Raw genomic sequence first — 115343 nt, forward strand, 5'->3', positions numbered from 1 at the left:
GAGTTCTCGCCGGGTGACAAGCACTAATTTCAACTTTTTTATCACCCGGTTAATGTTTGCACAAAACCGGTTATTTATGCCTGTTTAATGCGCGCCGGCAGCTCTGCCAGGCTATTTAACACCCAATCTGCTGCTGCTTCACCTTCAGCGGTAACCGTTTTACCGCTGCGCACCAGTACGCGGGTGCCGACGCCAGCGGCCTGCCCTGCCAGCATATCTTCCAGCTTATCCCCTACCATATAAGAAGCGGCCATATCGATATTCAGCTCCTGCTGCGCAGATAGCAGCATTCCAGGCTGAGGTTTACGGCAGTCGCAGTTTTGACGATAAGCAGGCACGGTGGCATCCGGCAGGTGAGGACAATAGTAGATGCCGTCCAGGTCGATATCGCGGTCGGCCAGTGACCAGTCCATCCACTCCGTCAACTGCATAAAGGTATCTTCCGTAAACATCCCGCGGGCAATACCCGACTGGTTAGTGACCAGCACCAGCGCGTAGCCCATCTTTTTCAGCGCCTGCAGCGCTTCAATGGTGCCTTCTATAAACTGAAAATTGTCGATTTCATGAACATAACCGTGATCAATATTTAATGTGCCATCACGATCGAGAAAAATAGCCGGGACTGGGTTCGCCACGTAAATACTCCTGCTGCAATTAATAGTGCTAAGTATTGCATGATTGGGCATAGCGAGAGAATGGCAGATTGCATTACGTCGATTGATTTAGACGTCTGGATGCCTTACCATCCATTCAGCTTTCGTCCAGCTTCGCTGATCGAATATTGATACACCACGGATAACGTCAGACGATAATAATTAACTAATGATTAAACTCGAAAATATCACCAAAGTGTTCCAGCAGGGTTCACGCACAATACAGGCGCTCTCCGGCGTCAGCCTGCATGTGCCGGCGGGACAGATTTATGGCGTCATCGGTTCGTCAGGCGCGGGCAAGAGTACGCTGATCCGCTGCGTCAACCTGCTTGAGCGCCCTACATCCGGTCGTGTGCTGGTCGACGGACAGGATCTCACTGCACTCTCTTCCGGGCAGCTGACGCTGGCACGTCGCCAGATCGGCATGATTTTTCAGCACTTCAACCTGATGAACTCGCGTACGGTGGCCGGCAATGTGGCGCTGCCGCTGGAGCTGGGCAATCTGTCACGCGATCAGATCAAAGCGCGCGTTAGCGAGCTGCTGGAGCTGGTTGGCCTGAATGACAAGCATGACAGCTGGCCAGCTAATCTCTCTGGCGGGCAAAAACAGCGTGTGGCTATTGCGCGTGCGCTGGCCAGCAATCCCAAAGTACTGCTGTGCGACGAAGCCACCAGCGCGCTCGACCCGGCGACCACCCGTTCGATACTGGAGTTGCTGAAAGACATTAACCGCCGCCTCGGTATTACTATTCTGCTTATCACCCATGAGATGGATGTGGTTAAGCGCATCTGCGATCAGGTTGCTGTGATCAGTAACGGCGAGCTGATTGAAAAAGATAGCGTCAGCGAAGTTTTTTCTCATCCAAAAACGCCGCTGGCGCAGCAGTTTATTCAGTCGACGCTGCATCTGGATATTCCGGAAGATTATCAGGAGCGCATGCGCGCGCAGCCTGCCGCACAGGCTGTGCCCCTGCTGCGCCTGGAGTTTACCGGGAAATCTGTTGATGCGCCGCTGCTGTCAGAAGCTGCCCGCCGCTTTAATGTGAACAACAACATTATCAGTGCGCAGATGGATTATGCAGGCGGAGTCAAGTTCGGCATCATGCTGGCAGAAATGGATGGCAGTGAAACAGATACGCAGGCCGCGATAAGCTGGCTGAAAGAACATCATGTGAAAGTAGAGGTATTAGGTTATGTCTGAAGCGATGCTGTGGTTACTGACGCGCGGCGTCTGGGAAACGCTGATGATGACCTTTGTCTCTGGCTTTTTCGGGTTTGTTATTGGCCTGCCGGTCGGCGTACTGCTGTATGTTACACGCCCCGGTCAGATTCTGGCGAACAGCGCGCTTTACCGCGTGCTCTCTGCTATCGTCAATATCTTCCGATCGATCCCGTTCATTATATTGCTGGTATGGATGATTCCGTTTACCCGCGCAATTGTCGGCACCTCTATCGGCCTGCAGGCGGCGATTGTCCCGCTGACCGTTGGCGCCGCGCCGTTTATTGCCCGTATGGTTGAAAACGCCCTGCTGGAGCTGCCGACCGGCCTGATCGAAGCCTCCCGCGCGATGGGTGCCACGCCGCTGCAGATTGTCCGCAAGGTGTTGCTGCCGGAAGCGATGCCGGGCCTGGTTAACGCGGCCACCATTACGCTCATTACGCTGGTTGGCTATTCTGCTATGGGCGGTGCCGTGGGCGCGGGTGGTCTGGGCCAGATTGGCTATCAGTATGGCTATATCGGGTATAACGCTACCGTAATGAATACTGTACTGGTGCTGCTGGTCGTGCTGGTATATCTCATTCAGTTCTGCGGCGATCGCATTGTTCGCGCGGTGTCGCATAAATAAGCCAATAACATCAATACTTCTCTATTAAGGAAAGGATATGTCTTTCACATTTAAAAAGATTGCCGCAGCAGGTGCTCTGATTGGTGCTATTGCTCTGGCCGGATGCGATCAGCAGGCAAAAGATCCCAACCATATCAAAGTGGGCGTGATTGTCGGTGCTGAACAGCAGGTTGCTGAAACTGCCGTTAAAGTGGCTAAAGATAAATATAATCTCGACGTCGAGCTGGTGACATTTAACGATTACGTGTTACCTAATGAAGCGCTGAGCAAAGGGGATATTGACGTTAACGCTTTCCAGCATAAGCCCTATCTGGATCAGCAGATCAAAGATCGTGGCTACAAGCTGGTACCGGTTGGCAACACCTTTGTTTACCCGATTGCCGGCTACTCCAAAAAGATTAAGTCGCTGACCGAACTGCAGGATGGCGCGCAGATCGCCATCCCTAACGATCCAACCAACCTGGGCCGCTCCCTGCTGCTGCTGCAGAAAGCGGGACTGATTAAGCTGAAAGAGGGTGTTGGCCTGCTGCCAACGTCGCTGGATATTGTGGAAAATCCAAAGAACCTGAAGATTGTTGAACTGGAAGCGCCACAGCTGCCACGCTCGCTTGACGATCAGCAGATTGCACTCGCGGTTATCAACACAACGTATGCCAGCCAGATTGGTCTGACCCCGGCAAAAGATGGCATCTTTGTGGAAGATAAAGATTCCCCATACGTTAACCTGCTGGTGAGCCGTGAAGATAATAAAGACGCTGAGAACGTGAAGAAGTTTGTTGAAGCGTATCAGTCAGACGAAGTGGCTGAGTCTGCGAACAAAATCTTTAACGGTGGCGCGGTTAAAGGCTGGTAAGTTCACTTCTTTTCTCTCCTGAGGGCGGCGCTGGCCGCCCTTTCTATTTCTGCATGTGGCTGCTGACTTGTTATTTGCGGGCGTCCTTGTTTCAATAACGCCACTTTTATTACAGGAGGATGTTGCCATGCGTTTTTTACCGCTCTGCCTGTTGGCGTTGATGCTGACCGGGTGCGTTCGTGAATATCACCCGATAAGCAGCGCTCCGGCTCGTCCGCAGCAGTCATCCGCTCAGCCGCAGCGCAAGCCGGCCCCGCGCCCGGCTCCGGTGAAAATCTATACCGACGCAACCGATCTGGTCAGCAATCCTTTCCGCGATCTGGGTGAAGTGTCTGGCGAAGATTGCCAGAGCAGCACGCAGGATTCACCTCCGAATATCAATACTGCGCGTAAACGTCTGCAGATCAAAGCAGCAGGTATGAAGGCCAACGCCGTGCTGTTGCACAAATGTGAAATTGTGACCAGTACGCCAGGCTGCTACCGCCAGGCGATCTGTCAGGGCTCAGCGCTGAAAGTTTCCGGCCAATGAGTGAGTTTGCCGTTGCGCAGATTGGCGTGATCCGCTCCCCGTGGAAAGAGAAATTTGCCGTGCCGCGGCAGCCGGGCCTGGTTCAGGATGGCGGCGGTGAACTGCATCTGCAGGCCCCGTACAATCAGCCGGAAGCCGTACGCGGTCTGGAGGCGTTCAGCCACATCTGGATCCTGTTTATGTTTCATCAGACCATGGCCGGCGGCTGGCGCCCTACTGTCCGCCCGCCACGCCTCGGCGGCAACGCGCGAATGGGCGTCTTTGCAACGCGATCAACGTTTCGTCCTAACCCGGTAGGCATGTCACTGGTTGAGCTAAAAGGGATCCGCTGTGAAAAATCGCAGGTTATCCTGCAGCTCGGCAGCCTTGATCTGGTTGATGGCACACCGGTGATTGATATCAAGCCCTACCTGCCGTTTGCCGAAGCGCTGCCCGACGCGCGCGCCGGGTATGCTCAGGCTGCACCTGAAGCGACCATGCCGGTGCGTTTTTCAGCCGCCGCTCAGCAGCAGATTCAGCAGCAGGCGCATATTCCTCAGCTGCAGCGTTTTATTACCGAAGTTCTGGCCCAGGATCCGCGTCCCGCCTATCGCAAAGGTGAATCGCTGGATCGCGAATATGCCGCCTGGCTGCTCGATTTCAACGTGCGCTGGCGCATTGATGAAGCGGGTACTGAGGTCATTGCCGTGGATCCACGCTAAAACAGGCTTTTGAGCGCTGTTTCTCGCTGGTACACTAACGGCCAGTAACGGTCTGCTCTTCTTCTTCCATATAACTGGAATCATAATTAATGCGTACTACTCAATATCTGCTCTCCACGCTTAAGGAGACGCCTTCCGATGCAGAAGTGATCAGCCATCAGCTGATGCTGCGTGCCGGGATGATCCGCAAACTGGCTTCCGGACTCTATACCTGGCTGCCGACCGGGGTTCGCGTGCTGCGAAAAGTTGAAAACATCGTGCGCGAAGAGATGAACAACGCCGGCGCAATTGAAATCTCTATGCCGGTGGTTCAGCCGGCCGACCTGTGGGAAGAGAGCGGGCGGTGGGAGCAGTATGGCCCGGAGCTGCTGCGCATTAAAGATCGTCACGAACGTCCGTTTGTGCTCGGTCCGACGCATGAAGAGGTCATTACCGATCTGATCCGCAACGAGCTGAGCTCTTATAAGCAGCTGCCGCTTAATCTGTATCAGATTCAGACCAAGTTCCGCGATGAAGTGCGCCCGCGGTTTGGCGTGATGCGTTCGCGTGAGTTCATCATGAAAGACGCCTACTCCTTCCATACCTCGCAGGCGTCGCTGCAGGAAACCTACGATGCGATGTATCGCGCCTACAGTCAGAGCTTTACCCGCATGGGTCTCGATTTCCGCGCGGTGCAGGCTGACACCGGCTCTATCGGCGGCAGCGGTTCACATGAATTCCAGGTGCTGGCGCAGAGCGGTGAAGATGATGTGATCTTCTCCAGCGAGTCAGACTACGCCGCAAACATTGAGAAAGCTGAAGCGCTGGCTCCGGCTGGCGAGCGTCCGGCGGCAACACAGCCGATGACACAGTTTGCCACGCCACATGCCAAAACCATCGCGGAGCTGGTTGAGCAGCATCAGATCCCGGTTGAAAAAACGGTTAAGACGCTGATTGTGAAGGCGAGTGAAGAGAGCGGCCATCAGCTGGTTGCTCTGCTGGTGCGTGGCGATCATGAGCTGAACGAGATCAAAGCTGAACATCTTGATATCGTCGCTTCGCCGCTGGAAATGGGCAATGAAGAGGCGATCCGTGCCGTAACGGGTGCAGGCTTTGGTTCTATCGGTCCGGTCGGTCTGACCATCCCGGTCATTGCGGACCGTACCGTGGCAAAAATGAGTGATTTCTCCGCCGGTGCCAACATCGACGGTCAGCACTTTGCCGGCATTAACTGGGGCCGCGATCTGCCGGAAGCGCGGGTTGAAGATATCCGCAATGTGGTCGAGGGCGATCCAAGCCCGGATGGTAAAGGCGTACTGCAGATCAAGCGCGGTATCGAGGTGGGTCACATTTTCCAGCTCGGCACCAAATACTCCGATGCGATGAAAGCAGCCGTACAGGGCGAAGATGGCCGCAACCAGATTATGACCATGGGCTGCTACGGTATCGGTATTACCCGCGTGGTGGCTGCCGCAATTGAGCAGAACCATGACGAGCGCGGCATTATCTGGCCTGCGGCGCTGGCACCGTTTGAAGTCGCAATTCTGCCAATGAATATGCATAAATCTTTCCGGGTTCAGCAGCTGGCAGAATCGCTCTACAGCGAACTGCGCGCCAGAGGCATCGACGTTATCCTCGACGATCGTAAAGAGCGTCCGGGCGTGATGTTTGCTGATATGGAGCTGATTGGCGTGCCGCACACCATCGTGATTGGCGATCGCAATCTCGACAACGAAGAGATTGAGTACAAATCCCGCTCCGCAAGCGAGAAGCAGATGATCAGCCAGCATGAGATCGTCAGCTTCCTGGCCAGCGCGCTGAATAAGTAATGGCAAACGCCTCCTGCGGGAGGCGTTTTTTATCGCACTTTGCCACGCATCGCTTTTACGCTGCTGCGCCGCGATTTCCCCTCCAGCCGCCGTTCTTTTGACGCGCGCGTGGGCCGCGTCGCGCGACGCGCTTTCTCCACCGTGGTTAACTCGCGGATCAGATTGATCAGGCGCTGCAGCGCGGCCTCACGATTCATCTCCTGACTGCGATACTCCTGCGCTTTAATAATGACCACGCCTTCTGCCGTAATCAGGTGATGACTGGCAGCGAGCAGCCGCGTTTTATAAAACTCCGGCAGCGAAGATGCGCGGACATCAAACCGCAGATGAATAGCCGTCGAGGTTTTATTCACGTGCTGCCCCCCTGCCCCCTGAGCGCGGATAGCCGTCAGCTCTATTTCACTCTCCGGGATCTCAACCGTGCGCGACAGCATAATCATCTGTCACCTGCCGGTTCATACGGCGTTCTGTACTGAATTTTCCTGTTCATCAACTTAACCTTTTGTGCGCAAGCCAGCGTCCGGCAGGCCGTGCCAGCCGCTGTTCTGCTGCTTTTCTATCTCTGTTTCCCCGCTTGCCCTGGCTGATTTCCGGGAAACCCCTGTGTTATAGTCGCCAGGCAACCAGGGTATTTATGCTCTGCTGAGGAGGTGCATGTGCAAACGTATTGTGAGTTAGTTCGCCAGAAATATGCTGAAATCGGCAGCGGTGAGCCGGGATATGTGCCCGACGCGCTGATGCGCGCGCTGAATGCACTCAATGATATCGCCGCTCATTCCGCGCTAAACTCTTCTGTCAGGGATCAGGCAGCCTCGGCTGCTGCAAACTTAATGGTGAGCGACTATGTTGACAAATGAAGCTTATAAACCCATCAATTGCGATGACTACGACAACCTGGAACTCGCCTGCACCCGACACTGGATGCTGTCACTGCAGCTGAAAAATGGCGACCAGCTGAAGGCGAAAGCGCGGGATATGGTTTCGCGCAAAAACGTCGAATATCTTGCGGTTGACCTCTCCGGTGAAACCCGCGAGCTGCGTCTCGATCACATTGCCAGCTTCAGCCATCCTGAACTCGGCACCGTGGTGGTCAGCGAAGACGAGTAGTCTCGCAGCGGGCGGACCCTCTCCGCCCGCGTTCCTTACGGCTTAAGTCCGCTATAGTAAGCCGCTAAATCCTCAATATCGGTATCGCTTAGTCCCGCCACAAACGCTTTCATCACCTCTGCCTGACCGCCGCTGCGCTCACCTTTCTGATAGGCGTGCAACGCATGCGCCAGATAAGGCGCCTGCTGCCCGGCCAGATGAGGATAGAGGGGTATCGCGCTTTTGCCCTCTGCACCGTGACACGCCATACAGCGGGCTGCTTTTTCTGCGCCCGCGGCCGCATCGCCTTCTGCCCATAGCGGCAGCGATACAAAACATAGCACAGCCGTCAGCCAGTGCCTCATGATACCTTCTCCCTGTCAGGCTGATGCCAGATCGCCTGCCAGCCCCGATCGCTGCAGGCAGCGCCTTCATGGGTAACAAACAGGCCCGGCGCGCAAATCAGCGTATGGTTATAGTAGATCAGTGGAATACGCTCCCGCTGCCAGGGCGGGATCGCCAGCTCCTGCCACAGTTTTTTCATTTCGCGTCCGCCCGCCCGTCCCAGCAGATGATAGTAGCCGCGTGCCTGAAAGCGAACGTAAACCGTTTCATCCGCCGCAGGCAGACGCAGCTCCGCGCGTGAGAAGTCAGCCAGCAGCTGACCCACTCCGCCGGGCAGCACCAGCGATCGGGTAAGCTGCGGCCAGCAGCATGCCTGGTCACGCAGCGACGGCTGCGGCGGCAACCAGTAGAGCGCATCGCGATAGCGGCGCAGCGTAAAATTTCCCAGCTGCAGCGCCGGCTGTGCATCAGTCCGGCTCGCGATAACCTCAGTACTGATGCGCTGCAGCGCTGCACGTGACGGCATCGCCCCGCCCTGCCCGGCGATCCAGCGGCGCAGCAGCGCGTTACGCCGCGCTTCGCTCATGCTCTGCAACGGCGGAAAATGCAGTGCGCCCTGTGGCGTAAGCAGCTGGCTCAGCTCCTGCTGCAGCAGCTCATCCAGCAGCTGCTCCTGCTCTGCGCAGAGCGCAGCGCTGCGGGCGCTGGCAGCGCTGAAGTGCGGCCAGCGCTGATGCAGCAGCGGCATAATCTGCTGACGCAAAAAGTTGCGGTCGTAGCGGCTGTCGTCATTGCTCTCATCCTCAATCCAGCTGAGCTGGTGCTCAGCCGCCCACTGCTCCAGCTGCTCACGGCTAAGGCTGAGCAGCGGACGCAGATGTTCATGCCCCTGCACTGTGCGCCGCGACGGCATTGCCGCCAGCCCCGCCGGGCCGCTGCCGCGCTTTAGCGCCAGCAGCAGCGTTTCACACTGATCGTCCAGATGCTGCGCGGTGAGCAGCTGTTCATCCGGCTGCAGCCGGGCGAACAGCGCCTGATAGCGCTCTCTGCGCGCCGACGCCTCCACGCCTCCTGCCCTGGCATCAACCGTTACCGGCAATACGTCGCAGGCGATATGCCAGCGCTGGCACTGCTGCCGGCAGTGTGCGGCCCATCGGTCGGCGTGCGGACTCAGGCCGTGATGCACGTGCAGCGCCCGCACGCTCAGCTGCGAATGCTGCTGCTGCCAGCAGACCAGCTGATGCAGCAGCACGGTGGAGTCGAGCCCGCCGCTGAATGCCACCACGTAGCGACCGGCGGGATCCAGCAGCGCAGCAAGGTGGGAAAAAGACATAGTGCCGTTCCATCTGATGATGCCGCCTGATTGCGGCATTCTGCGGCGGCTATTTTACGCCTGATAAAGCTCCAGCGGCAAACCATCCGGATCGGTAAAAAAGGTGCAGGCTTTACCGGTCAGCGCATCGATACGCACCGGTTCGCAGATCACGCCTTTTTCTGCCAGCGCCGCAACCGACTGCGCCACATCCTCTACGCAAAATGCCAGATGGCGCAGGCCGCAGGCTTCAGGTGCGGTTACGCGCGGCGGCGGGGAGGGAAATGAGAACAGCTCAATGGTATAGACGCCATGCAGGCCGAGGTCGCCTTTCCATGAATCCCGCTCAGCGCGGTAGTACTCACCCAGCAGGGAGAAGCCCAGCACATCGCAGTAGAACGCTTTGCTGCGCGGATAGTCAGTGGCAATAATCGCAATGTGGTGAATCTGTTTGATCTGTAGCATAGCGGCTCCGAAAAAAAATCTGAGCCGCCAAGCCTACGTGCCGGACGTCAGCGTGACCAGAGGCATTTATCCGAAGTCAGGACTGCGGCGCGTCGCGCAGTACCCGCACCAGATAGCGCCCATCCTCTGTCAGCGTGGTGCCGTGAATATCGGTTTCAAAGCCAGGGTAGTGGCGCCCGATGGTGCAGAGCATCAGCAGAAAGTCGAGCACGGCCCGGCTCTGTTCTGTGATCATCTCACCGGGCATTACCAGCGGCACGCCTGGCGGATAGGGCAAGATCATATTGGCGGAGGTACGCCCTACCAGCTCGCGGATATCCACGGTTTCAACCTCACCTTTGACCTGATGCTGGAACGCCTGATGCGGCGTCATTTTCATTTCAGGCAGGACATCAAAGGCTTTCAGCATCAGCCGCGGCAGATCGTGCTGCAGGATCAGCTGGTGGATCCCCTGCGCCAGCGTCTGGATCCGCATATTGCGATAGAAATCGGGATCCTCCGCATAGAGATCCGGCAGCATATTTTTCACGCGCAGATTAAGATCGTAGGCGCGTTTAAACTCGGTCAGACCGCGCAGCAGGCTCATGGCGCGGGTTTTATCGATCCCGATACTGAACAGAAACAGCAGGTTATAAGGCCCGGTTTTCTCTACCACCACGCCGCGCTGATCGAGAAATTTCGCCACCAGCGCCGCCGGGATCCCCTCTTCCGCCATCGCGCCCAGTTCGCTCATGCCGGGCGTCAGGATCGTGACTTTAATGGGATCGAGATACATATGATCGCGATCGGCCTGCTGAAAGCCGTGCCATGCCTCTTCTCCCGGCTGGATCGGCCAGCACTCAGCCTCATCCACCTGCTCTGGCTGCCAGATATCAAAAAACCAGCCATCAGACTCTTCACGCAGCCGCTGGATCTCGCGCCGGAAGTGCAGCGCGCGCTCAACCGAACGGTTAATTAGCCGCTTACCCGGATTGCCGCGCAGCATCGCCGCAGCGGTTTCAATCGATGACACAATGCCGTAGCTCGGCGAGGTAGTGGTGTGCATCATATAGGCTTCGTTAAACGTATCGTGGTCGTAGTCGCCTTTGATATGAATCAGTGAAGCCTGGGAAAACGCGGCCAGCAGCTTATGGGTGGATTGCGTTTCATAGATCACCTTGCCCGGGATCCGTTCACCGCTCATGCCGCTTTTTCCGCTGTAGATGGGATGAAAATTGGTATAAGGCACCCAGGCGGAATCGAAGTGGATCGACGGCACATCCAGCGTCTGCTTGATATATTCCGTGTTGTAGAGCAATCCGTCGTACGTTGAATTGGTGATCACCGCATGGACCGGCCAGCTGGCGCGCGGCGTGCTATCCACTTTGCTCTGAATAGCCTCCCGGGTAAATTCACGCTGCGGAATACCGCCCAGAATGCCCAGCGCATTACGCGTTGGCTTGAGCCAGACGGGCACGATGTCGCTCATCATCAGCAGATGGGTCAGCGATTTGTGACAGTTGCGGTCAATCAGTACCGTACTGCCTGCCGGGGCGGCATACATACCGACAATTTTGTTTGAGGTTGAGGTGCCGTTGGTCACCATATAGCTCTGCTCTGCCCCAAAGGTACGGGCAATATACTCTTCGGCGTCGAGATGCGGGCCGGTATGATCGAGCAGCGAACCCAGTTCGGTGACGGAGATAGAGACATCCGCTTTAAGCGTGTTAGCGCCGAAAAAGTCATAAAACAGGCTGCCGACCGGGCTTTTCTGAAAGGCGGTACCGCCCATATGGCCTGGCGTACAGAAGGTGTATTTACCCTCTTTAACATAGGTAAACAGCGCTTTGGTCAGCGGGGGTAAAATTTTATCGATGTACTCATCGGTATACTGGCGGATATGCAGCGCGATATCGTCTGCGGTGCTGAGCGCATATTCAAAAAACTGCAGCGCCATGCGCATTTCATTAACGCTGACGTCCATCTGCGAATGGGTGTTGATAAAGGCGTAGAGCGGCAGCGACTCATTGAGCTGGTTGATGTCGCTGCAGAGCGCCATGCTGTACTCATCCCAGTCAAATACGACGCCGCATACGCGCGGGTTGTGCTCAATCAGCTTCAGCAGGTCGCTGGCATTGCTGGGATAAACGGTGTGAAAGCCCTGCAGTTTCAGCGCGGCATCCAGTTCGCGAATTGGTTCATCTTTGTAGAACGCGCCGTGCGGTCCCATGATCGCAATAATATTCAATGCTCACCTCCTGTGGTCTTGTGGCACAGAGTAAGGATAGCGAAAAGTGGCCGGAGAATGTTCCGGAATAGCGCCGTTGCTGGCCTGATGTTTTCAGCGATGCATTTCGGTCGCCATAAATGGCGCCCCTGGGGGATCGCTGCCGCCATAAATGGCGGTCCTGCAGGGAACTCAGGCCCGATCGTGGAAAACAGGCATAAAAAAAGCGGACCGGAGTCCGCTTTTTTGCTGCAGAGCTTACCTTACGCGTAACCGTAGTTCATCAGGCGCTGATAGCGGCGATCGAGCAGCTCTTCCGTGCTCAGCCCGTCGAGATCGGCCAGATCGGCCAGCAGCTGCTGCTTCAGAGAAGCGGCCATATCAACCGGACGACGATGCGCGCCACCCAGCGGCTCAGGAATGATCGAGTCGATCAGCTTCAGCTCCTGCAGACGCCCGGCGGTGATGCCCATCGCTTCTGCCGCCAGCGGCGCTTTATCTGCGCTTTTCCACAGAATTGACGCACAGCCTTCCGGTGAGATCACCGAGTAGGTGCTGTACTGCAGCATGTTCACTTTGTCGCCCACGCCAATCGCCAGCGCGCCACCAGAGCCGCCCTCGCCAATCACGGTGCAGATCACCGGAATTTTCAGACCAGACATCTCACGCAGGTTACGGGCAATCGCTTCAGACTGACCGCGCTCTTCCGCGCCCACGCCCGGATAAGCACCCGGCGTGTCGATAAAGGTGATAAGTGGCATCTTAAAACGCTCTGCCATCTCCATCAGACGCAGCGCTTTACGATAGCCTTCTGGTGCAGGCATACCGAAGTTACGGCGAATTTTCTCTTTGGTTTCACGCCCTTTCTGATGACCAATGATCATCACCGGACGGCCATCCAGACGTGCGATACCACCCACAATCGCTTTGTCGTCAGCATAGGCGCGATCGCCTGCCAGCTCGTCAAAGTCGTCAAATGCGTTGCGCACGTAGTCCAGCGTATAGGGACGCAGCGGATGACGCGCCAGCTGCGCGACCTGCCATGCACCTAAATCGGAGAAGATTTTACGGGTCAGTTCAACGCTTTTCTCGCGAAGGCGCTGAATCTCTTCATCCAGATTAATATCGTGTTTCTCATCTGAACGGCCAATCGATTTAAGCGAATCGATCTTCGCTTCGAGTTCGGCGATCGGCTGTTCAAAATCCAGGTAATTAAGACTCATAATGTTCCTGTTTTAGTCAAACTCCAGTTCCACCTGCTCCGATCCTACTAACGACCGCAGGTCGTTAAGTAAACGATCGCTGGGCGAAATACGCCACGCTGCACCAAAGCGCAGCTTCGCCCGCGCATCTGCTCTCTGATAATAGAGATGTACCGGAATGGTCCCGGAACGATGAGGTTCCAGAGACTGGCGGAGACGGTTTAAAAGCTGGTCATCAATTTGCCTGTCCGTCAGCGAGATAGCAAGTCCGCGCGCATATTTTTCCCGCGCTTCATCGATATCCATCACTTCCCTGGCGGTCATTTTAAGCCCGCCGCTGAAGTCATCAAAGCTGACCTGTCCGCTGACGATCAGGATACGGTCTTTCTCCAGCAGCTGCTGGTACTTATCTAACGCATCGGTAAATAGCATGACTTCCAGACGACCGGAGCGATCGTCCAGAGTACAAATACCAATTCGGTTGCCGCGCTTGGTCACCATCACGCGGGCGGCAATCACCAGCCCCGCAGCGATGGTGACCTTGCCACGTTCAGTAGGATGCATATCTTTCAGCCGCATCCCGCCGACGTAGCGCTCAATCTCTTTCAGATACTGATTAATCGGATGCCCGGTAAGATAGAGCCCCAGCGTTTCACGCTCGCCATCCAGCTGCACCTGCTCTGGCCACGGCGTAATTGACGCATACGATTTTTCGACCTGCTCCGGCTCTTCAGCCAGCACGCCAAACATATCTGCCTGCCCCGTCGCTTCTGCTTTAGCATGCTGGTCAGCGGCTTTCAGGGCATCGCTCAGGGCGCTCATCAGCGCCGCGCGATGGGGCCCGAGCCGGTCAAACGCGCCGGACATGATCAGCTTCTCCATCACCCGGCGGTTAATTTTGCGCGTATCGGTACGCGCGCAGAGATCGAACAGCTCTTTAAAATAGCCGCCCTGATTACGCGCTTCGAGAATCGCTTCAATCGGGCCTTCACCGACGCCTTTGATCGCGCCGATGCCGTAGACAATTTCACCGTCGTCGTTAACGTGGAACGGATAGAGGCCGGCATTGATATCCGGCGGCAGCACTTTCAGACCCATGCGCCAGCACTCATCCACCAGCCCGACCACTTTCTCGGTGTTATCCATATCGGCGGTCATGACCGCAGCCATAAACTCAGCCGGATAGTGTGCTTTCAGCCACAGCGTCTGATAGGAGACCAGCGCATAGGCTGCAGAGTGCGATTTGTTAAAACCATAGCCGGCGAACTTCTCTACCAGGTCGAAGATTTTCATCGACAGCTCGCCGTTGATACCCATGCTTTCAGCGCCCTCTTTGAACACTGAACGCTGCTTCGCCATCTCTTCCGGTTTCTTTTTACCCATCGCACGACGCAGCATATCAGCGCCGCCCAGCGTATAACCCGCCAGCACCTGTGCGATCTGCATCACCTGCTCCTGATAGAGAATGATGCCGTAGGTAGGCTCCAGTACCGGCTTCAGACTCTCATGCTGCCACTGGATGTCAGGATAGGAGAGTTCTTCGCGGCCATGCTTACGGTCGATAAAGTTATCCACCATGCCGGACTGCAGCGGGCCGGGACGAAACAGCGCCACCAGGGCGATCATATCTTCAAAGCAGTCAGGCTTCAGTCGCTTGATCAGATCTTTCATGCCGCGCGATTCAAGCTGGAACACCGCGGTGGTCTCTGAGCGCTGCAGCATATCGAAGCTTTTTTTATCATCAAGCGGAATAGCCGCAATGTCGATCGGCGGCAGCCCCTGCTTTTCACGGCGCGGGTTGATCATCTTCAGCGCCCAGTCGATGATGGTCAGCGTACGCAGGCCGAGGAAGTCAAACTTCACCAGTCCGGCATACTCCACATCATTTTTATCAAACTGGGTGACGGGGAACTGGCCGTTTTCATCGCAGTAAAGCGGGGCAAAATCGGTGATTTTGGTCGGCGCAATGACCACGCCGCCAGCGTGCTTGCCGGCGTTTCGCGTGACACCTTCCAGCTTGCGCGCCATGTCGATCAGCGCCCTGACCTCTTCATCGGCGTCATAGATCTCAGGCAGCTGCGGTTCAGCCTGAAACGCTTTTTCCAGCGTCATGCCCGGATCGGGTGGCACCAGCTTGGAGATGCGATCGACAAAGCCATAAGGATGGCCCAGCACGCGCCCTACATCGCGGATCACCGCTTTCGCCGCCATGGTACCGAAGGTGATAATCTGCGAAACCGCTTCACGGCCATACATCTCGGCAACGTGATCGATCACCTGATCGCGCTTCTCCATGCAGAAGTCGACGTCAAAGTCGGGCATGGAGACACGTTCCGGATTCAGGAAGCGTTCAAACAGCAGGTCAAATTCCAGCGGATCGAGGTCGGTGATCTTCAGCGCATAGGCCACCAGTGAACCGGCACCGGAACCGCGTCCGGGTCCGACCGGGATCCCGTTATCTTTTGACCACTGGATAAACTCCATCACGATCAGGAAGTAGCCCGGGAACCCCATCTGGTTGATAACGTTGAGCTCAATCTCCAGACGCTCATCGTAGGCCGGGCGCTTCTGCGCACGCAGCTCTTCATCCGGAAAGAGAAACGCCAGGCGCTCTTCAAGCCCCTCGCGTGATTTCACCACCAGAAACTCTTCGGTGGTCATCTCGCCGGTCGGGAACTGCGGCAGAAAATATTCGCCGAGGCGGACGGTGACGTTACAGCGCTTAGCAATCTCTACGCTGTTTTCCAGCGCTTCCGGGATGTCCGAAAACAGCTCGCACATCTCCTCTTCGCTGCGCATATATTGCTGAGGACTGTAGTGGCGCGGACGTTTCGGATCGTCCAGCGTATAACCGTCGTGGATCGCCACGCGGATCTCATGCGCATCGAAGTCCTCTTCATTGATGAAGCAGACTTCATTGGTTGCCACTACCGGTATCCCTTCCGCTATCGCCAGCTCAACGGCGGCATGCAGATAGCTCTCCTCATCGGCACGTCCGGTGCGGAGCAGCTCAAGGTAGTAACGGTCGGGAAAGTGCTGCTGATAAAAGCTCAGACACTGCGCCACCAGCGCGTTATTGCCGCGCAGCAGGCTGCGTCCGACATCGCCGCGTCGTCCGCCCGACAGGACAATCAGCCCTTCGCCCAGCTCAATCAGCCAGTCGCGATCGAGGATAGGCCCGGCAATGCCGTAGCCGCGCTGATAGGCGCGCGAAATCAGCAGTGTCAGATTCTGATAGCCGGTGTTATTCGCCGCGAGCAGCGTAAGCTGCGTAAGCTCATCGCCCATCAGCTCGCTGGCGACCTGGAAATCAGCGCCGATAATCGGCTTAACGCCGGCACCGTGGGCGCTGCCATAGAAGCGCACCAGGCCGCAGAGGTTGGTATAATCCGTAATCGCTATTGCCGGCATCCCCAGCGCCGCGGCTTTTTTCACCAGCGGACCGGTCTTCGCCAGGCCATCGACCATGGAGTAGTCGCTGTGCACGCGCAGATGTATAAAACGAGGTTCAGCCATATCGGTTTCCGGTTAAAACAGCGTCAGGCTTAATAAAGCGGCGCGGGTTGTACTGAGGCGTGCAGTTCGGCATCCAGCAGCGCGTTGCGCACCGGCGCAAAACTGCGACGATGATGCGGCGTGGCACCAAACTGTTTGAGCTTCGCCATATGAAGCGCGGTGGGGTAACCTTTATGCTGCACAAAGCCATACTGCGGAAAGAGACGATCGAGTTCAGCCATTTCGCGATCGCGCGTCACTTTGGCAATAATGGATGCAGCGCTGATTTCCTGCACCAGACTGTCGCCTTTGATCACCGCCTGCGCAGGCATCGCCAGCGCCGGACAGCGATTGCCATCGATCAGCACAAAATCGGGCGTAAGGTGCAGCCCTGCCACCGCGCGCTGCATCGCCAGCAGCGTGGCATGCAGAATATTGAGCTGGTCGATCTCTTCTGGCTCAGCCCTGCCGAGGCTCCACGCCAGCGCCTTTTCGGTAATTTCATCATACAGCGCCAGACGGCGCTTTTCCGACAGCTTTTTTGAGTCTGCCAGACCAGCAATCGGGTTAGCAGGATCGAGGATCACCGCCGCCGTTACTACGGCCCCTACCAGCGGGCCGCGTCCGACTTCGTCCACGCCCGCAATACGTTGCGCATCAGGATAGATAAATTCAGCCATGAGCAATCTCCAGTACCGCATCCGCCGCCTGCTCATCGGCATTCCAGCGGATCTGCTGATGCAGTTGAGTAAAGGTTTCCAGCAGCGCGTCGCGTTCGGCACCCGCATGCAGCAGCGGCTCCAGCGCGGCGGCCAGCGTCTGCGGCTGGCACTCATCCTGCAGCAGCTCTTTAACCAGCTCCCGTCCCGCCAGCAGATTAGGCAGCGAGACGTAAGGCGTTTTGACCAGGCGCTTCGCCAGCCAGAAGGTAACGGGTTTCATACGATACCCCACGACCATCGGGCACTTTGCCAGCATACACTCCAGCGCCGCGGTGCCGGATGCCAGAATAGCCGCATCGCTGGCGATCATCGCCTGACGCCCTTTGCCATCCAGCAGGTGCATAGGCAGCTCAGGCGCAATCTCCGCTTTAATCTGTTCAAACTGCGCCCGCCGCTTTGCGTTAACCAGCGGAACCACGATTTCCAGCGCCGGGTAGCGCTGACGCAGCAGCTGCGCCGCGCGCAGAAAATCGGCGCTCAGCATTTCAACTTCTGCGCCACGACTGCCTGGCAGTAAACCCAGACAGATCGCATCGTCTGCAATACCCAGCTCGCGACGCGCGGCCTGCTTATCAGGCTGCAGCGGCATCGCATCAGCCATGGTGTGACCGATAAAACGACACGGCACGTTAAAGCGATCGTAGAACGCTTTCTCGAACGGCAGAAACGCCAGCACCATATCGGTGTTGCGGCCAATCTTAAAGACACGTTTCTGACGCCATGCCCAGACGGAAGGGCTGACGTAGTGCACGGTACGAATACCGGCACGCTTCAGGTTGCCTTCCAGCGTGATGTTAAAGTCCGGCGCATCAATGCCCACAAACACGTCAGGGCGGAGCGCGGTGAAGCGCTGCGTGAGGTCTTTGCGGATGGTCAGCAGGCGTCGCAGGCGGCCCAGCACTTCGACAATGCCCATCACCGCCAGCTCTTCCATTTCGTACCAGACTTCGCAGCCTTCTGCCTGCATCAGCGGACCCGCTACGCCAACAAAGCGTGCATCAGGATGACGCGCTTTCAGCGCGCGGATCAGACCGGCACCAAGAATATCGCCGGAGGTTTCTCCGGCGACCAGGGCAATCGTTAAGGGACGCACTGACATGAATTAACGGATCAATCCACGGGTTGAACGGGCGAAGAAATCAAAGAACGGCTGGACTTCGCTGTGCTGCTGCGCCAGCGCCTCGATTTCAGGCTTTACCTCATCCAGCGTTTTACCGCTGCGGTAGAGCAGCTTGTAAGCGTTGCGAATAGCATGCAGCGCCTCTTTGCTGAAGCCGCGACGCTTGAGACCTTCAATATTGACGCCAAACGGTGTGGCGTGGTTACCCTGCGCAATAATGTATGGCGGAATATCCTGCGCCACGCCGGAACAACCGCCAACCATAACGTGAGCGCCGATAGTGCACCACTGGTGCACGGCCGTCACGCCGCCGATGATCGCAAAATCATCCACGGTAACGTGGCCGCCCAGCGTCACGTTATTTGCCAGAATGCAGCGGCTGCCAATCACGCAGTCGTGTGCAATGTGCGCATTCACCATCAGCAGGTTGTCGCTGCCAACTTTAGTCAGTCCGCCACCCTGCGTGGTGCCGCGATGAATGGTCACGCTTTCGCGGATCCGGTTGCGATCGCCGATTTCGGTGCGGGTAGGCTCACCCGCATATTTCAGATCCTGGTTTACCTCACCAATAGAGACAAACTGATAGATCTGGTTCTCTTCGCCGATGCGCGTATGGCCATTAACCACCACGTGTGATTTCAATACCGTACCTGCGCCAATTTCCACGTCAGCGCCCACAATACAGAAGGGACCGATATGAACATTTGCACCCAGTACAGCACCCTCTTCAACGATGGCGGTCGGATGGATGGTGGCGGTTGAATCAATCACTAATTATGCCTCCCGGCTACGGGCACACATCATGGTCGCTTCACAGACAATTTTACCATCCACTGTAGCAACGCCTTTAAAACGTGTCAGACCACGACGGGTTTTTTCGAAGGTGACTTCCATGATCATCTGGTCGCCTGGTACTACCGGGCGCTTGAAGCGGGCTTCATCGATACCGGCAAAATAATAGAGCTCGCCAGGTTCCAGTTTGCCAACGCTTTTAAACGCCAGAATACCGGTCGCCTGCGCCATCGCTTCTAAAATCAGAACGCCTGGGAAAATCGGTTTACCAGGGAAGTGCCCCTGGAAAAACGGTTCATTAACAGAAACGTTCTTTACCGCACGCAGATATTTGTGCTCTTCAAAATCCAGCACGCGATCCACCAGCAAAAACGGATAGCGGTGCGGCAGCAGTTCTAAAATCTCTTCGATTTTCAGAGTATGCGTTTCAGTAGTCAAAATACTCTTCCTGTCCTAAAAAATCTGATGGCAACAATAACACGGCCTGCACCGATCAAAATGATCTTTCGCAGGCCGCAAATCAGTTCGGTGGCGTTCGCTTCTCTGCGCTACCTGCCGTCCTTTACCACACTGAAGGGCAAAAGCAGGCAGGCGGCATTATTATGAAAGCGGGTCGCGCGGATGTGCTTAGCTGTTTTTATCAACTTTGCGTTCGATGGCTTTCAGACGTTTGCTTATGTCATCGATATTCATCACCAGCGCTGCCGTTTTACGCCAGGCTTTGTTCGGTTGCAGTGGGATCCCTGAGGAGTAAACCCCCGGCTCTGTAATGGGACGCATCACCATGCCCATACCGGTTACGGTTACTTTATCGCAGATCTCCATATGGCCGTTAATGACGCTGGCGCCGCCAATCATACAGTAACGTCCAATCTTCAGGCTACCGGCCATGATCACACCTCCCGCAACGGCTGTATTGTCACCAATTACAACGTTGTGGGCAATCTGACACTGGTTGTCTATGATAACACCATTGCCGATCAGAGTGTTATCCAGCGCACCGCGATCGATAGTGGTGCAGGCACCAATCTCTGTCCGGTCACCGATGATGACCGTGCCGAGCTGAGGGATTTTCACCCAGTTGCCGCGATCGTTAGCATACCCGAAACCATCTGCACCGATGACAGTGCCTGACTGAATCAGACAATCCTGACCAATCTGAATCTCATGATAAATCGTCACGTTGGCCCAGAGGCGCGTGCCGCTGCCAATCCGGCTCTTTTTGCCGACAAAGCAGCCTGCACCAATCACGACGTTGTCACCCAGCTCAACGCCAGACTCAATCACCGCGTTCGCCCCTACCGACACATTTTGTCCCAGCGAGGCGGAAGGATCGATCACCGCGCTGGGCGCGATATTCTGCGCGGGCTGCGGCGTGGTGTCCAGCAGTTGTGCCATGCGGGCATAGGTAAGATAGGGATTTTTCACTACCAGGGCGGCAGTATTGCACCATTCCAGATCCGCTTCCGTCAGCACCACGGCTGACGCCTGAACGCTGGCGAGCTGCTCGCGGTAGCGGCTGTTGGCAAGAAAAGTGATTTGACCAGGGGTGGCGGATTGCATAGAAGCAATGCCGGAGATGACGATATCGCCATCTCCGTGCAATTCTGCATCCAACTGCTGGGCTAAATCAGCCAGTCGAATTGATGACATCGATTATTTAACCTGTTTCAGCACGTCAGCAGTAATGTCTTTCGCATTAGCAGCATAGGCTACGGCGTTAGCATCAATCACGACATCATAACCATCGCTGTCTGCCACTTTCTTCACGGCATCCTGGATACGGCTCAGCAGTTTGTTACGCTCTTCCATCTGGCGACGACGGTTATCCTGTTCGAAAGCCTGGGCTTTGCTGGAGAAGGCTTCGCGCTGGGACATGATGTCTTTTTCCATGCGGCTGCGCTCGCTCGCCTTCATGGTAGAAGCATCACGCTGCAGTCTCTGCATTTTGGTCTGCAGATCGCGTTCCTGGCCCTGCAGCTCAGTTGCGCGGCCTTTGAACTCATTTTCAAGCTGTTTAGCAACGGTCGCACGTTGCGGTAACTGCTGGAAAATGCTGGACACGTTTACCACTGCAATTTTGTCAGCAGCCTGAACGCCAGCGGAAACCGCTAAAGCAAGACCCAGACCTGCGGCACACAACAACTTTTTCACTATAAACTCCTTACCATCAACGTTTGTGTCTGCGACACAGTGTTTGGCTCGCTTAGCGCTTTGCTGCGCTAAGCTATGCCGTACTTCGCTTCCGCTTCCCTGCTCAGAACATTACCAGGTTTTACCAATGTTAAACTGGAACTGCTCTGCTTTGTCTCCCTCGACTTTCTTCACCGGCTGGGCATAGGAGAAGACCAGCGGGCCCAGTGGCGACATCCACTGCAGCGCCAGGCCTGCAGAGACGCGAATGTTGTTAGGATCGCTATAGTCCGGAATATCCGCAGCGCGGGTGGCTGCCGTATTCTGCCAGTTAGTATCCCAGACGGTACCGGCGTCCACAAACAGTGAAGTGCGCACGGAGTTAGCGTACTTCTCGCTCAGGAACGGCGTTGGCGTGATCAGCTCGAGGCTGGCAATCGCCATTGCGTTACCGCCTACCGCATCATCTGACTTACAGATCCCGTTTGGATCGGTCAGATTACACGATGAGGAGCGATCGTTAAGGTAAGCGGCTTTCGGACCAATAGTATTGGAACGGAAACCACGTACCGTGCTGGAGCCACCGGCGTAGAAGTTCTCATAGAACGGCATCTCTTTATCCCCGATGCCGTCTCCATAGCCCACACGACCACGCCCCAGGACTACCCAGGTGCCGTCACGGTTCAGCGGCACATACTGCTGCGTGTCCAGCGTCGCTTTATAGAACGCGTTGTCTGAACCTGGAATCGTCACCTTACCGTTCAGGTTGGTGCGGTTACCGCGCGTCGGGAAGAAGCCGCGATCCAGCGTATTGTAGGTCCAGCCATAGTTAAAGGTAAAATCATCCGCAGAGAAATCGCCTTTATTATTGAGTCCCTGTGGACGCCCGACCGAGTCGAGGTAACGCCACATTGCCACCTGCGGCCGCATGTTCGACAGATCGTTATGCACATAGCCTAAGCCAACGCGCAGGGTGTTGTTCTCATTAACCGGGAAGCCGAGCGTACCATCAACACCGTAACTCTTGTTGGTGTAGTCTGACAGATCGGCATCGTCCGCTTTAAAGTCGTTATAGAACAGGCGACCGCCCAGACTCACGCCGTCAACCGTAAAGTAGGGATCGGTCAGTGAGAATTCAGCATAGGTCTGATAATCATTTTTGGTACCGCTGATACTAACGGTATTACCGGTACCGAGCCAGTTATCCTGGGTAACACCCACCTGGAAGCTGACGCCGCTTTCTGTTCCGTAGCCCACGCCAAAGTTAAAGGTACCGGTGTTGCGCTCTTTAACTTTGTAGACCACATCCACCTGATCCGGCACGCCTGGTACGCGCTGCGTATCCACATCAACCGTTTCAAAGTAACCGGTGCGGTTCAGACGCTCTTTACCCTGATCAACCAGATCGCTGCCCAGCCATGCGCCTTCCATCTGACGCATCTCACGGCGCAGTACAGCATCTTTTGAGGTGTCGTTCCCTTCAAAACGGACTTTACGCACGTAATAGCGATTACCGGCATCAACGTTAATATGCAGCTTAACGGTTTTGTCAGCGTCGCTGATTTCCGGCTGCGTCACGACGCGCGGATAGGCATAGCCATAGCGGCCCAGCAGCTTTTTGATATCATCTTCCATCTGCGTCACTTTGGTGCCGTTGTAAAGCTCACCATTCGGGATTTTGGTCAGATGTTCAATTTCTGCTGAGTGGCCCGCCATGCTGCCGTTCACAATCACGCCGGCGATTTTATACTGGTCGCCTTCGTTAATGTTGACGGTGATGTAGATGCCTTTTTTATCCGGCGTCAGGCTGACCTGAGTCGAGTCGATATTAAAGCGCGCATAACCGCGATCCAGATAGAAACTGCGCAGCGTCTCAAGGTCGCCGGCCAGCTTCTGCTTCTGATATTTGCGATCGCCGACTACGTTCCACCACGGCACTTCATCACGCAGCTGGAAGCGGGAGATCAGTTCATCAGAGCTGAACGCTTTGTTACCCACGATGTTGATCTGCTGAATTTTGGCAGAGACACCTTCCTGGAAAACAAATTTCAGATCCACGCGGTTACGCGGCAGCGGTGTGGCAATCGCTTTTACGCTGGCGGTGTATTTGCCGACGCTGTAGTAGAAATCTTCCAGTCCCTTCTCGATTGAAGAGAGCGTGGTGCGATCCAGCGCTTCGCCGACGCGAACGCCTGACGCTTCGAGGTTCTGCTTCAGCTGATCCTCTTTCACCGCCTTGTTACCGGAGAATGTGATGCTGGCAATAGTCGGACGCTCTTTAACCTGAACAATCAGGGTCGTTCCGTCACGTAAAACCTGCACATCTTCAAAATTGCCGGTGGCAAACAGTGAGCGAATGGTGTTTCTGATATCATCATCATTCACCGTATCACCGACGCGTACCGGCATGCTGAGCAGAGCCGCGCCGACGGCGACTCGCTGGAGACCTTCGAAATGAATGTCGTTCACCACGAAATCGTCTGCACCGTAAACGGTGGCGCTGCTAAACAGCAGCGACGCTATGAGCAACTTTTTCATCGCCATCGTTGTTATGCGTTTTCCTAACACATCCCGCACCTGTCTGCGTTCCAGACGTTACAGGCGAGAGAAATCATTGAAAAGTGCAAGCCCCATTAACAGCACCAGCAAAATTGAGCCGATGCGATAACTGAAGTCCTGAACTCGCTCGGACACCGGTCCTCCTTTGATCTTTTCGATCGCCAGAAAAAGCAGATGCCCACCATCTAAAACCGGTAACGGAAACAGGTTGATGATGCCCAGATTGACGCTTATCAGCGCCAGGAACATCAGATAATAAATCACCCCGTACTCCGCTGATAAACCGGCACCCTGCGCAATCGAAATCGGGCCGCTCAGGTTATTCAGCTTTACATCACCTGTAATCAGCTTACCCAGCATCGACACCGTAAGCTTCATCAGCTGCCAGGTTTTGACGCCTGCCTCACCGATAGCGGCCACCGGCCCATACTGTTTCACCGTTTTATACGCGTCAGGCAGCGGCTGCACGCGCGGAATAACGCCGGCGAATCCCTCTTCAGGCTTGCCCGGCTTCGCGGCTGGCGTCAGCGTCAGAGAGTGCCGGACGCCATTTCGCTCAACCTCAAGCGCCATCGGTTTACCCGGATTATCCCGTACCTGGCCGGCAAATGTCTGCCACTGCGTTAACGGCTGACCATCGACTTTAACGATCCTGTCGCCCGCTTGCAAACCGGCAGCGCTGGCGGGTGAATCCGCCTGTATTTCTGCCAGCGTGGTTTCAATCTGTGGCCCGCGTGGACGAATGCCGAGCGCTACCACCGGATCCTGCTTGTCTGGCTCAAACTGCCAGTCACGCAGGTCGACCCGCTTCTGCTGGGTTGCGCTTTCGCCAAACTGAGAAACGGTCAGCGTGGTACTCTCATCGCCGATTTTCCCAATCAGGGCCATGCGCACAGCATCCCAGTCAGGCGTTTCGATACCGTCAACTGCGTTAAGTTCCATGCCTGACTGAATTTGCGCTTCCGCTGCGACGGAGCCGCTCACAATTTCGCCAACCACCGGCCGTACGCCGGGCACGCCATGCATAAAGACCAGCCAGTAAGCGAAGATAGCGAAGAGGAAATTGGCAACCGGCCCCGCGGCGATGACGGCAGCACGCTGCAGCACGGTTTTGTTGTTAAACGCCTCGTGACGGCGCTCAGCGGAAACGCTCTCTACGCGCTCATCCAGCATTTTGACATAGCCGCCGAGCGGGATCAGCGCAATAACATACTCTGTCCCCTGCCGGTCAGTCCGTCGCCAGAGCGCCTTACCGAAACCGATAGAAAAGCGTTCGACATAGATGCCGCACCGGCGTGCCACCCAGAAGTGGCCAAACTCATGCACGGTGATCAGCACGCCCAGCGCGACGATGAAAGCAGCAAAACTCCAGAGAATGCTTAACATAGTTGCTGCTCCTAGAGGGTATGAAACACCAGCAGCAGCAGGCAGGCAAATACCGGCACGGCCGCTGTGAGGCTATCGATACGATCGAGGATACCACCGTGGCCGGGGATAAGATTTCCGCTGTCTTTAATGCCCGCTTCGCGCTTAAACATACTTTCAGTGAGATCGCCTAATACCGAGGCAAGCGTGGCAACAACGGCACACGCAATCAGCGTGCCCGGCGCCACCGTCAGCGGAGCCAGCAGTGCAAACAGCCAGGCGATAATAGCGGAAGAGAGCAGGCCACCAAAAAAGCCTTCCCAGGTTTTACCCGGTGAGACTTTAGGCGCCAGCTTGTGTTTGCCGAACAGCCGGCCAAACATATAGGCACCCGAGTCCGCGCCCCATACCAGCAGCATAACGAACAGGAGCCACCAGGCGCCGGCAAAGTGATCAATGTCGTAGTGATACTGGCGCAGCGCGATCATGCCACAGAAAAACGGGACGATCGTCAGCACGCCAAACAGCAGACGAAGCGGACGCGAGCCGCGCCAGAGTGCGGCAGAGGCGGGATAGAACAGCACCAGAAAGAGAGCAACGACCCACCAGCCAAGTGCGGCCCAGAGCGAGCTTTCCAGCTGAGGCTGATGCGCATCGTGAGAATAGGACGGTAAGGTAAACAGCATCGCTGCCAGCAGCAGGCCACAGAGCAGCGCCAGCCAGACGCGCTGCTGACGGGTAGCCATACCGGCCAGCTGCCCCCACTCCCAGGCGGCGAGCATGCAGATAGCAATCGTGGTAATCGCGAAACCAGACAGCGGTAACCAGAATAGCGCAGCGATCACCAGCGGAATCAAAATAAACGCGGTGATCAGACGAGACTTCAGCAAAGGTTACCCCCAGGTAGCTCAGGCGCCGCCTGGTGCAGCGCCGCCGTAGCGTCGCTCCCGCAGAGAGAATGCATTCAGTGCACCTTCAAAAACATGTTCATCAAAATCAGGCCAAAGAACATCGGTAAACCAGAACTCAGCATAGGCTATCTGCCACAGCAGGAAGTTGCTGATTCGATGCTCTCCCCCGGTCCTTATCACTAAATCCACCGGCGCCAGCTCCTGCATACAGAGGTAGGGAGCAAGGCTTTCTTCGGTTATCTGGTCAGGACGCAGTAGCCCTTCCTGAACCTGTTCGGCCAGTTTCCTGGCACCCTGGATAATATCCCAACGGCCGCCATAGTTGGCAGCAATGTTGAGGGTCAGTCCATTATTTTGTTGAGTCAGTTCCTCGGCGCGGCGAATGCGTTCCTGAATACGACCAGAAAAACGGCTGATATCACCAATAATGCACAGACGTACATTATGCTTATGCAGGCTCTTTACTTCACTGTCGAGAGCCCAGATAAATAATTCCATTAACGCCGTCACTTCCTGCGGCGGTCGGCTCCAGTTTTCACTGCTGAACGCATAGAGCGTTAACGCTTCCAGCTTGTGGCTGACCGCAAAGCTGACGGCACGGCGAACCGATTTTACCCCGGCTTTGTGGCCTGAAATACGCAGTTTGCCCTGATTTTTTGCCCAGCGACCATTACCATCCATAATGATGGCCACGTGACGTGGTGTGCAGTACGACCCGTCATCGATTGTATTGTGATTGTTGGACGACATAACGCGTAATAATTCCTTTCATCAGAAATGCTGTGTTTTCTGAATACATTGCGCCTGCGGCAAAGGCCGGCCCGTAAGCCGGATGACATCGAAACAATGTCGTGCCGTAAAACGCGAGCGACTATACCATTTTCAGCCAGAGCGAACAAATAGCGGGGCTATCAGCCAGCCAGAGTGACGCGTGACAGCAGTGCCTTTGCATGCTGCCGCGCCAGTCGATCGATTTCCAGCACCTCATCAATACTGGCTGGCTCCGGCGAGCTGAGCGTAGCCAGTACTTCGCTGTTGAGGGCGGCAATATCGGTAAAGCGAATCTGATGCTGCAAAAACGCTGCTACCGCGATTTCATTTGCTGCATTCAGCGTCGTCGTGGCCGCCTGCCCTGCAGTACACGCATCGATTGCCAGCTTCAGGCAGGGATAGCGTACGTAATCGGGTTCAGCAAACGTCAGCGCTTTCATTCGGGTGAAATCAAGCGGCGTGACGCCAGCGGCGATACGTGCAGGCCATGCCATGCTGTGAGCAATCGGTGTGCGCATATCAGGCGATCCCAGCTGCGCCAGCACGCTGCCGTCACAATAACGCACCATAGAGTGGATCACCGACTGCGGGTGCAGGATGACCTCCATTTGCGCGTCAGTGGCGTTGAACAACCAGCGGGCTTCAATGTATTCAAGACCTTTATTCATCATAGTGGCCGAATCAACGGAGATTTTGCGCCCCATTGACCAGTTCGGATGCGCACAGGCCTGATCCGGCGACATAGCAGCCAGATCGGCCAGTGGCGTGTCACGAAAAGGACCACCCGATCCCGTAAGGAGAATCGAGTCGATCCCGTTCTCCCGCAGATCAGCGTACCCCAACTGATGCTGTATGGAAGCGGGCAAACTCTGAAAAATGGCATTATGCTCGCTATCGACCGGCAGCAGCTGCGCCTGATGCTGGCGCACTGCCTCCATAAACAAGCGGCCGCACGTGACAAGTGACTCCTTGTTAGCCAGCAGCACGGTTTTTCCGGCACGAATCGCTGCCAGCGTTGGCTGCAGGCCCGAGGCGCCGACAATCGCCGCCATCACCTGATCAACCTCATCCAGCGCCGCCAGATCGCAGGCTGCCTGAACGCCGGAGAGCACTTCGGTATCGACATTGAGTGCTCTCAGTCGCTCACGCAGGTCGGCAGCGGCGGTCTCATCAGACATCGCTGCATAGCGTGGCCGGAACTGCTGGCACTGCTCAGCCATCAGCGCAGCATTCTGCCCTGCGACCAGCGCCGTAACCTGATAGAGATCGGGATTCGCGGCGACAACCGCCAGCGTACTGGTGCCAATTGAGCCGGTGGATCCCAGAAGAGTTAATTGCTTCATCATGCTATCCCTGTGAAGTCATCATAGGTGCCCGCAACGGCGCCAGGCACAATGTAAAACGCCGCCAGAGTGCATTCGGTACGAATACGGCTCTGAACGGCGTTTTATATCTGTTACAGGCAGGCGCTTACCTGCCTCCAGCAGATACAGATCGGGCTGACAGACTCAGAAGTCCATCAGCTCCTTCTCTTTTTCTGCCAGCGCAGCATCAACATGCTTGATGTGAAGGTCGGTCATTTTCTGGATATCATCCTGTGAACGACGTTCGTCATCTTCGCTGATCTCTTTATCTTTCAGCAGCGCTTTGATCTTATCGTTGGCATCACGGCGAACGTTACGCACGGAAACACGCCCCTGCTCTGCTTCGCCACGAACGATTTTGATCAGATCTTTACGGCGCTCTTCTGTCAGCGCTGGCAGCGGAACACGGATGTCGGTGCCGGCTGAACTTGGATTCAGGCCGAGGTCGGACGTCATAATCGCTTTCTCAACGGCCGGACCCAGAGAGCGATCAAACACGTTGATTTTCAGCGTACGGGAATCTTCTACCGTTACGCTGGCGAGCTGACGCAGTGGCGTAGGTGTACCGTAGTATTCCACCACAATGCCGTCGAGCAGTGAAGGTGAAGCACGACCGGTACGCACTTTGCTGATGGTGCTTTTGAATGCTTCCACGCACTTGTCCATGCGTGTTTCGGCATCTTTTTTAATATCGTTAATCACGTTAAAACCCTTGGATTCGGTTTGACCTGGCCATTTCCGCACGCGTCGGAACTGGTATCGATAAACATCGATCATCCTGCTACCTGCTGCTGACGTACAAGCCGCCTGCAACATCGATTATGTCAGGTAGTGGCGCAGCGTCAGGCACTGCGCTATCAGAATATACCTTATTTTACCTTGCGTCGGATATTAATGCGTAATCAGGGTGCCTTCTTTTTCACCCATTACCACGCGACGCAGTGCGCCAGGCTTATTCATGTTGAAGACGCGAATCGGCAGTGCGTGGTCACGCGCCAGCGTAAAGGCGGCCAGATCCATAACTTTCAGCTCTTTTTCCAGCACTTCAGCGTAGCTGAGCTGATCGTACAGCGTCGCGTCCGGATTTTTCACCGGATCGGCTGAGTAGACGCCATCTACTTTAGTCGCCTTCAACACGACGTCCGCTTCAATCTCAATGCCGCGCAGGCAGGCAGCAGAATCGGTGGTAAAGAACGGGTTGCCGGTACCGGCAGAGAAGATCACCACGCGGTTATTACGCAGCAGGCTGATCGCTTCAGCCCAGCTGTAGTTGTCACAGACGCCGTTAAGCGGGATGGCAGACATCAGGCGTGCGTTCACATAGGCGCGGTGCAGCGCATCACGCATTGCCAGGCCGTTCATGACGGTCGCCAGCATACCCATGTGGTCGCCTACTACGCGGTTCATGCCCGCCTGAGCGAGGCCTGCGCCACGGAACAGATTACCGCCACCAATCACCACACCTACCTGGATGCCCAGCTCAACCAGCTCTTTCACCTCTTGCGCCATGCGGTCAAGCACGCTCGCGTCGATACCAAAACCTTCGGCACCCTGCAGGGCCTCGCCGCTCAGTTTCAGTAGGATACGTTGGTATACAGGTTTTGCGTTGGTCGCCATGGTCAATTCTTCCTGGAGGATAAGATGAATGAGAAGTTAAATCTGGTGGATCATCCGCTTAGCGCGTCAAAAAAGCTATTGGGATGAGACTGAAAATCACTGCGCCAAAACGCAGACAAAAAAGAACCGCCTCGCGGCGGTTCCGGTCACTCATTAAGACTGTTTGGACATCGCAGCCACTTCAGCTGCAAAGTCGGTTTCAACTTTCTCAATGCCTTCGCCCACTTCAAAGCGGATGAAGTTGATGACATCTGCGCCTTTCTCTTTCAGCGCCTGACCCACAGTTTTGCTTGGGTCGATAACGAAAGCCTGACCAGTCAGAGAGACTTCGCCGGTGAATTTCTTCATACGGCCTTCAACCATCTTCTCTGCGATCTCTTTTGGCTTGCCAGACTGCATCGCGATATCCAGCTGTACCTGGTACTCTTTCTCAACCACGTCAGCAGAAACATCTTCTGGCTTAACGAACTCTGGCTTGCTTGCCGCAACGTGCATTGCGATCTGCTTGCTCAGCTCTTCATCAGCAGCGGTGGTAGAAACCAGAACGCCGATACGCGCGCCGTGCTGGTAGCTGTTCAGCTGAGCGCCTTCCAGTACTGCTACGCGACGGATGTTGATGTTCTCACCGATTTTAGCAACCAGTGCAACACGCTCTTCTTCGAACTGTGCTTTCAGCGCTTCAACGTCGGTGATTTTGCCGGCAGTAGCTGCATCCAGAACTTTGTCAGCAAACGCCTGGAAACCGCCATCTTTAGCAACGAAGTCAGTCTGGCAGTTAACTTCCAGAATCACACCGTAACCATCAACGATTTTGGTTTTGATCACGCCGTCAGCTGCAACGTTACCTGCTTTTTTCGCAGCTTTGATTGCGCCAGACTTACGCATGTTTTCAATTGCCAGCTCGATGTCGCCGTTCGCTTCGGTCAGCGCTTTTTTGCAGTCCATCATGCCTGCGCCAGTACGCTCACGCAGTTCTTTTACCAATGCAGCGGTAATTTCAGCCATTCCAGAATCCTCGGTTCGTTTCCGGGTGCGTGCGCACGCGCAGAAACCTGTTGCGGAAAATTTACTCTGCCCCGCCAGCCCGTAACAGGGAGCGCGACAGACGGAGATAAATAAAAGGGGCCTGTGCGGCCCCTTATACAGATAACATCTGATGTCTAAGGGCTCTCAGAAAGAGCAATCCTTATTAAGCGTTTTCTAAAGACGCGTCTTCAGCCTGCTCAGCCAGGTCCTGTGAACGGCCTTCGCGCACGGTAGTGGCAACAGCAGTCAGGTACAGGCTTACAGCACGGATCGCATCGTCGTTACCAGGGATAACGAAATCAACGCCATCTGGATCAGAGTTGGTATCAACGATAGCAAATACCGGGATACCCAGGTTGTTTGCTTCTTTGATTGCGATGTGTTCGTGGTCAGCATCAACAACAAACAGCGCATCTGGCAGACCGCCCATGTCTTTGATACCACCCAGGCTGTTTTCCAGCTTGGCCAGCTCACGAGCACGCATCAGTGCTTCTTTCTTGGTCAGTTTGTCGAACGTGCCGTCCTGAGACTGAGTTTCCAGATCTTTCAGACGTTTGATTGACTGACGAACGGTTTTCCAGTTAGTCAGCATACCACCTAACCAGCGGTGGTTAACGAAGAACTGGTCGCAGCTCAGAGCTGACTCTTTTACCGCTTCAGCAGCAGCGCGCTTAGTACCAACGATCAGGATTTTACCTTTGCGAGAAGAGATCTTCTGCAGCTCAGCCAGAGCGTCGTTGAACATTGGTACAGTTTTCTCAAGGTTGATGATGTGAACCTTGTTACGTGCACCAAAAATGAATGGCTTCATTTTTGGGTTCCAGTAACGGGTCTGGTGACCGAAGTGAACACCAGCCTTGAGCATGTCGCGCATGGAAACAGTTGCCATGATTACCTCTAAAGTATGTTTGGGGTTGGGCCTCCATGTATCCCATACGACCGACCTCTTTCAAGGCACCCCGGCGTATGTGTCGATACATGTGTGTTTTAGTACACATAATGAGATTTATGCGCTTCCTGCCGTCTCGCTTTCGTAAGACAGCAGAGAATCGTCGGCGCGCTTTATACCATAACAGGTATAAATACGCCAGCGGTTGTTAGCGCAAAACGTGTGCGGCAATCCCGATTTGGCAGCCCATTTGCTGCCTGCTAACATGACTGCCACAGAACTCATTATTGTCGAAAATTTCGGCGATTGCGGAAAAATTCATGGCTATCTCAATCAAAACTCCTGACGAAATCGAAAAAATGCGCGTGGCGGGCCGCCTGGCCGCTGAAGTGCTGGAAATGATCGCCCCTCACGTTGTGCCGGGTGTGACCACCGGTGAGCTTGATCGCCTCTGCCACGAGCACATCACACAGCAGCAGCAGGCGGTTTCTGCCTGCCTTGGCTATCACGGCTTCCCTAAATCGGTCTGCATCTCGGTAAACGAGGTGGTGTGCCACGGTATTCCCAGCGACGATCGCGTCCTGAAAGAGGGTGATATCGTGAACGTTGATGTCACCGTCATTAAAGATGAGTATCACGGTGATACCTCAAAAATGTTTATCGTCGGCAAACCCACTATCCTCGGCGAGCGCCTCTGCCGCGTGACGCAGGAGAGCCTCTATATCGCTCTGCGTCTCGTTAAGCCAGGCATCCGCCTGCGTGAGCTGGGACGCGCGATCCAGCAATACGTTGAGGCGCAGGATTTCTCCGTTGTGCGTGAGTATTGCGGTCACGGTATTGGCAAAGGCTTCCATGAAGAGCCGCAGGTGCTGCACTATGACGCCGACGACAGCGGTGTGGTGCTGCAGGCCGGCATGACGTTTACCGTGGAGCCGATGGTTAACGCAGGCGATTACCGCATCCGCACCATGAAGGATGGCTGGACGGTGAAAACCAAAGATCGCAGCTTGTCCGCGCAGTATGAGCATACTATTGTGGTGACAGAAACTGGCTGTGAGATTCTGACGCTGCGTGAGGATGACACTATTCCGGCGCGGCTGGAAAACGTCTGATCCTCTCTCTGCTACCCACTGAGCCGGCTTGATGCCGGCTTTTTAATGCGCGAAGGGGCATGTTGATGAGCGGTAACGTGACCGAGGCAGTACACAAAATTCTCACCGATTCACCCGCCGGCTGGGCTGACGACGCGCTAACGCGTGAACAGCTGAAAGCCGCGCTGGAGCAGTTTCAGCACGCGCTGAGCCTCGCCTTTGATGCCGGCAGCGACGTGGAGTCGCTGATCGACACGCGCACGCTCTTTATCGATCGTCTGCTGCGACGGCTGTGGCGTTTCTTCGGTTTTGATACGCTAAGTGATATGGCGCTGGTCGCGGTGGGCGGCTATGGCCGTGGCGAGCTGCATCCGCTGTCGGACATCGACATTCTGATCCTCAGCCGTCAGCCCCTTGATGAGGCCGCCGCGCAGCGCACCTCTGAACTGATCACGCTTATGTGGGATCTGCGGCTTGAGGTGGGACACAGCGTGCGCACGCTTGAGGAGTGCCTGCTGGAGGGCTTATCCGATCTCACCGTGGCAACCAACCTGATTGAGTCGCGCATGCTGACCGGCGACGTTGCGCTGTTTCTTGAGCTGCAGAAGAATATCTTCAGCGAAGGCTTCTGGCCCTCATCGCGCTTTTTTGCTGCCAAAATTGAAGAGCAGCAGGAGCGCCATCAGCGTTACCACGGCACCAGTTACAATCTCGAACCTGATATCAAAAGCAGTCCGGGCGGCCTGCGCGATATCCATACCCTGCAGTGGGTAGCGCGTCGCCATTTTGGTGCCACCACCATGGATGAGATGATGGGCTTTGGGTTCCTGACCGAAGCGGAGCGCAATGAGATCAACGAGTGTCAGGAGTTTCTCTGGCGCATCCGCTTCGCCCTGCATCTGACGCTGCCACGCTACGACAACCGCCTGCTTTTTGATCGGCAACTGACCGTCGCGCATCGCCTCAGCTACTCCGGCGAAGGCAACGAGCCGGTTGAGCGCATGATGAAAGATTTCTACCGCGTAACACGCCGCATTAGCGAGCTGAACCAGATGCTGCTGCAGCTGTTTGATGAAGCGATCCTCGCCCTGCCAGCGACCGAAAAGCCGCGTGCGCTGGATGATGATTTTCAGCTACGCGGCGACCTGATTGACCTGCGCGACCCGGATCTGTTTCAACGCGAGCCGCAGGCCATTCTGCGCATGTTTTATGTCATGGTACGCAACGCCTCAATTACCGGGATCTACTCCACTACCCTGCGCCAGCTGCGTCATGCGCGCCGCCATCTGCGGCAGCCGCTGTGCCAGATTGCTGAGGCGCGCCGCACTTTTATGGCGATTCTGCGTCATCCCGGCGCGGTAAAACGCGCGCTGCTGCCGATGCATCGCCATAGCGTACTCTCCGCCTATACGCCGCTCTGGGGCAACGTGGTCGGCCAGATGCAGTTTGATCTGTTTCACGCCTACACGGTGGATGAGCACACCATTCGCGTGTTGCAGAAGCTGGAGAGCTTCGCCGATGAGAGCACGCGGCCAAAGCATCCGCTGTGTGTGGAACTCTGGCCGCGCCTGCCCCAGCCGGAGCTGCTGCTGATGGCAGCGCTGCTCCATGATATTGCCAAAGGCCGCAACGGCGATCACTCAATACTGGGCGCGCAGGATGCGCTGGAGTTTGCTGAGCTGCACAACCTCAACTCCCGGGAGACCCAGCTGGTGGCCTGGCTGGTGCGTCATCATCTGCTGATGTCGGTCACCGCCCAGCGTCGCGATATTCAGGACCCTACGGTGATCCAGCAGTTCGCCGAGGTAATGCAGAATGAGAATCGCCTGCGCTATCTGGTCTGCCTCACCGTCTCCGATATCTGCGCCACCAATGAGAGCCTGTGGAACAGCTGGAAGCAGAGCCTGCTGCGCGAGCTGTTTTTTGCTACCGAGAAGCAGCTGCGACGCGGCATGGAAAATAGCCCGGATCTGCGCGAGCGGGTGCGCCACCATCGTCTGCAGGCGCTGGCGCTGCTGCGCATGGAGAACCTCAATGAAGAGCGGCTGCACCATATCTGGAGCCGCTGCCGCGCCGACTATTTTCTGCGCCATACGCCTAATCAGCTGGCGTGGCACGCCCGTCATCTGATTGACCACGACCTCAGCCAGCCGCTGGTGCTGGTCAGCCCACAGGCGACGCGCGGCGGCACGGAGATTTTTATCTGGAGCCCGGATCGCCCCTATCTGTTTGCCGCCGTAGCGGGTGAACTCGACCGCCGTAATCTCAGCGTGCACGACGCGCAAATCTTTACCAGCCGTGACGGCATGGCAATGGATACCTTTATCGTCCTCGAACCCGATGGCAGTCCGCTTTCACCCGATCGCCACCCGCTGATTATTCAGGCATTGCAGCAGGCCATTACGCAGCAGGAGTGGGTGCCGCCGCGTACCCGTCGCCAGTCCGCGCGCCTGAAACATTTCAGCGTGGACACTGACGTGAAATTTTTGCCGACCCACACCGACCGGCGCAGCTATCTGGAGCTGATCGCGCTCGATCAGCCAGGACTGCTTGCCCGGGTAGGTGAAGTCTTTGCCGATCTCGGCGTGTCGCTGCACGGTGCGCGCATCAGCACCATCGGCGAACGGGTTGAGGATCTCTTTATCCTCGCCAACAGCGAACGGCGTGCGCTGAATGCAGAAATGCGCGATGTGTTACAACAACGGTTGACAGAGGCCCTTAATCCAAACGATAAAGTGTCCTGAATCACACTGCACAGATAAATTGAATCCTGTCCGGACACGTCCGGGCATCCGTATGACAGACTCAGGAAATAGCTATGCAACAGTTACAGAGCGTTATTGAATCCGCCTTTGAGCGCCGTGCTGACATCACGCCCGCCAGCGTCGACAGTGCCACCCGTGAAGCGATCAATCAGGTGATTGGTCTGCTGGACAGCGGCGAACTGCGCGTCTCTGAAAAAATCGATGGCGAATGGGTAACGCATCAGTGGCTGAAAAAAGCGGTGCTGCTGTCGTTTCGCATCAATGACAATCAGGTTATGGAAGGGGCTGAAACCCGCTTTTATGACAAGGTGCCGATGAAATTTGCCGGCTGGGACGATGCGCGCTTTAAAGCGGCAGGTTTCCGCGTGGTGCCACCAGCAGCCGTACGCCAGGGCGCTTTTATTGCGCGTAACACCGTGCTGATGCCTTCCTACGTCAACATCGGGGCTTTTGTCGATGAAGGTACCATGGTTGATACCTGGGCCACCGTGGGCTCCTGTGCGCAGATTGGCAAAAACGTGCATCTCTCCGGCGGCGTGGGCATTGGCGGCGTACTGGAGCCGTTGCAAGCTAATCCAACCATCATCGAAGATAACTGCTTTATCGGCGCACGTTCCGAAATCGTTGAGGGCGTGATTGTCGAGGAGGGTTCGGTGATCTCAATGGGCGTTTATATCGGCCAGAGCACCAAAATTTACGATCGCGAAACCGGTGAAGTTCACTACGGCCGCGTCCCGGCTGGTTCAGTAGTGGTCTCAGGTAATCTGCCGTCGAAAGATGGCAGCTACAGCCTCTACTGCGCGGTAATCGTGAAAAAAGTTGACGCTAAGACGCTGAGCAAAACGGGTATCAACGAACTGCTGCGTACTATCGATTAACCTCTCTGAGCGCTTTTCTTACTCATGACGGCACTGGCAACGGTGCCGTCATTTTTTCTTTACACCCCGCCTGATACAACCTGTTTTGCGCCGCAAATTAACTGGTGCGTTTACTTTTCAAACAGTTCATAATCCGCGCCAGTTAACTCCGGACGCGCACTGTCTGACCCGGTTTTTCGTCTAAAGTTTATAAGTATGCCGTAAGCGTTCCGGATCCGAGCTGGAACGATTGATGACATGTCTGCGCGCTCACTCACTCTCAGAGGGAATTTAAACGCCATGTATGACAACCTGAAAAGCTTAGGTATCAGCAATCCTGAAGACATCGATCGTTACAGTCTGCGTCAGGAAGCGAACAACGACATCCTGAAAATCTATTTCCGCAAAGATAAAGGCGAATTTTTTGCCAAGAGCGTGAAATTCAAATATCCGCGCCAGCGCAAAACCGTGGTGGCCGAACATAACGGTCAGGGCTTCCGTGAAATTCAGGAGATCAGCCCCAACCTGCGTTACGTTATCGATGAGCTGGATCAGATTTGCCAGCGCGATCGGGTTGAGGTGGATCTGAAGCGCAAGATCCTCGACGATCTGCGCCATCTGGAGAGCGTGGTCTCTAATAAGATCGCTGAGATTGAAGCCGATCTCGATCAGCTGACCCGTAACAGCCGCTGATCCGTTTACACATCGCACTCAGGCCAGCGCTGCTGGCCTTTTTTACGCCCGTTCATCCAGCTGCAGCGCCACATACAGCAGCAGCCGGTCGTCGAAATTGCCGAGATCCAGTCCGGTCAGTTCTGAAATCCGGTTCAGACGATACTCCAGCGTATTACGATGAATAAACAGCGCGCGTGCCGTGGCGCCAGGCTGCACGTTATGGCTGAACCAGGCGAGCAGCGTACGCCGTAATAAACCGTTGGTATCGATGCTTCTGAGTTTTTCCAGCGGACGCGCCAGCTCGCTGGCCTGCCAGCCGCCACGCAGGCTGTCGAGCAGTACCGGCAGCACCAGATCCTGATAAAAAAAACTGCGCTGCTCCGGCATACGCTGCTTGCCCACTGACATAGTGGTGCGGGCAGTACGCCACGAGCGCGCAATGCCGCCCGGTCCGGGGAAATAATTTCCCAGCGCAATCCGCATACGCACCTGACCGCTCTCTTTCATACGCTGCAGCAGCTGGTCAACGCGCCGGCGGTGATCGTCATGATCGTAACGGCCGTGAGCGTTCAGCGCGGGTTTCAGCACCACCATCTCCGTCAGCGATACGATGGCAATGAGGTTATCGCGATCCGGCGTGGTCAGCAGCGTCTGCAGCTGCTGCAGCTCTGACATTGCGCTGTCTACGCCCAGCTGGCCGCTATCCACTTCCACTACCGCCACCACACGCGGCTGGTTAAGATCGATACCCAGCCGCTGCGCCCATTCGTTCAGCGTCGGCGAGAGTGTGTCGCTGCGGATCAGGTTAAGCACCAGCTCTTCGCGCAGGCGGCTATCCTGCGCCAGCAGATGCAGCAGCCGCGCCTGTTCCAGCATCATCTCCGCCGTCATACAGACCAGTTCGCCGTAATGCCGCAGGGCAGCAGGTTCTCCGGTCAGCCCGATGACTCCCACGATGCTGCCTTCAATGCGCAGCGGCAGATTGACGCCAGGCCGCACGCCGTGCAGATGCTTTGCTACCGCTTCATCAATATCTACCACCCTGCCCTGCGACAGTACCAGCAGCGCGCCCTCGTGCAGCTCGCCGATACGTTCACGATCGCCGCTGCCGATAATGCGCCCGCGCGCATCCATCACGTTGACGTTGCTGTCGATAATTTTCATGGTGCGCGCAACGATATCCTGCGCCAGACGCGCATCAAGATGAGAGGTTGCCATGGATCACTTCCTGAGCAAGGGGCAAACCGACAGAATACGCATCCTGCTGACGGCTGACATTGTGCAATTGCACATAGTGGCGGAGAGATTGCGGAAAATGTTACCGGGCGCACAAAAGAAAAAAGGCGAGCCGCAGCCCGCCCGGTTTATGCAGGGAGAATTACTGCATCAGCAGATAAAGCGACGCGTCACCGCGCAGAATGTTGAGCGCCAGTACCGGCGGTTTCGTGTCGAGAATTTTACGTAGTTCACCCAGGTTATCGATCGCCTGCTGGTTAACCCCGAGGATGATGTCACCTTTCTTCAGGCCGATACGCGCGGCCGCGCTGCCTGCTTTCACGCTGTCAACGCGCACCCCTTTGTGGCCATTGCTCTCCACGTTGCTGAGATCGGCGCCTTCAATACCGGTGTAAATGGTCGCCGACTGCACTTTATCTTTGGTGCTCTGCTGCAGCTCTACCGTCACGCTCTGGGATTTACCCTCGCGCAGCAGACCCAGCTGCAGTTTGGTGCCCGTCGGCAGCGAGCCCACTTCAGCACGCAGGGCAGCAAAGCTGCTCAGCGGCTTGCCATTCAGTGAAACCACGACGTCGCCGGCTTTCACGCCCGCTTTTGCCGCCGCAGAACCAGGCAGAACCTGGCTGACAAAGGCGCCGCGCTGGGCATCAACCTTCATCGCTTTCGCCAGCTCTGAGTTCAGCTCGGTGCCGAGGATCCCCAGCTCACCGCGTTTAACCTGACCAAACTCCACCATCTGCGCCGTCAGGTTTTTCACCATCGAGCTGGGAATAGCAAAGCCGATGCCGATGTTACCGCCATCCGGTGCCAGAATAGCCGTGTTAATCCCGATCAGCTCGCCGTTCAGATTGACCAGCGCACCGCCCGAGTTGCCGCGGTTGATGGCGGCGTCAGTCTGGATAAAGTTCTCGTAATTCTCCACATTCAGGCCGCTGCGGCCCAGCGCAGAGACGATGCCGGAGGTCACGGTTTCACCCAGCCCGTAAGGGTTGCCGATCGCAACGGTATAGTCACCTACCCGCAGCGTATCGGAATCGGCCATTTTAATCGCCGTGAGGTTTTTCGCATCCTGCAGCTGGATCAGGGCAATATCAGACTGCGGATCTTTACCGATGATTTTGGCCTCATAGCGGCGGCCGTCGCTGAGCTGAACCTGAATTTTTGTAGCGTTGTCCACTACGTGGTTGTTGGTAACCACATAGCCTTTCTCTGCGTTAATAATGACGCCGGAACCGAGCGCGCGGAACGGCTGTTTTTGTGCATTGCCCGGTGCGCCATCATCTGCGCCACCGCCACCCTGACAGAGCGGCGATCCCTGAAAAGGCGATCCATCCTGACAGAAAGGCGAATTATCGCCAAAGAACTGCTGAAACTGCTGCGGCATGCGCGGCGTTTTTACCGCAGTGCTGCCTTCAACGTTGATGCTCACCACGGAAGGCATCACTTTTTCCAGCATGGGTGCCAGACTGGGCAGCTGCTGGCTGGAGGAGGACGCCGTTTCAGCGGCAAATACTGCAGCAGGCGCGCACGCCATACTCAGACTCAGTGCCAGCGCACTCAGCATCAATCTGTTTTTTTTCATTCGTTTTTTCTCTCTGAAAGTTGCAGCCTGACCATTGCTGTGGCCGTCATAACGGAGATAAATTTTATACGCAAAAAAGGCGATAAAGTTTTGCCTAAAGGTAAATATTTATGCGTCGTCTTTACAAAACTGGCCCTATTCTACCGCCATCATCCGGCGATATTCGTCCCACGCATAATTATCCGTCATGCCGCTGATATAATCCTGAATAAGGCGGAAGCGATAATAGCGCTCCCATAACAGCCGCTGATATTTATGCTCAACGACGCGCGCGCGCATCTGCTGCTGGTACGCCTTACGATGTTTACCGGAGAGCTTATGGAACAGGCGCGTCTCAATAGGATGGCCCGCCAGATAATCATCATTCATTAAGGTGGTAAATTGCTCATAATTGAGCTGCATCAGCGACTGATAGATCTCCAGCAGGCCTTTAATTACCCGGTAGCCCTGCAGCTCCAGCTGCTCTACTTCAGGATGATTAAATACCTGCTGACGCGCCACGGTTTTAAACAGCTTCAGCAGCCGCCCTTCATCACCATCATCTTCCAGCAGGGCGTGATTAAAATTGCCGGAGAAAATGGCCGGCAGGTTATCGACAAAGCGCCGCACCGCATGGCCTACCAGCAGATTCTGCACGTTTACGCGCAGCGACATAAAAAACTGATCGCTGATGCTGCGCCGTTTTTTCTGATTCGCCTCTTTCCAGGCCTCACCAATGGTGCGGCTAAATGCATCACCGGGAATCAGCGGCCCCCAGGCTTTAACCAGCGCGTGATAGAGCGTATCCACGGTAAATATCGCTTTTTCAACGGCGTCATCCAGGTCGGCAATACAGTATGAAATATCATCCGCCGCCTCCATTATCCAGGTCAGCGGATAGCGATGATGTTCCGCCAGATCGGTGGCGACGCGCAGCTCCGCAATATATTCCCGTTCAGAGAGATAAAAGCCGGGTTTTTTCATCAGGACGCTGAATTCAGCCGGCTTCTCACCCTGCCACCAGGCGGGGGCAGTATATTTCAGAATGCAGGCGACCTGGGCATAGCTAAGGTTAAGCTGCAGCAGCGTATGGACCAGCCGAATCGCCTGTGCATTCCCCTCAAAATTGCACAGATCCTGACGAATCATTGCATTCAGTTCGTTAAAGTCAGCCTGCTGTTCGTCGCTGGCCACGCCGGCGACCAGCGGATCCACCAGCTCTGCCGGCAGATTATCTTCGAACCAGTCATTAATCGCCGCTTCGCCAAAATGTCCAAACGGCGGGTTGCCGACGTCATGCAGCAGACAGGCCATCTCGACCAGCGTCTCTGTAGCCCCTTCAAAACCGTCCAGGCCATACTGCTCCAGCCCGCCGCCCTGGGTTTTCAGGGTATGGAGAATCTCCTTGGTAATGTAGCGGCCGGTCTGCTGGACCTCCAGCGAATGAGTCAGCCGCGAGCGTACGGCTGCGTTGCGCTCCAGCGGGAATACCTGGGTTTTTTGCTGCAGCCGGCGGATAGCGGCGGAGTTAATGATCCGGCCCCGATCGCTCTCAAAATGGCGGGTGATCGCGTATTCGCCTTCCGGTGCTTTACGGCTGGTATAAGGGCGCGTGAAACCGATCTTCTTCCTGAAATTAATCGCCACCATAGCGGGCCCTCTTTTTGGTGAATTCATCGCTCTGAAGCCATGATAGACTATGCCTCAGTTTCCTCTTAAACATCTATAAACACAGCGAGATTCTTTATGAAAGCAGGCATTATTGGCGCGATGGAGCAGGAAGTTACCCTGCTGCGTGACAAAATTGAAAACCGTCAGACGCTGAAGCTGGCCGGATGTGAAATCTATACCGGTACCCTGAATGGCGTTGAGGTTGCCCTGCTGAAATCAGGAATCGGGAAAACGGCCGCCGCGCTGGGCACCACCCTGCTGCTGCAGCTCTGCAAACCCGATCTGGTGATCAACACCGGCTCTGCGGGTGGCCTTGCGCCGACGCTGCAGGTCGGGGATATCGTGGTATCTGATGAAGTACGCTATCACGACGCTGACGTCACCGCTTTTGGCTATGTGCCGGGTCAGATGGCAGGTTGCCCGGAAGCGTTTGTGGCCGACAGCCAGCTGGTGACGGCCGCTGAGCAGACAATTAGCGAGCTGCAGCTGAACGCCGTGCGCGGCCTGGTGGTCAGCGGCGACGCGTTTATCAACGGTGCAGAGCCGCTGGCACGCATCCGCTCACAGTTTCCGCAGGCGATTGCCGTAGAAATGGAAGCCACCGCCATTGGTCATGTTTGTCACCAGTTTAACGTGCCGTTTGTCGTGGTACGCGCCATCTCTGACGTCGCCGATAAAACCTCCCACCTGAGTTTTGATGAGTTTCTCAGCGTGGCGGCCAGACAATCCTCTCTGATGACAGAGCGCCTGCTTGCCCGTCTGACGCATGGCTAAGTGGCTGCTCGCCGGGCTGCTGCTGCTCTGCAGCGGCCTGGTGTTAGCGGCTCCGCGCGTCATTACCCTCGCCCCGCATCTTACAGAGATGGCCTTTGCCGCCGGTATCACACCGGTGGCGGTCAGCGCCTGGTCCGACTATCCACCCGCTGCCCGGACGCTGCCGCAGGTAGCGAACTGGCAGGGCATCGGCGTTGAGCAGGTGCTGCAACTGAAACCAGACGTGGTACTGGCGTGGCGTGGCGGTAACCCGGCGCGTCAGATTGAACAGCTGCAGCACGCTGGCGTCAGGGTGGTCTGGATCGATCCGCAAAGCCTGGATGAGATGATAGATACCGTGCAGTCGCTGGCGCGCTGGAGCCCGCGGCCTGAACAGGCTGTTTCAGCTGCGCAGGCGCTGCGGGCGCAGGAAGCTGCATTGCGCCAGCGCTACCGGCACGCTGCTCCGGTGGCGCTGTTTCTGCAGTTCGGACAGCAGCCGCTGTTTACCGCTTCGCGTAACACGCTGCAAAATGAGATCGTCACGCTGTGCGGCGGGCAGAATATTTTTGCCGACAGCCGGGTTAGCTGGCCGCAGGTCAGCCGGGAGCAGGTGCTGATACGGCAGCCGCAAGCGATTGTCATCAGCGGCGATACCGCACAGGCCGCCAGCATCACCCGGTTCTGGCGCTCACAGCTCAGCGTACCGGTGATTGCCATTAACCCCGACTGGCTGAGCCGCCCCGGTCCGCGCCTGCTGCTGGCCGCGCAGCAGCTCTGCGCTGCGCTGCATCCGCTAAAAAAATAAGCGCCCGCGCATAAAGTTCAGCCCGCATATGTCGACAATGAAGAGAGCAGGCACGGCAGCCACGTAAGCTACGTGCCCTTTTAGCGCAACGCGCTTTTGACTACACCAGGAATTAATCATGACCCGAGCTGTACTGCTGGCCATTATGCTGGCGGGCGCGGCGTCCGCCATGGCGGCTGGCACCAGCGGCTCGATTGCGGTGTCGCTGACTATCGTGTCACGCTGCACTGTCTCATCCGCCAGTGCACCGGGGCTGCCCGCCGCTGACTGCGCGGGCGGTAGCGGCGCTCAGCCGCGTATTTCCCGGCAGACGCTCACGGGCGATGCGCGCCGGCACGACACAACACAATTAGTCACTATTGAGTGGTAGAACTGGCTGCCGGAACGGCAGCCAGACTGGCATCAGATACTGAAAGAGGAACCACAGCCGCAGGTGGTTTTAGCATTAGGGTTGGTAACAATAAAGCGCGAACCTTCCAGACCTTCGGTGTAGTCCACCGATCCGCCCACCAGATACTGCAGGCTCATTGGATCCACTACCAGCGATACGCCCTGCTTTTCGATGGTCATATCGCCATCGTTCATCTGGTCATCAAAGGTAAAACCATACTGGAAGCCGCTGCAACCGCCGCCGGTGATATAGACGCGCAGTTTCAGCGCCGGATTCTCTTCATCCGCAATCAGATTTTTTACTTTATTGGCTGCTGCATCGGTAAACTGCAAAGGCAGCGCTGCTACGTCATCACTCATGTTTTACTCCGCGTAAACGTCCAGGTCAGAAAACAACCTTAATCACGCTATTATCTGCCAGCCGCCCGGTGCAATCAAGTAGCACCCTTGACACTGTGTGCCCCTGAAATGAACTACAGTTTAAACCCTGCGTGCGCGAGGCCCCTGCTGCGCGCTGCGCGGCGGTTCACCGTCGCGGCATCTTCCCGTAGAATGACGGGATGAATTTTTCCAGACAGCCGGAGCCAAACCATGAGTAAGTCAGAAAATCTATACACCGAAGCACAACGTCTGATCCCGGGCGGCGTGAACTCCCCGGTGCGCGCGTTTACCGGTGTCGGCGGCGTACCTCTGTTTATTGAACGCGCCGATGGCGCCTTTTTGTATGACGCAGATGGTAAAGCCTATATCGACTATGTCGGCTCCTGGGGCCCGATGGTACTGGGCCACAATAACGCGACCATCCGCAACGCGGTCATTGAGGCTGCCGCGCGCGGCCTGAGCTTTGGTGCGCCGACTGAGATGGAAGTGAAAATGGCGGAGCTGGTGTGCGAGCTGATGCCGGGTATGGATATGGTGCGCATGGTGAACTCCGGTACGGAAGCGACCATGAGCGCCATCCGCCTGGCGCGCGGCTTTACCCATCGCGATAAAATTATCAAGTTTGAGGGCTGCTACCATGGTCATGCCGACTGCCTGCTGGTCAAAGCGGGTTCCGGTGCACTGACGCTGGGTCAGCCGAACTCCCCTGGCGTGCCGGCTGACTTTGCCCGCCATACGCTGACCTGCACCTATAACGATCTCGCCTCTGTCCGCACGGCGTTTGAAGAGTATCCGGACGATATCGCCTGTATCATCGTGGAACCGGTTGCCGGCAACATGAACTGTATCCCGCCGCAGCCTGACTTCCTGCCAGGCCTGCGCGCGCTGTGCGACGAGTTTGGTGCCCTGCTGATTATCGATGAGGTGATGACCGGTTTCCGCGTGGCGCTGGGCGGCGCGCAGACCTACTACAACGTGATGCCTGACCTTACCTGCCTCGGTAAAATCATCGGCGGCGGCATGCCGGTCGGCGCATTTGGTGGCCGTCGCGACGTGATGGAAGCGCTGGCACCTACAGGTCCGGTCTACCAGGCGGGCACGCTGTCGGGTAACCCGATTGCAATGGCAGCCGGTTTTGCCTGCCTGACGCAGATTGCTCAGCCAGGCACGCACGCCACGCTGACCGCGCTAACCACGCAGCTGGCAGAGGGCCTGCTGGCTGCCGCGCAGGCGGAAAATATCCCGCTGGTGGTAAACCACGTGGGCGGCATGTTTGGTCTGTTCTTCACCGATGCTGAAAGCGTGACCTGCTATGCAGATGTCACCCGCTGTGACACAGAGCGTTTTAAGCGCTTCTTCCATCTGATGCTGAGCGAGGGGATCTACCTGGCCCCCTCCGCCTACGAGGCGGGCTTTATGTCGCTGGCGCACACGCCGGAAGATATTGAGCGTACCGTTGCCGCAGCGCGTCGCTGCTTTGCCCAGCTGTAACGCCGGACTGCTCTGAGGAGCGACCCGCCCTGCCCTGGCAGGCCATAACAAAAAGGTGCGCCACGGCGCACCTTTTTTCTGTCACGCGCGGCGCAGCAGCCAGATGAAATAGGGGGCGCCAAAGAAGGTTGCCATCAGCCCTGCCGGGATCTGATCCGGAAACGCCAGCATCCGGCCGCACCAGTCAGCCACCAGCATCAGCCCGGCGCCGGTTACGCCAGCCATCATCATCTGCGGCAGCGCGCGCCGGAAGCCGAGCATACGCACAATATGCGGTGCCATCAGCCCGATAAAGCTCAGCGGTCCGACCGTCAGCGTCGCGGCGGCGGTCAGCGCGGCGGCCAGCAGCAGCAGCAGCAATCGTGAGGCAGTCAGTGACATCCCCGCGGAGCGGGCGGTGGCGCTGCCAAGCGGCAACAGCGTCAGCCAGCGGCTTGCCAGCGGTGCCAGGGCGACCAGTATCAGCGCGATGACCGCACTCTGCAGCGCCTGCGGCAGCGAGATGCTATAGGTGGAGCCGGAGATCCAGCTCAGCAGCCCCTCCATGCGCGGATCGCCGCTCGCCAGCAGTAGCATCAGCAGCGTGGCAAACGCGCTGTTCAGCGCCATTCCTGCCAGCAGCATACGCTGCGGTGAAAAGCCCCCCCGGCTGGCAACCAGCATAATGACGCCGAGCGTTAACGCTCCTCCGGCTATCCCTGCCGGCAGCAGCCACGCCAGCGCATCGCCCGGCACAAAAAACAGCATCAGCACCACGCCGCACGCCGCCCCGGAGCTGATACCCAGCACTTCCGGGCTGGCCATCGGGTTGCCGGTCAGACGCTGGATCAGCGTACCCGCCACGCCCAGCATCATTCCCACCGCCAGCGCCGCCAGCACGCGCGGTGCGCGCCATGGCAGCAGCTGCTGCAGCATGTCACCGCTTACCCATGCCCAGCCCGTAGCGTTACGGCCAAAACTGATACCCGCAACGGTCAGCAGCAGCAGCACCGCCAGCCCCGTCAGCACCCAGCGCAGCACACGCTGACGCTCGGCCGGCACCCGATCCCCGGCGTTCATCTCCGGCGGCTGAGAGCCGGCACGCAGCCGCGGCAGCAGCCACAGCAGCAGCAGCACCCCGGTCAGCGCCGTCGCCGTGCCGGTCGAAATCTCACGCCAGTACACCGTGAGCAACTGCACCGACTGATCGGCCAGCCACAGCAGCAGTGCACCAATCAGCGGAGCCAGCAGAATGCGGCTGAGCAGCCGCCGCGCACCCAGCATTTTTGCCAGCAGCGGCGCAAATAGCCCAATAAAACCGATAATGCCGGCAATGTTCACCAGCTGCGCGCTGAGCAGAATTGCCAGCGCCAGCGCGGCAACGCGTGCGATGGAAAGCGACAGGCCAAGATTTTTTGCCACGCCATCATCCAGTCCCATCAGCGTCAGCGGACGCAGCAGCGCCAGCGTCAGCACAAACGCCAGCAGCAGCCGGGGCCAGAGCAGCGCCACGTTGTGCCCGTCGAGCTGATTAAGCGCCCCGGTGCTCCAGAGGAACATATTCTGCAGCTGATCGTGATTAAAGATAGCAAAGACCTGATTGACCGCGCCGGCATACAGGCTCAGAACCAGTCCGGCGAGGATCAGCGTCACCGGTGAAAGCCGTCTGCCCCACGCCACGCCAAACACCAGCACGCCGACCAGCAGCGCACCGCCTGTCGCCGCAAACTGCTGCGTAAGCTCACCACCCGGCAGCTGCCACAGCGTGGCAACGGTAATGCCCAGCTGAGCGCCGGAGGAGATACCCAGCGTGGCAGGCTCTGCCAGCGGATTACGCAGCACCTGCTGAAACAGCAGGCCCGCCAGTCCCAGTCCGGCGCCGAGCAGCAGCGCCAGTGCCAGACGCGGCAGCAGACTGTAGTGAAAGACCATCTGGCGAATCGCATCGATATCGGGCGTGAAAAACGCCTGCGGCCACTGTGCCAGCGGCAGCGCGTTCTGCAGGTTGATAAAGGTCAGCAGCAGAGCGATAGCAAATATTGCGCTCAGCAGCGCGGCGGGAAAAAGAGAGATACGCATTAACGGGGCTCCAGCGCGCTTTCCAGCACGCGTACAAATCGCAGGGCTGCCAGCGTGGCACCGTAATACCATACGGCCGGTACGCGCCGGAAGCGGCCAGCACGCACAAACGGCAATGCCTGCCACAGCGCGGTGCGGGTCACCTGCTGCATATCGCGCTGATTATCGTGGTCAAAGCAGAGCACCTCAACGTTACCCACTTCAGCCAGCCGCTCCAGGCCGATGACCGCGCTGCCCCAGTAGCTGGTTTCACCCTGCCAGGCACTGGTAAGACCGAGCCGCTGCATGACATCCAGAAACAGGCTGTTCTGCCCGAAAACAATGGCGTGCCGGCTGTCGAGCAGCGACATCAGCAGGATTGGTCGTCCGGCCCATCCCTGCAGGCGCACCCGTGCCGCCGCCAGCTGCTGTCCGGTCTCCTGCAGATGCTGCTCCGCCTGCGCCTCGCGTCCAATGTGCGCGCCCAGCTGCCGCAGCGAGTGTTGCGCGGCGCTGAACGGCTTGCCGTCGCCGCTGTGAAGCGAAAAACCCAGCGTCGGGGCGATATGCTGCAGCGTTTCTGCTGACGGACCAAAGCCGCTGTAGTACAGGATCAGCGAGGGATCCAGCTGCGTCATCAGCTCCAGATTAGGTTCACCACGCAGGCCAAGATCGACGGTGCTGGCGGGCAGCGGCGGCTCGCCAACCCAGATATTGTAGTTGTGTACATCCGCCACGCCGAGCGGTGCCACGCCCAGCGCCATCAGCAGTTCAGCTGAGAGCCACTCCAGCGCCAGAATGCGTGAATTGTCCGGCACGGCAGCACGCAGCGGCGCGCACTGCATAAGCGGCGAGAGCGCCAGCGCCGTCAGCAGACGACGACGGGTCAGTGAGATCATCCCTGCTCCTCAGCGAACAAAACTGACGGGCGCGCCGCCCTGCGGGTGCGGCAGTATGCCCATCGGAATACCGTAGATCGTGCCCAGCACGTCAGCCTGCATGATCGCCGCCGGTTCCCCTTCGGCGATAACCTCGCCCTGACGCAGCGCCACCAGCCTGTCGCAGTAGCGCGCCGCCATGTTGATATCGTGCAGCACGGCAATCACGGTGAGTCCGCGCTCGCGGCTCAGCCGCTGGATCAGCGCCAGCACCTCAACCTGATGCGCAATATCCAGCGCCGACGTCGGCTCATCCAGCAGCAGGCAGCGGCTATTTTGCGCCACCAGCATCGCCAGCCAGGCGCGCTGACGCTCGCCGCCGGAGAGGCTATCCACCAGACGGCTGGCAAAGGGTTTCAGCCCCACCAGCGCAATCGCCTCCTCAACCCGGTTGCGATCTTCCGCGCCGTAACGTCCCAGCGCACCGTGCCACGGATAGCGCCCCATCGCCGTCAGTTCGCGCACCGTCATGCCTTCTGCCGCAGGCAGCTGCTGAGGCAGATAGGCCACCTGACGTGCAAACGCTTTGCTGTTCCAGTGCGCCACCGGTTCGCCGTTCAGTAGCACTTCTCCTGCCGTCGCAGCATGATGGCGCCCCAGCATTTTCAGCAGGGTCGATTTTCCCGAGCCGTTATGGCCAATCAGTGCGGTCACTTTTCCCGGTGTAAACGTAAGCGACAGCGGATGCAGCAGCGTGCGCCCCGGCACGTGAAAGCTGGCACTATCCAGCGCAAAAGTGGTTTCGGCGTAGTGCGAATGCAGCATGGTACTCCCTGGCTACCGGGCGCAGCGCGCCCGGATATCAGTCTCAGAAACGGAAGGTAGCGGTACCCACGATACGGCGCTCAGCGCCCCAGTAGCAGGCGTAGTCGCGGTAGCAGCTGGCGACGTAGTCACGATTGAACAGATTGTTGACGTTGACGCCCACAGTCGAACCCGGCAGGCCGAAGCGACCCAGGTCGTACTTCAGCGCGGCGTCTACCGTGGTGTAAGCGGCGACATCGAAGTTCTGGTTCGCGTTGCTACCGCTGGCATACAATCCTTTGCTTTCACCGACGTAACGCACACCGGCACCGATAGTTACGCCCGATAGCGCCGTGTCATGGAAGGTGTAGTCGCCCCACAGCGATGCCATGTGCTTCGGCACCTGCACCGGCGTGCGGCCTTTCAGCAAGTTATCTTCGGTGTATTCCGCATCGGTATAAGAGTAAGCCGCCGTCAGGTTGATGCTGGCGTTCACCGCGGCTTTCGCTTCCAGCTCCACGCCGCGTGAACGGATTTCGCCGCTCTGCACGCTAAACTGCGGATTATCAGGATCGGCCGTCAGGTTTTTGGTTTTGGTGAGCTGATACACAGCGGCCGTCATAACAATCGGACGATCTTTCGGCACATATTTTACGCCTGCCTCATACTGCTTAGCGCGTGAAGGATCGAACGCCTGACCGTTCCCTGTCGCACCAGCATTCGGGATGAACGCTTCGCTATAGCTGAAGTAAGGTGCAATACCATTATCGAATACGTAGTTAACCCCGCCGCGCCAGGTAAATGCCTGATCATTCTGACGGTCTACGGAATTTTCCACCCGATCGGTAACGGAGTTCATCGCGTAATCGTAGCGGCCACCGAGTGTTAACACCCAGCGGTTCCATTCCATTTGATCCTGCGCATACAGGCCAGTCTGGCGCTGCTGATTTAAATGCTGATAAGGATTGGTATAAGGGGTATAGCTGTCATCACCATATTGCGGATTGAATGGGCTAAGACCACTGGCGACACCAAACTGACCATCAATGTCGTTACGGGTGCGCTGGAAATCAACGCCCAGCAGCAAGGTATGAGCTAAATCACCGGTAGCAAAGTTAGCCTGGGCCTGCGTATCAACCGCGAACTGGTTGAGTTTCTCTTTCGAGAATGCCGCATTACGGGTAATACGTTGATTATCAGGGTTATAACCGAAGCCATAAATGCTGCGGTAATCCGTACGCAGTTCGGCATAGCGCAGGTTCTGCCGCACCGTCCAGGTATCGCTGAAGCTATGCTCAACGCTGTACCCGACCATTTTGGTGTTGCGCGAAATCTTGTTGCTCTCTTCGCCTTCATCAAAATGGGTCGGCAGTTTGTAACTGCTGCCGTCCGGGCGGGTGATGCCCGCCACCGTGCCTTCGCGCGGCAGCCAGCCGTAATAGCCGGTTTCCGGTTCATTCTGGAAGTAAGTCAGCAGGTCAAAACGCGTATTTTCGTCCGGACGCCAGCTGAATGAAGGCGCAATGGTGTAGCGCTTCTCTTTGTTCATCGCCTGCTGCGCATCAGCGCTGCGCGCGAGGCCGGTCAGACGATAGCTGTAGACGCCTGCGTCATCGAGCGCGCCGCCGAAATCGAAACCGGTTGAGAACAGATTGTCATTGCCCATCTGGAACTGCACTTCACGCAGCGTCTCCTGCGTGGGGCGCTTGCTGACCAGCGCCACTACGCCGCCCGGATTACTTTTTCCATAGAGCACCGATACCGGGCCGCGCAGCAGCTCCGCACGCTCCAGGAACCAGGGATCGAGGGCGAATTCTGAGTAGTTGTCGCCCTGCAGTTTCAGGCCATCCAGATACTGATTGGTGTTGGTTTCGCTGAAGCCGCGAATCGAGAGTGCATCAATCACGTCCGAACTGCCGCGGTTACCGGTCAGTACGCCAGGGGTATAGTTGAATGCCCCTTTAACGCTGGTGACGGCATGCATCGCCATCTCTTCCTGCGTCACCACCGAAACCGACTGCGGGTTTTTTTCAATCGGCGTATCGGTTTTGGTGCCGGTGGCGCTCTGCTTCGCCGCAATGGTCGGGGCCGGGCCCCAGGCGTTCTCCTGTGCCACCGTGCCGGTATCGGCAGCGGTGACAACAACAGTCTCTTCTGCCAGCGCCTGCGCGCTCAGCGTACCCAGTGTTAACGCAATGAATAAAGCCAGCGGGCGACGAGGCGTCAGCTCCGGCCGGAAAAAAGTAGTTCGCGCACTCATGAAGGAGTCTCTCAACAGATGAACAATGCGGGCGAATGAAAACGATAATGATTATCAGACGCAAAGATTTTAGGCGAAGCTGCGCGCGATCTGCAAGATGTAATCTGCGCGATTGCCGCAATTACTGCCCGATTGCAGCATCGATTGATCGCGGATAAAAAACCGGAGGCAAAAAAAAGGGCGCCGGAGCGCCCTGTATGAAGGGATGACTTATTTACTGCCGAACATATCTTTGATCCAGCCCGCCACGCCGTCAGAATCCTTTTGCTCATTCTGCGACTGTTGCTGCTGTTGCTGTTGCTGTTGCTGCTCAGGCTGCTGCTGCTGTTGCTGCTGGAACACCTGCTGCTGCTCCATCTGCTGCTGGCAGAATGCGGCCGGATCCAGCGTCCAGACCGGCAGTGAACGCCAGGTACTGCTGCCAGATCCGCAGACGAAATTACCCGCAGAATCAACGTTCATCTGCGTGATATCCTCCGGCGGCGTCAGGACCAGCGGCATCGGCGCCTGATTATCGAGATAGCGACGGTAAATCTGCATCGCACCGCTGGAGCCATAGAGTTTCGACGTCTGGTTGTTATCACGTCCGACCCAGGTAATCGCCACTTCTTTACCGTCAACACCGGCAAACCAGCTGTCGATCAGATCGTTGGTGGTCCCGGTTTTGCCCGCCAGGTGCGCTTTCGGATAGCGTGCGCCCAGAGCATGGGCGGTACCGCGTTCCGCCACCTGCTGCATGGTATAGAGCGTCAGATAGGCCGCCTGAGCAGGCTCCACGCGCTGCGCCTGCGGAAAGCTCTGGAACAGAACCGAGCCATCTTCAGCGATGACCGAACGCACCGCCGACAGGTCAGCACGGTTGCCGCCGCTGGCGATCGACTGGAACGCCTGCGCCACTTCCACCGGCGTCAGGTTCAGCGCGCCCAGCAGCATCGCCGGCACCGGATGTAGCTGATCTTTCGACACGCCCAGTTTATTCCAGGTATCCACTACCGCATCCAGCCCCAGCGTCATGCCCAGATTAACCGTTGGCACGTTCATGGAGTTAGTCAGCGCATCCACCAGCATCACCTTGCCGCTGAAACGACGATCGTCGTTCATTGGCTTCCAGACGCTGCCGTTGGGCTGCTTCAGCGCAATCGGTTCATCCGCGATCCAGCTGTTCAGCCGGTAGCTGTTGGGCTGACTCAGCGCGGTCAGATAGGTAGCCGGTTTCGCCAGCGAGCCGATAGAGCGGCGCGCCTGCAGCGCGCGGTTATAGCCGGCAAACTGCGGATCGGAACCGCCAACCATAGCACGCACTTCACCGCTGAAGCGGTCTACCACCACCATGGCGGTTTCCAGATCTTTCAGCCCGCGCTGTTTCTTCAGCGTGGGGATCCCCTCTTCTACCGCCTTTTCAGCCGCGTCCTGTGAAACCGGATCGAGCGTGGTGAAAATTTTCACGCCCGAGAGATCTTTTACCTTGTCGCCCAGCTTCGCCTGCAGCTCATTACGCACCATCTGCATAAAGGCGGGCTGCGGGGTGATCACGCCGCCTTTAGGCTGTACGCCCAGCGGACGCGCCGAGAGCATGTCATACAGCTCCTGGTCAATCACCTGCTGCTGCTGCAGCAGACGCAGCACCAGATTACGTCGCTCCAGCGCCAGCTTTGGATTCCGCCACGGGTTGTAGAGCGAGGCGCCTTTTACCATTCCGACCAGCATCGCCTGCTGATCGAGGCTGAGCTCATCAACCGGACGCCCGAAATAGTAGAGGCTGGCCAGCGGGAAGCCGCGGATCTGATCGTTACCGGCCTGACCGAGATAGACCTCATTGAGGTAGAGCTCAAGGATGCGATCTTTGCTGTAACGCGCATCCATGATCACCGCCATGTAGGCTTCACGCGCTTTACGCCATAGTGAGCGCTCATTGGTCAGGAACAGGTTTTTAACCAGCTGCTGCGTCAGCGTACTGCCGCCCTGTACCGCTTTTCCGGCGGTGATGTTGGCCAGAAATGCACGGCCGATCGAGTAAGGGCTGATCCCGTCATGCTCATAGAAGTGACGATCTTCGGTCGCGATCAGCGTATCGACCAGCAGATCCGGGAAGCCGGCACGCGGCACAAACAGACGCTGTTCGCCGTTAGGCGACTGCAGCATGGTGATCAGGCGCGGATCGAGACGGAAGAAACCGAAGTCGCGCCCGGTATCGAGATTTTTAATACCGGAGAGCTCATCGTTGCTGAAGGTCAGACGCGCGTTGATCTGTCCCTCTTTGCTGTCAGGAAAATCAAACGGCCGGCGCAGCAGATCGATGGTATTGCCCTTGACGCTGAACTCGCCCGGACGCGTAATGCGCGACACTTCGCGATACTGCGTACCTTCCAGCAGCGCAATCATCTCTTTCTTATCATAGGCCATGCCAGGCTCAAGGCTGACCATGCGCCCGTAGACGGCGGCAGGCAGCTGCCAGACTTTACCATCAATACGGCTGCGGATCTCAGAGTCGAGATAGACGCCCCAGGCCGCCATCACAACAACAACAACGAGGAAGAGCTTAATGAGCCAGCCTAACCAGCGGCGCTTGCCGCGCTGCGGGCCTTTACCCCTTCCTTTACTTTTCGGTGGCACCGGAGCGCTCTCCTCATAATCTTCATCAATATCAGTTTGCCCGATGTGGCCATCAGGCTCTTTGCGGTGCCCGCGCCGCGCGGTAGTGCGCGGCGGCTTTGGCGCTTTTCCTTTGCGCCCAATAGGTTCGCGATCGTTCCCAGACATACTCTCTTCTCTCCAGGCATAGCGGTAGCTGCGGCCGTTACTCTAACTGCTTTCTCCCGCTGCGCATGGCAGAACCCTCTGAATTCGATCCACAGGGTTACGGGGAAAACTTTTTGGTGCGCCTTGTTGGCAGGGCGCTGGCCGGATCGTCCGGCCATGGATGTTTGGGGTAGCGCCCTTTCATCTCTTTCTGCACCTCGGGGTACGCGCCGCGCCAGAACGCCGCCAGATCGCGGGTGATCTGCAGCGGACGATGCGCCGGTGACAGCAGCTCCAGCACCAGCGGCACGCGGCCCTCAGCGATAGCCGGATTCTGCGCCTCGCCAAACATCTCCTGCAGGCGAACGGCCAGCGCGGGCGGATTCTCTGCGTGATAGCGGATGGGCAGGCGGCTTCCGGTCGGCACAGTGTAGTGAGTTGGCAGCGCACTATCCAGCCGCTGACGTTGCGACCATGTCAGCAAATGTAATAATGCCCGGCTGAGGTTAATGCCCTGCAGCCCTTTCAGATCGCGCACGCCCGTCATCTCAGGCAGTAACCAGCTTTCCAGTGTATCAAGCAATGCCGTATCGTCCAGCGGCGGCCACCCCTCTTCCGGCAACCACTGCGTCGCGCACTGCAGGCGCAGGCGCAGCTGCTCCGCTTCCGGCGTCCAGCCCAGTACAGACAGGTCCTTTTCGCGTATCCAGCGCAGCATGGCGGGATGCAGAATGTCCGGCTCTGGTCGCGCCTGCGGCTGCGCGCTGAGCACCAGCGCGCCCAGCAGTTCGCGCTTCCAGGCGCGCAGCGTGCCTCTCTCCTCATCCCATTCCACGTCAACCCGGCGGGTAATGAGCTGCGGCAGCGCGGCCCGCAGCGCCGTCAGGTCCACCGGCAGCGCCAGCAGCATGCGTGCGTCCGCCGCGCCCGCCCCCTGCAGCAGCGCGGGCGCAATCAGGGCGGGATAGCGACTAAGGCCGTGATCCTCATCCAGCATGGCGCCGAGACCGTTTGCCAGCTGGTAGCGTGCGCTCTCGCCGCGCCGCTGCGCAATGCGGTCGGCAAAACCCGCCGCCAGCAGCAGCGGAATGCGATCGGCATCCACCCGTCCACCGCTGGCGTTCAGACGCTGCTGCCACTGCCGCGCCCGCCGCTGCCACTGCGGCTGGGGATGGTTCAGCGCGTCACGCAAATCGACGCTGCCGCCGCGCGGCGGATCTTCGAGAGTGGCCACCAGCAGCGCCGCGCTGGCAATGGCATCGCTCTCCTCCCCCGCCGCGCAGAGTATGGCCGCAAGACGCGGATCGCTGCCGAGCCGCGCCATTTTCCGGCCGGTGGCGTTAAGCCGTCCGGCGCTGTCCAGCGCGCCCAGCTGGTGCAGCAGCGCGTCCGCCGCCTGCAGGTTGCGGGCCGGCGGCAGGTCAAGCCACTGCAGCTGCGCTGCCGTGCTACAGCCCCACTGCAGCAGCTCCAGCCGCAGACCGGCGAGATCGCTGCTTAAGATCTCTGCATCACTCTGCGCCGGCGCGCGCAGCGCCTGCTCCTGTGCCAGCAGATGCAGGCAGATACCCGGCTCAAGCCGGCCGGCGCGCCCGGCGCGCTGCGTCATGGATGCCTGACTGATACGCTGCGTTTGCAGCCGGGTGACGCCGCTGCGGGCATCAAACTGCGCGACCCGCTCCAGCGCGCTATCGACCACCAGACGGATCCCCTCGATGGTCAGGCTGGTCTCCGCAATGTTCGTAGCGAGCACGACCTTCCGGCGGCCGGCGGCGGCCGGCAGAATGGCGCGCCGCTGCGCCTCCAGCGGCAGCGCACCGTAGAGCGGAGCCAGATCGATATCGTCCCCCACCCGTGCGCTCAGCTCCCGCCTGACACGCTCAATCTCCGCCACGCCCGGCAGAAACAGCAGCAGCGAGCCGTGCTCCTCGCGCAGCAGCTGGGCGACCTCGCGCGCCACCGCCTCCTCAAAACGCGTCTGCGGATTGAGGCTGGCATAGCGGCGCGCCACCGGATAACTGCGTCCGGCCGATACAATGGCAGGCGCAGCGGGCAGCAGCGCCTGCAGACGCTGATTATCCAGCGTGGCGGACATCAGCAGCAGCTTCAGGTCATCGCGCAGCCCCTGCTGCACATCCAGTAGCAGCGCCAGCGCCAGATCGGCCTGCAGGCTGCGCTCATGAAACTCATCAAGGATCACCAGCGCTACGTCCTCCAGCATGGGATCGCGCTGCAGCATGCGCGTCAGGATCCCCTCGGTGACCACTTCGAGTCGGGTATGCGCACCGACGCAGCTCTCACCGCGCAGCCGGTAACCCACGGTGTCGCCCGGCTGCTCGCCAAGCTGCTCCGCCAGCCGCTGGGCCACATTGCGCGCCGCCAGACGACGCGGTTCCAGCATAATAATACGCCCCGGCAGCGACGCCTGCTGCAGCAGCTGCAGCGGCAGCCAGGTCGATTTTCCTGCGCCGGTAGGGGCCGCCAGCAGCACCTGGGGCGAACGCTCCAGCGCCGTCAGCAGCGCAGGCAATACCTCGCTGACCGGTAATTCACTCACGCTCTTCTCCTGCTCTGCCTGTGCTAATATGGCGCGCATTGTACACCACCCGGCGCAGATTACCGGAGCACGCTTATGACCACGCAACGCCTGTTTTTTGCTCTTGAACTGCCTGCTCCGCTTCAGCAGCAGCTGGTGCAGTGGCGGGCGGATAATTTTGCCGCTGAGGCCGGTACGCCGGTTGCAGCGGCCAACCTGCATCTGACGCTGGCGTTTCTGGGTGAGGTGAGCCGCGAGACGCAGGAGAGCCTGCAACAGCTCGCCGCGCGTATTACCCAGCCCGCTTTTACGCTTGACCTGGATGATGCCGGACACTGGCCACGCCCCGGCGTAGTATGGCTCGGCTGCCGCCGCGCGCCGCGCGGACTGCTGCAGCTGGCGTCGCTGCTGCGCGCTCAGGCGGCACGACACGGCTGCGCGCAGAGCGCACAGCCTTTTTATCCGCACGTTACCCTGCTGCGCCACGCCACACAGCGCATTGTGCTGCCGCCGCGCGGGTTTCACTGGCAGATGGAAGCGACCCGGTTTGCGCTCTGTTCATCGCTCTTTTCCCGCGGCCGTACGCGCTACAAAACCGTGGCGCGCTGGCCGCTCACTTCAGCCTGAGGATCCACCATGCAGTTTACTCTGCCGCTTAAGCCGGCTCGTCTGGTGGCGCGCTACAAGCGCTTTCTGGCTGACATCGTGACGCCTGAGGGCGACCTGCTGACCATCCACTGCGCCAACACCGGCGCCATGACCGGCTGCGCCACGCCCGGCGACACGGTGTGGTACTCCACGTCAGCCAGCACGACGCGCAAATATCCGCACAGCTGGGAGCTGACAGAGACGCAGTCGGGCCACTGGATCTGCGTTAATACGCTGCGCGCTAACCAGCTGGTGCAGGAGGCGCTGCAGCAGCAGCATATTCCGGAATTATCCGGTTACACCCACTGCCGCAGCGAAGTGAAATATGGCACGGAAAAAAGCCGAATTGATTTCCTTCTGCAGGCAGAGGGCAGATCAAACTGCTATATTGAAGTCAAATCCGTCACCCTTTTACAGAATGGTAAAGGCTACTTTCCGGATGCGGTGACGGTCCGCGGACAGAAGCATCTGCGCGAACTCAGTGCAATCGCGGCAGAAGGTCATCGGGCCGTTTTGTTGTTTGCTGTTCTGCACACGGGGATTGAGGACGTTTCCCCGGCGCGCCATATCGACGCGCACTACGCAGAACTACTGGTACAGGCACAGCGCCGTGGCGTAGAAGTGTTTGCGTATCAGGCCACGCTTTCTCCTGAGCAGATGCAGCTCTCCCGACCGCTGCCGGTGGCAGCCTGCGCTGAGCTGTCATAATAGTGGCGATAAACTGTGTCAGGATGGAGCCGGAGGCGCGCTAAATACGCTTTTACTCACAGGCTTGTCAAGGTGTGTTCAGGAATAATTGCCAACCTTGATTGCTTCTGCTATTTATAGCGGCCTGTTTTTTTCCCTGATGGGAATCGATAAACCCAGAGCAGACAGGCCAGCCGTGCAGCAATCCTGCCGGGCAGTCTGAATCGCAACGGGTAGTGCGTGTTATCCAGGAGAAACAACATGCAAGAAGGGCAAAACCGTAAAACATCGTCCCTGAGTATCCTCGCCATCGCAGGTGTGGAGCCGTATCAGGAGAAACCGGGCGAAGAGTATATGAACGACGCCCAGTTAGGCCACTTCCGTAAGATTCTGGAAGCCTGGCGCAACCAACTCAGGGATGAAGTAGACCGTACTGTGTCACACATGCAGGACGAAGCTGCTAACTTCCCCGATCCGGTTGACCGTGCAGCGCAGGAAGAGGAGTTCAGCCTGGAACTGCGTAACCGCGATCGCGAGCGTAAGCTGATTAAGAAGATCGAGAAGACGCTGAAAAAAGTGGAAGATGACGACTTCGGCTACTGTGAATCCTGCGGTGTTGAAATCGGTATCCGCCGTCTGGAAGCGCGTCCGACTGCCGATCTTTGCATTGACTGCAAAACGCTGGCTGAGATCCGCGAGAAGCAGATGGCTGGCTGATGTCCATCCGCCTGTTCTCACCGCACAGCAGGGAAAATCAATCTTTCCCCGCCGTGCGGTGTATCTTCCAGTGACACCCTCTGCTATGTCCTCCTGTATTGGTCGCTTCGCCCCTTCGCCCTCCGGCGATCTTCATTTTGGTTCCCTGATTGCTGCACTCGGCAGTTATCTCAGCGCGCGTGCGCAGCAGGGCCGCTGGCTGGTGCGTATTGAAGATATCGATCCGCCACGTGAAGTACCGGGTGCTGCCACGCGCATTCTGCAGCAGCTGGAGCATTACGGGCTGGAGTGGGATGGTGAAGTGATGTGGCAGTCACAGCGGCATGATGCGTATCGGGCGGCGCTGGCCTGGCTGCGCACGCATCGTCAGAGCTATTTCTGCACCTGCAGCCGCCGGCGTATTCAGCAGCTGGGTGGGTATTACGATGGTTACTGTCGCGATCGCCGGCTCCCGCCGGATAACGCGGCGCTGCGCCTGCGCCAGCACGCGCCGGTCCGGCATTTTACCGATCGGCTGCGCGGGGAGCTGCTGGCGGATCCTCAGCTGGCGGAAGAGGATTTTATTATCCATCGCCGGGACGGGCTGTTCGCCTATAACCTGGCGGTGGTGGTCGACGATCATGACCAGGGCGTTACCGAAATTGTGCGCGGCGCGGATCTAATCGCCCCGACGGTGCGTCAGATTGCGCTCTATCAGCAGTTTGGCTGGACGCCGCCGGCATACCTGCATCTGCCGCTGGCGATCGCCGCTGACGGCAATAAACTCTCTAAGCAGAATCACGCCCCTGCCCTGCCCGCTGGCGATCCGCGTCCGCTGCTGGTGCAGGCGCTACGCTTTCTCGGACAGCCGGCAGAAGAAGGCTGGCAGGATAGCCCGCTGGCGTTGCTGCTGAGCCAGGCCATTACGCGCTGGGCGCCGGCGCAGATCCCGTTACATGACGCGCTAAAGCCGGATGAAATGACAACGCCATTCCTAAATGGTTCGCAACAGGCTATGATTAGCCGCTGATTTTATTACCACCCATTTTTTGTCACTGTCGAGGTGTCCCATTTTTACCCGAGTCGCTAATTTTTGCCGGAGAGTCCTCAAGCGTGACGAGGAGGTGCCTGAAGAGGTGGAAGCTGAAAACCAGATGACCATCATTCCCCGGGAAAACCATAACATCTCACGCAAAGATATCAGCGAAAACGCCCTTAAGGTGCTCTATCGCCTGAATAAAGCAGGCTTTGAAGCTTACCTGGTCGGCGGGGGCGTACGCGACCTGCTACTGGGCAAAAAGCCGAAAGATTTCGACGTGACGACCAATGCCACGCCTGAGCAGATGCGCAAACTGTTCCGCAACTGCCGTCTGGTTGGCCGCCGTTTCCGTCTGGCGCACGTGATGTTTGGGCCGGAAGTGATCGAGGTGGCGACCTTCCGCGGCCATCATCAGGAAGAGAGCGAAGACGATCGCAACAGCTCGCAGCGCGGCCAGAACGGCATGCTGCTGCGCGACAATATTTTTGGCAGCATCGAAGATGATGCGCAGCGCCGCGATCTCACCATCAACAGCCTCTACTACAGCGTGGCAGATTTCACGGTCCGTGATTATGTGGGTGGCCTGCAGGATCTGCAGGAGGGCGTGGTACGCCTGATTGGCGATCCGGAGACGCGCTACCGTGAAGATCCGGTACGCATGCTGCGCGTGGTGCGCTTTGCCGCCAAACTCAATATGCAGATTGCGCCGGAAACCGCCGAGCCGATCCCGCGCCTGGCGACGCTGCTGAATGACGTTCCGCCCGCCCGCCTGTTTGAAGAGGCGCTGAAGCTGCTGCAGGCTGGCTATGGCTACCGCACCTGGCAGATGCTGTGTGAATATCAGCTCTTCCAGCCGCTGTTCCCGACCCTGGCGCGCCACTTTACCGAGCAAGGCGACAGCATGATGGAACGCATGCTGGCGCAGGTGCTGAAAAACACCGATACCCGGCTGCACAACGATTTGCGTGTCAATCCGGCGTTTCTGTTTGCCGCAATGTTCTGGTATCCGCAGCTGGAATCCGCTGAGCGTATCGCTCAGGAGAGCGGCCTGACCTACTATGACGCGTTTGCACTCTCCATGAATGATACGCTGGACGAGGCGTGCCGCGCGCTGGCGATCCCGAAACGCATTACCACCCTGGTCCGCGATATCTGGCAGCTGCAGCTGCGTATGTCGCGTCGCCACGGCAAACGCGCATGGAAGCTGATGGAGCATCCGAAATTCCGCGCCGCTTACGACCTGCTGGCGCTGCGTGCTGAAGTAGAAAAGAATCCGGAACTGCAGCGTCTCAGCCAGTGGTGGGGTGAATTCCAGGCCGCCGTTCCGGTCCAGCAGAAAACCATGCTGAACACGCTGGGGGACGATCCGCAGCCGCGCCGTAAACCGCGCCGTCCGCGCCGCCGCTCCACCGGTCCGCGTCGCGAACAGGGCAGCAGCAGCAACGCATCATGAATCGCGTCTATCTCGCCCTGGGCAGTAATCTTGCCGATCCGCTGCATCAGATTGATGCAGCGCTTGCGGCGCTCGATACGCTGCCGGAGACCTCCCGCGTGGCGACCTCATCGTTCTATCGTACGCCGCCCTATGGTCCGGCGGATCAGCCCGACTACCTGAACGCGGTAGTGGCGCTTGATACAGCGCTGCTGCCCGAGACGCTGCTGGATCACACCCAGCATATTGAGCTGGAACATGGCCGCGTGCGCAAAGCTGAGCGCTGGGGGCCGCGTACGCTCGATATCGATATCATGCTGTTTGGCAATCAGGTGATCCATACGCCGCGTTTAACCGTACCGCACTATGATATGCACAACCGGGCATTTATGCTGCTGCCGCTGCTGGAGATTGCGCCGGGTCTGCGCCTGCCCGATGGCCGTCCGCTGAGCGGCGTGCTCGCCACGCTGGACTGCAGCGAAATCACCCTCTGGTCCGTCTGACACGCGATAATTTCCTGCCGGTCATATCCCCCCTGCAAGCAATCCAGTACACTGCGCGCATCAGAAACGCCGGAGATTGCGATGAAACCAACCACTATCTCTCATCTGCGCCAGCTGAAAGCCAGCGGGCGCCGCTTTGCCACTCTTACCGCTTATGATTTCAGCTTTGCCCGCCTGTTTGCCGACGAAGGCATTCAGGTGATGCTGATTGGCGATTCGCTGGGGATGACGGTGCAGGGGCATGACTCCACGCTGCCGGTCACGGTGGCTGATATCGCCTATCATACCGCCGCCGTGCGCCGTGGCGCGCCGCAGGCACTGATCATGGCTGACCTGCCCTTTATGAGCTATGCCACTCCGGAGCAGACTTTCGCCTCTGCCGCGCAGCTGATGCGCGCCGGTGCCAACATGGTCAAACTGGAAGGGGGTGCGTGGCTGGCGGAGAGTGTACGCATGCTGACCGAGCGCGCCGTACCGGTCTGTGGCCATCTGGGCCTGACGCCGCAGTCGGTAAATATTTTTGGCGGCTACAAAGTGCAGGGCCGTGATGAGGCGGACGCTGAACGCCTGCTGGCCGATGCCCTGGCGCTGGAAGCCGCTGGCGCACAGCTGATGGTACTGGAGTGCGTGCCGGTCGGGCTGGCGGCGCGCATCACCCAGGCGCTGACCATTCCGGTGATCGGCATCGGCGCAGGTAACGTCACCGATGGCCAGATTCTGGTGATGCATGACGCCTTTGGCATCACCGGTGGCCACATTCCAAAATTTGCCAAAAATTTCCTCGCCGAAACCGGCGACATTCGCGCGGCAATTCGCCAGTATATTGCCGACGTTGAGGCTGGCACCTATCCTGCCGCCGAACACAGCTTCTTCTGAATCCGGAGATTTATCGTGTTGATCATTGAAACGCTGCCGATGCTACGCCGCGAGATCCGTCGCTGGCGCCAGGCGGGCCAACGTATCGCCCTGGTGCCCACGATGGGCAATCTGCATGATGGCCACCTGACGCTGGTTGATGAAGCGCGCCAGCGGGCTGATGTGGTCGTGGTCTCGGTGTTTGTTAATCCGATGCAGTTTGACCGCGCGGATGACCTTGCACGCTATCCGCGCACGCTGCAGGACGATTGCGAAAAGCTTAACCGTCACGGTGTGGATTTGGTATTTGCACCGGCACCGCAGACGATCTATCCGCAGGGTACAGAGAACCAGACGTTTGTTGAGGTGCCGGTGCTCTCTGCGCTGCTGGAGGGTGCCAGCCGGCCGGGCCACTTCCGCGGTGTCGCCACGGTTGTCAGCAAACTGTTCAACCTGGTGCAGCCTGACGTCGCCTGTTTTGGCGAAAAGGACTTTCAGCAGCTGGCGATCATACGCAAACTGGTTGCGGATATGGGCTTTGATATCGACATCGTTGGCGTGCCCACCGTGCGGGCGAAAGATGGGCTGGCGCTGAGTTCGCGCAATGGCTATCTTACTGCCGATGAACGCAGGCTGGCACCGGGTCTGAGCCAGGTTATGCAGAGTATGGCGGAGCGCCTCAGCAACGGCGAACGCCACATTGATGAGATTATTGAACAGGCGAATGCCGCGCTGCAGGAAAAGGGGTTTCGTCCTGACGGGCTGGCAATCTGCGATGCCGTTACGCTGCAGCCGCTGACGGTGGAGAGCCAGCGCGCGGTGATCCTGATGGCCGCCTGGCTGGGCAACGCGCGTCTGATTGATAACCAGCAAGTGGATCTGATGGCGTAAGCCGTCGTTTAAACAGCAGCTTAAGGGTATACCGCGATGATTCGTACTGTTCTGCAGGGCAAACTGCACCGCGTCAAAGTCACGCAGGCCGATCTGCACTATGAAGGCTCCTGCGCGATCGATCAGGATTTCCTGGATGCTGCCGGCATTCTGCAATATGAAGCGATCGATATTTACAACGTGACCAACGGCCAGCGTTTCTCCACCTACGCCATCGCCGCCGAGCGGGGATCAAAAATTATCTCCGTAAACGGTGCTGCCGCGCGCTGCGCCTGTGCCGGAGACATCATGATTATCTGCTCTTACGTGCAGGTAGAGGATGAAGTGGCGCGCAGCTGGCAGCCAAAGGTGGCCTATTTTGAGGGCGATAATGAGATGAAACGTCTTGCCCGGGCGCTGCCGGTTCAGGTTGCGTAGCGTTCAGCCATATTACGCTGAGCTGCCAGAAACAACAGGGGCGCCCTTCCGGCGCCCCTGTTTATTATCCTGCTAAATAAGATTCAGGTGCGTAAGCCGCGACCGCGCTGGATCAGCGTATACACCAGCACATAAAACACTACGATAAACGCTAACAGCACCGACAGCGTAAACACCAGCGGCACATCGTTAATGCCGAGGAAGCCGTACCGGAAGCCGCTGATCATATACACCACCGGATTCAGCTTCGAGACTGCCTGCCAGAATGGCGGCAGCAGCGCCAGCGAATAGAAGACGCCGCCCAGATAAGTCAGCGGCGTCAGCACAAAGGTCGGGATCAGGCTGATATCATCAAACGTGCGGGCGAACACCGCGTTGAGCAGACCCGCCAGCGAAAAGAGCACCGCGGTCAGCAGCAGAGTGATGGCAACCATTGGCCAGGAGAAAACGTGGAACGGCACAAAGAAGAGCGAGACCGCCGTCACCAGGATCCCCACGCAGACGCCACGCGCCACGCCGCCGCCGACATAGCCGGCAATGATGATGTGGGTCGGCACCGGTGCCACCAGCAGCTCTTCAATATTGCGCTGGAATTTTGCGCTGAAAAAAGAGGAGGCGACGTTAGCATAGGCGTTGGTGATCACCGACATCATAATCAGGCCCGGCACGATAAACTGCATATAGCTGAAGCCGTGCATGTCGCCAATGCGTGAACCAATCAGGTTACCGAAAATAATAAAGTAGAGCGTCATGGTGATCACCGGCGGGACCAGCGTCTGGATCCAGATGCGGGCAAACCGGTTAATCTCTTTGCTCCAGATACTCTTTAACGCGACCCAATAAAGATGCGTCATGCTCTGCCTCCTGCTTTACCCTGTGTCAGTCCCACAAACAGCTCTTCCAGCCGGTTTGCCTTGTTACGCATGCTCAGCACCTGTACGCCCTGCGCGCTCAGCTGACTGAATACGCTGTTAAGCCCCTGCTCACGCATCACTTCCACTTCCAGCGTCGAGGTATCCACCAGGCGATACTGAAAGCCCTCCAGCTGCGGCAGCGCGCTGCGCGGGGCGAGATCGAGAATAAAGGTTTCCGATTTCAGTTTAGAGAGCAGGCCTTTCATGGAGGTATTCTCCACCAGTTCGCCGCTCTGAATAATGCCGATATTGCGACACAGCATCTCTGCCTCTTCCAGATAGTGCGTGGTGAGGATAATCGTGGTGCCTTTCGCATTCAGCTCTTTCAGAAACACCCACATGGAGCGGCGCAGCTCAATATCCACACCGGCCGTTGGCTCATCCAGAATCAGCAGCTTGGGCTCATGCATCAGCGCACGCGCAATCATCAGGCGGCGCTTCATACCGCCTGAAAGCATGCGGGCGCGCTCATTGCGTTTGCCCCACAGATCGAGCTGGTTAAGATACTTCTCCGCACGTTTGTTCGCCTCTGCCCGCTCCACGCCGTAATAGCCTGCCTGGTTTACGACGATCTGCATCACGGTTTCAAACGGGTTAAAGTTGAACTCCTGCGGCACCAGCCCGAGCTGGCGCTTGGCATTGACCACATCTTTTTGCAGGTCGTAACCAAATACCCGAACGCTGCCGCCAGATTTATTGACCAGTGAGCTGATAATCCCAATGGTGGTCGATTTGCCGGCGCCGTTGGGTCCCAGCAGAGCGTAAAAATCGCCCGCTTCTACGTTCAGATCGAGACCTTTCAGCGCCTGTACGCCGCCGGGATAGGTCTTGGTCAGCCCGGAAAGTTCCAGTGCATAAGTCATTGCGAGTCCATATCCTGTTGTTGTGACATCAAAGCCTGATGAAAATGATAGTGCGCCCGCGCCAGACGTGCGGCGAATTCAGCAGAATTTGTGTTGAAATCAGACGTGGTGCGCCTGCGGGGAGCGCATGACGCGCTGTATCGTGCAGAAAAGTGCATCAGGCCCGCAAGTCAGTCACTTACGGGCGGCTGATTCTATCCCGGAACGGCCAAAATGACCCAGGTAGATTGTGCGGTTATGCGTCCTGCATGGTGACTTTGCCGATATAAGGCAGATGACGATAGCGCTGCGCGTAGTCGATGCCAAAGCCCACGACAAACTCATCGGGAATGGTAAAGCCGACATATTCGACCGGCACCTCAACTTCACGACGCTCGGGTTTATCCAGCAGCGTGCAGATGGCCAGCGATTTTGGCTCACGCAGGCGCAGGATCTCACGCACTTTGCTCAGCGTGTTGCCGGAGTCGATGATATCTTCCACGATCAGCACATCTTTACCGCGAATATCTTCATCGAGATCTTTCAGGATTTTGACGTCGCGTGACGACGACATGCCGCTGCCGTAGCTGGAGGCGGTCATAAAGTCGACCTCATGCGGAACATCAATCGCCCGACACAGATCGGCCATAAACATAAAGGAGCCGCGCAGCAGACCAACCAGCACCATCTCGCTGCCGCTGTCGCGGTAGGCTTCACTGATCTGTTTGCCCAGCTCGGCAATACGGGTTGCAATCTCCTCCCGGGAGATCATCACATCAACGGTGTGTTTCATTGCGTTCGCCTGGTTAAGGTTTTCAGAAAGCTCCGCAGTCTATCACAATGCGCCTGATGGCTAACCGCGCCCGCAAAACGCAAACGATTACGTAGCAAAATTTCCCGCGATGGCATTAACTCTATAGCAGGGTTTACGCGCTTTATCCTGATTCAGCCGGAGCTGCTATGGCAAACTCATCCAGCAATAAAGAACCTTCCGATCGGCGCACGCTGCATCCGGAAACGCAGATGCTCAATTACGGTTACGATCCGCGGCTGTCAGAAGGCGCGGTAAAACCGCCGGTGTTTCTTACCTCAACCTTTGTTTTCAACAGTGCCGAAGAGGGCAAAGATTTTTTTGATTATGTATCGGGTCGCCGTCAGCCGCCTGCTGGTCAGAGCGGCGGGCTGGTCTATTCACGCTTTAACCATCCCAACAGCGAAATCGTTGAAGATCGTCTGGCGATCTATGAAGGCGCTGAGAGCGCGGTGCTCTTCTCTTCCGGTATGTCAGCCATTGCCACTACGCTGCTTGCGTTTGCGCGGCCGGGCGAGGTGATCCTGCATTCACAGCCGCTGTATGGCGGCACAGAAACGCTGCTGAGCAAGACGCTGCACGATCTGGAAATTAAAGCCGTAGGGTTCAGCGAGGGTACGGATGAAGATAAGGTTTATGAGGCGGCGAAGCTGGCGTGGCAGCGTGGCCGGGTCGCCCTGATCCTGATCGAGACGCCAGCCAACCCCACCAACAGCCTGGTGGATATCCGGCTTATTGCGCAGGTGGCGGATGTCATTGCACAGCAGCAGGGTTCGCGTCCGGTTATCGCCTGCGATAATACGCTGCTGGGGCCGCTGTTTCAGCATCCGCTGCAGCATGGCGCAGATATCTCGCTCTATTCGCTGACCAAATATGTGGGCGGCCACTCCGACCTTATCGCCGGCGCCGCGCTGGGCAGCCGGACGCTGATGAAATCTGTGCGCGCGCTGCGCAGCGCGATCGGCACGCAGCTCGACCCGCACTCAAGCTGGATGATTGGCCGTTCGCTGGAGACGCTGGCGCTGCGCATGGAGAAAGCCGCCGCAAATGCGGAACGGGTCGCCGCCTTCCTGCGCGACCGGCCTCAGGTCGCGGCGCTGTTCTGGCTGCCCTATCTTGACGCACAGAGTGCGGCCGGAGAAACGTACCGGCGTCAGTGCAGCGGCGCCGGCTCGACCTTCTCCTTTGATATTCAGGGCGGTGAACCTGCGGCTTTCCGCTTTCTCAACGCGCTGACGCTGTTTAAGCTGGCGGTAAGCCTGGGCGGCACCGAGTCGCTCGCCAGCCATCCGGCCAGCACCACCCACTCTGGCGTGCCGCTGGCGGTACGTCAGCGCATTGGCATCAGCGACGCGACGGTGCGCCTGTCGATCGGGATTGAGCATCCGGACGACCTGATTGCGGATATCAGCCAGGCGCTGGAGGCGGCAGACGGCGGCTGACGCCGAGCGGCTCAGATGCCGCCCTTGCGGTCGTCTGGCTCGCTACGCGACCGTGAAGCCGAGCATCATGCCGGTATCTTCGTGCTCCAGCAGATGGCAGTGTGCCATATAGGCATGCTCCGCGCTGGCAGCATAGTCGAACCGCACTAAGACTTCGCTGCGCCAGCCGTTGACGTTAACCATATCTTTCCAGCCGGCACGATGCGCGGCAGGCGGCTTGCCGTTTTCTGACAGGATACGGAACTGTGCACCGTGAATATGGAACGGATGCAGCATCGCATCGCCCTCGCCTGAAATCGTCCACTTCTCGGTTTTACCCAGTGGCACGGCAAACATCGGCTTCTGCATGTTAAACGCTTCACCGTTGATCTTATTGCCGTGGTGAAAATCGTATGCGGCAGCGTCGTGCGCACCGTGATCCATCGGCATCGCGCCATGTTCGCTCTGTTCCATTGGCATGGCATCGTGTCCGCTGTGCGTCTCTGCCGCGCCATGGTCTGCCGCGCCCCCCATCGCCTGATGGCCATAGCGATCCATCAGCGCCTGCATCCCCTGCTTATCCAGCTGCGGATCCATCATCAGCTGCAGCCAGCGGTTCTGTACGCCGTCACTGGCAGGCAGCGGCGGCAGATCCACCAGGGTGTCCGGCAGCGTCCCGCTCGCCATAATGCGCAGCGGCAGGATCTGCACCAGCGGCAGTGGCCGATCAAACGGCGGCAGCGTCATCCCCATCTGCGTCACCGGCAGCGTGACGATATCAAAAGGCTGCCCGTCAGAGGTATCGATCAGCACCTCAAAGCGCTCGCCCGGCAGCAGTGACAGCGACGTCACCTGTACCGGTTCAGCGAGCAGTCCGCCATCGCTGCCCACCACATAGACTGGTCGTTTATCGCTGGTGGCGATCTCCAGCGAGCGGGCGTTACAGCCGTTAAGCAGCCGCAGCCGCAGCCAGCCGCGCGGCACGGCGTGCTGCGGATACTGCACGCCGTTGGTCAGCATCATATCGCCAAACCAGCCTACCGCCGCGCGCATCACATCCAGCTGATAATCGATATGCGTGCCGGCGCTATTAAGCTGTTTATCCTGGAAAATCAGCGGTACGTCATCGGCTCCCCACTGCATCGGCAGGCGCAGCTTGCCGGACGCTTCATCCTCCAGCAGCACCAGCCCGGCTAATCCCTGCGCCACCTGATGACCGGTTTTGCCGTGCAGATGCGGATGAAACCAGCAGGTCGCCGCCGGCTGATCGGGGGTAAAGCTCACCTGCCGCGTGGCACCGGGCGCGATAATCGCCTGCGGGCCTCCATCCACGTCCCCCGGGATAGCCAGGCCGTGCCAGTGTACGGTGGTCGCTTCCGGCAGCCGGTTATGAATATTGACCGTGACGCGCTTCTCCCGCTGCAGGCGCAGAACCGGCCCGAGCAGGCTGCCGTTATAGCCCCATGTCGGCACCGCTTTATCCTGCCACTGCGTGCTGCCCGTCATGGCGGTAAGGCTGTAGTGACCGCGCGCATCTGGCTCAAGCAGCGCAGGGATCGGCAGCAGCGGCCGCGTAGCCGCCATCAGTGAGCGGCTCCATAGCGGCAGTGCGCCTGCCGCGCTGAGCGCCGCGGTCAGTTTGAGAAAAGTGCGACGTTGCATACGCATATCCTTGTGATAATGAGGCACCCAGCCTAAACCCTGCCCCTGCGGGAGGGTCAAGTGCCGGGCAGCAAAATAGTAGCCTGCCCGTCGCCGGGGTAAAAGAAGCGGAATCCGGACGGTAACTGTGCTAACGTCAATGGATTGTCCTTTGCTGAGAACCATTATGACAAAAAGCATTAAGATCCTGCTGCTGGCGGGACTCTTTGGCTTCTCCACCAGCAGTTTTGCGCTGAGCGAGTCTGAAGCGGAAGATCTGGCTGACCTGACGGCGGTCTTTGTCTATCTGAAAAACGACTGCGGCTACCAGGCGCTGCCGGATGCACAAATTCGCAAAGCGCTGGTGTTTTTTGCCCAGCAGAACCGCTGGGATTTGAGCAACTACAGCAGCTACAACATGAAAGCGCTGGGCGAAGAGAGCTATAAAGATCTGAGCGGCATTGCAATCAATAACGATAAGAAGTGCAAATCGCTGGCGCGTGATTCACTGAGCCTGCTGGCCTACGTTAAGTAAGAATGGATCATGTGGCGCGGTGCCGGTTATCTGCCCGCCATAAACTGCCGGTAAGCCGCGATGACCGCCAGAAAGTCCTCCACGCCGCAGAACGAGAGACTCTCTTCATCGTAGTAGGCCATGCCCTCTTCCAGCCCCTCATCCTCAAGCGCCAGCTGGTTAGCGCGGATCATCACCTCTTCTTCATCCAGCCACAGCGTGTACTCATGTCCGATACGCTGCCACTGCTGATGGGTGCCTTTTACCGCACGCGCCGCCGCCTCCACTTCATCCAGCAGCCCGGCGTTGTCGCGGACCTCTTCGTTAAACCAGTGGCCTACCGCTTCGTGATCCATCGACATGCGCACCCTGACCTGGCCGGTGATATCGCGTAAAAATTCATACTCCATTGGGTTACCTCATACCAGTAGCGCGCCGGACTGCACGTTTATGTGCATTCTGAGCGCAGCGCGCGTAATAAAGTGGGATCGCGCTCGCATTATGCCGGGAGTGCCGCCGGTAAAAAAGGCATAAAAAAAGGGGGATGATTTGCATCATCCCCCCCGATTTACCCGTCGCGTTATACGGCGGTCTGGAAAATCACGCTGTCCGCTTTCTCGGTATATTGACCCAGCTGGTCAAAGTTGAGATAGCGATAGGTGTCGCCGGCCGTTTTATCCACCTGCACCATAAACTGCTGATACTCGTCCGGCGTTGGCAGTTTGCCAAGCAGCGAAGCGACGGCAGCCAGCTCGGCTGATGCCAGGAAGACGTTGGCGCCGTTACCCAGACGGTTCGGGAAGTTACGGGTCGACGTGGAGACCACCGTCGCACCGTCCTGCACGCGTGCCTGGTTACCCATGCAGAGCGAACAGCCCGGGATCTCAATACGCGCACCGCTTTTACCAAAGACGCTGTAGTAGCCCTCTTCGGTAAGCTGCGCCGCATCCATCTTGGTTGGCGGAGCCACCCAGAGACGCGTCGGCAGCTGGCCCTTATGCGCGTCCAGCAGCTTACCGGCCGCGCGGAAGTGACCGATATTGGTCATGCAGGAGCCGATAAACACTTCGTCAATCTTCTCGCCCTGCACGTCAGAGAGCCAGCGCGCATCATCCGGATCGTTTGGTGCACACAGAATCGGCTCTTTGATATCCGCCAGATCGATCTCGATCACCGCAGCGTATTCTGCATCTGCATCGCCTTCCAGCAGCTGCGGATCGGCCAGCCATTTCTCCATGCCCTCAACGCGGCGCTCCAGCGTACGGCGATCGCCGTAGCCTTCCGAGATCATCCACTTCAGCAGGACGATGTTGGAGTTCAGGTACTCGATGATCGGCGCTTTATCCAGCTTGATGGTACAACCGGCAGCAGAACGCTCAGCGGAGGCATCAGACAGCTCAAAAGCCTGCTCAACTTTCAGATCCGGCAGACCTTCGATCTCCAGAATACGGCCGGAGAAGATGTTTTTCTTGCCCTTCTTCTCTACCGTCAGCAGGCCCTGCTTAATCGCGTACAGCGGGATAGCGTGTACCAGATCGCGCAGCGTAATGCCCGGCTGCATGGTGCCCTTAAAGCGCACCAGCACCGATTCCGGCATATCGAGCGGCATCACGCCAGTCGCAGCGGCAAACGCCACCAGGCCGGAACCCGCCGGGAAAGAGATGCCAATCGGGAAGCGGGTGTGTGAGTCACCGCCGGTGCCAACGGTATCCGGCAGCAGCATACGGTTCAGCCAGCTGTGAATAATACCATCGCCCGGACGCAGCGAGACGCCACCGCGGTTCATGATGAAATCCGGCAGCGTATGGTGCGTGGTCACATCAACCGGCTTCGGATAGGCCGCGGTGTGGCAGAAGGATTGCATCACCAGATCGGCGGAGAAGCCGAGGCACGCCAGGTCTTTCAGCTCATCGCGCGTCATCGGACCGGTGGTATCCTGTGAACCCACAGAGGTCATCTTCGGCTCGCAGTACGCGCCCGGACGAATACCCTCAACGCCACAGGCGCGGCCCACCATCTTCTGCGCCAGCGAGTAGCCGCGCGTGCTGGTGGCGATATCTTTCGCCTGCACAAAGACGTCGCTTGCCGGCAGGCCGAGTGACTCGCGTGCTTTCGTCGTCAGGCCGCGACCGATAATCAGCGGAATACGGCCGCCGGCGCGGACTTCATCCAGCAGCACATCGGTTTTCAGTTCAAAGGTTGCCAGCAGTTCATTGGTTTCGTGACTGCGGACTTCGCCTTTATACGGGTAAACGTCAATCACATCGCCCATGTTCAGGCGCTCAACATCCAGTTCGATCGGCAGCGCGCCGGCATCTTCCATGGTGTTGAAGAAAATCGGGGCAATTTTACCGCCTAGGCAGAGACCGCCGCCCTTTTTGTTCGGCACGTACGGGATATCTTCACCCATAAACCACAGCACCGAGTTGGTGGCGGATTTACGTGATGAGCCGGTACCCACGACGTCGCCGACATACGTCAGCGGGAAGCCTTTCTGCTGCAGCGCCTGAATCTGTTTAATCGGGCCAATGTTGCCCGCCTCGTCTGGCTCAATACCATCACGCGGGTTTTTCAGCATCGCCAGCGCATGCAGTGGAATATCCGGGCGCGACCACGCATCCGGCGCCGGAGAGAGGTCGTCGGTGTTGGTTTCGCCGGTCACTTTGAACACGGTGGTGGTGATTTTTTCAGCCAGCTTAGGACGCTTCAGGAACCACTCGGCATCAGCCCAGGATTGCAGGATTTTTTTTGCGTGGGCGTTACCCGCTTTGGCTTTCTCTTCCACATCGTAGAAGTTGTCGAACATCAGCAGCGTATGGGACAGCGCTTCAGCGGCAATCGGTGCCAGTGCTTCGTCGTCGAGCGCTTCAATCAGCGCGTGGATATTATAGCCACCCTGCATGGTGCCCAGCAGTTCAACAGCTTTCTCGCGCGTAACCAGAGGAGAGTGGGCTTCGCCCGTTGCGACAGCAGCCAGGAAACCGGCTTTAACATAGGCGGCTTCATCAACGCCTGGCGGGACGCGGTTAACCAGCAGGTCAACCAGAAATTCTTCTTCACCCGCAGGCGGGCTTTTCAGCAGTTCAACCAGCGCGGCCATCTGGGAAGCATCTAACGGCTTAGGTACGATTCCCTGGGCAGCACGCTCGGCAACGTGCTTACGGTATTCTTCTAGCACGACGTTCTCCTCGCTCTCATTGTATAGCTTTCCGGTACACCTTGATGCTGTTAAACAGTAGGGTGAGGTGCCCGGTTCTGCGTCGGCCAGCATAGCAGGATTTCGCCTGATTGTTAATCTGTTTACAAAAAAGCAACATCCAGCCAATTTCCGGCATAACTGTCCGGGTATTCCCCTGCAGACGGAAAAAAAAGCGGCAGATATGCGGCAGGCGGTTTTCAGATCATAACTTTCAGCGTGGCAGAAAATGATCTGGCTAACCTTTAGTTATGCCTGCGGCTGTAACAGCAAAAAAAAACGGCCCCCGCAGGAGCCGTTGATCGCAGAAGTGAAACTTACTTCTTCTTCGCTTTCGCGTTTGGCAGATCGGTGATGCTGCCCTCAAAGATTTCAGCGGCAAGACCAACTGATTCATGCAGCGTCGGGTGCGCATGGATGGTGAGCGCGATATCTTCGGCATCACAACCCATTTCGATCGCCAGACCGATTTCACCCAGCAGCTCGCCGCCGTTGGTGCCGACTACAGCACCGCCGATAACGCGATGCGTCTCTTTGTCAAAGATCAGCTTGGTCATGCCGTCAGCGCAGTCAGAAGCGATAGCACGGCCTGAGGCCGCCCATGGGAAGGTGGAGACTTCGTAGCTGATGCCCTTCTCTTTGGCTTCTTTCTCAGTCAGACCTACCCATGCAACTTCCGGCTCGGTGTAGGCGATGGATGGGATCACTTTCGGATCGAAGTAGTGCTTCAGACCAGAGATGACCTCAGCGGCAACGTGGCCTTCGTGCACGCCTTTATGCGCCAGCATAGGCTGACCCACGATATCACCGATAGCGTAGATGTGCGGCACATTGGTACGCATCTGCTTATCGACACGGATAAAGCCGCGCTCGTCTACTTCCACGCCCGCTTTACCGGCGTCGAGGCCTTTACCGTTTGGCACGCGGCCAATGGCGACCAGCACCGCGTCATAGCGCTGCGCCTCAGCAGGCGCTTTTTTACCTTCCATCGACACATAGATACCGTCATCTTTCGCGTCAACCGCGGTGACTTTGGTTTCCAGCATCAGATTGAATTTCTTGCTGATACGCTTGGTAAAGACTTTAACCACGTCTTTATCCGCTGCCGGGATCACCTGGTCAAACATCTCAACCACGTCAATCTCTGAACCCAGCGCATGGTAAACTGTCGCCATCTCCAGACCGATGATGCCGCCGCCCATGACCAGCAGACGCTTCGGCACTTCACGCAGCTCCAGCGCTGACGTAGAGTCCCAGACGCGCGGATCGTGATGCGGGATAAACGGCAGCTCGATAGGGCGTGAGCCTGCGGCGATGATTGCGTTATCGAAGTTGATGGTGGTTGCGCCACCCTCACCTTCAACCACCAGGGTGTTGGCACCGGTGAATTTACCCAGACCGTTTACGACTTTGACCTTACGGCCTTTCGCCATTCCGGCCAGACCGCCGGTCAGCTGGTTGATCACCTTCTCTTTCCAGGTGCGGATTTTGTTAATGTCTGTCTGCGGCTGACCAAACACGATGCCGTGCTCTTCCAGCGCTTTCGCTTCTTCAATCACTTTCGCGACGTGCAGCAGCGCTTTTGACGGGATACAGCCCACGTTCAGACAAACACCACCGAGGGTGTTGTAGCGCTCAACCAGAACGGTCTCCAGACCTAAGTCAGCGCAACGGAAGGCTGCAGAGTAACCTGCAGGACCTGCCCCAAGTACCACGACTTGAGTTTTAATCTCTGTACTCATCATGACCTCTTGTTAGATTGCCGGCGGTCAGAGCGACCTTTCCCAGGCTCATGCTACCCTGTCGCCACCGGGACATTTCACCGCGAGAGTTTACAGAATTGTTAATAAACTGCCAACCGCGGTAACAACTGAATGCTTACAACAAGGCCGGCATTTGCCGGCCTTGATTAACTTCACATCACCAGACGGCGAATATCAGACAGCATATTGTTGATGATGGTGATGAAACGCGCACCATCAGCACCGTCGATCACGCGGTGGTCAAACGAGAGCGAGATCGGCATCATCAGACGCGGTGCAAACTCTTTACCGTTCCAGACCGGCTCCATGGCCGATTTGGAGACGCCAAGGATCGCCACTTCCGGCGCGTTGACGATAGGCGCGAAGTGCGTCGTGCCCAGGCCGCCAAGGCTGGAGATGGTGAAACAGCCGCCCTGCATATCGCTGGCGGTCAGTTTGCCATCGCGTGCTTTCTTCGAGGTTGCCATCAGCTCACGCGAGAGTTCAGTGATGCCTTTCTTATTAACATCCTTGAACACCGGAACCACCAGACCATTTGGCGTATCAACCGCCACGCCGATGTTGATGTATTTCTTCAGCGTCAGTTTCTGACCATCTTCAGACAGCGAGCTGTTGAAACGCGGCATCTGCTCCAGGGCCGCCGCAACCGCTTTCATGATGAACACCACCGGGGTGAACTTCACATCCAGCTTGCGTTTCTCGGCTTCCGCGTTCTGCTGCTTGCGGAACGCTTCCAGATCGGTGATATCGGTTTTATCGAAGTGCGTAACGTGCGGGATCATGACCCAGTTACGGCTCAGGTTAGCACCAGAGATTTTCTGGATACGGCCCAGCTCCACTTCTTCCACTTCACCAAACTTGCTGAAGTCTACCTTCGGCCATGGCAGCATGCCTGGCAGACCGCCGCCTGCAGCAGCAGCTGGCGCAGCCTCAGCGCGTTTCACCGCCTCTTTCACGTAAGTCTGCACATCCTCTTTCAGGATGCGGCCCTTACGCCCGGTGCCTCTCACCTTCGCCAGGTTAACGCCAAACTCGCGCGCCAGACGACGGATCACCGGCGTGGCGTGCACATAGGCGTCATTCTCAGCGAACTCACTTTTCGCTTCCGCTTTAGCCGGCGCAGGTGCTGCAGCGGGTTTAGCCTCCGCTTTCGCCGGCGCGGCGGCCGCTTCCGGTTTGGCTGCCGGTGCTGGCGATGGTGCGCCGCCTTCCACTTCAAAGATCATGATCAGTGAGCCGGTACTGACTTTGTCACCGGTGGCCACTTTCAGCTCTTTTACCGTACCGGCAAACGGCGCCGGCACTTCCATAGAGGCTTTATCGCCTTCAACCACAATCAGCGACTGCTCAGCGGTGACTTTATCGCCCGCTTTCACCAGTACCTCGGTCACTTCAACTTCATCACCGCCGATATCCGGTACGTTTACTTCTTTCGCGCCTGCAGCTGCAGCCGGGGCGGAGGTCGCCTCTTCTTTCATCTGTGGTTTCGCGTCGGCAGCCGGTGCGTCGCCTTCTGCGTCAAAGATCATAATCAGTGAACCGGTGTTCACTTTATCGCCGGTAGCGATTTTGATCTCTTTCACTACGCCAGCAAACGGCGCAGGCACTTCCATTGAAGCTTTGTCGCCTTCAACGGTGATCAGCGACTGCTCAGCTTCAACCTTGTCGCCCACTTTAACCAGGATCTCTGTGACTTCGACTTCATCACCACCGATATCCGGTACGTTAACCTCTTTGCTGGCGGTTGCCGTTGCAGCAGCAGGAGCCGGCGCGGCTTCTGCTTTTTTCTCTTCGGCAGCCGGTGCAGCTTCTGCCGCACCTTCAGCGTCAAACACCATAATCAGCGAGCCGGTATTCACTTTGTCACCGACGGCGATTTTGATCTCTTTAACCACGCCCGCCTGCGGCGAAGGCACTTCCATCGAGGCTTTATCGCCTTCCACAGAGATCAGCGACTGCTCAGCTTCAACGCTGTCGCCCACCTTCACCAGGATTTCGGTGACTTCAACTTCGTCCGACCCGATATCCGGTACGTTAATTTCGATAGCCATTACTCTTTACCTCTTAAGCCAGACGCGGGTTAACTTTATCAGCGTCGATATCGAATTTAGCGATAGCGTCCGCTACCACCTGCTTCTCGATTTCGCCGCGTTTAGCCAGCTCACCCAGCGCAGCCACTACCACATATGACGCATCCACTTCGAAGTGATGACGCAGATTTTCACGGCTGTCAGAACGACCGAAGCCATCGGTACCCAGCACGCGGTAGTCGCTGGCTGGCACGTAGCTGCGGACCTGTTCTGCGAACAGCTTCATGTAGTCGGTTGACGCTACGGCCGGCGCATCGTTCATCACCTGAGCGATGTAAGGCACGCGTGGCGTTTCAGTCGGATGCAGCATGTTCCAGCGTTCGCAATCCTGACCATCTCGCGCCAGCTCGGTGAACGAGGTTACGCTGTAGACATCAGAGCCGATACCGTACTCTTTCGCCAGAATCTGTGCCGCTTCGCGCACGTGGCGCAGAATAGAGCCTGAGCCCAGCAGCTGCACTTTGCCTTTCTTGCCTTCGACTTCTTCCAGCTTGTAGATACCCTTACGGATACCCTCTTCCGCACCCTGCGGCATCGCCGGCATGTGGTAGTTTTCGTTCAGCGTGGTGATGTAGTAGTAGATGTTTTCCTGCGCTTCACCATACATACGCACCAGGCCATCCTGCATGATCACCGCCACTTCATACGCGTAGGAAGGATCGTAGGAGATGCAGTTAGGGATGGTCAGCGACTGAATATGGCTGTGGCCATCTTCATGCTGCAGACCTTCGCCGTTCAGCGTTGTACGGCCCGACGTACCGCCAACCAGGAAGCCACGCGCCTGCTGATCGCCCGCCAGCCACATCAGATCGCCAATGCGCTGGAAGCCAAACATGGAGTAGTAGATGTAGAACGGGATCATCGGCAGGTTGTTGGTGCTGTAAGAGGTCGCCGCTGCCAGCCAGGATGAACCTGCGCCCAGCTCGTTGATCCCTTCCTGCAGAATCTGACCTTTCTCATCTTCTTTATAATAAGCAACCTGCTCGCGGTCCTGCGGCGTATACTGCTGGCCGTTCGGGCTGTAGATACCGATCTGACGGAACAGGCCTTCCATACCAAAAGTACGGGCTTCATCCGCGAGGATTGGCACCAGACGATCTTTGATCGACTTGTTCTTCAGCATCACGTTCAGCGCACGCACGAAAGCGATCGTGGTAGAGATCTCTTTGCTCTGCTCTTCCAGCAGAGGTTTGAACTCTTCCAGCGTCGGCATTTCCAGCTTCTCAGTGAACTCCGCCTGACGGGTTGGCAGATAGCCACCCAGCTTCTCACGCTGGCCGTGCAGGTAGTTGTACTCTTCTGAGCCTTTTTCAAAGGTGATGTAAGGCAGCTCTTCGATTTTCTCATCAGCCACTGGCACATTGAAGCGATCGCGGATGTAGCGTACGCCATCCATGTTCATCTTCTTGACCTGGTGGGCGATATTTTTGCCTTCCGCGGTATCACCCATACCATAACCTTTAATGGTATGAGCCAGAATCAGCGTTGGCTGACCTTTGGTCTCCTGCGCCTTTTTCAGGGCAGCGTAGATTTTCTTCGGATCGTGGCCACCGCGGTTCAGCGCGAAAATCTCTTCGTCTGACCAGTCTTTCACCAGCGCAGCGGTCTCCGGGTATTTACCGAAGAAGTGCTCGCGCACATAGGCGCCGTCGCGTGATTTAAAGGTCTGATAGTCGCCGTCAACGGTTTCGTTCATCAGCTGAATCAGTTTGCCGCTGGTGTCTTTCTTCAGCAACTCATCCCAGCGTCCGCCCCAGATCACTTTGATCACGTTCCAGCCAGCACCGGCAAAGATGCCTTCCAGCTCGTTGATGATCTTACCGTTACCGGTGACCGGGCCATCCAGACGCTGCAGGTTACAGTTGATGATGAAGACCAGGTTGTCCAGTTTCTCACGGGTCGCAATGGTGATAGCACCTTTGGATTCCGGTTCATCCATCTCGCCATCGCCAAGGAAAGCGTACACCGTCTGACCAGACGTATCTTTCAGGCCGCGATGCTCCAGGTACTTCAGGAACTTCGCCTGATAGATAGCGTTCAGCGGACCCAGACCCATTGAAACGGTCGGGAACTGCCAGAAGTCCGGCATCAGTTTTGGATGCGGATATGATGACAGGCCGTTGCCGTGCACTTCCTGACGGAAGTTATTCATCTGCTCTTCAGTCAGACGTCCTTCAAGGAACGCACGTGAGTAGATGCCTGGAGAAATGTGACCCTGGAAGTAGACCAGATCGCCGCCATCTTTTTCGCTGCGTGCACGGAAGAAGTGGTTGAAGCACACTTCATAGATTGTGGCAGAGCTCTGGAAAGAAGAGAGGTGTCCCCCCAGCTCCAGATCTTTCTTCGACGCACGCAGAACTGAAACAATGGCGTTCCAGCGAATTGCGGAACGGATACGACGTTCGAGAGAGGTGTTGCCCGGATAGTCCGGCTCATCTTCTGTCGCAATGGTGTTGATATAGTTGCTGATCGCTGCAGCAGCACCGCCACCGCCAGCTACTTTTACACCACCTTTGCGGGCAGCGCTCAGGACCTGATCAATCAGATACTGCGCACGCTCAACACCTTCTTCACGGATGACCGATTCGATCGCCTGTAGCCAGTCACGAGTTTCGATCGGATCCACGTCATTCTGTAAACGTTCTGACATGGGGGGTATTCCTTATCTGTGTCTAATACGTTGAATTATCAGGAGCCTGTCTGCTTGTGTTGTGCTTCAGGTTCACAGCACAAGAAGACAGGCCCGTCGTTTATGTCGCACGTTCGTTGCCGTACGTTATTCCTTGCGTTGCTGTAAACGACGCAGGGAGCGTTCACGACGGCTCTGCTCCCGACTTCTGTCCAGCAAGATTTCCTCTATAAACGCCAGATGACGATGCGAGGCTTCGCGGGCCTGTTCCGGCTCGCGCGCCACAATCGCCGCAAAAATACTGGCGCGATGCTCGCTCACTTTCGCCAGCATTTCGCGGCGAGCGTAGAGCAATTCGAAATTCTGACGTACGTTTTGTTCCAGCATCGGGCTCATAGAGCGCAGCAGGTGCAGCAGCACCACATTATGCGCCGCTTCCGTGACCGCAATCTGATACTTCATGACGGCGTCCGCTTCGGCGTCGAGATCGCCGCTCTCCTGCGCCTGCTGAATCTGAAGATGGCAGTCGCGAATACGCTGCAGATCTTCATCGGTACCGCGCAGCGCTGCGTAGTAGGCAGCCACGCCTTCCAGCGCATGACGGGTTTCCAGCAGATCGAACTGAGATTCCGGATGCTGGGCCAGCAGCCCGACCAGGGGGTCGCTTAAGCTCTGCCAGAGGTTCTGCTGCACAAATGTGCCGCCACCCTGGCGACGCAGCAGTAAACCTTTGGCTTCCAGACTCTGAATCGCTTCGCGTAGCGATGGACGTGAGACATCAAACTGTTTGGCCAGTTCGCGCTCGGGGAGCAGTTTCTCACCCGGCTGAAGGGTCCCTTCCATAATCAGGGATTCCAGCTGCTGCTCTATCGCATCGGAGAGCTTGGGCTGGCGAATTTTACTATAAGCCATCTTCCCTTCTTATAAGCCAAACGTCTGGAGTAAATTGGTAATACCAATTGAAAAATGGTGCCCGTAAAGTAACAAAGTATTCACCTTGTGTCTATATGGCCACTCTCTTACTTCCAGCCCGATATAGCCCTGAACCCAGGCATCACGCCTTAAGCCGCCGTAGTAGCAGGAAAAAGAAACAACTGCGCGAAGTTGTTAACAGGTTTCACTTTTACCAAACCTTACACTGCAAAAGCGGTCATTTCTCTTATACGCCATAAGCGAAAGCTATTCGTGTTTAAGCATTATTCATGGCAGAAATAGCGCAAGGGAAACCACAGAGTAAATCGCTGCTTTTTCCATCACTCCTTAGCACAAAAAGCAAAAGCAGGTGCAAAGTCGCGCGCTTATCACTATTCTGGTCGCCTGAATAGCGTCTCGCTACAGAGAGCCAGTCTGAATTCGTAAAGAAAAGATTACACGCAGTATCACAGCCTTAAGTGCGGGCACTGCAGGCGCACAATAACAATACAAAGAGGTTTGTATGGAACAACAGCATGGCGAAGCGCTGCATCGCGGCCTGAAGAATCGCCATATCCAGCTGATCGCGCTGGGCGGTGCCGTCGGCACCGGCCTGTTTCTGGGTAGCGCATCAGTTATTAAATCTGCCGGCCCGGCCGTGATTCTGGGTTATGCCATTGCCGGATTTATCGCCTTTTTAATTATGCGCCAGCTGGGCGAAATGGTGGTTGAGGAGCCGGTTGCCGGCAGCTTCAGCCATTTTGCCTACAAATACTGGGGCAATTTTGCCGGCTTCGCCTCTGGCTGGAACTACTGGGTGCTCTATGTGCTGGTTGCGATGGCCGAGCTCAGCGCCGTCGGCAAATATATTCAGTTCTGGTATCCCGATTTCCCTGCCTGGGCCAGTGCCGCTATTTTCTTTGTCGTCATCAATGCTATTAACCTGACCAACGTCAAAGTATTTGGTGAGATGGAGTTCTGGTTCGCCATTATCAAAGTCGTGGCCGTTATCGGCATGATCCTGTTTGGCAGCTGGCTGCTGTTCAGCGGCAACGCCGGTCCGCAGGCATCCGTCAGCAACCTGTGGGCTCAGGGCGGCTTTCTGCCGCACGGCATGACCGGTCTGGTTATGATGATGGCAATTATTATGTTCTCCTTTGGCGGCCTGGAGCTGGTAGGCATTACCGCTGCAGAAGCGGACAACCCGGAAGAGAGCATTCCTAAAGCCACTAATCAGGTGCTGTGGCGCATTCTGATTTTTTACATTGGCTCACTGGCAGTGCTGCTGTCGCTGCTGCCCTGGACGCGCGTCACCGCTGACACCAGTCCGTTTGTCCTGATCTTCCATGAGCTGGGTGATGCGCTGGTCGCGAATGCGCTGAACGTCGTGATCCTGACGGCGGCGCTCTCGGTCTATAACAGCTGTGTTTACTGCAACAGTCGTATGCTGTTCGGCCTGGCCCAGCAGGGCAATGCGCCAAAAGCGCTGCTCAGGGTTGATCGTCGTGGCGTACCGGTTGCCACCATTATGGTCTCAGCGGTCGCTACCGCGCTGTGCGTGTTGATTAACTATCTTATGCCGGGAGAAGCCTTTGGCATCCTGATGTCTCTGGTGGTGTCGGCCCTGGTTATCAACTGGGCGATGATTAGCCTGGCACATATGAAATTCCGCCGTAAGAAAGATCAGCAGGGTGTCACTACGCGCTTCCGCGCGGTGCTCTACCCGGCCGGTAACTGGCTCTGCCTGCTGTTTATGGCCGCCGTGCTGGTGATCATGGCGATGACGCCTGGAATGGCGATCTCGGTATGGCTGATTCCGGTCTGGCTGGTTATTCTGGCGGTGGGTTACGCCATTAAAAACAAAACGCAGAAAGCCTGATAGTCCCGCGTGCCCGGTTCATCTGACCGGGCACCTCTGCCGATCGTCCTCACACTTTTTTTCCTGCACCCGTTTTGTCCATCTACGCGACTCATTGTTGATCACCTCTGCCAGCCGTTTGCGCTGATACTTTTCGCTCCACTTGTCGCAGGAGACGACGATGAAAAGTGCTGCACTCTCATTCAGAGAAAAACTGGGATATGGCATGGGCGATGCCGGCTGTAACATGATTGGTGGCGCGATCATGCTGTTTCTGAACTACTTCTACACCGATGTTTTTGGCCTGGCACCTGCGCTGGTCGGCGTACTGCTGCTTTCGGTACGCGTGCTGGATGCGGTAACAGACCCCATCATGGGCGCGATAGCGGATCGTACCCAGAGCCGATGGGGCCGCTTCCGTCCCTGGCTGCTCTGGGTCTCAGTGCCATATGTTCTGTTCAGCGTACTGATGTTTACCACGCCGGACTGGAGCTATGAAAACAAAGTTATCTGGGCCTTTGTCACCTATTTCCTGATGTCGCTGACCTATACCGCCATCAATATTCCCTACTGTTCACTGGGCGGCGTTATCACCAGCGATCCGGGCGAGCGCGTTTCCTGTCAGTCTTATCGCTTCGTGATGGTGGGTGTCGCCACGCTGATCCTCTCACTCTCACTGCTGCCTATGGCGGAGTGGTTTGGCGGTGACAACAAGGCGCGCGGCTATCAGCTGGCGATGAGCGTGCTGGCGCTGATTGGCCTGGCGATGTTTCTGTTCTGTTTTGCTAACGTCCGCGAACGAATCCGGCCTGCGGTGCCGACGCATGACGATCTGAAGAAAGACCTGCGCGATATCTGGAAAAACGATCAGTGGGTGCGCATTCTGCTGCTGACCTTCTGCAACGTCTGTCCCGGCTTTATCCGCATGGCGGCCACCATGTATTACGTGACCTGGGTCATGGGCCAGTCGACGCATTTTGCCACGCTGTTTATCAGCCTTGGCGTGATCGGCATGATGGGTGGCAGCACGCTGGCAAAATATCTCACCGACCGCTGGTGCAAGCTGAAGGTCTTTTTCTGGACCAATATCGCCCTGGCGCTCTTCTCCTGCGGGTTTTACTGGATCGATCCACACGCTACCGTCACGGTGGTGGTGGCCTATTTCCTGCTGAATATTCTGCATCAGATCCCCTCGCCGCTGCACTGGTCGCTGATGGCCGATGTGGATGACTATGGCGAGTGGAAAACCGGCAAGCGTATTACCGGTATGAGCTTTTCCGGCAATCTCTTTTTTCTCAAGGTCGGGCTGGCGGTTGCGGGTGCCATGGTCGGCTTTTTGCTGTCGGTTTACGGCTATGACGCGGGTGCAAAACAGCAGTCCGCCAGCGCCGTCAACGGCATTATGCTGCTCTTTACCGTAATACCCGGTGTCGGCTATCTGATCACCGCAGGCGTAGTGCGCCTGATGAAAGTGGATCGCAAGCTGATGCGCACGATTCAGGATGACCTGGCGCTGCGCCGCGCTAACTTTCGCGATTTGTCCGCTCCATCCCCGGTCGCAACCACTCAACCCGGAGAGATCAAATGACCTGGCCTAACCCTTTTATTACGCAGCGCGCCGATCCCTTTATTCTGCGGCACGGCGCTGGCTACTACTTTATCGCCTCAGTACCGGAATACGATCGGCTGGAGCTGCGCCACGCCAGCACGCTTGCGGGACTGCGTGAGGCACCCGCCGTTACCGTCTGGCGCAAGCCGGATCAGGGTGAATACAGTGAGCTGATCTGGGCGCCCGAGCTGCACCACATTAATGGTCAGTGGGTCATCTACTTTGCGGCGGCGCCGAGCCGGGAGATCAAAGAGGGACTGTTTCAGCATCGCATGTATGCGCTGGTCTGCGATAATGCCGATCCGCTGACCGGCTACTGGCAGCCCTGTCGCCGGGTCGAAACGCAGTTCGATAGCTTTGCGCTGGACGCCACCCATTTCGTCCATCAGGGTAAAAACTGGTATCTCTGGGCACAAAAAGATCCCGCTATTCCCGGTAATTCCAATCTTTATCTGGCCGAGCTGCTTAACCCCTGGACGCTTAAAGGCACGCCGGTGATGCTGAGCCGGCCTGAATATGAGTGGGAGTGTGCCGGCTTCAGCGTTAACGAAGGTCCGGCGGCGATCCGTCACGGCAACCGGCTGTTTGTGACCTACTCCGCCAGCGCGACCGATGAAAACTACTGTCTGGGTATGCTGAGTATTGACGTGCAGGCCGATCCGCGCGATCGCATCGCCTGGCAGAAGTCAGCGCGGCCGGTGTTTACCACCAGCTGGGAAAATCAGCAGTACGGGCCGGGACACAATAGTTTTACGACGGATGAAGCGGGACGCGACGTGCTGGTTTATCACGCCCGCAACTACACGGAAATTGAGGGCGATCCGCTGTGGGATCCCAATCGCCATACGCGCCTGAAATATTTCAGCTGGCGCGAGGATGGCACGCCCGATTTTGGCGTGCCTCCGGCAGATCACACCAGCGTGCCGTAGATAGTCAGGAGCGCCACCACCACCACCAGCACCAGCGAAGTGCGTTTTGCCAGCGCCACCGCCACGCGTGGGGTGGCGACTTTATCCGTGTGCGGATCGCGCGCCAGCGAGAACTGCGCCAGGCTGGTCAGCACCTGATACTGAGCGCGATGGAGGTCGCTCAGAGAAGCAAACCAGGCGGGCAGCGCGCGCTCGCCGTGACCCAGCAGCGCATAAGCGACGCCAGCCAGCCGCACCGGGATCCAGTCCAGCACGTGCAGCAGCGCATCAACACCTGAGGCAGCGCGTGCCTGATCTGATGCGTGTCGTGCCAGCCAGCTCTGCCAGGCGCGCAGAAAAGCGTACCCCACCAGCAGCACCGGCCCTCCGACCACGAACCAGAACAGCGGAGCGAGATAGAAACGGAAGTTGATCCAGATAAGCGCATTCTGCAGCTCGCGCAGGAACTCACGCTCGCTGCAGTTTGCCGGCACGCCATGAATGAGCGTCAGCTCTGCAGCCATCGCCTGGTGCGCCGCCTCATCATCACGGCTGGCAGCCTGCAGATAGTTATGATAATGCTGTCGCGCAGAACCGGCGCCGATACAGAGCAGTCCGGTCACAATCCAGAACAGCAGCTGCAGCAGCCCGAACAGCAGGCCATGCAGACTCCAGACCACCAGCCACACCAGCAGCATGGCTGCTGCGGTCATCAGAAGCGTGCGCGGCAGCGAAAAGCGCTGCCGGCCACGGAACAGCGGCTCCAGCCGGTGATCCAGCTGCCAGTGTTCGCCCATTTTAAACAGGCGTTCCCATCCCAGAACAAGTAACAAACTAAACAACGTCATAATGGCTCCTGCGGTGTCAGGTATTCTCCTGAATAGTACCCTGTTTATAGCGTGACCAGTCAAACGCCGGGCCCGGATCGGTTTTACGCCCGGGTGCAATATCGCTATGGCCGGTAATACGATCGGCGGCCAGCGGATAGTGCTGCTGCAGCAGCGCGGTGACCTGCTGCAGCATGGCGTACTGGGCGTCGGTGTAAGGCAGCGTGTCGGTGCCTTCCAGCTCAATACCAATAGAAAAGTCGTTGCAGTTTTCCCGCCCGCTGAAAGCCGAAACGCCCGCATGCCAGGCGCGCTCGTTTAGTGAGACGTACTGTACCAGCTCACCGTCGCGGCGGATCAGGCAGTGCGCTGCCACGCGCAGCTGCGCGATATCAGCAAAATAGGGGTGTGCATCGGCAGGCAGCGAGCCGGTAAACAGACGATCGATCCACGGTCCGCCAAATTCGCCCGGTGGCAAACTGATGTTGTGGATCACCAGCAGCGACGGCGCTTCATTATCGGGGCGTGCATTAAAGTGGGGCGAGGGCACCTTACGGGCGCTGCTGATCCAGCCCTGTTCCAGTTTCATCTCTCTCATCCTTAGCAAAATCAGGCCGAGAATATCACGATTCAGAGCAGGGTTTAGCGTCTTCGTGCGATAGCGCGCTTTCTCATCCTCCGGTCATTGCCGCTGCCGCTGCAAAAACAGGCCAGCGTTATAACGCTTTCGGTGGCCCTGTTCTGCCCGGCGTTGTGAGCCCGCCCGGTACTGCAACTGTCGTTTGCTGCAATCGCTAAAAATGGCTGCGCGGCACGCTCCGTTTTTCAGGCGATACGCTTTCATCACCCGCGGGTGCTGCTTATCGTAGCGCTGCAGAACAAAGGAGCCCTGCTATGGAAAGACAACGCGGTTTTACCCTGATTGAACTGATGATCGTCATCGGCATCGTCGCTATTCTCAGCGCAATTGGCCTGCCTGCTTATCAAAATTACCTGCAGCGCGCAGCGCTGACTGACATGCTGCAAACCATGTTGCCCTATAAAACGGCGGTGGAACTCTGCGCCATTGAGCGCGGCGGTCCGGCACAGTGTCAGGCTGGTGAACACGGCATTCCGGCGGCCAGAGGCTCGCGCTATGTCGCCTCGCTCACCGTTACCGGTGGCGTGATTGCGCTTACCGGCCAGGAGAACCTCAGCGGGCTGAGCGTGGAGATGCAGCCCGTCTGGAACACGGCTGAAGGCATGCTTAACTGGCAGCGCAGCTGTACCAGCAGCAGCAGCAGCCTGCGCGATAACTGTCTGAACCAGTTCCGGTTTGCAGATAAGGATGAGACCAATGGCTGAGCATGATCCGACACTGCTGGCGCTGTGCGCCCGCTATCAGGCGCGGCTGCTGCAGCATGATGACACCCGGCTGCGCGTAGCCGTTACCGACTCTCCCCACCCGCAGCTGCTGGAGGCGCTGCAGTTCGCCTGCCAGCGTCAGGTAGAGATTGAGTGCTGGCCGGCTGCCCGCATGGAGCAGGCGCTGCACCCGTCACTATCCGATGAGCGGCTGCCTGAGCAGCGCAGCGCAGCCTCAGCAACCGAGGCGGTAAACCAGATTTTGCATCAGGCCGTACAGCGACGCGCTTCAGATGTGCATATTGAGCCTCAGCCGCAGGGATTGCGCATCCGGCTGCGCATCGACGGCGTGCTACATAATCTGCCGCGCTTGCCGGAGGTGCAGCCGGCAGCCGTGCTGGCGCGGCTGAAGGTGCTCGCCGGGCTTGATATTGCAGAGCGGCGTCTGCCGCAGGATGGGCAGTTTACCCAGGAGATAAACGGCAGCGATGCCGCCTTTCGCCTCGCCACGCTGCCGGTCAGCCACGGCGAAAAAGCCGTTGTACGCTTGCTGCAGGGTGAAAGCAGTGCGATTGCGCTGGATAAACTCGGTATGCCGCTGGCCCAGCTGCGTCTGCTGAAACAGGCTCTGGTTAAACCGCAGGGATTGATTCTGGTGACCGGCCCGACCGGCAGCGGCAAAACCTTTACGCTCTACAGCAGCCTCAGCGCACTGAACGTGCCGGAAAAAAATATCTGCAGCGTTGAAGACCCGATAGAGATCCCGCTGACCGGCATCAATCAGACTCAGGTGCGCCCCCGCAGCGGTCTCGACTTTAATCGCGTACTGCGTGCCCTGCTGCGTCAGGATCCGGATGTGATCATGGTCGGTGAAATCCGCGACAGTGAAACGGCCAGTATTGCGGTAAAAGCGGCACAAACCGGCCACCTGGTTCTCTCCACGCTGCATACAAACTCTACCGCTGAAACGCTGACGCGCCTCAGACAGATGGAGATCCCGGGCTATCTGCTGGGGCCAGCGCTGCAGCTGGTGATTGCACAGCGTCTGGTTCGTCGTCTCTGCCTGCACTGTCGCCAGCCAGCACAGGCTATCGCTCATCTGCCTGCCACGCTCTGGCCCGGCACCCTGCAGACCTGGCGAGCGCCGGGCTGTGACCACTGTTTTTCCGGCTACTATGGGCGCCTTGCGCTGTTTGAAATCCTGCCGGTTAACAGCAGGCTGCAGAACGCCATCTCTTCAGATATGCCGCTGGAACATGTGCTGACGCTCGCCAGCGAGCAGGGAATGAAAACCCTGCTCAGCGCCGGTCTTGAAGCGGTAAGCCGCGGGGAGACATCGTTTGAAGAGATGCAGCGCGTGGTAGGGCTGGATAATGGCTAAACTCTATCACTACCGCTGGCAGGCGCTGGACACCATGGGCGAGCTGCAGGCAGGAGAGTCGCTGCTGCGCGATCGGTCCGCGCTGCTGAATCAGCTCGCCGATCGCGGCATGCTGATCGTGAGCTGGCAACGCGGCCGCTGCTGGCGCAGACGCGACTGGAAATGGCAGCAAAAAATTGAGCTGATGCATCAGCTGGCTACGCTGCTAAAAGCAGGGTTACCGCTGGCTGAAAGCCTGATGCTGCTGGCGCAGGGGCATCCGCATGCCGGCTGGCGCGTAGTGCTCGCGGGTCTGCAGCAGCAGGTGCTGGCCGGAGAGGCATTTTCGCAGGCGCTGCGCACGTGGCCCGATCTCTTTCCGCCCCTCTTTTCTGCGCTGATGCAGGTCGGTGAGACCACCGGACAGCTCGACAGCTGCTGCCTGCGGCTGGCGCAGCAGCAGACAAAGCAGCGCCTGCTACGCCAGAAGGTTGGCAAAGCGCTGCGCTATCCGCTCTTTATCCTGCTGGTGGCGCTGGCGGTCAGTGCCGGTATGCTGTTATTTGTGCTGCCGGAGTTTACTGCCGTCTATGCCAGCTTTGATGCACCGCTGCCCGCCTTTACCGCAGGCGTTGTCGCGCTGTCAGAAGGCATGCAGCAGACCGCACTGCCGCTGCTGTTGATCGCTGCCGGCTGCGCCATCGCAGCGTGCCAGATTGTATGCCGCTCCGCGCGCTGGCAGCGGCGCCTGCAGCATTTTATCCTGCGCCTGCCGCTGATCGCCCCGCTCTGGCGCGGTGCGCAGCTCAGCCAGATTTATGCCATTTTGCAGCTGACGCAGCAGGCAGGGCTTACGCTGCTGCACAGCCTGCAGACAGTGGAGATGACGCTGACGGCGCGCCTGTGGCGCGAAGCGATTATACAGCTGCAGGCGCATATCGCTGCCGGCGCCCCGCTGCACCAGGCACTGCAGCAGCATACGCTGTTTACGCCGCTCTGTGCCCAGCTGACAGGAGCCGGGGAAGAGGCTGGCGCGCTTGATATCATGCTGTCCCGGCTGGCAGAGTGGCATGAAACGGAAACCTCAAACCGGGCGGAGGCACTGGCTGCTGCGCTTGAACCGGCGATGATGCTGGTGATCGGTGCGATCGTGGGCACGCTGGTTATCGCCATGTATCTGCCGGTATTTGGTCTGGGAGAGGTAATACGTTAGCGGGCGCCTGCTGCGCCCGTCCGGAAGGTTTATCGGTTGAAAACGCGATTCTCCTGCTCTGCCACGCGGATAAACGTTGTACGCTTGGTCAGCTCTTTCAGACGTTCGGCGCCAACGTAGGTACAGGCTGAACGCAGGCCGCCCAGAATATCTTTGACGGTCTCTGCAACCGGCCCGCGCAACGGCAGCCGTACGGTCTTGCCCTCCGCCGCACGGTATTGCGCTACGCCGCCCACGTGGCGTTTCATCGCCGATTCAGAACTCATGCCATAAAACAGCATAAACTGCTCGCCCTGCTCTTCCACAAGCGTGCCTTCACACTCATCGTGCGCCGCCAGCATACCGCCCAGCATGACGAAATCAGCGCCGCCGCCAAACGCTTTGGCAATATCGCCCGGCACGGAACAGCCGCCGTCGCTGACAATCTGTCCGCCCAGACCGTGCGCGGCATCGGCGCACTCAATCACCGCCGACAGCTGCGGATAACCGACGCCGGTTTTGATGCGCGTTGTGCAGACCGATCCCGGGCCGATACCTACTTTGACAATATCCGCACCTGACAGGATCAGCTCTTCCACCATCTCTCCCGTCACGACGTTACCGGCGCAGATGGTCTTATCCGGAAAGCGTTCACGCGCACGCTGCAGAAACGCAACAAAGTGCTCTGAATAGCCGTTCGCCACGTCGATGCAGATAAACTGAAGCTGCGGCGAGAGAGCAAGAATCGCATTCAGTTTAGTGAAATCCGCTTCTGACGTCCCGGTTGACACCATGACGTACTTCAGCACGGAAGTGGGCACGCGCTGGATAAACGCCTGCCATGCATCAATACTATAGTGTTTATGAACTGCAGTAAGCACCTCAAAACCAGCCAGCGCTTCTGCCATGGTGAACGTGCCAACGGTATCCATATTTGCCGCGATAACCGGCACGCCGCGCCACTCCAGAGCGGAGTGCTTAAAGGTAAAGGTGCGTGCCAGTTCAACATCAGAACGGCTTTTGAGCGTTGAGCGTTTCGGGCGGATTAACACATCTTTAAAGCCCAGTTTGATATCTTCTTCAATACGCATAGCAGAGGGTCCTGGTTAGTGAAAACGAACCGCAGTTCGGGTAGCGCTCACGGCTCCAGTGTCGTTATCATACGCGCCATAACGGCGGTGGCAAGGGTGCGAATTTCACTTTACTTACGCTACAATCCGGTAAATTTAGCCGATCGCTAAGTATGTGATCGCCTTCTCACTTTTGTGACACTGCCGCCCTCTGATGCGCTGCATACCGGGAGAAAAATATGCTGTTTACCGTTGCGCTTACCGGCGGCATTGGTAGTGGTAAAAGCACCGTCGCTAACGCCTTTGCTGCTCTGGGCGTGGAGATCATTGATGCTGATGTGATCGCCCGCGAGGTGGTAGAGCCGGGCACGCCAGCGCTACAGGCGATTGTAAAACGCCATGGCGAATCCATTCTGACGGCAGAAGGCACGCTCTATCGCGCTCGTCTGCGGGAGATTATTTTCCAGCAGCCGCAGGAGAAAAACTGGCTTAATCAGCTGCTGCATCCGCTGATTAATGCCCGTACTCAACAGCTCAGGGCGCAGGCGTCATCCTCTTATGTTCTATGGGTGGTTCCCCTGCTGATTGAAAACAACCTGCAGCGCCAGGCCGATCGCGTGCTGGTGGTCGATGTAGATGAAGCGGTTCAGCTGCAGCGTACGCGTCAGCGCGACGGCGTGTCGCTGAGCCAGGCACAACGTATTCTTGCTGCGCAGGTGAGCCGCGAACAGCGCCTCGCCTGCGCCGATGATATTATTGATAATAGCGGCACACCCGAACAGGTGCTGCCGCGGGTTGCTGAACTTCACCAGCGTTATTTGCGCCTGGCAGCAACCGGACGGGATTAAGATAATGAGTACAGTTGTTCTGTTTGAGCATCCGCTGAATGAGAAGATGCGCACCTGGCTGCGCGTCGAGTTTTTACTCAATCAGCTGCATGAAACGGTACCGGTGAATCATTCCGTTGCCGCACTGGGCGTGTTTCGCATTCTTGCCGACCTGCTGGATATTTTTGAGCGCGGCGATATGCGGACCGAGCTGCTTAAAGAGCTGGAGCGTCAGCAGCAGAAACTGCGCGCCTGGCTGGATGTGCCCGGTGTTGATGAGCAGACGGTAAGCCAGCTCAGCAACCGCCTTAAACAGCTCTCCGCTGAGCTGCTGAGCGCACCGCGTATGGGCCAGCATCTGCGTGACGATCGGCTGATATCGCTGGTACGTCAGCGTCTCAGCATTCCCGGCGGCTGCTGCAGTTTTGATTTACCTGGCCTGCACATCTGGCTGCACCAGGAGCAGACGCTGCGCGATACGCAGGTAGCTGGCTGGCTGGCATCGCTTGAGCCGCTGCGTAACAGCCTGATGATGATCCTCGATCTTATCCGCCAGTCTGGCGTATTTCGTCATCAGACCAGCCTGAATGGATTTTATCAGGACAATGCTGAAGGAGCAGACCTGCTGCGGCTGCGGCTGACGCTGGAAGATGCACTCTATCCGCAGATTTCAGGTCATAAAAGCCGTTACGCTATTCGTTTTTTGCCGCTGGATAGCGAACAGGGCGCGGTGCCTGCCCGCCTGAATTTTGAACTGGCCTGCTGTTAGAGGATATTATGCCGGAAGAGATGATTACCGTACCCTGCCCGAACTGCGGCAGAGATGTGATGTGGGATGAACTTAGCCCGTGGCGTCCGTTCTGCAGCAAACGCTGTCAGCTGATTGATCTTGGCGAATGGGCCGCAGAGGAAAAACGCATTCCCAGCAGTGGTGACCAGACCGACAGCGATGAGTGGAGTGAAGAGCAGCAATAAAACAGCAGGGGCATCGCGCCCCTGTTTCAGAGTTCGTCCGCCACCAGACGGGCAATCAGCGCATGGTTTGCAGCCGGAAACTCCTCTGCAATAAGATCGCGCTGCGCTACCCAGCGCTGCGGCTGCCCCTCGCGTCCCCATGGCTCACCCTGCCACGCTTCCACCAGAAAGAAATGCAGCGTGACGCGCAGGTCATCATAGGCGTGGTCAGCCTGGCCGATTGCGGTCGCACGGGTCACCTCAATACCGGTTTCCTCCATAAGCTCACGCTTCAGCGCCTGCTCCGCACTTTCATTCTGTTCAATTTTTCCGCCGGGGAACTCCCATTTGTTTGCCATATAAGAGCTGGCTGCGCGCTGCGCAAGGAAAATCTGGCGGCTGGCATTACGGATAATGCCGACTGCGACCTGCAGGTGCTTCATAGAGTTGATCCCGCTTTATTATCAAAGTGCGCAAAGTGTAAAACAGCGCGGCGCGGATGTTAATAACCCGGCCTGAACGGCGTCATAACCGTAAAAAAAAGGAGCCCGCAGGCTCCTTTTCAGGGTCAGGCCAGACGGCCGTGACACTGCTTATACTTTTTGCCCGAGCCACACGGGCAGGGATCGTTACGCCCGGTTTTACGTTCACCACCCTGGGCGGCAAGCGCCTCGGCGGCGGCGGTTTCATCATCCACGTGACTCAGCTGCTGCTGCTGTGCCAGACGTTCAGCTTCTTCGCGACGCTGCTGCTCCATCGCTTCAACTTCTTCCGGCATCCGCACCTGAACCTTGCTCAGCGTGCTGATCACTTCATACTTCAGTGACTCCAGCATTGCCGCAAACATGGCAAAGGATTCGCGCTTATATTCCTGCTTGGGATCTTTCTGGGCATAGCCGCGCAGATGGATCCCCTGACGCAGATAGTCCATCGCCGCCAGATGCTCTTTCCACAGCGAATCCAGCGTCTGCAGCATCACGCCTTTTTCGAAGTTGCGCATCATTTCGGTGCCGACAACCTCTTCTTTCGCCGCATAGCTTTCGCGCGCGCGGGTCATGATCCGTTCACGCAGCGTCTCTTCATGCAGATCCGGCTCTTTATCCAGCCACTCAGCAACCGGCAGATCGAGATCAAAATCGGTGCGCAGACGCTCTTCCAGGCCCGGCACGTCCCACATCTCTTCCAGCGACTGCGGCGGAATATAGGTGTCGATTGTCGCCTTAAACACATCCTCACGAATGCTGTTGATGGTGTCAGACACATCAGAGACATCCAGCAGTTCATTACGCTGGCTGTAGATAGCACGACGCTGGTCGTTTGCGACGTCATCATACTCCAGCAGCTGCTTACGAATATCGAAGTTGCGGCTCTCAACCTTGCGCTGCGCGTTTGCGATCGCTTTGGTCACCCACGGATGCTCAATCGCCTCACCTGGCTTCATGCCGAGTTTGCGCATCATGTTCGAAACGCGATCGGAGGCGAAGATACGCATCAGTGCATCTTCCATAGAGAGGTAGAAGCGAGAAGAGCCGGCATCGCCCTGACGACCGGCACGGCCGCGCAACTGGTTATCGATACGACGTGATTCATGACGCTCAGTACCGATGATATGCAGACCGCCTGAGGCCAGTACGGCATCGTGACGCAGTTTCCACGCCTCTTTAATCGCCTGCACCTGCTCTTCAGACGGCGCTTCCAGCGCGGCCACTTCAGCCTGCCAGCTGCCACCCAGCACGATGTCGGTACCACGACCCGCCATGTTGGTCGCGATAGTCACCGCTCCCGGCTGGCCTGCCTGCGCTACAATATCGGCTTCGCTGGCGTGGAATTTGGCGTTCAGCACGCTGTGTTTAATACCGGCGCGCGTCAGTTCATTAGAGACCACTTCTGATTTCTCAATCGAAATAGTCCCCACCAGCACCGGCTGGCCTTTTGCCGTACAGGTACGAATATCTTCAATGATGGCATCGATCTTCTCTTTCTCGGTCATGTAGACCAGATCGGCCATGTCTTTACGCACCATCGGACGGTTAGTTGGCACCACGATAGTGTCGAGCTTGTAAATCGAGCTGAATTCAAATGCTTCGGTGTCCGCCGTACCGGTCATACCGGCCAGCTTCTCATACAGACGGAAGTAGTTCTGGAAGGTGATGGACGCCAGCGTCTGGTTCTCATTCTGGATATCCGCTCCCTCTTTGGCTTCAATAGCCTGATGCAGACCATCAGACCAGCGACGCCCCTGCATGGTACGGCCGGTGTGCTCATCAACAATGATGACCTCACCCTCTTTAACGATATAGTCGACGTCACGCGTGAAGAGCGCGTGCGCACGCAGCGCAGCGGTGACGTGATGCATCAGCATAATATTGGTTGGCGAGTAGAGCGACTCGCCCTCTTCCATAATGCCCTGGCTGACCAGCAGCTCTTCAACCTTGACCAGGCCGCGCTCAGTCATGTGCGCCTGACGCGCTTTCTCATCGACCCAGAAGTCGCCTTCTCCCTGGAAGTTGTCAGAATCTTCTTTTTCCTGACGAACCAGGTGCGGGATGATTTTATTGACCTTGATATAGAGATCGGAGCTATCTTCCGCCGGACCCGAAATAATCAGCGGCGTACGCGCTTCATCAATCAGAATGGAGTCGACTTCATCCACCAGCGCATAGTGCAGCTTACGCTGTACGCGCTCTTCCGGGCTGAATGCCATGTTGTCGCGCAGGTAGTCAAAGCCATATTCGTTATTGGTGCCGTAGGTGATATCAGCCGCGTAAGCTTCACGCTTGGCAACCGCAGTCATGCCTGGCAGGTTGATACCGATACTCAGGCCCAGAAACTCAAACAGCGCGCGGTTGTTCTCTGCATCACGTTGTGCCAGATAGTCGTTGACGGTAACTACGTGCACGCCTTTGCCGCTCAGCGCGTTCAGGTAAGCGGGCAGCGTGGCGGTCAGCGTTTTACCTTCACCAGTACGCATCTCCGCAATGCACCGCTCATTCAGCACCATACCGCCAATCAGCTGCACATCGAAGTGGCGCATGCCAAATACGCGCTTACTCGCTTCGCGTACGGTGGCGAACGCTTCCGGGATCAGGCTCTCCAGCGCTTCGCCCTTTTCCAGACGCGCGCGGAATTCATTGGTTTTGGCTTTCAGTTCATCATCTGACAGTTTGACGAACTCAGGTTCCATCTTATTGATGACATCTACAGCTTTGCGCATGCGGCGCAGCGTACGATCGTTGCTGCTGCCAAACACTTTCGTTAACAGTTTGATTAACATGTTCAATTTTTCTCTTATCAGCCGGGATATCGCGGCCGGTTAACTCTTAAAAAGGGGAAAAGGGGGGCGTAATCAGGCAACGAAAGGTCCGGCGCGGATACCATCGCTGGTAGCCTGCCAGTCAGCAACGGCATGAGCTATCGGAGAGTGATAGCAGGCGTACGGCAGTGTCAAATGCGCGGGCTGCGGCTGCACAGGCGATGTCAGCAGCGCCTGCAGCGAATCAATCAGCGCCAGCTTCTGTACGGCAAGCGGCAGCGCGATTTCAGCTTCAGCTTCGGTGGCCGGTGACAGACTGAATGAGAGGTGGCGGATCACCGTGCGGATAGCGTGCTGATGCCAGTAATCGACATTAGCGCCAGGCCGGCGGGCGCTCTCCTGCAGCCGGATCAGGTGATCAAAGTGAACCACATTGCCGGTGAACAGGCTGCTGACCGGGGAGTCGCTGGCGGAAGGCTCGGCGTTTTGCGCGCAGGCAGGCAGGCCCAGACTGGCCGCCACCATCCCCAGCAGGAGATGTGGCCAGAAATAGCGCCTGCCTAATTGTCGCCAGCGTGAAAAGAGTCCGATCACAATCCGTCCGCAACGTTAATAACACATCCATGCGGCTGACATGCTGTCAGCCCGCTTATATGAGCGCCAGATAATAGCACTTATGTACGGCTTCCACAGCAGAGATCGGGCGGCTTACGGCGGATTTCACGCTTTTCGTACAGCATTTCACCAGACAGGCGGGCATTTTGCGGGCGGGCTTCCACGCCATCAGAGAGGCGAAAAAAAACGGCGGATACCGCTGACCGGAGAGAGTGTCAGGGTATCCGCCGTTCTTATGACCGGCTGTTAAGCCAGGACTAAATTAGGTGCTTTAAACGCCAGCGGCAGCTCAGCTTCATCTTCGAAGGTGGCCCACTCCCAGGCTTCCTGTTTCGCCAGGACAGCCTGCAGCAGCTTGTTGTTTAACGCATGGCCTGATTTAAACGCCGAAAAGGCACCAATCACGTTGTGACCACACATAAACAGATCGCCGATAGCATCCAGCATTTTGTGCCGTACAAACTCATCTTCAAAGCGCAGGCCATCTTCATTCAGCACGCGGAAATCATCAAGGCCAATCGCACAATCTAAACTACCGCCCAGGCACAGGCCTTTAGACTGCAGATATTCAATTTCACGCATAAAGCCAAAGGTGCGCGCACGGCTGATCTGGCGGACAAATGCCTCAGCCGAGAAGTTGAGCTGGTAACGCTGCGAGCTTGAATCGATAGCCGGATGTTTGAAATCGATAGTGAAATCGAGCGAGAAACCGTTATACGGTTTGATCTCAGCCCACTTATCACCATCTTCTACCCGTACCGCCTGCTTAACGCGTACAAATTTTTTCGCGCTGTTAAGCTCTTCCACACCTGCGTCCATCAGCAGGTAGACGAAAGGTGCTGCGCTGCCATCCATAATTGGAATTTCTGGTGCATCGACTTCCACAATAATGTTATCGATACCCAGACCCGCCAGCGCGGCGTTCAGGTGTTCTACCGTTGAAATACGTACGCCTTCATCGTTCACCAGGCAGGTACTCAGCATGGTGTCGCGCACGTATTTTGCATCAGCCGGGAAATCAACCGGTGGATTCAAGTCGGTGCGACGATAGATGACCCCGGTGTTAGCCGACGCAGGGCGTAAAGTCAGCGTGACTTTTTTGCCGGTATGTAAACCGACGCCAGTCGCCTGAACAATACGTTTTAGTGTCCTTTGTTTGATCATCGCATTATCTCGCAATATTACCATCCGACCGCCAGTATAAATTACCGGCGGGCGAAGACTTTAGCACAAAGAGCGGGAAATCCCAATTATCAGCTTATTCTTAATCTGCCTGTTTACGCAGGAACGCTGGAATATCAAGATAGTCAGGCTCTTTACCGGAAGCGGCCGGCTGTTCGTTAACAACTTTCGCAGCAGGTTTCTGCTCCTGCGGCAGCGGCGCCATGCCGTGCTGCTGATAGCGGTGATCCATAACCGGTTGCGAAGCAGGTTTATTGGTCACCAGAGTGATTTCCGGACGCTTATCCATACCGATGCCGGTGGCCACGACGGTGACACGCAGCTCATCATTCATCTCTGGATCCAGTGAGGTACCGATAACCACGGTCGCATTGTCAGAAGCGAATGCGCGGATAGTATTACCGACGGTTTCAAACTCATCCAGACGCAGATCGAAGCCGGCAGTGATGTTGACCAGCACGCCACGTGCGCCAGAGAGGTCGATATCTTCCAGCAGCGGACTGGAAATTGCCATTTCAGCAGCTTCTTCAGCACGATCTTCACCGCACGCCACGCCAGAGCCCATCATGGCATAACCCATTTCTGACATCACGGTACGCACGTCTGCAAAGTCGACGTTCATCAGACCCGGACGGGTAATCAGTTCAGCAATACCCTGAACCGCACCTTTCAGTACATCGTTTGCTGCGCCAAAAGCGTCCAGCAGCGAGATACCGCGGCCCAGCACTTTGAGCAGTTTGTCATTCGGGATGGTGATCAGGGAGTCAACGTGCTTGGAGAGCTCAGCAATACCCTGCTCAGCAAACGCCATACGTTTTTTGCCTTCAAAGTTGAACGGCTTGGTCACGACAGCAACGGTCAGAATCCCGAGATCTTTAGCCACTTCAGCGACAACAGGCGCAGCACCGGTACCGGTACCGCCGCCCATACCGGCTGCGATAAACACCATGTCTGCCCCATCCAGCGCAGAACGCAGTGCTTCGCGATCTTCTTCCGCTGAGGTACGACCGACTTCCGGGTTAGCCCCTGCGCCAAGACCTTTGGTGATATTGGTCCCGATCTGGATCGTCTGGCCGACCGCTGTTTTACGTAACGCCTGAGCGTCCGTGTTTACAGCAAAGAATTCCACACCTTCGATACGCTCGCGCACCATGTGCTCTACGGCGTTGCCACCGCCACCGCCGACGCCGATGACTTTAATCACCGCGTCATTGGTTAATTCCATAGGTTCAAACATGATTTCTCTCCGTTATGTGCCTGTTCGCCTGGAGATCATAAACATTGCCAGCATGATCTCCTTTTATCAAAATTAAAACTCTTTCTTCAGCCAGCTGTTGATTCGTTTAAACCAATTGCCAACTGAAGCACGTTTTTCTGTTTCTGCGTCACCGTTCAGGTGTGACTCTTTACCATAGTGCAGCAGGCCCACCGCCGTGGAGTAGTAAGACTCCTGAGCGTAGTCGGTCAGGCCCGTAATATTCAGCGGCTGGCCGATACGCACCTGCGTATGAAACACGCGTTGTGCGCAGGCTGCCAGACCTTCAATTTGCGCCGCGCCGCCGGTTAATACAATACCGGCAGCAAGATGATGCTTCACACCCTGCTGGCGCAGCTGCTCCTGCAGTTGCAGAATCTCGTCGTTCACCAGATTCAGCAGCTCGGTGTAGCGCGGCTCAATGACTTCAGCCAGCGTCTGACGCTGCAGACTGCGCGGCGGACGTCCGCCTACGCTTGGCACTTCTACATTCTCATCTTTGCCGACAATCGATCCCAGCGCGCAGCCGTGGCGTACTTTGATCGCCTCAGCGTCAGTAGGCGGTGTACCAAATGCATAGGCGATATCGCTGGTCACAACGTTCCCGGCATAGGGGATCACCTTGGTATGACGCAGCGCGCCGCCGGTATACACCGCGATATCCATTGTACCGCCACCGATGTCGACAACACAGACGCCCAGCTCACGTTCATCTTCTGTCAGGACAGAAAAGCTGGAAGCCAGTCCGGCAAAAATCAATTGGTCAACTTTAAGTCCGCAACGTTCAACTGCTTTTACGATATTTTTCGCCATATCGTTGTGACAGGTGATTAAATGTACTTTGGCCTGCATACGGACGCCGGATAAGCCCACCGGATTCTTGATGCCTTCCTGGTAGTCAATGGCATACTCCTGCGGAATGACATGCAGAATGCGATGCTCATCACGTACGCGCACTGATTTAGCCGTATGGACAACGTTTTCCACATCATCCTGAGTCACTTCCTCTTCGGAAATCGGAACCATCCCGATTTCGTTCTGACAGCTGATGTGTTTGCCCGATAAAGCAAGGTAGACCGACGAAATCTGGCAATCCGCCATCAGTTCCGCCTGATCGATGGCGCGCTGTACGCACTTCACCACCGACTCCAGATCGTTTACGCCGCCTTTGTCCATACCCCGCGACGGGCAGCTGCCCACCCCGATAATATTGACCATACCATCAGGCAGAATTTCTCCAACCAGGGCGGCAACCTTCGCGGTGCCAATTTCAAGTCCTACTACCAGTTTTCTGTCCGTTGCCTTGATCATTATGGTTTAGCCTGTGCCTGGTTCTGTTGCTGATTACTGTCCTGTGGCTCAATCGGTGCCGGAACCCAGCCTACTGCGGCGCCAGAGTCATAGCGTAGATCAACATAATCAACACGCTTGCTTTCATTCTGGCCCTGCAGCTGCAGCTCCGGATAGAGCTCAATAAAACGGTTCAGACGCTTCATGGTATCGCTCCGTCCCAGTTCGATGCGGATATCGTCCCCGGTGACCAGCTGCCATGAGCGACGCGCCGTCATCGACGCGACCTTCAGGGTAAACTTGCTGGCCTGGAGCACATCCCGCAGGGAGTGATAACCCGCCAGCACCTCTTTTTCACTGCCTTCCGGTCCATAGAGCATCGGCAGATTCTCTTTGCCGACATGACTGGCCGGAACGCTGAAGGAGACGCCATCGGCATCTACCATGTGCGAGTCGTTCCAGCGTGCAACCGGAACATACTCCACCAGATTTATCTTCAGCTCATCAGGCCACTGCTTGCGCACGCTGACCTGTTTAATCCAGGGTAATCGTTCAATCTGTTGCTGAATGATATCCACATTCTGCGACATAAAGGTCCCCGGGGCGCCCAGTGACAGAATCGCCTGGCGAATATCATCATGCGTGGTGTAGTGGGTTTGCCCCGTTACGACCAGCTTTGATAGCGGCAGACGTGAAGCGTCATTCATCCACTTCAGGACCACCAGGCCACCGGCTATCATGGTGCCCAGCACCAGCAGCAGAAACACAATGCCAAACAGCCGTGCGCCGTTGCTGCGCCCGGTGCGGGCTCGCTCCTGAGGTTCGCGGTTGCGTACGCGTAGCGCTGCCTGAGACATATCAGTCAGCCAGCGCCAGGATACGCGTTACCAGCTGCGGAAAGCTGTAACCCGCCTGCCGTGCCGCCATCGGAACCAGACTATGGCTGGTCATGCCCGGCGACGTATTGACCTCCAGCAGCTGAAAACGGCCTTCGCTATCGGTCATGACATCCACGCGTCCCCAGCCACTGCAGCCCAGCGACTGCCAGGCAGCCAGCACCAGCTTTTGCAGTTCAGCTTCTTTTTCTGCACTCAGACCGCTGGGACAGAAGTACTGAGTATCGTCAGAAATGTATTTTGCTTCATAGTCATAGAAAGCGCTGGCTGTTTTAATTTTAATGGATGGCAGGATTTCTTCCCCGACAATTGCCACGGTATACTCATCACCGCTTAAAAAAGCTTCAATCAGTACATCGTTGTCGTGGCGAAACGCTTCATCCAGTGCCGCTGGCAGATCGTCAGCGCGCTCAACCCGGCTGATGCCTACGCTGGAGCCTTCACAGCTCGGCTTAACAAACAGCGGTAAACTCAGCGCGTCAATAGCGGTAGCGGTCTGCGCATCGATTCCCTGCTGATACTGCTCCCGGGTCAGCCAGATAAACTTGCCTGACGGCAGTCCCCTGCCCTGCCACAGTAGCTTGCTGCGCAATTTATCCATGGTGATAGCAGAGGCCATCACGCCGCTGCCCGTGTAGGGTAGCTGCATAAAGTCCAGCACGCCCTGCAGCGTACCATCCTCACCACCGCGCCCGTGCAGCGCAATAAAGACTTTGTTAAACCCCTGCTCTTTGAGCGTCAGCACCGATACATCACGAGTATCCACACCGTGCGCATCAACGCCCATTTCCTGCAGGCCAGCCAGCACTGCGCTGCCTGAATTCAGTGACACCTCGCGCTCTGCTGAGGTGCCGCCCATTAATACGGCGACTTTATCAGCCATGACGCGCCTCCTGGTTCGGTGCAGCCTGCAGCTGACTTTCAGCCAGCCGGCGCGCGATTTTGCCGATGTTGCCTGCGCCCTGCACAATCACTAAATCGTCACCTGACAGCAGGGGAGCCAGCGCATCCGGCAGGGCGTCATGCTCAGTCACCAGAATCGGATCGACTTTGCCGCGACTGCGGATTGCCCGGCAGAGCGAACGGCTGTCGGCACCCGGAATCGGTGCCTCTCCGGCCGGATAGACCTCCAGCATCAGCAATACATCCACCTGGGAGAGCACGCTGGCGAAATCGTCAAACAGATCGCGGGTGCGGGTATAGCGATGCGGCTGGAACACCATCATCAGCTTTTTATCCGGCCAGCCGGCGCGCGCTGCCTTGATCGTGACATCCACTTCGGTCGGATGATGACCATAGTCGTCAACCAGCATCGCGCTGCCCGGCTTGCCGTTTACGGCAGCAGTATCAAACTCACCCAGCACGTCAAAGCGGCGACCAGTGCCCTGGAAACTCTCAAGCGCCGCGAGAATGGCCGCATCCTCAATGCCTTCCTCACTGGCGACCGCTACGGCTGCCGCCGCGTTAAGGGCGTTATGGCGGCCTGGCGCATTCAGAGTAACCTGCAGCAGCGGTTTATCATGCCGGCGCAGGGTAAAATGCCCCTGCGCACCGCGCTGCTCATAGTTCTCTACCCGTACGTCCGCATCGTCGCTAAAGCCGTAGGTGGTAATCTGGCGACCCACGCGCGGGATCAGGTCGCGGATCACGACATCATCCACACAGAGCACCGCGCGACCGTAGAACGGCAGATTGTGCAGGAAATTGATAAAGGTCTGTTTCAGGTTCTCAAAATCGCCCTGATAGGTATCCATGTGATCCGCTTCGATGTTGGTCACAATGGCGACCATCGGCTGCAGATGCAGGAAAGAGGCGTCGCTCTCATCCGCCTCAGCAATCAGGTAGCGGCTGGTACCCAGCCGCGCATGCGTGCCTGCTGCTTTTACCAGGCCGCCGTTCACAAAGGTCGGATCCAGGCCACCTTCCGCGTAGATACTGGTGACCATGGCGGTGGTGGTGGTTTTACCGTGCGTACCGGCAATGGCGATGCCGTGGCGGAAACGCATCAGCTCGGCCAGCATCTCTGCGCGGCGGATCACCGGAATACGCTGCTCGCGCGCCGCCACCAGCTCGGGATTATCCTGCGCCACCGCGGTTGACACCACGACCACGCTCGCGTCGGTGACGTTCTCCGGACGATGGTTAAAATAGATAGTCGCCCCCAGCGAAGCAAGATGCTGGGTCACCGCGTTGGGCGCCAGATCGGATCCGCTGATGTGATATCCTTCATTCGCCAACACTTCGGCAATACCGCCCATGCCGGCACCGCCGATGCCAACAAAGTGGATGTGCCGGACGCGTCGCATCTCGGGCACAATTGAACGCAGTTTTGCCAGTTGTTGTGTATTCATCGCTCTCTGTTACCTGTTTTCCTGTTCGCACCCGCATACGGATGCAGGCCTATTCATCAGGCCCGAAAATTTACTTTGCAGCGCGCGCCACTTCACGGGCAACGCGTTCGGTGGCATCCGGGATCGCAACCTGACGGGCCTGTTCAGCCATGGTCAGCAGCGTCGCGCGGTCCCACTGGCGCAGCGTCTCCGCCACCCCTTCCGCAGTAAACTGCGGCTGCTCAAAAATTCTGGCCGCGCCCGCGTTTTCCAGCGGCAGCGCATTCCAGTATTGCTGGCGATCTTTATGCTGAAACGGCACGAAAATAGCCGGCAGACCTGCCGCAGCAATTTCGCTCACCGTCAGCGCACCTGAGCGACATACCACTACGTCCGCCCAGGCGTAGGCAGCGGCCATATCGTCAATAAATTCTGTGACCTTATGCTGCGGCTGACCTGCAGCCTGGTACGCCTGCTGCACTATCGCCTGGCCGCCTCTGCCGGTCTGATGCCAGAGGGTAATGGCGTCGCCCAGTTCGGCGGCGACCTGAGGCAGCGTCTGGTTCAGGATCCGGGCGCCCTGACTGCCGCCAACGACCAGCACCCGCAGCGGACCGCTGCGATCGCGCAGGCGTTCAGCCGGCGACGGCAGCGCCAGCACATCGGTGCGCACCGGGTTGCCGACAATATCGGCTGCAGGGAACGCCCCGGGAAACGCCTGCATCACTTTGGTGGCAATTTTTGCCAGCCACTTATTGGTGAGTCCGGCGATACCGTTCTGTTCGTGGAGCACGACCGGGATACCGCAGCTCCATGCCGCCAGACCACCCGGCCCGGAGACATAGCCGCCCATGCCCAGTACCACGTCGGGCTGCCACTGTTTCATGATGCGGCGCGCCTGACGCCAGGCGTTGAAAATACGTACCGGGGCCAGCAGCAGCGCTTTGATCCCTTTGCCGCGCAGTCCGCTGATGCGGATGAAGTCGATCTCAATACCGTGTTTCGGCACCAGATCCGCTTCCATCCGGTCAGCCGTTCCCAGCCAGCGTACCTGCCAGCCCTGCTCCATCAGATGATGTGCCACTGCCAGACCAGGAAACACATGTCCGCCGGTTCCGCCAGCCATGACCATCAGCCGTTTGCTACTCATCGGGCACCTCGGGTAAACGCCTGCGCTTTCGCCAGGCGCGTTTCATAATCGATACGCAGTAAAAATACGATGGCGGTCGACATAATAATCAGACTCGATCCCCCGTAGCTGATCAGCGGCAGCGTCAGGCCTTTTGTCGGCAGCATACCGGCTGCCGCGCCGACGTTAACCAGTGCCTGGAAGCTAAACCAGACGCCAATTGAGCAGGCGAGAAAGCCGGAAAAACGCTGGTCCAGCTCAAGGGCGCGACGGCCAATCGACATCGCGCGAAAAGCGACGAAGAATACCATTAACAGGGCTAAAACCACACCGACATAACCGAGCTCCTCACCTATTATCGAGAAGATAAAATCGGTGTGCGCCTCCGGCAGATACTCCAGCTTTTGCACTGAGTTACCCAGCCCCTGCCCCCAGAATTCACCGCGGCCAAACGCCATCAGCGACTGCGTCAGCTGATAGCCGCTGCCAAACGGATCTTCCCACGGATTCCAGAACGAGGTGACGCGGCGCATACGATAGGGTTCGGCGATAATCAGCAGCACCACGGCAAAGATACCGGAGCCGATGATCGCAAGGAATTGCCACAGTTTGGCCCCCGCGAGAAACAGCATCGCCAGCGTGGTCACAAACAGCACAACCACCGTCCCGAGGTCCGGCTGCGCCAGCAGCAGTACGGCGAGGATCACCATAACGCCCATCGGCTTACAGAATCCCCAGAAGTTGTTACGCACCTCTTCCACTTTGCGCACCAGATAGCTGGCGAGATAGCAGAACAGCGAGAGCTTTGAGAGTTCCGCCGGCTGGATACGCAGCGGCCCCAGCGCAATCCAGCGCGATGCCCCGTTCACCGAGCTGCCCACGACCAGCACAATCAGCAGCATCAGCACGGACGCCACCAGCATGGCGTTGCTGTAGCGCTGCCAGAAATCCATCGGAATACGCAGGGTGACCAGCGCCATACCGAGAGCCAGCAGGATGTAAAACGCGTCGCGCTTGGCAAAATAGAAGGGATCGTCGTTCAGACGCTGTCCTACCGGCATGGAGGCGGACGTCACCATCACAAACCCGATAATAGCCAGACCAAACGTCAGCCATAAGAGCGTGCGATCGTAAAGCACCACCGGTGCGTCGTCGCCATCGCGTGCGCCCATAACCCAGTCGCGCAGACGCACGGACAGGAAACTGGCAATAGCGGTTCCGGGTATACGCATCAGCCAGACTCCTTCGCCAGTTGCGCGAAGAGATCGCCGCGCTGCTCAAAATTACGAAACTGATCGAGACTGGCACAGGCGGGAGAAAGCAGCACCATGTCACCAGACTGAGCCGCCGTTGCAATCTGTGCGACCGCCTGCTGCAGCGTTTCGGTACGTGTCGCGACCTCTGGCCGCAGCGCGGCCAGCGCATCGCCATCGCGGCCATAACAGAACAGGCGGATATTATCGCCCTGCAGATAACGCGCCAGCGGTGAGAAATCCGCGCCTTTGCCGTCGCCGCCGAGCAGCAGCCAGAGCGTGCCCGCTACCTGTAATCCCTGCAGCGCCGCTTCGGTACTGCCAACGTTGGTGGCTTTGGAATCGTTGACCCAGCGCACTCCGCGCGCTTCATGTACTAGCTGGAAGCGGTGCGGCAGACCGCTATAGGTCGTCAGCGCTTTCAGGCTCGACGCGCGCGGGATAGCCACTGCATCTGCCAGCGCCAGCGCAGCCAGCGCGTTAGTGTAGTTGTGCTGCCCCACCAGCTTCATCTCAGCGGTGTTCAGGATCTTTTCACCCTGGGCGCGCAGCCAGGTACTGCCCTGCTGCCGGGTCAGATGATAATCGCCCAGGTCGACACCAAAGCTGATACAGCGCCGATCGGCGCCGCGCACTGGCATAGTCATGCCATCATCGGCATTAACGACACAAATCGCCGCGTTTTCATAAATACGTAACTTGGCGGCGCGATACTGCTGTATGCCCAGCGGATAGCGATCCATATGATCTTCCGTCACGTTGAGGATCGTGGCAGCCGCCGCTTTCAGACTGTGTGTGGTTTCCAGCTGAAAGCTGGAGAGCTCCAGCACATAGAGCTGCGCAGGCGATTTCAGCAGCGTCAGCGCCGGCAAGCCGATGTTGCCGCCCACGCCCACTGCCCAGCCTGCTGCGCGGGCCATTTCGCCCACCAGCGTAGTGACCGTGCTTTTACCGTTGGAGCCGGTGATGGCCACAACCGGCGCCTGCGCTTCGCGGCAGAAAAGCTCAATATCCCCCACGATCTCAATACCAGCGTCCGCTGCTTCGCTCAGCGCCGGGTGCGCCAGCGCAATGCCGGGGCTGGCGACAATCAGATCGGCGGCCAGTAGCCAGTCGCTGTTGATACTGCCGGTATGACACGCTACCTGCTCCGGCAGCTTATCCAGGCCTGGCGGTGAGAGACGGGTATCCATGACGCGTGGCGTAACGCCCTGCCCCAGGAAGAAATCGACACAGGAGAGGCCGGTAATACCCAGCCCGATAATGACAACGTTTCTGCCCCGATAGTCAGCCATGATTAACGCACCTTCAGCGTAGCCAGGCCAATCAGCACCAGCATCAGCGAAATAATCCAGAAGCGCACGATAACGCGCGGTTCCGGCCAGCCCTTGAGTTCATAGTGATGATGAATAGGCGCCATGCGGAAAATACGCTGGCCGCGCAGTTTAAAGGAGCCGACCTGCAGGATCACCGACAGCGTTTCAACCACAAATACGCCACCCATAATCACCAGCAGAAACTCCTGACGCAGCAGCACCGCCAGCGTGCCCAGCGCGCCGCCCAGCGCCAGTGACCCGACGTCACCCATGAAAACCTGTGCCGGATAGGTGTTAAACCACAGGAACCCGAGCCCGGCCCCGACAATCGCGGTGCAGACAATAACCAGCTCACCCGCGTGACGCAGATAGGGGATATGCAGATATTCAGCAAACTTCACGTTGCCGGTTGCCCAGGCGACCAGCGCAAAACCGGCAGCGACAAACACCGTTGGCATAATTGCCAGGCCATCAAGACCATCGGTAAGGTTCACGGCGTTGCCGGTGCCCACAATGACAAAGTAGGCCAGCACCACATAAAATAGACCCAGCTGCGGCATCACATCTTTAAAGAAGGGCACCACCAGCTGCGTGGCAGGCGTATCTTTGCCAGCCACAAACAGCGCAAATGCCACGCCGAGTGAGATCACCGACATCCAGAAATATTTCCAGCGCGCGATAAGCCCTTTGGTATCTTTACGCACCACTTTACGGTAATCGTCAACAAAGCCAATGGCGCCAAAGCCGAGCAGTACCACCAGTACACACCAGACATAGGGATTGGAAGGGTAAGCCCACATCAGTACGGAGATGGTGATTGATGTCAGGATCATGATGCCGCCCATGGTCGGCGTGCCGCGTTTGCTAAAGTGCGACTCCGGGCCATCATTACGTACCACCTGGCCAATCTGCAGCTTCTGCAGCCAGGCGATCAGGCGCGGTCCCATCCATAATGAGATAAACAGAGCGGTCAGCAGGCTGACAATGGCGCGAAACGTCAGATAGGAAAAGACGTTAAAACCGGAATAAAATGCGACCAGATGTTCGGCCAGCCAGACTAGCATGTTCCTTTCTCCTTCAGTCCCTGTACTACCTGCTCCATGGCGGCACTACGTGAACCTTTAACTAAAATAGTGATCTCAGGATGCTGCGCGAGCAGCGCCTGCAGATGGGCGATTAGCGCGGCTTTGCTGGCAAAATGCTGGCCTCTGCCGCTGCTGTCGCTGATAAAGTGGCTGAGCTGACCGGTGCTGAGCACGGCATCCACGCCGGCAGCCTGTGCTGCGGCGCCCACCTGACGGTGGCACGCTTCCGCTTCCTCGCCCAGCTCGCCCATATCGCCTACCACCATAACGCGGAAGCCGGGCATCTCACCCAGCACCTGCGCGGCGGCCGTCATCGAACCCACGTTTGCGTTATAACTGTCATCCAGCAGCAACTGTGTCGCCGAGAGACGCACCGGGAAGAGGCGTCCCGGCACCGGCTGCAGCATTTTCAGGCCAGACTGGATGGCGGTCAGCGGTGCGTCGACCGACAGGGCCAGTGCCGCGGCGGCCAGCGCGTTGGCAATATTATGGCGGCCCGGCAGCGGCAGTTCGATAGCGATATCTCCGCGCGGCGTGTGCAGCGTAAAGCAGGTCACGTCAGGCCGCAGTACGATATCGCTGGCGCGAAACTCCGCATCAGTCAGCGGCTGCGGCGAAAAGTGCCACAGCGTTCTGCCGGCAAAATAGGGCTGCCAGTTAGCGAGATCGTGACTGTCGGCGTTTACAATCGCCGTGCCGTGCAGCGGTAAACCGGCAAAGATTTCGCCTTTGGCTTTCGCCACGCCTGCCAGTGATCCAAAACCTTCGAGATGCGCCGCTGCAAGATTGTTGACCAGCGCGGTCTCCGGCTGTACCAGCGCCGTGGTGTAGGCTATTTCGCCCTGGTGATTAGCACCAAGCTCAATCACCGCATACTGATGTGCCGCGGTCAGACGCAGCAGCGTCATCGGCACGCCGTAGTCGTTATTCAGGTTACCGGCGGTGTAGAGCGTTTCGCCACACTGGCGTAAAATCGCCGCCGTCATCTCTTTCACTGAGGTTTTACCCGATGAGCCGGTCAGCGCCACGACGCGCGCGGTCGACTGCTGACGTACCCAGGCACCAAGCTGGCCGAACGCAATGCGCGTATCAGCCACCACCACCTGCGGCAGCGCAACCGGTAACTGCCGGCTCACCAGCAGCGCCTGCGCCCCGCTGTTCATCGCCTGCTCAGCAAAGTCGTGCGCGTCAAAACGCTCACCCACCAGCGCCACAAACAGGCAGCCTGCGGTGACTTTACGGGTATCGGTCGTGACTTCATGCAGGGTCGCATCGCTGCCGTGCAGCGTACCGCCGCTGATGTCAGCCAGCGTTTGCAGCGTAATCGGGATCATGCCATTACTCCCAGCAGTCGGGCGACGGTGTCGCGGTCCGAGTAATCGAGACGACGATTGCCGATAATCTGATAATCTTCATGTCCCTTGCCGGCGACCAGCACGATATCTTCAGCTTTTGCCTGCATCACGGCGCTGGTCACCGCCTGCGCCCGGCCAGGCACGACGCGTGCGCGACCCGGATCGAGCAGTCCGGTCAGAATATCGTCCACAATCGCGGCGGGATCTTCGCTGCGCGGATTGTCATCGGTGATCACCACCACGTCAGCAAACTGTTCAGCAATCGCCCCCATCAGCGGACGTTTGCCTTTGTCGCGGTCGCCGCCGCAGCCGAATACGCACCAGAGCTGGCCCTTACAGTGAAGGCGCGCCGCTTCCAGCGCTTTCTCCAGCGCATCCGGGGTGTGCGCGTAATCCACCACAACGGTGGCTTTGCCCGCTGCACTGAAGACTTCCATGCGTCCGCATACCGGCTGCAGGTCTGCAGCGGTTGCCACTAAACTCTCCAGCGGATAGTCCATCGTCAGCAGCGTAGCCAGCGCCAGCAGCAGATTGCTGACGTTAAAGGCGCCCATCAGGCGGCTGTCAAAAGAGCCATCTCCCCAGCTGGAGCTGAAGCGCACGCGTGCGCCACCGTCGTGATACGCGACTTCAGTGGCATGGAGCCAGCGCCCGTGCCAGCCGGATGGCAGGTTGTTTGCCATGGTTACCGCGACCGCATCGGGCAGCTGCTGCAGCCAGCGATAGCCGGTCTCATCATCAGCGTTGATGATTGCGTCACCGATCTGATGTTCAGAAAAGAGCAGCCACTTGGCTGACTCATAGCTTTGCATGTCACCGTGGTAGTCGAGATGGTCGCGGCTCAGATTGGTAAATACCGCCGCAGCAAACGGCAATGCCGCCACGCGGTGCTGTACCAGGCCATGCGACGAGACCTCCATCGCTGCCAGGGTTGCGCCCTGCCCCACTAAGTCGTGCAGGATATGCTGAACCTCAACGGCCGAGCCGGTGGTGTTCTCTGCTGGCAGCAGCTGGCCATACAGGCCGTTACCCACGGTACCCATCACCGCGCCCGTTTCGCCCAGCAGGTTAGCCCACTGCGCAATCAGCTGGGTGGTGGTGGTCTTGCCATTCGTCCCGGTAACGCCTGCCAGCTTCAGCTTGCTGCCCGGCTGCTGATAAAAGCGTCCAGCCAGCGCGGAGAGGCGCTGCGGCAGCTGCGCCAGATAGATCACCGGCACGCCGTGCAGTTCACGGATATCGCCGTCACTGGCCTCGCCTTCCGCTTCGGCAATCACGGCGGCAACGCCCTGCGCAATGGCCTGCAGGATAAAGCGCCGGCCATCAGCATGATGGCCCGCTACGGCGATAAACAGATCGCCGGCCGCCGCCGCGCGGCTGTCCAGCGTCATGTCACGAAGGGGACGCGCCGGCGCGCCGGCCACCCAGGGGGCCAGTAAATCGCGCAGGTTACGATCTGTCACTTGATGCCTCACTTCTGTTCTTCACTAATTCGTTTTTATCCACGACAGGCAGTGCGTCCGGCTCAATATTCATGGTGCGCAATACGCCGCCCATGATGGCGCCAAACACCGGCGCAGAGACTGCACCGCCATAATATTTACCGGCCTGCGGATCGTTAATCACCACGACCAGCGCAAAACGCGGCTGGCTGGCTGGTGCCACACCGGCGGTGTAGGCGATATACTTATTGACGTAGCGGCCGTCGGGACCGACCTTTTTCGCGGTGCCGGTTTTAATCGCAATGCGATATCCTTTGATAGCGGCTTTTACCCCACCGCCGCCGGGCAGCGCCACGCTCTCCATCATATGCATTACCGTTCTGACCAGGTTCTCCGGAAAGACACGCTCACCCGCAACCGGCGGATCCACTTTGGTAATGGAGAGAGGACGATTGATACCGTAGCTGCCAATCGTTGCGTAGACTCGCGCTAACTGTAACGGCGTTACCATTAGCCCGTAGCCGAAAGAGAAGGTGGCCCTCTCTATGTCAGACCACCGTTGTTTTTGAGGGTATAAGCCACTGCTTTCCCCGACCAGCCCCAAATTGGTCGGTTTACCCAGTCCAAAGCGCGCGTAAGTATCTACCAGCGCTGAGGAGGGCATCGCTAACGCCAGACGTGAAACCCCGACGTTACTCGACTTCTGTAAGACCCCGGTCAGGGTCAGTTCGTTATAGCGCGCCACATCTTTGATCTCATGACCGTTTACGCGGTATGGCACGGTGTTCAGTACGCTGTTCTCTTTCACCACCCCACGCTGCAGCGCAGTCATCACCACCATGGGCTTCACCGTTGAGCCCGGCTCAAAAATGTCGGTGATGGCGCGGTTACGCATGACATCTTTTGGCGTATTGCTGAGGTTATTCGGGTTGTAGGCAGGGCTGTTTGCCATTGCCAGGACTTCGCCCGTGCTGACATCAACCAGCACCGCCGTACCCGACTCTGCTTTGTTAAAGGCGACCGCATTGTTGAGTTCGCGATAGACCAGCGCCTGCAGCCGCTCATCAATACTCAGCGTCAGATTGTGTGCGGCACGGCTGTCGACCGACGAGATATCTTCAATGACGCGCCCGAAGCGATCTTTACGCACCGTACGCTCGCCTGGCGCGCCCGTCAGCCATTTGTCGAAGCTTTTCTCAATCCCTTCGATGCCCTGTCCGTCAATGTTGGTGAAACCAATCAGATGCGCGGTGACCTGACCGGCCGGATAGTAGCGGCGCGACTCCTGGCGCAGATAAATACCCGGCAGCTTCAGTTTTTTCACATAGTCGCCAATGGCCGGATTAACCTGACGCGCCAGATAGATAAAGCGTCCTTTGGGGTTGGCGTTGATGCGCGCGGCCAGCTGATCCAGCGGGATCGACAGCGCATCTGAGAGCGCTTTCCAGCGGCTATCAAGGGTGACGCCGCCGTGACCAATCAGCTCTTTAGGATCGGCCCAGATAGCATTAACCGGTACGCTGACCGCCAGCGGACGCCCGGCGCGGTCGCTGATCATGCCGCGCGCCGTCGGCACTTCCTGCACGCGCAGCGAGCGCAGATCGCCCTCTTTAACCAGCCGATCGGGCTTGATCACCTGCAGCCAGGCGACGCGCGACAGCAGCCCGCCCAGCGCGAGTAAAATACAGCCGCACAGCAAAGCAAAACGCCAGCTTACAAAGCTGGCCTTATCTTCCTGTTTTTTTAACTTCAGCGTTTTGCCTGCGCCGCTCATTGAGGTCTGCGATTCCTTATTTCTGCACCACAATATTTTCCTGAGAAGGATCAACGTGCCGCAGCTGCAGCTTATCGGTTGCGATCCGCTCTACCCGGCTGTGATCGCCAAGCGCGTTCTCTTCCAGAATCAGGTTGCGCCATTCGATATCCAGCGCATCGCGCTCCAGCACCAGCTGTTCACGCTGCGCCGTTAGCAGGCGCGTTTTGTGCGTTGTGGTCACGACCAGTACCGAAGAGACCAGTACGGCAATCAGCAACAACACCGGGATCTTGCCAAAGCGCAGCAGGTCTCCGCCGATGACGCCGGGGAGACTGTGCCGCTCATTGCCAATCATGGCGCGGTCCTTTCAGCAATACGCAGCACCGAGCTGCGCGCGCGCGGGTTTTCCCGCACCTCTGCTTCGCCCGGAATGAGCTTGCCCAGCGTTTTCAGCTCGCGTCCGCCCAGCGCTTTCAGCTGGCTTTCCGTCATCGGAATTCCCGCCGGAACCTGCGGACCACGGCTTTGATCGCGCATAAAACGCTTCACCAGGCGATCTTCAAGAGAGTGGAAGCTGATGATGGATAAACGGCCACCCGGAGCCAGAACAGAAAGCGCGCCTTTGAGTGCGGTATCAATCTCTTCCAGCTCACTGTTGATCCAGATACGAATAGCCTGAAAGCTGCGCGTCGCCGGGTGCTTAAATTTATCTTTTACCGGCGTCGCGGCGGCAATGACTTCAGCCAGCTCTTTTGTGCGCGTCATCGGCTGCTCCCGATTGCGCTCTGTAATGGCGCGTGCAATGCGCTTCGCGAAACGCTCTTCGCCGTATGTTTTCAGCACAAAGGCGATATCAGCTTCTTCTGCCTGCAGCAGCCATTCAGCGGCAGAGTGACCCCGCGTGGGGTCCATGCGCATGTCCAGCGGCCCGTCGCGCATAAACGAAAAGCCGCGCTCGGCGTCGTCCAGCTGCGGTGAGGAGACGCCCAGATCCAGCAGGACGCCACTGATTTTCCCGGTCAGCCCGCGCGCGTCGACATAGTCTGCCAGCGCTGAGAAAGGACCGTGCACAATAGAAAAGCGCGGATCGTTAATCTCAGCGGCGGCCGCAATTGCCTGCGGATCGCGATCGATGGCCAGCAGCTGTCCATTTTCGCCAAGCTGCGAAAGGATCAGGCGTGAGTGGCCACCGCGACCAAAGGTGCCGTCAATGTAAATGCCGTCTTCCCTGATATTAAGGCCGTTTACCGCCTCATCCAGCAGCACCGTGGTATGTTTAAAATTTTCCTGCATAGCTATAGCGATAAGTCCTGCAACCGCTCAGATAGAGGTTCCTGAGCTGAATGTTCTGCGTCAATATCATCCCTGACTTGTTGATACCAGGTCTGTTCATCCCACAATTCAAACTTGTTGAACTGCCCAACCAGCATCACTTCTTTTTTCAGTCCCGCATGCTGCCTTAAGGTATTTGCCAGCAGCAGCCGGCCTGCACTATCCATCTGGCATTCGCTGGCATGTCCGAGCAGCAGACGCTGTACGCGTCGCTCTGCCGGATTCATACTGGATAAGCGAGCCAGTTTTTTCTCAATAATTTCCCATTCGGGCAGGGTATAAAGCAGCAGGCAAGGCTGATGCAGGTCGATAGTAGAGACCATCTGACCCTGAGACTCTGCGAGCAGTAATTCGCGATAGCGCACCGGAACCGCTAACCGCCCTTTACTGTCGAGATTGACTAACGTTGCCCCGCGGAACATGCCAGCCTGACTCCTCAGCTACCGTTTTCACCACTTTATCCCACTTTTTACCACGAAACGAGTTTACGGAGCCGATGAAAACATTGTCAAGCCGCAACGGCAGGTGAATATCACTCTTTACATCCCGGAAAAATAAGCGGAAAGCGAAATAAAAAAGCGTGCGGAATGGCAAAGCAAAATTAAACCGATGAATAACAGTATAAAAATATCTGCTTACTTCAGACATGATTAAATTTGATTCAGATTTGGCTTAAGTACAGCAGCGCAGGGTTATGCGACAGCGGCGGCATTTTAGGGGATTTCTGAACGGAAGCCCAGCGCAAGCGCCTGCTGGCAGGGATTAAAAATGACTAACTTTTATCCAGCAGGATTAAATTGCTCGCTGTTTTGTGAAAATTAATGGCTGTTATTTACGCTTTTTTACGTCAGATAATTAATTGCCCGCCAGATAGTGAATAAATGGCGGGCATCATCGCGTCCGCTAACTCATTTTGTCAGGCGGCTTAACTGGCCACGATGAAATAAGTTACGGCGAATGCGCGTTAATCCGGGTTTGGGTTTGCGCGGCTCATCAAGAGACGCCAGCACCAGTTCCAGAACCCGCTCTGCAACGTCGCGATGACGCTGTCCCACCGCCAGTACCGGACAATCAAGGAAATCGAGTAATTCGTGATCGCCAAACGTGGCGATCGCCAGATCTTTTGGCAGCCGCCCTTCTCGTTTCAGCGTGACATCCATTACGCCCTGCAGCAGACCAAATGATGTGGTAAAAAGCGCATCAGGCATGGGATTTTCGTCCAGATAACGCTCAAACAGGGCAGCGGCGGCCGCGCGATCAAAACTGTTGCAGTAGAGGTAACTGACTGAACGCTCATCAT

Annotated in this window: 102 protein-coding genes (1 of these 102 running past the window's edge); 36 read left to right on the top strand and 66 right to left on the bottom strand. The window is 57.4% G+C overall.

From position 1 onward, the window contains the following. Window positions 1-74: 74 nt before the first annotated feature. Window positions 75-635 (bottom strand): D-glycero-beta-D-manno-heptose 1,7-bisphosphate 7-phosphatase, encoded by a 561-nt coding sequence (gene gmhB / locus B4056_RS12105; protein ID WP_113655009.1) that lies wholly within the window; start codon window positions 633-635, stop codon window positions 75-77. A gap of 187 nt (window positions 636-822) precedes the next feature. On the opposite strand from gmhB, the gene metN reads away from it, so the two are divergent. The 6 genes from metN to proS all read left to right on the top strand — a co-directional run bounded on the left by metN (window position 823) and on the right by proS (window position 6391). Next, the gene (metN, locus tag B4056_RS12110) at window positions 823-1854 is read left to right on the top strand and encodes a methionine ABC transporter ATP-binding protein MetN (protein ID WP_071669040.1); all 1032 of its coding nucleotides are present in this window, start codon (window positions 823-825) and stop codon (window positions 1852-1854) included. Next, a complete protein-coding gene (locus B4056_RS12115; protein WP_039382787.1) occupies window positions 1847-2500 on the top strand; it encodes a methionine ABC transporter permease MetI in 654 nt (217 codons plus the stop codon). The genes metN and B4056_RS12115 overlap by 8 nt, the downstream gene beginning before the upstream one ends. A 37-nt stretch (window positions 2501-2537) precedes the next feature. Next, the gene (locus tag B4056_RS12120) at window positions 2538-3353 is read left to right on the top strand and encodes a MetQ/NlpA family lipoprotein (protein ID WP_065650069.1); all 816 of its coding nucleotides are present in this window, start codon (window positions 2538-2540) and stop codon (window positions 3351-3353) included. Window positions 3354-3480: 127 nt separating this feature from the next. Then, window positions 3481-3882, top strand: coding sequence for an Rcs stress response system protein RcsF (gene rcsF / locus B4056_RS12125; protein WP_039382781.1), 402 nt, complete (start codon window positions 3481-3483; stop codon window positions 3880-3882). Continuing rightward, window positions 3879-4583 carry a tRNA (N6-threonylcarbamoyladenosine(37)-N6)-methyltransferase TrmO gene (gene tsaA / locus B4056_RS12130; protein ID WP_071669041.1) on the top strand — a complete coding sequence of 235 codons (705 nt, stop codon included), beginning with the start codon at window positions 3879-3881 and terminating at the stop codon, window positions 4581-4583. Before rcsF ends, tsaA begins: the two co-directional genes overlap by 4 nt. An 89-nt stretch (window positions 4584-4672) precedes the next feature. Continuing rightward, complete coding sequence (proS, locus tag B4056_RS12135) at window positions 4673-6391, top strand: proline--tRNA ligase (RefSeq protein ID WP_071669042.1); 1719 nt, start codon at window positions 4673-4675, stop codon at window positions 6389-6391. Between the two features lie 29 nt (window positions 6392-6420). On the opposite strand, the gene arfB is transcribed toward proS, so the two are convergent. After that, window positions 6421-6831: an alternative ribosome rescue aminoacyl-tRNA hydrolase ArfB gene (arfB, locus tag B4056_RS12140; RefSeq protein ID WP_039382771.1), complete on the bottom strand. Its 411-nt coding sequence runs from the start codon at window positions 6829-6831 to the stop codon at window positions 6421-6423. Between the two features lie 216 nt (window positions 6832-7047). On the opposite strand from arfB, the gene B4056_RS12145 reads away from it, so the two are divergent. Beyond that, window positions 7048-7248: a YaeP family protein gene (locus B4056_RS12145; protein WP_094111877.1), complete on the top strand. Its 201-nt coding sequence runs from the start codon at window positions 7048-7050 to the stop codon at window positions 7246-7248. After that, on the top strand, window positions 7235-7498 hold the full coding sequence (rof, locus tag B4056_RS12150) for a Rho-binding antiterminator (RefSeq protein ID WP_039382769.1): 264 nt from the start codon (window positions 7235-7237) through the stop codon (window positions 7496-7498). Before B4056_RS12145 ends, rof begins: the two co-directional genes overlap by 14 nt. A 35-nt stretch (window positions 7499-7533) precedes the next feature. Here the strand turns inward: rof and B4056_RS12155 are convergent, their stop codons facing one another. From B4056_RS12155 to rpsB, 21 genes are all read right to left on the bottom strand, one after another. Beyond that, window positions 7534-7842 (bottom strand): c-type cytochrome, encoded by a 309-nt coding sequence (locus B4056_RS12155; RefSeq protein ID WP_071669045.1) that lies wholly within the window; start codon window positions 7840-7842, stop codon window positions 7534-7536. Beyond that, window positions 7839-9155, bottom strand: coding sequence for a tRNA lysidine(34) synthetase TilS (gene tilS / locus B4056_RS12160; protein WP_113655008.1), 1317 nt, complete (start codon window positions 9153-9155; stop codon window positions 7839-7841). Before tilS ends, B4056_RS12155 begins: the two co-directional genes overlap by 4 nt. Before the next feature lie 54 nt (window positions 9156-9209). Then, complete coding sequence (locus B4056_RS12165) at window positions 9210-9599, bottom strand: VOC family protein (protein WP_039382762.1); 390 nt, start codon at window positions 9597-9599, stop codon at window positions 9210-9212. Window positions 9600-9675: 76 nt separating this feature from the next. Continuing rightward, a complete protein-coding gene (locus B4056_RS12170) occupies window positions 9676-11826 on the bottom strand; it encodes a lysine decarboxylase LdcC (protein WP_094111879.1) in 2151 nt (716 codons plus the stop codon). A 242-nt stretch (window positions 11827-12068) separates the two neighbouring features. Then, window positions 12069-13028, bottom strand: a complete 960-nt coding sequence (gene accA, locus B4056_RS12175; RefSeq protein ID WP_039382756.1) for an acetyl-CoA carboxylase carboxyl transferase subunit alpha — start codon at window positions 13026-13028, stop codon at window positions 12069-12071. Window positions 13029-13040: 12 nt separating this feature from the next. Then, entirely contained in the window at window positions 13041-16523 is a 3483-nt protein-coding gene (gene dnaE, locus B4056_RS12180; protein WP_071669047.1) for a DNA polymerase III subunit alpha, read from the bottom strand. 29 nt (window positions 16524-16552) lie between these two features. Continuing rightward, complete coding sequence (gene rnhB, locus B4056_RS12185) at window positions 16553-17182, bottom strand: ribonuclease HII (RefSeq protein WP_288654876.1); 630 nt, start codon at window positions 17180-17182, stop codon at window positions 16553-16555. After that, complete coding sequence (gene lpxB / locus B4056_RS12190; RefSeq protein ID WP_039382748.1) at window positions 17175-18323, bottom strand: lipid-A-disaccharide synthase; 1149 nt, start codon at window positions 18321-18323, stop codon at window positions 17175-17177. Before lpxB ends, rnhB begins: the two co-directional genes overlap by 8 nt. A gap of 3 nt (window positions 18324-18326) precedes the next feature. Continuing rightward, entirely contained in the window at window positions 18327-19115 is a 789-nt protein-coding gene (gene lpxA, locus B4056_RS12195; protein ID WP_039382744.1) for an acyl-ACP--UDP-N-acetylglucosamine O-acyltransferase, read from the bottom strand. A 3-nt stretch (window positions 19116-19118) separates the two neighbouring features. After that, window positions 19119-19574 (bottom strand): 3-hydroxyacyl-ACP dehydratase FabZ, encoded by a 456-nt coding sequence (gene fabZ, locus B4056_RS12200; RefSeq protein WP_007893924.1) that lies wholly within the window; start codon window positions 19572-19574, stop codon window positions 19119-19121. Window positions 19575-19763: 189 nt separating this feature from the next. Further along, on the bottom strand, window positions 19764-20789 hold the full coding sequence (gene lpxD, locus B4056_RS12205) for a UDP-3-O-(3-hydroxymyristoyl)glucosamine N-acyltransferase (RefSeq protein WP_039382740.1): 1026 nt from the start codon (window positions 20787-20789) through the stop codon (window positions 19764-19766). 3 nt (window positions 20790-20792) lie between these two features. Further along, complete coding sequence (skp, locus tag B4056_RS12210; RefSeq protein ID WP_039382739.1) at window positions 20793-21290, bottom strand: molecular chaperone Skp; 498 nt, start codon at window positions 21288-21290, stop codon at window positions 20793-20795. A gap of 111 nt (window positions 21291-21401) precedes the next feature. Next, entirely contained in the window at window positions 21402-23813 is a 2412-nt protein-coding gene (gene bamA / locus B4056_RS12215) for an outer membrane protein assembly factor BamA (protein WP_039382738.1), read from the bottom strand. Window positions 23814-23864: 51 nt separating this feature from the next. Then, entirely contained in the window at window positions 23865-25214 is a 1350-nt protein-coding gene (rseP, locus tag B4056_RS12220; RefSeq protein ID WP_113655007.1) for a sigma E protease regulator RseP, read from the bottom strand. 11 nt (window positions 25215-25225) lie between these two features. Beyond that, window positions 25226-26083, bottom strand: a complete 858-nt coding sequence (cdsA, locus tag B4056_RS12225; RefSeq protein ID WP_039382735.1) for a phosphatidate cytidylyltransferase — start codon at window positions 26081-26083, stop codon at window positions 25226-25228. Window positions 26084-26101: 18 nt separating this feature from the next. Continuing rightward, complete coding sequence (ispU, locus tag B4056_RS12230; protein ID WP_039382733.1) at window positions 26102-26854, bottom strand: (2E,6E)-farnesyl-diphosphate-specific ditrans,polycis-undecaprenyl-diphosphate synthase; 753 nt, start codon at window positions 26852-26854, stop codon at window positions 26102-26104. A gap of 161 nt (window positions 26855-27015) precedes the next feature. Further along, window positions 27016-28218: a 1-deoxy-D-xylulose-5-phosphate reductoisomerase gene (gene ispC, locus B4056_RS12235; RefSeq protein WP_175540480.1), complete on the bottom strand. Its 1203-nt coding sequence runs from the start codon at window positions 28216-28218 to the stop codon at window positions 27016-27018. A gap of 165 nt (window positions 28219-28383) precedes the next feature. Further along, the gene (gene frr, locus B4056_RS12240; protein WP_039385717.1) at window positions 28384-28941 is read right to left on the bottom strand and encodes a ribosome recycling factor; all 558 of its coding nucleotides are present in this window, start codon (window positions 28939-28941) and stop codon (window positions 28384-28386) included. A 189-nt stretch (window positions 28942-29130) separates the two neighbouring features. After that, on the bottom strand, window positions 29131-29856 hold the full coding sequence (gene pyrH / locus B4056_RS12245) for a UMP kinase (RefSeq protein WP_039382729.1): 726 nt from the start codon (window positions 29854-29856) through the stop codon (window positions 29131-29133). Window positions 29857-30009: 153 nt separating this feature from the next. Then, the gene (gene tsf, locus B4056_RS12250; protein ID WP_039382726.1) at window positions 30010-30861 is read right to left on the bottom strand and encodes a translation elongation factor Ts; all 852 of its coding nucleotides are present in this window, start codon (window positions 30859-30861) and stop codon (window positions 30010-30012) included. Between the two features lie 184 nt (window positions 30862-31045). Then, window positions 31046-31771, bottom strand: coding sequence for a 30S ribosomal protein S2 (rpsB, locus tag B4056_RS12255; protein WP_039382724.1), 726 nt, complete (start codon window positions 31769-31771; stop codon window positions 31046-31048). A 320-nt stretch (window positions 31772-32091) separates the two neighbouring features. Between rpsB and map the strand changes: the two genes are divergently transcribed. From map to B4056_RS12275, 4 genes are all read left to right on the top strand, one after another. After that, a complete protein-coding gene (gene map / locus B4056_RS12260; RefSeq protein WP_039382722.1) occupies window positions 32092-32883 on the top strand; it encodes a type I methionyl aminopeptidase in 792 nt (263 codons plus the stop codon). A 65-nt stretch (window positions 32884-32948) separates the two neighbouring features. Beyond that, window positions 32949-35606, top strand: a complete 2658-nt coding sequence (gene glnD / locus B4056_RS12265; protein ID WP_071669050.1) for a bifunctional uridylyltransferase/uridylyl-removing protein GlnD — start codon at window positions 32949-32951, stop codon at window positions 35604-35606. A 74-nt stretch (window positions 35607-35680) separates the two neighbouring features. Further along, the gene (dapD, locus tag B4056_RS12270) at window positions 35681-36505 is read left to right on the top strand and encodes a 2,3,4,5-tetrahydropyridine-2,6-dicarboxylate N-succinyltransferase (RefSeq protein ID WP_039382717.1); all 825 of its coding nucleotides are present in this window, start codon (window positions 35681-35683) and stop codon (window positions 36503-36505) included. Window positions 36506-36784: 279 nt separating this feature from the next. Next, window positions 36785-37177, top strand: a complete 393-nt coding sequence (locus tag B4056_RS12275) for a DUF3461 family protein (RefSeq protein ID WP_039382714.1) — start codon at window positions 36785-36787, stop codon at window positions 37175-37177. A 42-nt stretch (window positions 37178-37219) separates the two neighbouring features. On the opposite strand, the gene B4056_RS12280 is transcribed toward B4056_RS12275, so the two are convergent. From B4056_RS12280 to dgt, 3 genes are all read right to left on the bottom strand, one after another. Next, on the bottom strand, window positions 37220-38377 hold the full coding sequence (locus B4056_RS12280; RefSeq protein WP_071669051.1) for a CdaR family transcriptional regulator: 1158 nt from the start codon (window positions 38375-38377) through the stop codon (window positions 37220-37222). Window positions 38378-38537: 160 nt separating this feature from the next. After that, window positions 38538-39977: a serine endoprotease DegP gene (gene degP / locus B4056_RS12285; RefSeq protein ID WP_039382707.1), complete on the bottom strand. Its 1440-nt coding sequence runs from the start codon at window positions 39975-39977 to the stop codon at window positions 38538-38540. 135 nt (window positions 39978-40112) lie between these two features. Next, on the bottom strand, window positions 40113-41606 hold the full coding sequence (dgt, locus tag B4056_RS12290) for a dGTPase (protein WP_039382705.1): 1494 nt from the start codon (window positions 41604-41606) through the stop codon (window positions 40113-40115). A 96-nt stretch (window positions 41607-41702) separates the two neighbouring features. On the opposite strand from dgt, the gene mtnN reads away from it, so the two are divergent. The 3 genes from mtnN to B4056_RS12305 all read left to right on the top strand — a co-directional run bounded on the left by mtnN (window position 41703) and on the right by B4056_RS12305 (window position 43558). Then, window positions 41703-42401 carry a 5'-methylthioadenosine/S-adenosylhomocysteine nucleosidase gene (gene mtnN / locus B4056_RS12295; RefSeq protein WP_039382702.1) on the top strand — a complete coding sequence of 233 codons (699 nt, stop codon included), beginning with the start codon at window positions 41703-41705 and terminating at the stop codon, window positions 42399-42401. Then, entirely contained in the window at window positions 42394-43188 is a 795-nt protein-coding gene (gene btuF / locus B4056_RS12300; protein WP_094111885.1) for a vitamin B12 ABC transporter substrate-binding protein BtuF, read from the top strand. The genes mtnN and btuF overlap by 8 nt, the downstream gene beginning before the upstream one ends. Window positions 43189-43306: 118 nt before the next feature. Further along, window positions 43307-43558, top strand: coding sequence for a hypothetical protein (locus tag B4056_RS12305; RefSeq protein ID WP_039382696.1), 252 nt, complete (start codon window positions 43307-43309; stop codon window positions 43556-43558). Window positions 43559-43590: 32 nt separating this feature from the next. Here B4056_RS12305 and erpA read toward each other — a convergent pair whose 3' ends face one another. Continuing rightward, on the bottom strand, window positions 43591-43938 hold the full coding sequence (gene erpA / locus B4056_RS12310) for an iron-sulfur cluster insertion protein ErpA (protein WP_039382693.1): 348 nt from the start codon (window positions 43936-43938) through the stop codon (window positions 43591-43593). 231 nt (window positions 43939-44169) lie between these two features. Between erpA and hemL the strand changes: the two genes are divergently transcribed. Beyond that, window positions 44170-45450, top strand: a complete 1281-nt coding sequence (gene hemL, locus B4056_RS12315) for a glutamate-1-semialdehyde 2,1-aminomutase (RefSeq protein WP_039382689.1) — start codon at window positions 44170-44172, stop codon at window positions 45448-45450. An 81-nt stretch (window positions 45451-45531) separates the two neighbouring features. On the opposite strand, the gene fhuB is transcribed toward hemL, so the two are convergent. The 6 genes from fhuB to hrpB form a co-directional block, all read right to left on the bottom strand. Then, complete coding sequence (gene fhuB / locus B4056_RS12320; RefSeq protein WP_150034732.1) at window positions 45532-47508, bottom strand: Fe(3+)-hydroxamate ABC transporter permease FhuB; 1977 nt, start codon at window positions 47506-47508, stop codon at window positions 45532-45534. Next, window positions 47508-48386, bottom strand: coding sequence for a Fe(3+)-hydroxamate ABC transporter substrate-binding protein FhuD (fhuD, locus tag B4056_RS12325; RefSeq protein ID WP_094112285.1), 879 nt, complete (start codon window positions 48384-48386; stop codon window positions 47508-47510). The genes fhuB and fhuD overlap by 1 nt, the downstream gene beginning before the upstream one ends. A 9-nt stretch (window positions 48387-48395) precedes the next feature. After that, on the bottom strand, window positions 48396-49190 hold the full coding sequence (fhuC, locus tag B4056_RS12330; RefSeq protein WP_150034734.1) for a Fe3+-hydroxamate ABC transporter ATP-binding protein FhuC: 795 nt from the start codon (window positions 49188-49190) through the stop codon (window positions 48396-48398). A gap of 43 nt (window positions 49191-49233) precedes the next feature. After that, complete coding sequence (gene fhuA / locus B4056_RS12335; RefSeq protein WP_288654882.1) at window positions 49234-51429, bottom strand: ferrichrome porin FhuA; 2196 nt, start codon at window positions 51427-51429, stop codon at window positions 49234-49236. Window positions 51430-51639: 210 nt separating this feature from the next. Then, window positions 51640-54189: a bifunctional glycosyl transferase/transpeptidase gene (gene mrcB, locus B4056_RS12340; RefSeq protein ID WP_288654883.1), complete on the bottom strand. Its 2550-nt coding sequence runs from the start codon at window positions 54187-54189 to the stop codon at window positions 51640-51642. Window positions 54190-54286: 97 nt separating this feature from the next. Then, a complete protein-coding gene (hrpB, locus tag B4056_RS12345) occupies window positions 54287-56764 on the bottom strand; it encodes an ATP-dependent helicase HrpB (RefSeq protein ID WP_113655003.1) in 2478 nt (825 codons plus the stop codon). A 36-nt stretch (window positions 56765-56800) separates the two neighbouring features. On the opposite strand from hrpB, the gene thpR reads away from it, so the two are divergent. The 9 genes from thpR (at window position 56801) to panD (ending at window position 63872) form a co-directional block, all read left to right on the top strand. Further along, window positions 56801-57331 (top strand): RNA 2',3'-cyclic phosphodiesterase, encoded by a 531-nt coding sequence (gene thpR / locus B4056_RS12350; protein WP_288654884.1) that lies wholly within the window; start codon window positions 56801-56803, stop codon window positions 57329-57331. Between the two features lie 9 nt (window positions 57332-57340). Continuing rightward, a complete protein-coding gene (gene sfsA / locus B4056_RS12355; protein WP_039382667.1) occupies window positions 57341-58060 on the top strand; it encodes a DNA/RNA nuclease SfsA in 720 nt (239 codons plus the stop codon). Between the two features lie 240 nt (window positions 58061-58300). Next, entirely contained in the window at window positions 58301-58756 is a 456-nt protein-coding gene (gene dksA, locus B4056_RS12360; RefSeq protein ID WP_039382663.1) for an RNA polymerase-binding protein DksA, read from the top strand. Window positions 58757-58841: 85 nt separating this feature from the next. Next, window positions 58842-59765: a tRNA glutamyl-Q(34) synthetase GluQRS gene (gene gluQRS / locus B4056_RS12365; RefSeq protein ID WP_039382659.1), complete on the top strand. Its 924-nt coding sequence runs from the start codon at window positions 58842-58844 to the stop codon at window positions 59763-59765. Window positions 59766-59805: 40 nt separating this feature from the next. Continuing rightward, entirely contained in the window at window positions 59806-61227 is a 1422-nt protein-coding gene (gene pcnB, locus B4056_RS12370; RefSeq protein ID WP_211279566.1) for a polynucleotide adenylyltransferase PcnB, read from the top strand. After that, window positions 61224-61709, top strand: coding sequence for a 2-amino-4-hydroxy-6-hydroxymethyldihydropteridine diphosphokinase (gene folK, locus B4056_RS12375; protein ID WP_039382657.1), 486 nt, complete (start codon window positions 61224-61226; stop codon window positions 61707-61709). The genes pcnB and folK overlap by 4 nt, the downstream gene beginning before the upstream one ends. Window positions 61710-61790: 81 nt before the next feature. Next, window positions 61791-62585 (top strand): 3-methyl-2-oxobutanoate hydroxymethyltransferase, encoded by a 795-nt coding sequence (gene panB / locus B4056_RS12380; RefSeq protein WP_094110746.1) that lies wholly within the window; start codon window positions 61791-61793, stop codon window positions 62583-62585. A gap of 15 nt (window positions 62586-62600) precedes the next feature. Continuing rightward, on the top strand, window positions 62601-63455 hold the full coding sequence (panC, locus tag B4056_RS12385; RefSeq protein WP_094110745.1) for a pantoate--beta-alanine ligase: 855 nt from the start codon (window positions 62601-62603) through the stop codon (window positions 63453-63455). Window positions 63456-63491: 36 nt separating this feature from the next. Continuing rightward, window positions 63492-63872 (top strand): aspartate 1-decarboxylase, encoded by a 381-nt coding sequence (gene panD / locus B4056_RS12390; RefSeq protein WP_039382649.1) that lies wholly within the window; start codon window positions 63492-63494, stop codon window positions 63870-63872. An 83-nt stretch (window positions 63873-63955) separates the two neighbouring features. Here panD and B4056_RS12395 read toward each other — a convergent pair whose 3' ends face one another. The 3 genes from B4056_RS12395 to hpt form a co-directional block, all read right to left on the bottom strand. Further along, window positions 63956-64726, bottom strand: coding sequence for an ABC transporter permease (locus B4056_RS12395; RefSeq protein WP_039382646.1), 771 nt, complete (start codon window positions 64724-64726; stop codon window positions 63956-63958). Next, complete coding sequence (locus B4056_RS12400) at window positions 64723-65649, bottom strand: ABC transporter ATP-binding protein (protein WP_039382642.1); 927 nt, start codon at window positions 65647-65649, stop codon at window positions 64723-64725. Before B4056_RS12400 ends, B4056_RS12395 begins: the two co-directional genes overlap by 4 nt. Before the next feature lie 235 nt (window positions 65650-65884). Then, complete coding sequence (gene hpt / locus B4056_RS12405; RefSeq protein ID WP_094110743.1) at window positions 65885-66421, bottom strand: hypoxanthine phosphoribosyltransferase; 537 nt, start codon at window positions 66419-66421, stop codon at window positions 65885-65887. 167 nt (window positions 66422-66588) lie between these two features. On the opposite strand from hpt, the gene B4056_RS12410 reads away from it, so the two are divergent. After that, window positions 66589-67881: a cystathionine gamma-synthase family protein gene (locus B4056_RS12410; RefSeq protein WP_071669064.1), complete on the top strand. Its 1293-nt coding sequence runs from the start codon at window positions 66589-66591 to the stop codon at window positions 67879-67881. 42 nt (window positions 67882-67923) lie between these two features. Here B4056_RS12410 and cueO read toward each other — a convergent pair whose 3' ends face one another. Continuing rightward, entirely contained in the window at window positions 67924-69522 is a 1599-nt protein-coding gene (gene cueO, locus B4056_RS12415; protein ID WP_150034737.1) for a multicopper oxidase CueO, read from the bottom strand. A gap of 166 nt (window positions 69523-69688) precedes the next feature. Between cueO and B4056_RS12420 the strand changes: the two genes are divergently transcribed. Next, window positions 69689-70036 (top strand): YacC family pilotin-like protein, encoded by a 348-nt coding sequence (locus B4056_RS12420; protein ID WP_039382635.1) that lies wholly within the window; start codon window positions 69689-69691, stop codon window positions 70034-70036. A 26-nt stretch (window positions 70037-70062) separates the two neighbouring features. Here the strand turns inward: B4056_RS12420 and yacL are convergent, their stop codons facing one another. From yacL to pdhR, 6 genes are all read right to left on the bottom strand, one after another. Then, window positions 70063-70425 carry a protein YacL gene (yacL, locus tag B4056_RS12425; protein ID WP_094110740.1) on the bottom strand — a complete coding sequence of 121 codons (363 nt, stop codon included), beginning with the start codon at window positions 70423-70425 and terminating at the stop codon, window positions 70063-70065. Window positions 70426-70595: 170 nt separating this feature from the next. After that, window positions 70596-73193, bottom strand: coding sequence for a bifunctional aconitate hydratase 2/2-methylisocitrate dehydratase (gene acnB / locus B4056_RS12430; protein ID WP_113654999.1), 2598 nt, complete (start codon window positions 73191-73193; stop codon window positions 70596-70598). Window positions 73194-73528: 335 nt separating this feature from the next. Next, window positions 73529-74953 (bottom strand): dihydrolipoyl dehydrogenase, encoded by a 1425-nt coding sequence (lpdA, locus tag B4056_RS12435; RefSeq protein WP_039385712.1) that lies wholly within the window; start codon window positions 74951-74953, stop codon window positions 73529-73531. Between the two features lie 173 nt (window positions 74954-75126). Beyond that, window positions 75127-77025, bottom strand: a complete 1899-nt coding sequence (gene aceF / locus B4056_RS12440; RefSeq protein WP_288654886.1) for a pyruvate dehydrogenase complex dihydrolipoyllysine-residue acetyltransferase — start codon at window positions 77023-77025, stop codon at window positions 75127-75129. Window positions 77026-77038: 13 nt separating this feature from the next. After that, window positions 77039-79714 carry a pyruvate dehydrogenase (acetyl-transferring), homodimeric type gene (gene aceE / locus B4056_RS12445; RefSeq protein WP_288654887.1) on the bottom strand — a complete coding sequence of 892 codons (2676 nt, stop codon included), beginning with the start codon at window positions 79712-79714 and terminating at the stop codon, window positions 77039-77041. 126 nt (window positions 79715-79840) lie between these two features. Next, the gene (pdhR, locus tag B4056_RS12450) at window positions 79841-80605 is read right to left on the bottom strand and encodes a pyruvate dehydrogenase complex transcriptional repressor PdhR (RefSeq protein WP_039382625.1); all 765 of its coding nucleotides are present in this window, start codon (window positions 80603-80605) and stop codon (window positions 79841-79843) included. Window positions 80606-81128: 523 nt separating this feature from the next. Between pdhR and aroP the strand changes: the two genes are divergently transcribed. The 3 genes from aroP (at window position 81129) to B4056_RS12465 (ending at window position 85001) form a co-directional block, all read left to right on the top strand. Next, a complete protein-coding gene (aroP, locus tag B4056_RS12455) occupies window positions 81129-82484 on the top strand; it encodes an aromatic amino acid transporter AroP (protein WP_288654889.1) in 1356 nt (451 codons plus the stop codon). Between the two features lie 160 nt (window positions 82485-82644). Then, window positions 82645-84051 carry a glycoside-pentoside-hexuronide (GPH):cation symporter gene (locus B4056_RS12460; RefSeq protein WP_113654997.1) on the top strand — a complete coding sequence of 469 codons (1407 nt, stop codon included), beginning with the start codon at window positions 82645-82647 and terminating at the stop codon, window positions 84049-84051. Then, entirely contained in the window at window positions 84048-85001 is a 954-nt protein-coding gene (locus B4056_RS12465) for a family 43 glycosylhydrolase (protein ID WP_094110737.1), read from the top strand. Before B4056_RS12460 ends, B4056_RS12465 begins: the two co-directional genes overlap by 4 nt. Here B4056_RS12465 and ampE read toward each other — a convergent pair. Next, window positions 84983-85828 (bottom strand): beta-lactamase regulator AmpE, encoded by an 846-nt coding sequence (gene ampE, locus B4056_RS12470; protein WP_039382616.1) that lies wholly within the window; start codon window positions 85826-85828, stop codon window positions 84983-84985. The genes B4056_RS12465 and ampE overlap by 19 nt on opposite strands. A gap of 16 nt (window positions 85829-85844) precedes the next feature. Beyond that, on the bottom strand, window positions 85845-86396 hold the full coding sequence (gene ampD / locus B4056_RS12475) for a 1,6-anhydro-N-acetylmuramyl-L-alanine amidase AmpD (protein WP_288654892.1): 552 nt from the start codon (window positions 86394-86396) through the stop codon (window positions 85845-85847). A gap of 305 nt (window positions 86397-86701) precedes the next feature. On the opposite strand from ampD, the gene ppdD reads away from it, so the two are divergent. From ppdD to hofC, 3 genes are read left to right on the top strand one after another with little or no spacing between them, the layout of a single operon-like run. Then, window positions 86702-87151, top strand: a complete 450-nt coding sequence (gene ppdD, locus B4056_RS12480) for a prepilin peptidase-dependent pilin (protein ID WP_039382612.1) — start codon at window positions 86702-86704, stop codon at window positions 87149-87151. Next, on the top strand, window positions 87144-88532 hold the full coding sequence (gene gspE / locus B4056_RS12485; RefSeq protein WP_071669070.1) for a type II secretion system protein GspE: 1389 nt from the start codon (window positions 87144-87146) through the stop codon (window positions 88530-88532). The genes ppdD and gspE overlap by 8 nt, the downstream gene beginning before the upstream one ends. Continuing rightward, window positions 88525-89724 carry a protein transport protein HofC gene (gene hofC / locus B4056_RS12490; RefSeq protein WP_288654894.1) on the top strand — a complete coding sequence of 400 codons (1200 nt, stop codon included), beginning with the start codon at window positions 88525-88527 and terminating at the stop codon, window positions 89722-89724. Before gspE ends, hofC begins: the two co-directional genes overlap by 8 nt. Before the next feature lie 29 nt (window positions 89725-89753). Here hofC and B4056_RS12495 read toward each other — a convergent pair whose 3' ends face one another. Then, window positions 89754-90794 carry a GMP reductase gene (locus tag B4056_RS12495; protein WP_094110735.1) on the bottom strand — a complete coding sequence of 347 codons (1041 nt, stop codon included), beginning with the start codon at window positions 90792-90794 and terminating at the stop codon, window positions 89754-89756. Between the two features lie 218 nt (window positions 90795-91012). On the opposite strand from B4056_RS12495, the gene coaE reads away from it, so the two are divergent. From coaE to yacG, 3 genes are read left to right on the top strand one after another with little or no spacing between them, the layout of a single operon-like run. Further along, the gene (coaE, locus tag B4056_RS12500; protein WP_039382604.1) at window positions 91013-91621 is read left to right on the top strand and encodes a dephospho-CoA kinase; all 609 of its coding nucleotides are present in this window, start codon (window positions 91013-91015) and stop codon (window positions 91619-91621) included. A gap of 4 nt (window positions 91622-91625) precedes the next feature. Next, entirely contained in the window at window positions 91626-92369 is a 744-nt protein-coding gene (gene zapD, locus B4056_RS12505; RefSeq protein ID WP_039382603.1) for a cell division protein ZapD, read from the top strand. 8 nt (window positions 92370-92377) lie between these two features. Beyond that, window positions 92378-92575 carry a DNA gyrase inhibitor YacG gene (yacG, locus tag B4056_RS12510; RefSeq protein WP_039382601.1) on the top strand — a complete coding sequence of 66 codons (198 nt, stop codon included), beginning with the start codon at window positions 92378-92380 and terminating at the stop codon, window positions 92573-92575. A 26-nt stretch (window positions 92576-92601) separates the two neighbouring features. On the opposite strand, the gene mutT is transcribed toward yacG, so the two are convergent. The 20 genes from mutT to cra form a co-directional block, all read right to left on the bottom strand. Next, complete coding sequence (gene mutT, locus B4056_RS12515; protein ID WP_039382599.1) at window positions 92602-92997, bottom strand: 8-oxo-dGTP diphosphatase MutT; 396 nt, start codon at window positions 92995-92997, stop codon at window positions 92602-92604. Between the two features lie 125 nt (window positions 92998-93122). Continuing rightward, window positions 93123-95828, bottom strand: a complete 2706-nt coding sequence (gene secA / locus B4056_RS12520) for a preprotein translocase subunit SecA (RefSeq protein ID WP_288654897.1) — start codon at window positions 95826-95828, stop codon at window positions 93123-93125. A 72-nt stretch (window positions 95829-95900) separates the two neighbouring features. Continuing rightward, on the bottom strand, window positions 95901-96401 hold the full coding sequence (gene secM, locus B4056_RS12525; protein ID WP_039382596.1) for a secA translation cis-regulator SecM: 501 nt from the start codon (window positions 96399-96401) through the stop codon (window positions 95901-95903). A gap of 267 nt (window positions 96402-96668) precedes the next feature. Then, a complete protein-coding gene (lpxC, locus tag B4056_RS12530) occupies window positions 96669-97586 on the bottom strand; it encodes a UDP-3-O-acyl-N-acetylglucosamine deacetylase (protein ID WP_039382593.1) in 918 nt (305 codons plus the stop codon). Between the two features lie 100 nt (window positions 97587-97686). Next, on the bottom strand, window positions 97687-98841 hold the full coding sequence (ftsZ, locus tag B4056_RS12535; protein WP_039382590.1) for a cell division protein FtsZ: 1155 nt from the start codon (window positions 98839-98841) through the stop codon (window positions 97687-97689). Between the two features lie 72 nt (window positions 98842-98913). Further along, window positions 98914-100170 (bottom strand): cell division protein FtsA, encoded by a 1257-nt coding sequence (gene ftsA / locus B4056_RS12540; protein ID WP_039382588.1) that lies wholly within the window; start codon window positions 100168-100170, stop codon window positions 98914-98916. Continuing rightward, a complete protein-coding gene (gene ftsQ / locus B4056_RS12545) occupies window positions 100170-101006 on the bottom strand; it encodes a cell division protein FtsQ (RefSeq protein ID WP_071669074.1) in 837 nt (278 codons plus the stop codon). Before ftsQ ends, ftsA begins: the two co-directional genes overlap by 1 nt. Before the next feature lies 1 nt (window position 101007). Continuing rightward, a complete protein-coding gene (locus B4056_RS12550) occupies window positions 101008-101928 on the bottom strand; it encodes a D-alanine--D-alanine ligase (RefSeq protein WP_039382584.1) in 921 nt (306 codons plus the stop codon). Further along, window positions 101921-103396 carry a UDP-N-acetylmuramate--L-alanine ligase gene (gene murC, locus B4056_RS12555; protein WP_039382582.1) on the bottom strand — a complete coding sequence of 492 codons (1476 nt, stop codon included), beginning with the start codon at window positions 103394-103396 and terminating at the stop codon, window positions 101921-101923. The genes B4056_RS12550 and murC overlap by 8 nt, the downstream gene beginning before the upstream one ends. A gap of 70 nt (window positions 103397-103466) precedes the next feature. Continuing rightward, window positions 103467-104525 carry an undecaprenyldiphospho-muramoylpentapeptide beta-N-acetylglucosaminyltransferase gene (gene murG, locus B4056_RS12560; protein WP_039382580.1) on the bottom strand — a complete coding sequence of 353 codons (1059 nt, stop codon included), beginning with the start codon at window positions 104523-104525 and terminating at the stop codon, window positions 103467-103469. Continuing rightward, on the bottom strand, window positions 104522-105736 hold the full coding sequence (ftsW, locus tag B4056_RS12565; protein ID WP_039382578.1) for a cell division protein FtsW: 1215 nt from the start codon (window positions 105734-105736) through the stop codon (window positions 104522-104524). The genes murG and ftsW overlap by 4 nt, the downstream gene beginning before the upstream one ends. After that, window positions 105736-107052 carry a UDP-N-acetylmuramoyl-L-alanine--D-glutamate ligase gene (gene murD / locus B4056_RS12570; protein ID WP_288654900.1) on the bottom strand — a complete coding sequence of 439 codons (1317 nt, stop codon included), beginning with the start codon at window positions 107050-107052 and terminating at the stop codon, window positions 105736-105738. The genes ftsW and murD overlap by 1 nt, the downstream gene beginning before the upstream one ends. 2 nt (window positions 107053-107054) lie before the next feature. Further along, window positions 107055-108137, bottom strand: a complete 1083-nt coding sequence (gene mraY, locus B4056_RS12575) for a phospho-N-acetylmuramoyl-pentapeptide-transferase (RefSeq protein WP_039382574.1) — start codon at window positions 108135-108137, stop codon at window positions 107055-107057. Then, window positions 108131-109492 (bottom strand): UDP-N-acetylmuramoyl-tripeptide--D-alanyl-D-alanine ligase, encoded by a 1362-nt coding sequence (gene murF / locus B4056_RS12580; RefSeq protein ID WP_039382572.1) that lies wholly within the window; start codon window positions 109490-109492, stop codon window positions 108131-108133. The genes mraY and murF overlap by 7 nt, the downstream gene beginning before the upstream one ends. After that, entirely contained in the window at window positions 109489-110976 is a 1488-nt protein-coding gene (gene murE / locus B4056_RS12585; protein ID WP_288654902.1) for a UDP-N-acetylmuramoyl-L-alanyl-D-glutamate--2,6-diaminopimelate ligase, read from the bottom strand. The genes murF and murE overlap by 4 nt, the downstream gene beginning before the upstream one ends. Next, on the bottom strand, window positions 110963-112729 hold the full coding sequence (locus tag B4056_RS12590; protein WP_039382568.1) for a peptidoglycan glycosyltransferase FtsI: 1767 nt from the start codon (window positions 112727-112729) through the stop codon (window positions 110963-110965). The genes murE and B4056_RS12590 overlap by 14 nt, the downstream gene beginning before the upstream one ends. A gap of 16 nt (window positions 112730-112745) precedes the next feature. Further along, complete coding sequence (ftsL, locus tag B4056_RS12595; RefSeq protein WP_039382567.1) at window positions 112746-113066, bottom strand: cell division protein FtsL; 321 nt, start codon at window positions 113064-113066, stop codon at window positions 112746-112748. Then, a complete protein-coding gene (gene rsmH / locus B4056_RS12600) occupies window positions 113063-114004 on the bottom strand; it encodes a 16S rRNA (cytosine(1402)-N(4))-methyltransferase RsmH (RefSeq protein ID WP_039382565.1) in 942 nt (313 codons plus the stop codon). The genes ftsL and rsmH overlap by 4 nt, the downstream gene beginning before the upstream one ends. A gap of 2 nt (window positions 114005-114006) precedes the next feature. Continuing rightward, window positions 114007-114465 carry a division/cell wall cluster transcriptional repressor MraZ gene (gene mraZ / locus B4056_RS12605; protein WP_039382563.1) on the bottom strand — a complete coding sequence of 153 codons (459 nt, stop codon included), beginning with the start codon at window positions 114463-114465 and terminating at the stop codon, window positions 114007-114009. Between the two features lie 486 nt (window positions 114466-114951). Continuing rightward, on the bottom strand, window positions 114952-115343 hold the 3' end of the coding sequence (gene cra / locus B4056_RS12610) for a catabolite repressor/activator (RefSeq protein ID WP_039382560.1). 619 nt of this gene lie beyond the right edge of the window; the window shows 392 of its 1011 coding nt (coding positions 620-1011); the start codon falls outside the window, past its right edge; it ends in the stop codon at window positions 114952-114954.

It is taken from the genome of Pantoea sp. UBA7232 (assembly GCF_002473195.1).
Lineage (GTDB): Bacteria > Pseudomonadota > Gammaproteobacteria > Enterobacterales > Enterobacteriaceae > Pantoea > Pantoea eucrina.

What these genes read in the sequence shown, in the direction of transcription:
- metN (WP_071669040.1), top strand. Translation starts at nt 823, where the DNA reads ATGATTAAACTCGAAAATATCACCAAAGTGTTCCAGCAGGGTTCACGC.
- B4056_RS12115 (WP_039382787.1), top strand. Translation starts at nt 1,847, where the DNA reads ATGTCTGAAGCGATGCTGTGGTTACTGACGCGCGGCGTCTGGGAAACG.
- B4056_RS12120 (WP_065650069.1), top strand. Translation starts at nt 2,538, where the DNA reads ATGTCTTTCACATTTAAAAAGATTGCCGCAGCAGGTGCTCTGATTGGT.
- rcsF (WP_039382781.1), top strand. Translation starts at nt 3,481, where the DNA reads ATGCGTTTTTTACCGCTCTGCCTGTTGGCGTTGATGCTGACCGGGTGC.
- tsaA (WP_071669041.1), top strand. Translation starts at nt 3,879, where the DNA reads ATGAGTGAGTTTGCCGTTGCGCAGATTGGCGTGATCCGCTCCCCGTGG.
- proS (WP_071669042.1), top strand. Translation starts at nt 4,673, where the DNA reads ATGCGTACTACTCAATATCTGCTCTCCACGCTTAAGGAGACGCCTTCC.
- arfB (WP_039382771.1), bottom strand. Translation starts at nt 6,831, where the DNA reads ATGATTATGCTGTCGCGCACGGTTGAGATCCCGGAGAGTGAAATAGAG.
- rof (WP_039382769.1), top strand. Translation starts at nt 7,235, where the DNA reads ATGTTGACAAATGAAGCTTATAAACCCATCAATTGCGATGACTACGAC.
- B4056_RS12155 (WP_071669045.1), bottom strand. Translation starts at nt 7,842, where the DNA reads ATGAGGCACTGGCTGACGGCTGTGCTATGTTTTGTATCGCTGCCGCTA.
- tilS (WP_113655008.1), bottom strand. Translation starts at nt 9,155, where the DNA reads ATGTCTTTTTCCCACCTTGCTGCGCTGCTGGATCCCGCCGGTCGCTAC.
- B4056_RS12165 (WP_039382762.1), bottom strand. Translation starts at nt 9,599, where the DNA reads ATGCTACAGATCAAACAGATTCACCACATTGCGATTATTGCCACTGAC.
- accA (WP_039382756.1), bottom strand. Translation starts at nt 13,028, where the DNA reads ATGAGTCTTAATTACCTGGATTTTGAACAGCCGATCGCCGAACTCGAA.
- dnaE (WP_071669047.1), bottom strand. Translation starts at nt 16,523, where the DNA reads ATGGCTGAACCTCGTTTTATACATCTGCGCGTGCACAGCGACTACTCC.
- rnhB (WP_288654876.1), bottom strand. Translation starts at nt 17,182, where the DNA reads ATGGCTGAATTTATCTATCCTGATGCGCAACGTATTGCGGGCGTGGAC.
- lpxB (WP_039382748.1), bottom strand. Translation starts at nt 18,323, where the DNA reads ATGTCAGTGCGTCCCTTAACGATTGCCCTGGTCGCCGGAGAAACCTCC.
- lpxD (WP_039382740.1), bottom strand. Translation starts at nt 20,789, where the DNA reads ATGTCATCAATTCGACTGGCTGATTTAGCCCAGCAGTTGGATGCAGAA.
- bamA (WP_039382738.1), bottom strand. Translation starts at nt 23,813, where the DNA reads ATGGCGATGAAAAAGTTGCTCATAGCGTCGCTGCTGTTTAGCAGCGCC.
- rseP (WP_113655007.1), bottom strand. Translation starts at nt 25,214, where the DNA reads ATGTTAAGCATTCTCTGGAGTTTTGCTGCTTTCATCGTCGCGCTGGGC.
- ispU (WP_039382733.1), bottom strand. Translation starts at nt 26,854, where the DNA reads ATGTCGTCCAACAATCACAATACAATCGATGACGGGTCGTACTGCACA.
- ispC (WP_175540480.1), bottom strand. Translation starts at nt 28,218, where the DNA reads ATGAAGCAATTAACTCTTCTGGGATCCACCGGCTCAATTGGCACCAGT.
- pyrH (WP_039382729.1), bottom strand. Translation starts at nt 29,856, where the DNA reads ATGGCGACCAACGCAAAACCTGTATACCAACGTATCCTACTGAAACTG.
- tsf (WP_039382726.1), bottom strand. Translation starts at nt 30,861, where the DNA reads ATGGCTGAAATTACCGCTGCATTGGTAAAAGAACTGCGTGAGCGTACT.
- rpsB (WP_039382724.1), bottom strand. Translation starts at nt 31,771, where the DNA reads ATGGCAACTGTTTCCATGCGCGACATGCTCAAGGCTGGTGTTCACTTC.
- map (WP_039382722.1), top strand. Translation starts at nt 32,092, where the DNA reads ATGGCTATCTCAATCAAAACTCCTGACGAAATCGAAAAAATGCGCGTG.
- glnD (WP_071669050.1), top strand. Translation starts at nt 32,949, where the DNA reads ATGAGCGGTAACGTGACCGAGGCAGTACACAAAATTCTCACCGATTCA.
- dapD (WP_039382717.1), top strand. Translation starts at nt 35,681, where the DNA reads ATGCAACAGTTACAGAGCGTTATTGAATCCGCCTTTGAGCGCCGTGCT.
- B4056_RS12275 (WP_039382714.1), top strand. Translation starts at nt 36,785, where the DNA reads ATGTATGACAACCTGAAAAGCTTAGGTATCAGCAATCCTGAAGACATC.
- B4056_RS12280 (WP_071669051.1), bottom strand. Translation starts at nt 38,377, where the DNA reads ATGGCAACCTCTCATCTTGATGCGCGTCTGGCGCAGGATATCGTTGCG.
- degP (WP_039382707.1), bottom strand. Translation starts at nt 39,977, where the DNA reads ATGAAAAAAAACAGATTGATGCTGAGTGCGCTGGCACTGAGTCTGAGT.
- dgt (WP_039382705.1), bottom strand. Translation starts at nt 41,606, where the DNA reads ATGGTGGCGATTAATTTCAGGAAGAAGATCGGTTTCACGCGCCCTTAT.
- mtnN (WP_039382702.1), top strand. Translation starts at nt 41,703, where the DNA reads ATGAAAGCAGGCATTATTGGCGCGATGGAGCAGGAAGTTACCCTGCTG.
- btuF (WP_094111885.1), top strand. Translation starts at nt 42,394, where the DNA reads ATGGCTAAGTGGCTGCTCGCCGGGCTGCTGCTGCTCTGCAGCGGCCTG.
- B4056_RS12305 (WP_039382696.1), top strand. Translation starts at nt 43,307, where the DNA reads ATGACCCGAGCTGTACTGCTGGCCATTATGCTGGCGGGCGCGGCGTCC.
- erpA (WP_039382693.1), bottom strand. Translation starts at nt 43,938, where the DNA reads ATGAGTGATGACGTAGCAGCGCTGCCTTTGCAGTTTACCGATGCAGCA.
- hemL (WP_039382689.1), top strand. Translation starts at nt 44,170, where the DNA reads ATGAGTAAGTCAGAAAATCTATACACCGAAGCACAACGTCTGATCCCG.
- fhuB (WP_150034732.1), bottom strand. Translation starts at nt 47,508, where the DNA reads ATGCGTATCTCTCTTTTTCCCGCCGCGCTGCTGAGCGCAATATTTGCT.
- fhuD (WP_094112285.1), bottom strand. Translation starts at nt 48,386, where the DNA reads ATGATCTCACTGACCCGTCGTCGTCTGCTGACGGCGCTGGCGCTCTCG.
- fhuC (WP_150034734.1), bottom strand. Translation starts at nt 49,190, where the DNA reads ATGCTGCATTCGCACTACGCCGAAACCACTTTTGCGCTGGATAGTGCC.
- fhuA (WP_288654882.1), bottom strand. Translation starts at nt 51,429, where the DNA reads ATGAGTGCGCGAACTACTTTTTTCCGGCCGGAGCTGACGCCTCGTCGC.
- mrcB (WP_288654883.1), bottom strand. Translation starts at nt 54,189, where the DNA reads ATGTCTGGGAACGATCGCGAACCTATTGGGCGCAAAGGAAAAGCGCCA.
- hrpB (WP_113655003.1), bottom strand. Translation starts at nt 56,764, where the DNA reads ATGCGCGCCATATTAGCACAGGCAGAGCAGGAGAAGAGCGTGAGTGAA.
- thpR (WP_288654884.1), top strand. Translation starts at nt 56,801, where the DNA reads ATGACCACGCAACGCCTGTTTTTTGCTCTTGAACTGCCTGCTCCGCTT.
- sfsA (WP_039382667.1), top strand. Translation starts at nt 57,341, where the DNA reads ATGCAGTTTACTCTGCCGCTTAAGCCGGCTCGTCTGGTGGCGCGCTAC.
- dksA (WP_039382663.1), top strand. Translation starts at nt 58,301, where the DNA reads ATGCAAGAAGGGCAAAACCGTAAAACATCGTCCCTGAGTATCCTCGCC.
- gluQRS (WP_039382659.1), top strand. Translation starts at nt 58,842, where the DNA reads ATGTCCTCCTGTATTGGTCGCTTCGCCCCTTCGCCCTCCGGCGATCTT.
- folK (WP_039382657.1), top strand. Translation starts at nt 61,224, where the DNA reads ATGAATCGCGTCTATCTCGCCCTGGGCAGTAATCTTGCCGATCCGCTG.
- panB (WP_094110746.1), top strand. Translation starts at nt 61,791, where the DNA reads ATGAAACCAACCACTATCTCTCATCTGCGCCAGCTGAAAGCCAGCGGG.
- panD (WP_039382649.1), top strand. Translation starts at nt 63,492, where the DNA reads ATGATTCGTACTGTTCTGCAGGGCAAACTGCACCGCGTCAAAGTCACG.
- B4056_RS12395 (WP_039382646.1), bottom strand. Translation starts at nt 64,726, where the DNA reads ATGACGCATCTTTATTGGGTCGCGTTAAAGAGTATCTGGAGCAAAGAG.
- B4056_RS12400 (WP_039382642.1), bottom strand. Translation starts at nt 65,649, where the DNA reads ATGACTTATGCACTGGAACTTTCCGGGCTGACCAAGACCTATCCCGGC.
- hpt (WP_094110743.1), bottom strand. Translation starts at nt 66,421, where the DNA reads ATGAAACACACCGTTGATGTGATGATCTCCCGGGAGGAGATTGCAACC.
- B4056_RS12410 (WP_071669064.1), top strand. Translation starts at nt 66,589, where the DNA reads ATGGCAAACTCATCCAGCAATAAAGAACCTTCCGATCGGCGCACGCTG.
- cueO (WP_150034737.1), bottom strand. Translation starts at nt 69,522, where the DNA reads ATGCAACGTCGCACTTTTCTCAAACTGACCGCGGCGCTCAGCGCGGCA.
- B4056_RS12420 (WP_039382635.1), top strand. Translation starts at nt 69,689, where the DNA reads ATGACAAAAAGCATTAAGATCCTGCTGCTGGCGGGACTCTTTGGCTTC.
- yacL (WP_094110740.1), bottom strand. Translation starts at nt 70,425, where the DNA reads ATGGAGTATGAATTTTTACGCGATATCACCGGCCAGGTCAGGGTGCGC.
- lpdA (WP_039385712.1), bottom strand. Translation starts at nt 74,953, where the DNA reads ATGAGTACAGAGATTAAAACTCAAGTCGTGGTACTTGGGGCAGGTCCT.
- aceF (WP_288654886.1), bottom strand. Translation starts at nt 77,025, where the DNA reads ATGGCTATCGAAATTAACGTACCGGATATCGGGTCGGACGAAGTTGAA.
- aceE (WP_288654887.1), bottom strand. Translation starts at nt 79,714, where the DNA reads ATGTCAGAACGTTTACAGAATGACGTGGATCCGATCGAAACTCGTGAC.
- pdhR (WP_039382625.1), bottom strand. Translation starts at nt 80,605, where the DNA reads ATGGCTTATAGTAAAATTCGCCAGCCCAAGCTCTCCGATGCGATAGAG.
- aroP (WP_288654889.1), top strand. Translation starts at nt 81,129, where the DNA reads ATGGAACAACAGCATGGCGAAGCGCTGCATCGCGGCCTGAAGAATCGC.
- B4056_RS12460 (WP_113654997.1), top strand. Translation starts at nt 82,645, where the DNA reads ATGAAAAGTGCTGCACTCTCATTCAGAGAAAAACTGGGATATGGCATG.
- B4056_RS12465 (WP_094110737.1), top strand. Translation starts at nt 84,048, where the DNA reads ATGACCTGGCCTAACCCTTTTATTACGCAGCGCGCCGATCCCTTTATT.
- ampE (WP_039382616.1), bottom strand. Translation starts at nt 85,828, where the DNA reads ATGACGTTGTTTAGTTTGTTACTTGTTCTGGGATGGGAACGCCTGTTT.
- ampD (WP_288654892.1), bottom strand. Translation starts at nt 86,396, where the DNA reads ATGAAACTGGAACAGGGCTGGATCAGCAGCGCCCGTAAGGTGCCCTCG.
- ppdD (WP_039382612.1), top strand. Translation starts at nt 86,702, where the DNA reads ATGGAAAGACAACGCGGTTTTACCCTGATTGAACTGATGATCGTCATC.
- gspE (WP_071669070.1), top strand. Translation starts at nt 87,144, where the DNA reads ATGGCTGAGCATGATCCGACACTGCTGGCGCTGTGCGCCCGCTATCAG.
- hofC (WP_288654894.1), top strand. Translation starts at nt 88,525, where the DNA reads ATGGCTAAACTCTATCACTACCGCTGGCAGGCGCTGGACACCATGGGC.
- B4056_RS12495 (WP_094110735.1), bottom strand. Translation starts at nt 90,794, where the DNA reads ATGCGTATTGAAGAAGATATCAAACTGGGCTTTAAAGATGTGTTAATC.
- coaE (WP_039382604.1), top strand. Translation starts at nt 91,013, where the DNA reads ATGCTGTTTACCGTTGCGCTTACCGGCGGCATTGGTAGTGGTAAAAGC.
- zapD (WP_039382603.1), top strand. Translation starts at nt 91,626, where the DNA reads ATGAGTACAGTTGTTCTGTTTGAGCATCCGCTGAATGAGAAGATGCGC.
- yacG (WP_039382601.1), top strand. Translation starts at nt 92,378, where the DNA reads ATGCCGGAAGAGATGATTACCGTACCCTGCCCGAACTGCGGCAGAGAT.
- mutT (WP_039382599.1), bottom strand. Translation starts at nt 92,997, where the DNA reads ATGAAGCACCTGCAGGTCGCAGTCGGCATTATCCGTAATGCCAGCCGC.
- secA (WP_288654897.1), bottom strand. Translation starts at nt 95,828, where the DNA reads ATGTTAATCAAACTGTTAACGAAAGTGTTTGGCAGCAGCAACGATCGT.
- lpxC (WP_039382593.1), bottom strand. Translation starts at nt 97,586, where the DNA reads ATGATCAAACAAAGGACACTAAAACGTATTGTTCAGGCGACTGGCGTC.
- ftsZ (WP_039382590.1), bottom strand. Translation starts at nt 98,841, where the DNA reads ATGTTTGAACCTATGGAATTAACCAATGACGCGGTGATTAAAGTCATC.
- ftsA (WP_039382588.1), bottom strand. Translation starts at nt 100,170, where the DNA reads ATGATCAAGGCAACGGACAGAAAACTGGTAGTAGGACTTGAAATTGGC.
- ftsQ (WP_071669074.1), bottom strand. Translation starts at nt 101,006, where the DNA reads ATGTCTCAGGCAGCGCTACGCGTACGCAACCGCGAACCTCAGGAGCGA.
- B4056_RS12550 (WP_039382584.1), bottom strand. Translation starts at nt 101,928, where the DNA reads ATGGCTGATAAAGTCGCCGTATTAATGGGCGGCACCTCAGCAGAGCGC.
- murC (WP_039382582.1), bottom strand. Translation starts at nt 103,396, where the DNA reads ATGAATACACAACAACTGGCAAAACTGCGTTCAATTGTGCCCGAGATG.
- murG (WP_039382580.1), bottom strand. Translation starts at nt 104,525, where the DNA reads ATGAGTAGCAAACGGCTGATGGTCATGGCTGGCGGAACCGGCGGACAT.
- ftsW (WP_039382578.1), bottom strand. Translation starts at nt 105,736, where the DNA reads ATGCGTATACCCGGAACCGCTATTGCCAGTTTCCTGTCCGTGCGTCTG.
- murD (WP_288654900.1), bottom strand. Translation starts at nt 107,052, where the DNA reads ATGGCTGACTATCGGGGCAGAAACGTTGTCATTATCGGGCTGGGTATT.
- mraY (WP_039382574.1), bottom strand. Translation starts at nt 108,137, where the DNA reads ATGCTAGTCTGGCTGGCCGAACATCTGGTCGCATTTTATTCCGGTTTT.
- murF (WP_039382572.1), bottom strand. Translation starts at nt 109,492, where the DNA reads ATGATCCCGATTACGCTGCAAACGCTGGCTGACATCAGCGGCGGTACG.
- B4056_RS12590 (WP_039382568.1), bottom strand. Translation starts at nt 112,729, where the DNA reads ATGAGCGGCGCAGGCAAAACGCTGAAGTTAAAAAAACAGGAAGATAAG.
- ftsL (WP_039382567.1), bottom strand. Translation starts at nt 113,066, where the DNA reads ATGATTGGCAATGAGCGGCACAGTCTCCCCGGCGTCATCGGCGGAGAC.
- rsmH (WP_039382565.1), bottom strand. Translation starts at nt 114,004, where the DNA reads ATGCAGGAAAATTTTAAACATACCACGGTGCTGCTGGATGAGGCGGTA.
- mraZ (WP_039382563.1), bottom strand. Translation starts at nt 114,465, where the DNA reads ATGTTCCGCGGGGCAACGTTAGTCAATCTCGACAGTAAAGGGCGGTTA.